Source organism: Thioalkalivibrio sp. HL-Eb18 (genome assembly GCF_000364985.1).
Taxonomy (GTDB): Bacteria; Pseudomonadota; Gammaproteobacteria; order Ectothiorhodospirales; family Ectothiorhodospiraceae; genus Thioalkalivibrio.
Window position 1 is genome coordinate 1 of sequence record NZ_KB822969.1, and the last position, 108,518, is coordinate 108,518.

General features: G+C 65.6%; 102 protein-coding genes, 3 tRNA genes, 1 other RNA gene, 2 pseudogenes and 1 riboswitch. Of the genes and pseudogenes, 71 read left to right on the forward strand and 37 right to left on the reverse strand.

The genetic code is table 11. The features are described from left to right. From F813_RS0108510 to F813_RS0108575, 14 genes and pseudogenes are all read left to right on the forward strand, one after another. Positions 1-202 (forward strand): transposase (locus F813_RS0108510; protein ID WP_017926237.1); only part of this gene is annotated, 202 nt, incomplete at its 5' end. A 211-nt stretch (positions 203-413) separates the two neighbouring features. Beyond that, a complete protein-coding gene (locus tag F813_RS0108515; protein ID WP_196793824.1) occupies positions 414-1,055 on the forward strand; it encodes a glycosyltransferase in 642 nt (213 codons plus the stop codon). A 312-nt stretch (positions 1,056-1,367) separates the two neighbouring features. Beyond that, a complete protein-coding gene (wecB, locus tag F813_RS0108525; protein ID WP_017926240.1) occupies positions 1,368-2,489 on the forward strand; it encodes a non-hydrolyzing UDP-N-acetylglucosamine 2-epimerase in 1,122 nt (373 codons plus the stop codon). A gap of 104 nt (positions 2,490-2,593) precedes the next feature. After that, positions 2,594-3,583, forward strand: coding sequence for an IS481 family transposase (locus tag F813_RS0108530; protein WP_017926241.1), 990 nt, complete (start codon positions 2,594-2,596; stop codon positions 3,581-3,583). 132 nt (positions 3,584-3,715) lie between these two features. Then, positions 3,716-4,837, forward strand: a complete 1,122-nt coding sequence (locus F813_RS0108535; protein WP_026148215.1) for a glycosyltransferase family 4 protein — start codon at positions 3,716-3,718, stop codon at positions 4,835-4,837. 75 nt (positions 4,838-4,912) lie between these two features. After that, positions 4,913-5,239 (forward strand): annotated as a pseudogene (locus F813_RS0108540) (transposase); the annotation flags it as partial. 362 nt (positions 5,240-5,601) lie between these two features. Continuing rightward, positions 5,602-6,762 carry an ATP-binding protein gene (locus F813_RS0108545; protein ID WP_026148216.1) on the forward strand — a complete coding sequence of 387 codons (1,161 nt, stop codon included), beginning with the start codon at positions 5,602-5,604 and terminating at the stop codon, positions 6,760-6,762. Positions 6,763-6,943: 181 nt separating this feature from the next. After that, positions 6,944-7,129: a glycosyltransferase gene (locus F813_RS0108550; protein ID WP_017926245.1), complete on the forward strand. Its 186-nt coding sequence runs from the start codon at positions 6,944-6,946 to the stop codon at positions 7,127-7,129. Positions 7,130-7,254: 125 nt separating this feature from the next. Further along, positions 7,255-8,664 (forward strand): ATP-binding protein, encoded by a 1,410-nt coding sequence (locus F813_RS0108555; RefSeq protein WP_026148218.1) that lies wholly within the window; start codon positions 7,255-7,257, stop codon positions 8,662-8,664. A 61-nt stretch (positions 8,665-8,725) separates the two neighbouring features. Then, entirely contained in the window at positions 8,726-9,493 is a 768-nt protein-coding gene (locus tag F813_RS0108560; RefSeq protein WP_017926247.1) for a glycosyltransferase family 2 protein, read from the forward strand. 173 nt (positions 9,494-9,666) lie between these two features. Continuing rightward, positions 9,667-10,611 (forward strand): SDR family oxidoreductase, encoded by a 945-nt coding sequence (locus F813_RS0108565; RefSeq protein ID WP_026148219.1) that lies wholly within the window; start codon positions 9,667-9,669, stop codon positions 10,609-10,611. A gap of 284 nt (positions 10,612-10,895) precedes the next feature. Next, positions 10,896-11,027 (forward strand): type II toxin-antitoxin system RelE/ParE family toxin, encoded by a 132-nt coding sequence (locus tag F813_RS14535; protein ID WP_231289547.1) that lies wholly within the window; start codon positions 10,896-10,898, stop codon positions 11,025-11,027. Positions 11,028-11,029: 2 nt separating this feature from the next. After that, positions 11,030-11,224 (forward strand): type II toxin-antitoxin system RelE/ParE family toxin, encoded by a 195-nt coding sequence (locus F813_RS14540; protein WP_231289548.1) that lies wholly within the window; start codon positions 11,030-11,032, stop codon positions 11,222-11,224. Next, the gene (locus F813_RS0108575) at positions 11,224-11,505 is read left to right on the forward strand and encodes a helix-turn-helix domain-containing protein (RefSeq protein WP_017926249.1); all 282 of its coding nucleotides are present in this window, start codon (positions 11,224-11,226) and stop codon (positions 11,503-11,505) included. Before F813_RS14540 ends, F813_RS0108575 begins: the two co-directional genes overlap by 1 nt. Positions 11,506-12,024: 519 nt before the next feature. Here the strand turns inward: F813_RS0108575 and F813_RS0108580 are convergent. From F813_RS0108580 to F813_RS14080, 3 genes are all read right to left on the reverse strand, one after another. Continuing rightward, positions 12,025-12,435 carry a DUF86 domain-containing protein gene (locus F813_RS0108580; protein ID WP_017926250.1) on the reverse strand — a complete coding sequence of 137 codons (411 nt, stop codon included), beginning with the start codon at positions 12,433-12,435 and terminating at the stop codon, positions 12,025-12,027. Then, a complete protein-coding gene (locus F813_RS0108585; protein ID WP_017926251.1) occupies positions 12,420-12,818 on the reverse strand; it encodes a nucleotidyltransferase family protein in 399 nt (132 codons plus the stop codon). The genes F813_RS0108580 and F813_RS0108585 overlap by 16 nt, the downstream gene beginning before the upstream one ends. A 337-nt stretch (positions 12,819-13,155) precedes the next feature. Further along, a protein-coding gene (locus F813_RS14080; protein ID WP_155995126.1) for an IS3 family transposase occupies positions 13,156-14,333 on the reverse strand; the annotation gives its coding sequence in 2 pieces (ribosomal slippage) (positions 13,156-14,066 and positions 14,066-14,333; 1,179 coding nt in all). Between the two features lie 178 nt (positions 14,334-14,511). Between F813_RS14080 and F813_RS0108600 the strand changes: the two genes are divergently transcribed. Further along, positions 14,512-14,943, forward strand: a complete 432-nt coding sequence (locus tag F813_RS0108600; RefSeq protein ID WP_017926254.1) for a restriction endonuclease — start codon at positions 14,512-14,514, stop codon at positions 14,941-14,943. 279 nt (positions 14,944-15,222) lie between these two features. On the opposite strand, the gene glgB is transcribed toward F813_RS0108600, so the two are convergent. Next, a complete protein-coding gene (gene glgB, locus F813_RS0108605; RefSeq protein WP_012982919.1) occupies positions 15,223-17,433 on the reverse strand; it encodes a 1,4-alpha-glucan branching protein GlgB in 2,211 nt (736 codons plus the stop codon). A 66-nt stretch (positions 17,434-17,499) separates the two neighbouring features. On the opposite strand from glgB, the gene glgC reads away from it, so the two are divergent. The 5 genes from glgC (at position 17,500) to F813_RS0108630 (ending at position 22,625) form a co-directional block, all read left to right on the forward strand. Beyond that, the gene (glgC, locus tag F813_RS0108610) at positions 17,500-18,765 is read left to right on the forward strand and encodes a glucose-1-phosphate adenylyltransferase (protein ID WP_017926255.1); all 1,266 of its coding nucleotides are present in this window, start codon (positions 17,500-17,502) and stop codon (positions 18,763-18,765) included. 52 nt (positions 18,766-18,817) lie between these two features. Then, positions 18,818-20,497: a glycoside hydrolase family 57 protein gene (locus tag F813_RS0108615; protein ID WP_017926256.1), complete on the forward strand. Its 1,680-nt coding sequence runs from the start codon at positions 18,818-18,820 to the stop codon at positions 20,495-20,497. After that, on the forward strand, positions 20,497-21,966 hold the full coding sequence (gene malQ, locus F813_RS0108620) for a 4-alpha-glucanotransferase (RefSeq protein WP_017926257.1): 1,470 nt from the start codon (positions 20,497-20,499) through the stop codon (positions 21,964-21,966). The genes F813_RS0108615 and malQ overlap by 1 nt, the downstream gene beginning before the upstream one ends. Positions 21,967-22,259: 293 nt before the next feature. After that, positions 22,260-22,331 (forward strand) — tRNA-Ser (locus tag F813_RS0108625). A 219-nt stretch (positions 22,332-22,550) separates the two neighbouring features. Then, positions 22,551-22,625: transfer RNA gene (locus F813_RS0108630), tRNA-Val, on the forward strand. 30 nt (positions 22,626-22,655) lie between these two features. Here F813_RS0108630 and F813_RS0108635 read toward each other — a convergent pair. The 10 genes and pseudogenes from F813_RS0108635 to pdxH all read right to left on the reverse strand — a co-directional run bounded on the left by F813_RS0108635 (position 22,656) and on the right by pdxH (position 28,609). Then, the gene (locus tag F813_RS0108635) at positions 22,656-23,972 is read right to left on the reverse strand and encodes an RNA polymerase sigma factor (RefSeq protein WP_017926258.1); all 1,317 of its coding nucleotides are present in this window, start codon (positions 23,970-23,972) and stop codon (positions 22,656-22,658) included. Beyond that, complete coding sequence (locus F813_RS0108640) at positions 23,969-24,334, reverse strand: DUF1428 domain-containing protein (protein ID WP_017926259.1); 366 nt, start codon at positions 24,332-24,334, stop codon at positions 23,969-23,971. The genes F813_RS0108635 and F813_RS0108640 overlap by 4 nt, the downstream gene beginning before the upstream one ends. A 96-nt stretch (positions 24,335-24,430) precedes the next feature. Next, positions 24,431-25,348: a VOC family protein gene (locus F813_RS0108645; RefSeq protein ID WP_017926260.1), complete on the reverse strand. Its 918-nt coding sequence runs from the start codon at positions 25,346-25,348 to the stop codon at positions 24,431-24,433. 119 nt (positions 25,349-25,467) lie between these two features. Then, positions 25,468-25,944 (reverse strand): annotated as a pseudogene (locus F813_RS0108650) (AAC(3)-I family aminoglycoside N-acetyltransferase); the annotation flags it as partial. Beyond that, positions 25,934-26,389, reverse strand: coding sequence for an SRPBCC family protein (locus F813_RS0108655; protein WP_017926262.1), 456 nt, complete (start codon positions 26,387-26,389; stop codon positions 25,934-25,936). The gene F813_RS0108655 and the pseudogene F813_RS0108650, both read right to left, overlap by 11 nt. A 51-nt stretch (positions 26,390-26,440) precedes the next feature. Then, on the reverse strand, positions 26,441-26,797 hold the full coding sequence (locus F813_RS0108660; RefSeq protein ID WP_017926263.1) for a YciI family protein: 357 nt from the start codon (positions 26,795-26,797) through the stop codon (positions 26,441-26,443). An 11-nt stretch (positions 26,798-26,808) separates the two neighbouring features. Beyond that, positions 26,809-27,192, reverse strand: a complete 384-nt coding sequence (locus F813_RS0108665; protein WP_012982909.1) for a VOC family protein — start codon at positions 27,190-27,192, stop codon at positions 26,809-26,811. A 233-nt stretch (positions 27,193-27,425) separates the two neighbouring features. Beyond that, positions 27,426-27,571: non-coding RNA, RtT sRNA (locus tag F813_RS14085), on the reverse strand. A gap of 225 nt (positions 27,572-27,796) precedes the next feature. Continuing rightward, positions 27,797-27,886 (reverse strand) — tRNA-Ser (locus tag F813_RS0108675). 78 nt (positions 27,887-27,964) lie between these two features. Next, a complete protein-coding gene (pdxH, locus tag F813_RS0108680; RefSeq protein WP_012982908.1) occupies positions 27,965-28,609 on the reverse strand; it encodes a pyridoxamine 5'-phosphate oxidase in 645 nt (214 codons plus the stop codon). Positions 28,610-28,739: 130 nt separating this feature from the next. On the opposite strand from pdxH, the gene F813_RS0108685 reads away from it, so the two are divergent. From F813_RS0108685 to F813_RS0108695, 3 genes are all read left to right on the forward strand, one after another. Continuing rightward, positions 28,740-30,296 carry a glutamate synthase-related protein gene (locus F813_RS0108685; protein WP_017926265.1) on the forward strand — a complete coding sequence of 519 codons (1,557 nt, stop codon included), beginning with the start codon at positions 28,740-28,742 and terminating at the stop codon, positions 30,294-30,296. A gap of 112 nt (positions 30,297-30,408) precedes the next feature. Then, complete coding sequence (locus F813_RS0108690; RefSeq protein ID WP_017926266.1) at positions 30,409-30,807, forward strand: globin; 399 nt, start codon at positions 30,409-30,411, stop codon at positions 30,805-30,807. Between the two features lie 261 nt (positions 30,808-31,068). After that, positions 31,069-33,345, forward strand: a complete 2,277-nt coding sequence (locus F813_RS0108695) for a YgiQ family radical SAM protein (RefSeq protein ID WP_017926267.1) — start codon at positions 31,069-31,071, stop codon at positions 33,343-33,345. Positions 33,346-33,451: 106 nt separating this feature from the next. On the opposite strand, the gene F813_RS0108700 is transcribed toward F813_RS0108695, so the two are convergent. The 3 genes from F813_RS0108700 to hpnD are packed head-to-tail and all read right to left on the reverse strand — an operon-like array spanning position 33,452 to position 36,463. Then, positions 33,452-34,261, reverse strand: a complete 810-nt coding sequence (locus F813_RS0108700; RefSeq protein WP_012982903.1) for an SDR family NAD(P)-dependent oxidoreductase — start codon at positions 34,259-34,261, stop codon at positions 33,452-33,454. Continuing rightward, on the reverse strand, positions 34,258-35,592 hold the full coding sequence (gene hpnE / locus F813_RS0108705; RefSeq protein WP_012982902.1) for a hydroxysqualene dehydroxylase HpnE: 1,335 nt from the start codon (positions 35,590-35,592) through the stop codon (positions 34,258-34,260). The genes F813_RS0108700 and hpnE overlap by 4 nt, the downstream gene beginning before the upstream one ends. A 13-nt stretch (positions 35,593-35,605) precedes the next feature. Further along, entirely contained in the window at positions 35,606-36,463 is an 858-nt protein-coding gene (hpnD, locus tag F813_RS0108710) for a presqualene diphosphate synthase HpnD (protein WP_017926268.1), read from the reverse strand. A 180-nt stretch (positions 36,464-36,643) separates the two neighbouring features. On the opposite strand from hpnD, the gene hemN reads away from it, so the two are divergent. After that, on the forward strand, positions 36,644-38,032 hold the full coding sequence (gene hemN, locus F813_RS0108715; protein WP_017926269.1) for an oxygen-independent coproporphyrinogen III oxidase: 1,389 nt from the start codon (positions 36,644-36,646) through the stop codon (positions 38,030-38,032). Here the strand turns inward: hemN and hpnC are convergent. The 9 genes from hpnC to F813_RS0108760 form a co-directional block, all read right to left on the reverse strand. Beyond that, positions 38,029-38,907: a squalene synthase HpnC gene (gene hpnC, locus F813_RS0108720; protein ID WP_017926270.1), complete on the reverse strand. Its 879-nt coding sequence runs from the start codon at positions 38,905-38,907 to the stop codon at positions 38,029-38,031. The two genes, hemN and hpnC, sit on opposite strands and share 4 nt — an antisense overlap. Before the next feature lie 4 nt (positions 38,908-38,911). Then, entirely contained in the window at positions 38,912-40,240 is a 1,329-nt protein-coding gene (gene rmuC / locus F813_RS0108725; protein ID WP_017926271.1) for a DNA recombination protein RmuC, read from the reverse strand. Next, positions 40,225-40,911 (reverse strand): phosphoglycolate phosphatase, encoded by a 687-nt coding sequence (gene gph, locus F813_RS0108730; RefSeq protein ID WP_017926272.1) that lies wholly within the window; start codon positions 40,909-40,911, stop codon positions 40,225-40,227. Before gph ends, rmuC begins: the two co-directional genes overlap by 16 nt. Then, a complete protein-coding gene (gene ubiG, locus F813_RS0108735; RefSeq protein WP_012982896.1) occupies positions 40,908-41,651 on the reverse strand; it encodes a bifunctional 2-polyprenyl-6-hydroxyphenol methylase/3-demethylubiquinol 3-O-methyltransferase UbiG in 744 nt (247 codons plus the stop codon). The genes gph and ubiG overlap by 4 nt, the downstream gene beginning before the upstream one ends. Before the next feature lie 11 nt (positions 41,652-41,662). Then, positions 41,663-43,000 (reverse strand): TRZ/ATZ family hydrolase, encoded by a 1,338-nt coding sequence (locus F813_RS0108740; RefSeq protein ID WP_017926273.1) that lies wholly within the window; start codon positions 42,998-43,000, stop codon positions 41,663-41,665. Between the two features lie 84 nt (positions 43,001-43,084). Continuing rightward, positions 43,085-43,705 (reverse strand): NAD(P)H:quinone oxidoreductase, encoded by a 621-nt coding sequence (wrbA, locus tag F813_RS0108745; RefSeq protein WP_017926274.1) that lies wholly within the window; start codon positions 43,703-43,705, stop codon positions 43,085-43,087. Positions 43,706-43,804: 99 nt separating this feature from the next. After that, positions 43,805-46,603, reverse strand: a complete 2,799-nt coding sequence (locus tag F813_RS0108750) for an EAL domain-containing protein (RefSeq protein WP_026148221.1) — start codon at positions 46,601-46,603, stop codon at positions 43,805-43,807. A 389-nt stretch (positions 46,604-46,992) separates the two neighbouring features. Beyond that, positions 46,993-47,385 (reverse strand): DoxX family protein, encoded by a 393-nt coding sequence (locus tag F813_RS0108755; RefSeq protein WP_012982892.1) that lies wholly within the window; start codon positions 47,383-47,385, stop codon positions 46,993-46,995. A gap of 66 nt (positions 47,386-47,451) precedes the next feature. Beyond that, entirely contained in the window at positions 47,452-48,351 is a 900-nt protein-coding gene (locus tag F813_RS0108760) for a phosphate/phosphite/phosphonate ABC transporter substrate-binding protein (protein ID WP_051048356.1), read from the reverse strand. A 196-nt stretch (positions 48,352-48,547) separates the two neighbouring features. Between F813_RS0108760 and F813_RS0108765 the strand changes: the two genes are divergently transcribed. Both F813_RS0108765 and F813_RS0108770 read left to right on the forward strand, forming a co-directional pair. Further along, the gene (locus tag F813_RS0108765; protein ID WP_012982890.1) at positions 48,548-49,651 is read left to right on the forward strand and encodes a hypothetical protein; all 1,104 of its coding nucleotides are present in this window, start codon (positions 48,548-48,550) and stop codon (positions 49,649-49,651) included. Further along, positions 49,648-50,409: an OmpA family protein gene (locus F813_RS0108770; RefSeq protein ID WP_017926277.1), complete on the forward strand. Its 762-nt coding sequence runs from the start codon at positions 49,648-49,650 to the stop codon at positions 50,407-50,409. Before F813_RS0108765 ends, F813_RS0108770 begins: the two co-directional genes overlap by 4 nt. A gap of 34 nt (positions 50,410-50,443) precedes the next feature. Here F813_RS0108770 and glnD read toward each other — a convergent pair whose 3' ends face one another. Beyond that, a complete protein-coding gene (glnD, locus tag F813_RS0108775; RefSeq protein WP_017926278.1) occupies positions 50,444-53,125 on the reverse strand; it encodes a [protein-PII] uridylyltransferase in 2,682 nt (893 codons plus the stop codon). 10 nt (positions 53,126-53,135) lie between these two features. Next, entirely contained in the window at positions 53,136-53,921 is a 786-nt protein-coding gene (map, locus tag F813_RS0108780) for a type I methionyl aminopeptidase (protein WP_012982887.1), read from the reverse strand. A 292-nt stretch (positions 53,922-54,213) separates the two neighbouring features. On the opposite strand from map, the gene rpsB reads away from it, so the two are divergent. From rpsB to lpxA, 13 genes are all read left to right on the forward strand, one after another. Further along, complete coding sequence (gene rpsB / locus F813_RS0108785; RefSeq protein WP_017926279.1) at positions 54,214-54,996, forward strand: 30S ribosomal protein S2; 783 nt, start codon at positions 54,214-54,216, stop codon at positions 54,994-54,996. Positions 54,997-55,109: 113 nt separating this feature from the next. Beyond that, complete coding sequence (tsf, locus tag F813_RS0108790) at positions 55,110-55,979, forward strand: translation elongation factor Ts (RefSeq protein WP_017926280.1); 870 nt, start codon at positions 55,110-55,112, stop codon at positions 55,977-55,979. Positions 55,980-56,101: 122 nt separating this feature from the next. Beyond that, on the forward strand, positions 56,102-56,839 hold the full coding sequence (gene pyrH / locus F813_RS0108795; RefSeq protein WP_012982884.1) for a UMP kinase: 738 nt from the start codon (positions 56,102-56,104) through the stop codon (positions 56,837-56,839). After that, positions 56,832-57,389: a ribosome recycling factor gene (gene frr / locus F813_RS0108800; protein ID WP_012982883.1), complete on the forward strand. Its 558-nt coding sequence runs from the start codon at positions 56,832-56,834 to the stop codon at positions 57,387-57,389. Before pyrH ends, frr begins: the two co-directional genes overlap by 8 nt. A 14-nt stretch (positions 57,390-57,403) precedes the next feature. Continuing rightward, complete coding sequence (uppS, locus tag F813_RS0108805) at positions 57,404-58,156, forward strand: polyprenyl diphosphate synthase (RefSeq protein ID WP_012982882.1); 753 nt, start codon at positions 57,404-57,406, stop codon at positions 58,154-58,156. Positions 58,157-58,166: 10 nt separating this feature from the next. After that, complete coding sequence (locus F813_RS0108810) at positions 58,167-58,976, forward strand: phosphatidate cytidylyltransferase (RefSeq protein WP_017926281.1); 810 nt, start codon at positions 58,167-58,169, stop codon at positions 58,974-58,976. Between the two features lie 20 nt (positions 58,977-58,996). Continuing rightward, positions 58,997-60,202, forward strand: a complete 1,206-nt coding sequence (gene ispC / locus F813_RS0108815; RefSeq protein ID WP_017926282.1) for a 1-deoxy-D-xylulose-5-phosphate reductoisomerase — start codon at positions 58,997-58,999, stop codon at positions 60,200-60,202. After that, entirely contained in the window at positions 60,199-61,560 is a 1,362-nt protein-coding gene (gene rseP, locus F813_RS0108820) for an RIP metalloprotease RseP (protein ID WP_017926283.1), read from the forward strand. The genes ispC and rseP overlap by 4 nt, the downstream gene beginning before the upstream one ends. Positions 61,561-61,593: 33 nt before the next feature. Then, positions 61,594-63,936: an outer membrane protein assembly factor BamA gene (bamA, locus tag F813_RS0108825; protein WP_017926284.1), complete on the forward strand. Its 2,343-nt coding sequence runs from the start codon at positions 61,594-61,596 to the stop codon at positions 63,934-63,936. Positions 63,937-63,955: 19 nt separating this feature from the next. After that, entirely contained in the window at positions 63,956-64,492 is a 537-nt protein-coding gene (locus tag F813_RS0108830; RefSeq protein WP_012982877.1) for an OmpH family outer membrane protein, read from the forward strand. A gap of 4 nt (positions 64,493-64,496) precedes the next feature. Continuing rightward, positions 64,497-65,498 (forward strand): UDP-3-O-(3-hydroxymyristoyl)glucosamine N-acyltransferase, encoded by a 1,002-nt coding sequence (gene lpxD, locus F813_RS0108835; RefSeq protein ID WP_012982876.1) that lies wholly within the window; start codon positions 64,497-64,499, stop codon positions 65,496-65,498. A gap of 66 nt (positions 65,499-65,564) precedes the next feature. Continuing rightward, positions 65,565-66,023 carry a 3-hydroxyacyl-ACP dehydratase FabZ gene (gene fabZ / locus F813_RS0108840; RefSeq protein ID WP_017926285.1) on the forward strand — a complete coding sequence of 153 codons (459 nt, stop codon included), beginning with the start codon at positions 65,565-65,567 and terminating at the stop codon, positions 66,021-66,023. Continuing rightward, on the forward strand, positions 66,020-66,802 hold the full coding sequence (gene lpxA / locus F813_RS0108845; protein WP_017926286.1) for an acyl-ACP--UDP-N-acetylglucosamine O-acyltransferase: 783 nt from the start codon (positions 66,020-66,022) through the stop codon (positions 66,800-66,802). The genes fabZ and lpxA overlap by 4 nt, the downstream gene beginning before the upstream one ends. A gap of 15 nt (positions 66,803-66,817) precedes the next feature. On the opposite strand, the gene lpxB is transcribed toward lpxA, so the two are convergent. From lpxB to F813_RS0108860, 3 genes are read right to left on the reverse strand one after another with little or no spacing between them, the layout of a single operon-like run. Next, positions 66,818-67,972: a lipid-A-disaccharide synthase gene (gene lpxB, locus F813_RS0108850; RefSeq protein ID WP_017926287.1), complete on the reverse strand. Its 1,155-nt coding sequence runs from the start codon at positions 67,970-67,972 to the stop codon at positions 66,818-66,820. A gap of 22 nt (positions 67,973-67,994) precedes the next feature. Then, positions 67,995-69,092: a DegT/DnrJ/EryC1/StrS aminotransferase family protein gene (locus F813_RS0108855; protein ID WP_017926288.1), complete on the reverse strand. Its 1,098-nt coding sequence runs from the start codon at positions 69,090-69,092 to the stop codon at positions 67,995-67,997. Beyond that, a complete protein-coding gene (locus tag F813_RS0108860) occupies positions 69,089-70,102 on the reverse strand; it encodes a Gfo/Idh/MocA family protein (RefSeq protein ID WP_017926289.1) in 1,014 nt (337 codons plus the stop codon). Before F813_RS0108860 ends, F813_RS0108855 begins: the two co-directional genes overlap by 4 nt. A gap of 147 nt (positions 70,103-70,249) precedes the next feature. On the opposite strand from F813_RS0108860, the gene rnhB reads away from it, so the two are divergent. From rnhB to glpK, 17 genes are all read left to right on the forward strand, one after another. After that, positions 70,250-70,855, forward strand: coding sequence for a ribonuclease HII (rnhB, locus tag F813_RS0108865; RefSeq protein ID WP_017926290.1), 606 nt, complete (start codon positions 70,250-70,252; stop codon positions 70,853-70,855). Next, on the forward strand, positions 70,852-74,331 hold the full coding sequence (dnaE, locus tag F813_RS0108870; protein ID WP_017926291.1) for a DNA polymerase III subunit alpha: 3,480 nt from the start codon (positions 70,852-70,854) through the stop codon (positions 74,329-74,331). The genes rnhB and dnaE overlap by 4 nt, the downstream gene beginning before the upstream one ends. Before the next feature lie 160 nt (positions 74,332-74,491). Continuing rightward, positions 74,492-75,457: an acetyl-CoA carboxylase carboxyltransferase subunit alpha gene (locus F813_RS0108875; RefSeq protein WP_012982868.1), complete on the forward strand. Its 966-nt coding sequence runs from the start codon at positions 74,492-74,494 to the stop codon at positions 75,455-75,457. Between the two features lie 13 nt (positions 75,458-75,470). Then, positions 75,471-76,727, forward strand: coding sequence for a tRNA lysidine(34) synthetase TilS (tilS, locus tag F813_RS0108880; protein ID WP_017926292.1), 1,257 nt, complete (start codon positions 75,471-75,473; stop codon positions 76,725-76,727). A 180-nt stretch (positions 76,728-76,907) separates the two neighbouring features. After that, complete coding sequence (locus F813_RS0108885; RefSeq protein ID WP_017926293.1) at positions 76,908-77,603, forward strand: ABC transporter substrate-binding protein; 696 nt, start codon at positions 76,908-76,910, stop codon at positions 77,601-77,603. Next, complete coding sequence (locus F813_RS0108890; RefSeq protein ID WP_017926294.1) at positions 77,596-78,189, forward strand: SiaB family protein kinase; 594 nt, start codon at positions 77,596-77,598, stop codon at positions 78,187-78,189. Before F813_RS0108885 ends, F813_RS0108890 begins: the two co-directional genes overlap by 8 nt. Beyond that, positions 78,189-78,581 (forward strand): DUF1987 domain-containing protein, encoded by a 393-nt coding sequence (locus F813_RS0108895; protein ID WP_017926295.1) that lies wholly within the window; start codon positions 78,189-78,191, stop codon positions 78,579-78,581. Before F813_RS0108890 ends, F813_RS0108895 begins: the two co-directional genes overlap by 1 nt. Beyond that, positions 78,578-79,450, forward strand: coding sequence for a GGDEF domain-containing protein (locus tag F813_RS0108900; protein WP_051048357.1), 873 nt, complete (start codon positions 78,578-78,580; stop codon positions 79,448-79,450). Before F813_RS0108895 ends, F813_RS0108900 begins: the two co-directional genes overlap by 4 nt. Beyond that, positions 79,447-81,123: a PP2C family protein-serine/threonine phosphatase gene (locus F813_RS0108905; RefSeq protein WP_017926297.1), complete on the forward strand. Its 1,677-nt coding sequence runs from the start codon at positions 79,447-79,449 to the stop codon at positions 81,121-81,123. Before F813_RS0108900 ends, F813_RS0108905 begins: the two co-directional genes overlap by 4 nt. 366 nt (positions 81,124-81,489) lie before the next feature. Beyond that, the gene (locus tag F813_RS0108910; RefSeq protein WP_012982861.1) at positions 81,490-83,157 is read left to right on the forward strand and encodes a CTP synthase; all 1,668 of its coding nucleotides are present in this window, start codon (positions 81,490-81,492) and stop codon (positions 83,155-83,157) included. 75 nt (positions 83,158-83,232) lie between these two features. Beyond that, on the forward strand, positions 83,233-84,075 hold the full coding sequence (gene kdsA / locus F813_RS0108915; protein WP_017926298.1) for a 3-deoxy-8-phosphooctulonate synthase: 843 nt from the start codon (positions 83,233-83,235) through the stop codon (positions 84,073-84,075). 83 nt (positions 84,076-84,158) lie between these two features. Beyond that, positions 84,159-85,436, forward strand: coding sequence for a phosphopyruvate hydratase (gene eno / locus F813_RS0108920; RefSeq protein WP_017926299.1), 1,278 nt, complete (start codon positions 84,159-84,161; stop codon positions 85,434-85,436). Positions 85,437-85,592: 156 nt separating this feature from the next. Beyond that, positions 85,593-86,000 carry a cell division protein FtsB gene (gene ftsB, locus F813_RS0108925; protein ID WP_017926300.1) on the forward strand — a complete coding sequence of 136 codons (408 nt, stop codon included), beginning with the start codon at positions 85,593-85,595 and terminating at the stop codon, positions 85,998-86,000. Then, entirely contained in the window at positions 85,993-86,742 is a 750-nt protein-coding gene (gene ispD, locus F813_RS0108930; RefSeq protein ID WP_012982857.1) for a 2-C-methyl-D-erythritol 4-phosphate cytidylyltransferase, read from the forward strand. The genes ftsB and ispD overlap by 8 nt, the downstream gene beginning before the upstream one ends. Then, complete coding sequence (ispF, locus tag F813_RS0108935; RefSeq protein WP_012982856.1) at positions 86,739-87,239, forward strand: 2-C-methyl-D-erythritol 2,4-cyclodiphosphate synthase; 501 nt, start codon at positions 86,739-86,741, stop codon at positions 87,237-87,239. The genes ispD and ispF overlap by 4 nt, the downstream gene beginning before the upstream one ends. Further along, the gene (locus F813_RS0108940; protein ID WP_012982855.1) at positions 87,236-87,622 is read left to right on the forward strand and encodes a VOC family protein; all 387 of its coding nucleotides are present in this window, start codon (positions 87,236-87,238) and stop codon (positions 87,620-87,622) included. Before ispF ends, F813_RS0108940 begins: the two co-directional genes overlap by 4 nt. Before the next feature lie 49 nt (positions 87,623-87,671). Then, positions 87,672-89,189: a glycerol kinase GlpK gene (gene glpK / locus F813_RS0108945; RefSeq protein WP_017926301.1), complete on the forward strand. Its 1,518-nt coding sequence runs from the start codon at positions 87,672-87,674 to the stop codon at positions 89,187-89,189. 151 nt (positions 89,190-89,340) lie between these two features. On the opposite strand, the gene F813_RS0108950 is transcribed toward glpK, so the two are convergent. From F813_RS0108950 to F813_RS0108970, 5 genes are read right to left on the reverse strand one after another with little or no spacing between them, the layout of a single operon-like run. Then, positions 89,341-90,189, reverse strand: a complete 849-nt coding sequence (locus F813_RS0108950; RefSeq protein ID WP_012982853.1) for a pirin family protein — start codon at positions 90,187-90,189, stop codon at positions 89,341-89,343. A 59-nt stretch (positions 90,190-90,248) separates the two neighbouring features. Next, complete coding sequence (locus F813_RS0108955) at positions 90,249-90,638, reverse strand: hypothetical protein (RefSeq protein WP_012982852.1); 390 nt, start codon at positions 90,636-90,638, stop codon at positions 90,249-90,251. Positions 90,639-90,648: 10 nt separating this feature from the next. Then, positions 90,649-91,503 carry an ABC transporter ATP-binding protein gene (locus F813_RS0108960; RefSeq protein WP_012982851.1) on the reverse strand — a complete coding sequence of 285 codons (855 nt, stop codon included), beginning with the start codon at positions 91,501-91,503 and terminating at the stop codon, positions 90,649-90,651. Beyond that, complete coding sequence (locus F813_RS0108965) at positions 91,503-92,474, reverse strand: iron ABC transporter permease (protein WP_017926302.1); 972 nt, start codon at positions 92,472-92,474, stop codon at positions 91,503-91,505. The genes F813_RS0108960 and F813_RS0108965 overlap by 1 nt, the downstream gene beginning before the upstream one ends. A 6-nt stretch (positions 92,475-92,480) precedes the next feature. Beyond that, entirely contained in the window at positions 92,481-93,383 is a 903-nt protein-coding gene (locus F813_RS0108970; protein WP_026148224.1) for a cobalamin-binding protein, read from the reverse strand. Between the two features lie 146 nt (positions 93,384-93,529). Further along, positions 93,530-93,725: riboswitch (cobalamin riboswitch) on the forward strand. 95 nt (positions 93,726-93,820) lie between these two features. On the opposite strand from F813_RS0108970, the gene bluB reads away from it, so the two are divergent. From bluB to F813_RS0109045, 15 genes are all read left to right on the forward strand, one after another. Further along, positions 93,821-94,543: a 5,6-dimethylbenzimidazole synthase gene (bluB, locus tag F813_RS0108975; protein ID WP_017926304.1), complete on the forward strand. Its 723-nt coding sequence runs from the start codon at positions 93,821-93,823 to the stop codon at positions 94,541-94,543. Further along, the gene (cbiB, locus tag F813_RS0108980; RefSeq protein ID WP_017926305.1) at positions 94,540-95,442 is read left to right on the forward strand and encodes an adenosylcobinamide-phosphate synthase CbiB; all 903 of its coding nucleotides are present in this window, start codon (positions 94,540-94,542) and stop codon (positions 95,440-95,442) included. The genes bluB and cbiB overlap by 4 nt, the downstream gene beginning before the upstream one ends. Positions 95,443-95,494: 52 nt before the next feature. Further along, positions 95,495-96,454, forward strand: a complete 960-nt coding sequence (gene cobD, locus F813_RS0108985) for a threonine-phosphate decarboxylase CobD (RefSeq protein WP_017926306.1) — start codon at positions 95,495-95,497, stop codon at positions 96,452-96,454. After that, complete coding sequence (locus F813_RS0108990) at positions 96,451-97,938, forward strand: cobyric acid synthase (RefSeq protein WP_017926307.1); 1,488 nt, start codon at positions 96,451-96,453, stop codon at positions 97,936-97,938. The genes cobD and F813_RS0108990 overlap by 4 nt, the downstream gene beginning before the upstream one ends. Beyond that, positions 97,935-98,456 (forward strand): bifunctional adenosylcobinamide kinase/adenosylcobinamide-phosphate guanylyltransferase, encoded by a 522-nt coding sequence (gene cobU, locus F813_RS0108995; protein WP_017926308.1) that lies wholly within the window; start codon positions 97,935-97,937, stop codon positions 98,454-98,456. Before F813_RS0108990 ends, cobU begins: the two co-directional genes overlap by 4 nt. A 52-nt stretch (positions 98,457-98,508) precedes the next feature. Beyond that, a complete protein-coding gene (gene cobT / locus F813_RS0109000) occupies positions 98,509-99,570 on the forward strand; it encodes a nicotinate-nucleotide--dimethylbenzimidazole phosphoribosyltransferase (RefSeq protein WP_017926309.1) in 1,062 nt (353 codons plus the stop codon). Then, positions 99,567-100,139, forward strand: coding sequence for a histidine phosphatase family protein (locus F813_RS0109005; protein WP_017926310.1), 573 nt, complete (start codon positions 99,567-99,569; stop codon positions 100,137-100,139). The genes cobT and F813_RS0109005 overlap by 4 nt, the downstream gene beginning before the upstream one ends. A gap of 109 nt (positions 100,140-100,248) precedes the next feature. Further along, positions 100,249-101,019, forward strand: a complete 771-nt coding sequence (gene cobS, locus F813_RS0109010; protein WP_017926311.1) for an adenosylcobinamide-GDP ribazoletransferase — start codon at positions 100,249-100,251, stop codon at positions 101,017-101,019. A gap of 75 nt (positions 101,020-101,094) precedes the next feature. After that, entirely contained in the window at positions 101,095-101,724 is a 630-nt protein-coding gene (locus F813_RS0109015; protein ID WP_017926312.1) for a YIP1 family protein, read from the forward strand. A 516-nt stretch (positions 101,725-102,240) separates the two neighbouring features. Further along, positions 102,241-103,476 (forward strand): flagellin, encoded by a 1,236-nt coding sequence (locus tag F813_RS0109020; RefSeq protein ID WP_017926313.1) that lies wholly within the window; start codon positions 102,241-102,243, stop codon positions 103,474-103,476. 146 nt (positions 103,477-103,622) lie between these two features. Beyond that, the gene (locus F813_RS0109025; RefSeq protein ID WP_369759339.1) at positions 103,623-103,982 is read left to right on the forward strand and encodes a flagellar protein FlaG; all 360 of its coding nucleotides are present in this window, start codon (positions 103,623-103,625) and stop codon (positions 103,980-103,982) included. 261 nt (positions 103,983-104,243) lie between these two features. Further along, the gene (locus F813_RS0109030) at positions 104,244-105,488 is read left to right on the forward strand and encodes a flagellin (RefSeq protein WP_017926315.1); all 1,245 of its coding nucleotides are present in this window, start codon (positions 104,244-104,246) and stop codon (positions 105,486-105,488) included. 257 nt (positions 105,489-105,745) lie between these two features. After that, complete coding sequence (gene fliD / locus F813_RS0109035) at positions 105,746-107,104, forward strand: flagellar filament capping protein FliD (RefSeq protein WP_012982836.1); 1,359 nt, start codon at positions 105,746-105,748, stop codon at positions 107,102-107,104. A gap of 23 nt (positions 107,105-107,127) precedes the next feature. After that, on the forward strand, positions 107,128-107,541 hold the full coding sequence (gene fliS, locus F813_RS0109040; protein ID WP_012982835.1) for a flagellar export chaperone FliS: 414 nt from the start codon (positions 107,128-107,130) through the stop codon (positions 107,539-107,541). Between the two features lie 49 nt (positions 107,542-107,590). Further along, complete coding sequence (locus F813_RS0109045) at positions 107,591-107,974, forward strand: flagellar protein FliT (protein WP_012982834.1); 384 nt, start codon at positions 107,591-107,593, stop codon at positions 107,972-107,974. A 271-nt stretch (positions 107,975-108,245) separates the two neighbouring features. Here F813_RS0109045 and F813_RS0109050 read toward each other — a convergent pair. Continuing rightward, on the reverse strand, positions 108,246-108,518 hold a 273-nt coding region (locus tag F813_RS0109050), incomplete at its 5' end, for a transposase (RefSeq protein WP_026148227.1).

The following is a 108,518-nucleotide window of genomic DNA, read 5'->3' on the forward strand; positions in this document are numbered from 1 at the left end:
CGATCAGGTGCGCGCCGCTGAACGGCACAAGGCTCAGTTGCGTTCGATCGTGGAGCATCCGTTCCATGTGGTGAAGAACCTGTTCGGATATCGCAAGGTGCGCTACCGCGGCCTCAAGAAGAACACCGCGCAGCTGCACAGCCTGTTCGCCCTGGCGAACCTGTACCGTGCGCGACAATGGGGGCTGCTGCCGCAGGGGTAGTGTGTCCGCAGGACCGGAAATCGCCCCTGTAACCGCCAAAAACGGCGGTTACAGGGGCCCAGGCCGGCCGTAATGGCCCCAGTGCCCTTCCAAAAACGCTTCGGCGGGGCACGGAGCCGGATGCAGGCCCATTGATCAGCGTTTCCTTAAGGAGATCTACGCCCAAAAATTTCCACGCTTGCCCTCGGCGTCGGTCGTTATGAATGCAACAATGCTGAATTATGATGGCTCACGTAAAGGTGGATATTCGTCAGATTCATGCTCCGAAAATAAAATCAAGAAAACGCTTGGTTTGGAAGGTTCACAAAAAGTCTTATTGTTTCAGGGCGGATTTTCGCCGGGGCGTGGGATTGAGGTTCTGTTAGAAGCTGCATCAGACCTTCCCCCGTATTGGACGATCGTTTTTATGGGTTGGGGGAAGCTAGAAGATATGATTTCTCACGTTTCTTCTAAGTTGAATCAGGGGCGGGAGCAAGGTCGGTCTGCGGTCGAGCTTCTCCCCCCTGTCTCTCAAGATAACCTTGTGGCCTGGACTTCAGGGGCGACACTCGGTGTTATTCCGTACGAAAACACGAGCTTGAACCATCTGTATTGCACGCCGAACAAGCTTTGGGAGTACCCGAACGCCGGGGTGCCGATCTTGGCCACCGACCTCATTGAGATGGGCAAGATGATCCGGGCATGGGATATCGGTACTCTGCTCCCGAGAGATTTCTCGGCGTCCGATGTGTTGTCGGCCTTGGAAAATATCAACGAGGACGACCTTGCCAGGTGGAGGAAGAACTGCGAAAGGTTTTCGTCGGAGATGTCTTGGTCGAAATTCGAACCCGCTCTGCTTGAAGCCTACCAGTAGTAGCTTAGGAGAGTGAAACGCATCCCGGGGTAAAGGACGTTTGCCGAGATAAAGGGCGGGTTGGCCCTGCCCTTATGAATGTGGATTCGGCTGATACTTTTCCTGAGCATTGCGGGTAACCTGGTGGTCGGCGGCCTTGGTGAATACGCGAAAATTCTACTCGTGTTGGCGATCGTGTCGTTTTTGAACGGTATTTTTGCGAGCATTTGCAAAGCGCTGGCAAACGGAATCAAGCGCTTCGCATCGGCGAAAAAGAGGAAATAGTTCGGGGCATTCATTGATGCTTCGTATAAAAAGGGCTCTAACCATTATATGAAGATTCTGACGATTATTGGTGCTCGGCCACAGTTCATCAAGGCGAGTGTTGTTTCAAAAGCTATCCAGGCACGGGAGGGGGTTCACGAAATTCTCCTTCACACGGGTCAACACTTCGACGCCAACATGTCCGACGTTTTTTTTGATCAGCTCGGGATTCCACGCCCTGATGTGCAACTCGACATTCACGGAGGGTCGCACGGGGCGATGACTGGCCGGATGCTCGAGCAGATCGAGGCGGTGATACTTTCGGAGAAGCCCGACCGGGTGTTGGTTTATGGTGATACGAACTCAACGCTAGCCGGAGCCTTGGCTGCGGCGAAGCTTCATGTTCCGGTCGCTCATGTCGAAGCGGGCTTGCGTAGTTTCAACATGCGTATGCCCGAGGAGATCAATCGCATTCTCACCGATCAAATCAGTGATTTCCTGTTCTGTCCCACTGGCTCGGCGGTGCACAACCTTGAAAGAGAAGGCTTCGGTGACAAGTGGGCTCATGTTCTCAAGGTTGGTGATGTCATGCAGGATGCCGCCTTGTTCTTCGCGCAACGAGCCATGCGTCCCTCCGATCTACCGGAGGTGTTGTTGCGCAGGCAGGATCAGGTGGAAGGAGGTAAGGAAGAAGGCCGTCTGGCGAATCCGTTCATTCTGGTTACATTGCACCGGGCCGAAAACACGGATGATCCGACACGCCTCGCGGCAATCGTCAAGGCCTTAAATGCCGTTCACCGTGACGTGGCTCCGGTTCTTTTGCCCCTGCACCCACGGACTCGTGCTGCGATCACCCGACAGGGCCTGGAGTTGCTGACCCACACGATTGACCCGGTCGGTTACTTTGAGATGATCTGGCTGCTGGATCACTGCGATTTAGTGATGACCGACAGTGGCGGTGTACAGAAGGAAGCGTTTTTCTTCGGCAAGGCGTGCGTGACTATGCGGGATCAGACCGAGTGGGTGGAACTCGTCGAGATTGGCGCGAATGAGCTGGTTGGTGCCGACGCTAGTCGTATCGAGCAGGCGGCTTCGCGGCATCTGGCACGTCCTGTCAAGGACGACGGCGAATTGTACGGGGGTGGAAAGGCCGCGGAACGGATCGTTGAGCACTTGTTGCAAGGGGCTTAGGTGTTGGGTAACGGATGATTCTATACCGCACGAGAAGGCGCCCCTGTTTCGTGCCCGGGAGTGGCTGAGTAGCGTGTGCGACGACCCCACGCAAGACGGATAGCATGGCGAGCACGATCCATTCGAACGCGCGGACCACACCCCAGATTCGGCGGGAGCTGCAGGAAGCGCCGCCGGGCGTGAGCGATCCCGAGCTGGCCCGGCGCTACGGCATTACCCGCATGACCGTGCGCAAGTGGCGCTACCGCCGGGACGTGGAAGACCGGTCGCACTGCCCCAAACGGCTGCACACGACCCTGACGCCGGAGCAGGAGGCGATCGTGATCCAGGTGCGGGAAGTGGCCCTGCTGTCGCTGGATGACCTGCTGATCGTGGCGCGCGAGTTCCTGAACCCGGATCTCAGCCGGGCGGCGCTGGCGCGCTGCCTGCGCCGGCACGGCGTGGCTGACGTGCGGGCCCTGCAGCGGGAACGCGACGGGGAACCCGAGGAACCGGCGCACAAGCCATTCAAGGACTACGTGCCGGGCTTTGTGCATGTCGACGTGAAGTACCTGCCGCAGATGGCGGACCAGGCCTCGAGGGGCTACCTGTTCGTCGCCATCGACCGGGCCAGCCGCTGGGTGTACCTGGATGTGCGGCGCACCAAGAGCGCCGAAGCCGCGCGCGGCTTTCTGAAGAAGCTTCTCGAGAAAGCGCCGTTCCAACTCACCCACCTCGTCACCGACAACGGCAAGGAGTTCACGGACCGCTTTGCCGCGACTGGCGAGCGCGAGCCCACGGGGCATCACCCCTTCGACCGGCTGTGCGCCGAACACGGGATCGAGCATCGCCTGATCCGGCCCAAGCGGCCCCAGACCAACGGCATGGTCGAACGCTTCAACGGGCGCATCGCCGACCTGCTGCGGACGCGGCACTTCAACTCTGGCCAGCACCTGGACGAGGCGCTGCGGCACTACCAGCGGCTGTACAACCATCACATCGGCCAGAAGGCGCTGGGGCATCGGACGCCGGTGGAAACCCTCAAGGCCTGGCAGCATGAACGACCCGATTGTTTTCGAAAACGTTTATATGACCAGGCGCGACCTGGCATCTAATTTAACGAAAACCAAGGGTGCCGCGCTGCGTCAGGGCTTTAAGGAACGAGTATGCAGACTCTTTGGGGAAAGGGAATCAAAGATGTTGACGGCGGTGCACAGTGATGTGCTCATAGATGACGGTGGCGGGCGATGACACAGATCATCCACTTCACGACCGTGCACCCACGGGGTGATACGCGCATCCGGGTGAAGGAAGTGTCTTCGCTTGCCGAATACCTTGACGGGGACGTCGGCCTGTATGTTCAGGATGGGAAGGGGTCCGAATGTGATGAAGCTGCGATCGTTGAGGTGGTGGATACAGGGTTGACCCTAGGGGGGCGTGGTCGACGGATGGTGTTGGGGGCTTGGCGGATGTACCGCGCGGTGCGTACTGTGCGGCCGCGGGTGGCGCATTTTCATGATCCGGAGCTGATCCCGGTGGGGCTGGCGCTGAAGCTGTCGGGCATCAAGGTGGTGTACGACGTGCATGAGGACGTGCCCCGGCAGATCCTGGGCAAGCACTGGATTTCGGCGTGGTTGCGGCGGCCGGTGGCCTGGGCGGCGGAAGCGTTCGAGTGGCTGGCGGGGCGGGTGTTCGACGGTGTCGTTGCCGCCACGCCGACCATCGCGCGGCGTTTCCCGGATCACAAGACCATTACAGTGCAGAACTTCCCCATCCTGGCCGAGCTGGTGGCGCCGGACCCGGTGCCGTACGAGCAGCGCCCGCCGCACTTCGCCTATGTCGGTGGGATCACGGGCATACGCGGGTCGCGGGATATGGTGGAGGCCACGGGCCGTGTAGGTCAGTCCGCCTGTCGGTTGCAACTGGCCGGCGGGTTCTCGCCCGCCACCCACGGCGACGAACTCGCCGCGCTACCGGGCTGGCAGCGGGTGGTGTTTCATGGCTGGGCCTCGCGCCCGGAGGTGGCTGCGATCCTGGGGAACGTGCGGGCAGGGCTGGTGTTGTTTCATCCGGCCCCGAACCATCTGGATGCTCAGCCAAACAAGATGTTCGAATACATGGCTGCTGGGCTGCCGATTATCGCGTCCGACTTCCCGCTGTGGCGGGAGATCGTGGACGGCGCTGGATGCGGTCTGTTGGTCGATCCGCAGGACCCGGCCGTGATCGCCGCGGCTATGGAGTGGCTGCTGGCCCACCCGGAAGAGGCCGAGGCCATGGGTCGGCGCGGGCGTGAGGCAGTGGAACGCGAGTACAGCTGGGCGCCGGAGGCGGAGAAGCTACTGACGCTTTACCGTCGGCTGTTGCGGTAGTGGCTAAAACCGGGACAGATTTATTTTCCGATGCACGGATGTGGCGGTCGAGAGGAATGACCAGCGAGGGAAGGCATGCCAAGGATGGTGCGAGTGGTATTGCCGCATATGCCGCACCATGTGGTGAAGCGGGGACATAACCGGCAGGTGGTGTTTGCCGGGCCCGAGGATCATGAGCGGTACCTGGAGGATCTGCGGGAGCTAAGTAGTGCGCTGGAGATTCGGGTGTATGCGTACTGCCTGATGACCAACCATGTTCACCTGTTGCTGGGGCCGGGCGAGGAGGTCGCGTCGATGGGCCGTCTGATGAAGGCGCTGGCGGCGCGTGCCACGCGGTATCGGAATCGGCTGGAGTGCCGCTCCGGTACGTTGTGCCTTGGTCCTGCCCGTCAAACCCCGATATTGGGATGATTATGTTCGGGGGCCATTTTGGCGGGGGCTTCGCGGGCGAGCCCGCTCCCACAGGGAGCAGGATTCGTTGTAGGAGGCCAGCCCTCTGGCCGATGGGGTTGGCTGGCGTGGGTTATCGGCCAGGGGGCTGGCCTCCTACACGGGGTTGGGTTGGCGAGCGTGGGTGGTTGCACGCCGTGGATGGGGTGTGGATCGAGATTGCGACGGGCCCTTTGGGCCCTCGCAATGACGGGGGCTGAGGGATGCCGGGGCGAGTGCTTGTCACGCGTATGAGCGGCGGCCCCGTTCCGCGTTGATCGATGCAAATGGTTATCTCAATTTACAGTCTGCATAAAGAGCGGTAGCGTACGCGCATGATAACGCGCATAGCCGAAACGCTGGTCCGGGAGCTATTGGGCGGCTTTCCCATCGTCACGATCACGGGGCCGCGCCAGTCCGGAAAGACGACGCTGGCACGCTCGGTGATGGCGGATCGCCCGTATCGTTCCCTGGAAGATCCGGATGTGCGGGCGCTGGCGCTGGATGATCCGCGCGGGTTTCTGTCGCAGTGCCCCGATGGGGCGGTGCTGGACGAGGTTCAGCGGGCACCGGAGTTGTTCTCCTATCTGCAGACGCACGTGGACGGCGATGGTCGCATGGGTCGGTTTCTGCTCACGGGGTCGCAGCAGTTCGGGTTGATGTCGGGGATTTCGCAGTCGCTGGCCGGGCGTTCGGCGTTTGTGGAGCTGCTGCCCTTGAGTCATGCCGAGTTGGTGGAGGCCGGGCAGGCACCAACGGCTCTGGATGCGATGATGTTTACCGGTGGTTACCCGGCACTGTATGACCGGCCGGTGTCTCCACGGCACTGGTTTCCGGCGTATGTGACGGCGTACGTGGAGCGGGATGTGCGGCAATTGCTCCAGGTGCAGGATCTGGACGCCTTTCAGCGCTTTGTGCGGCTGTGTGCCGGGCGCAGTGGTCAGGTGTTGAACCTGTCATCCCTTGCGACCGATTGCGGTATTACCCACAACACGGCCAAGGCGTGGATCTCGGTGCTGGAGGCCAGCTATGTGCTGTTTCTCCTGAGGCCGCACCATGCGAATTTCAACAAGCGGCTGATCAAGTCGCCGAAGCTGTATTTCCACGACACCGGGTTGTTGTGCTGGTTGCTGGGGGTTCAGACGCCGGAACAGCTGGTGGTGCATCCGTTGCGCGGGCAGGTGTTCGAGACGTACGTGATTTCGGAGTTGCGCAAGGCCTTTCTCAATCGCGGCGAGCCGCCGCTTTTCCACTTCTGGCGGGACAGCAACGGTAATGAGGTCGACCTGCTGATCGAGTGGGCGGGTGGCCTGGTGCCGGTGGAGATCAAGTCCGGGCAGACGTTGAACCGGGATTTCTTCACCGGGCTGGAGCGCTGGATCGCGCTGGCCGGTGACATGGCCCGTTCGCCGACACTGATTTACGGGGGCGAGGGCGAGCACCAGCGGAAGGATGTGCGGGTGCTGGGCTGGGAAAGGGTTGGCGAGGTTGTTTAGATGTCGGGACTGCTGCGTGTGGACCAGACGTGCACGGGGGCGCTCGTGAGTGCTGGTTTGCCGGGATGTGGGTGCGTGTCGATTCCGCAGAGCCACGGGGAGCACTGTGATGGGGTGTGATCCGGTCGAGGGTGGGCTTGTGACCCGTTCGGATTCGTCCACGCCGAGGGTTTCTGTGGTGATGCCACTGCACAACGCGGCGGATCGGGTGGTGGAAGGCGTGCGTTCGGTTCAGGGGCAGTCGCTGGCGGACTGGGAGCTGCTGGTGGTGGACGATGCTTCCACGGATGACTCGGTGGCGTGGGTGGAGGCCAGGTGGCGGGCCTTTTCGCGTGGATCAGGGCAGGACGTATACGAGGGCTCGTAAGTGGCTGTGTTGATGAGGCGAATCGATCCGCGTAACTTAAGGTAAGAATTTTTACCTTAAGGTGTGTCCGAGTGGCGGAATCCGGAGAGTGGGCGTTCTACGGTCGGCAGACGGAGCTGGGCCAGTTGCAGGAGATCCTGTCCAGACGGCGCTGGTTCTTTCTGCAGATTTCGGGGCGGCGCCGGATTGGCAAGACGACCTTGATTCAGCAGGCGCTGCAGGCGGCGGGTGTTTCGAAGACGCTGTACATCCAGATTCCGGATTCGGACCCGGCGGGGGTGGTGGCGGCTTGCAACGGATACCTGGAAACGTTCGGGCTGGAGGAGCGTGTCCATAGCCTGGGCGAGCTGGCCCGTTTGATCGCGACGCTGGCGGAGTCGGGGTATGTGGTGGCGCTGGACGAGTTCCAGTACTTCCATCGCAAGCCGCTGTTCGATTTCTGCTCGTTCCTGCAGGCGGAGGTGGACCGGCTGAGCGCTCGGGCGGGGCAGGTGCCCGGCGGATTGATTGTGTTGGGGTCGCTGCATGCGGAGATGACGGCGCTGCTGGATGACCGGCAGGCGCCGCTGTTCAACCGGGCCACGGACACGCTCGAGCTGGGGCATCTGGATATCGGGTCGGTGCTGGAGATTCTGCGCGCACATGCGGACGAGGACCCCGAACGCCTGCTCTTCCTCTGGAACCTGTTCGAGGGGGTGCCGAAGTTCTACCGGGATGCCTATGAGCAGGGTGTGCTGGATGCGGATCGCGAGACGGTGCTGCGCAAGCTGTTTTTCTCCAGCTCGTCGCCGCTGCGCAATGAAGCGGATAACTGGTTCCTGCGCGAGCTGCGGGGGCGCTACGACATGGTGCTGCAGTTTCTGGCATCGCATCCCGGTTGCAATAACGCGGCGATCGAGGCCCATCTGGCCGAGGTCTCCGGCCCGGGAGAGGCGCGTCAGGTAGGCGGACATCTGAAGATCCTCAGCGAGCGGTACCGGATGATCGAGCGACGGCTGCCGATCTTTGCGCGACCGAAGGCTCGCAGCGGGCGCTACTATATTCGCGACAATTTTCTGCGCGCGTGGCTGTCTGCGCTGCAGAAGCCGGTTTCGGCCTCGGCTTTTCGGCCGATGGACATGCTTGTGTCGCAGGCCGATGAGCGTTTGCGCGAGGTTGAAGGCTATGCCCTGGAGGATCTGGTGGCGCAGCTTTATGAGGAGCGCAGTCGCCTGGGGCTGGGCGACTTTGCGTTGTCCGAACGGATTCGGGGGTACTGGGATCGCTCGGACGTGGAGATTGATTTGGTGGCGGTGTCGGAGGACCAGAGCGCTATTCGGTTCGGCTCCTGCAAACGCCAGGGCGAGAAGCTGGCCAGGTCCATTCCGACTCTGGTGGCTGCGGCGGGGCGGTTTTTGAGCGCCCATAAGGCTTACCAGGGCTGGAATGTCGAGTACGTTGCGATTGCGCCCCGGATCACCGAAGCGGAAGCCGCGGAGATCCAGCGCCAGGGGGCGGCTCCGCAGAGCCTTGGGGAGCTCTGTGATGGGTTGTGATCCGTCCGCAGGTGGGAGTATGTCTCCGGCGGATTTGTCCACACCGCTGGTTTCTGTGGTGATGCCGCTGCACAACGCGGCAGATCGGGTGATGGAAGGCGTGCGCTCGGTGCAGGGGCAGTCGCTGGCGGACTGGGAGCTGCTGGTGGTGGATGATGCCTCCACGGATGACTCGGTGGCGCGGGTGGAGGCGCTGGCGGCGGAGGATGCGCGCATTCGGGTGTTGCGGCTGGAGTGCAATGGCGGGCCGGCGGTGGCGCGGAATGCGGGCATTCGCGAGGCGCGCGGGCGGTATATCGCGTTTCTGGACAGCGACGATGGCTGGGCCCCGGATAAGCTGGCGCGGCAGGTGGCGTTGATGGAGCGGGGCGTGGTGTTCAGCTTTACGGCGATGGAGCGGTTCGACGAGCAGGGCCGGCGGTTGTCTGCGGCCGGGGTGCCGGAGCGGGTCGGGTATGGAGAGCTTCTGAAGACCAACTACATTGGCTGCTCGACGGCGATGTACGACACCCGATTTTTCGGCAAAGTGGAGATGCCCCTGATGGATCGCCGGCAGGATTACGGGTTGTGGCTGCGTCTGTTGAAGCAGGTGGAGTTTGCGTACGGGCTGAATGAGCCGCTGGTGCGGTATACGGTCCGGTCGGGGTCGGTTTCGTCCAACAAGCTGACGACGGCCGGATACACCTGGCGGGTGTATCGGGAACTGGAGGGGTTGTCGCGAGTGCGCTCGGCGTATTGTCTGGCGCATCAGACGGGGCGGGCTGCTGTAAGGAATCAGCTTCCCCGGTTGGCGCGGCGGTTGGGGTGGCTGCATCCGGTGGGTGGGTGATCAAAGGCCGCGTTGGTGTTGAAGGCGTTCTCGCCCGGGGGCGGGCGCCCGCAGGGGGCTGGGGCGGATTGGGTGGTTCCCAGAGTTTGGCAGGGGCTTCGCGGGCGAGCCCGCTCCTACGGTGTTTGTGGTTCGCATGAGGGGTGTGTGTTGACGGTGATGTGGGGGCGTTGATGGGCCGGGTGCTGGTGACGGGCGCGTCCGGTTTTGTCGGGAAGGGTCTGGTCGGCCGTTTGGCGGATGAGGGTTCGGGCTGGATGCCGGTGGCTGGCGTTCGGCAGCGTGGTGGTCTGTTTGGCGAGGAATGGGCGTACGGGCCTCTGGAGAGGTTCGGGGCGGATGTCGGTTTGCCTGGGGGGCTGGATGCAGTCGTGCACTTGGCGGCGCGGGCGCATGTGCTGGAGGAGGCGGCCGATGATCCTTTGACCGAGTTTCGCAGGTGCAATGTTGACGGGGCGCTGGAGCTGGCTCGGCAGGCAGCGCAGGCCGGTGTGCGGCGGTTTGTTTTTGTCAGTTCCATCGGCGTGAATGGACACGAGACGGTGCAACCTTTTACCGAAGGGGATGCCCCTTCTCCGCAGGAGCCTTACGCGGTCTCCAAGCGAGAGGCGGAGGATGGGCTTCGGGCGCTCAGTGCGGAGACGGGGCTGGAGCTGGTGATTATTCGTCCACCGCTCGTGTACGGGCCAGGGGCGCCCGGCAACTTCGGCCGCCTGCTGCGCTGGGTGAACAAGGGAGTGCCATTGCCACTGGGTGCGGTGACGCAGAATCGCCGCAGTCTGGTGGCGCTGGATAATCTGGTGGATTTGATTGTGACGTGTCTGGAGCATCCGGCTGCTGCCGGGGAGACCTTCCTGGTGGCGGATGGGGAGGATGTGTCCACGGCCGGGTTGTTGCGCAAGGTGGGGGATGCGCTGGAGCGGCCGGCGCGGTTGGTGCCGGTGCCGGTGTGGTTGTTGCGGGCCGGGGCGGCGGCGCTGGGCAAGCGGGAGATGGCGCGGCGGTTGTTGGGGTCGTTGCAGGTGGATGCTTCGAAGGCGCGGGAGGTGTTGGGGTGGACGCCGCCGGTTTCGCTGGATGAGGGGTTGCGGCGGGCGGTGGGGCCGTTGCGTCTTTAGGATTGGTGGTTTTCGGGCTTTGGCGGGGGCTTCGCCGCCGAGGCGGCTCCTACGGGGATCTGAGTCAGGCCGTCATTCCGGAAACCGCGTGGCGGTTATCCGGGATCGTCAGCGTGATCGGTAACGGCGGCGTTCGGCGGCCACCTGACGTCGGAGATCCCGGCGCTTCGCTGCGCTGCGGCCGGGATGAGTTGCGGCGACCGGGATCGCGGGTCGGGGGCGCTGCGGCTTGAGTGGCTTCGGGGACGGTAGTACGCCATGGATGGCGAAGGAAGATAGCAAAAATGCGATATACTCCATGGAAGGTGCGTGTCGTACCACTCGCCGAGAAGGAGATCAGGGCGCTGCCGCCGGATCTTCAGGCTCGCTATCTGCGGCTGGTGGATGTGATTCAGGACCACGGCCCGGGGTGTTAGGTATGCCCCATGCGCGGCAGGTGGAGGGCAAGATCTGGGAGTTGCGGCTGAAGGGGCGTGACGGGATTGCTCGAGCCCTTTATGTCTGCGCAGCTTCACGGGAGGTGGTTGTTCTGCATGCCTTCGTGAAGAAAAGCCAGAAGACCCCGCGTCGGGCGATTGATACGGCCAGGAAGCGGTGGGAGGAGTATCTGTGATGAAGACCCATGAGGAACTGAAAGCCGAGCTGCTGGAAGACTCGGAGGTACGCCGCGAGTATGAGCAGCTGGGGCCGGAGTTCGAGTTCATCGAGGCGCTGCTCGACGCGCGTGCCAGGGCGGGCCTTAGCCAGGCGGAAGTCGCCCGACGCATGGGGACCACGCAGTCGGTGGTGGCGCGGCTGGAGGGCGGCCGGTCGGCCCCTACCTGGAAGACCCTTTGCCGGTATGCGGAGGCCACGGGGCGTCGGCTCCGACTGCATCTGGAGGATCGGGCCTGACCTCCTGAAGGTTCGGGCCACCGGTATTGTGGGAGGCCAGCCCTCTGGCCGATCCGGCGTTGGCCCGGCCCCTCAAACCGGGCGCGGCGTCCTTTGCTTTCTCGCAGCCGCATCACGTCCCTCTCTTCGGCTTCCGGCTCCGTCGAAAAGTCATATCTCCATCCTTCGTCATCCTGGAAAACGCGTTGCGGTTATCCGGGGTCTCTCGCGTGGGTCTCTGGCGTGGGTGGTTGAACTGGCGGTTGGTGTTGGTCCGGCGTGGGAGATCCCGGCTCTTCGCTGCGCTACGGCCGGGATGACGGGGTGGGGTCGTGGTGGCCCGCAACGTTGAGGGTTGGTGGTTTTCGGGCTTTGGCGGGGGCTTCGCCGCCGAGGCGGCTCCTACGGGGGGTAGCATTGGGTGTAGGAGGCCAGCCTCTGGCCGATGGGGGGCTGTCCAACATCCAATCGGCCAGGGGCTGGCCTCCTACGGGGGCTGCTCGTGCGAATCGATGGTTGCCCCGTTCGAAGGGGGACGCGTCAGAGGCGTTCGTTGACTGTGCGTGCAAAGGTCCGGAAGTCGTCGAGGTGGCGTGAGCAGACGGCGTGAACGATCTCCCAGTTGATGCGCTCGTAGTTATGCACTGCGATGTTGCGAAAGCCGACGGCCTTCTTGAGCCGGTCGGCCAGGCTCGCTTCAATGATGCCGCCTTCAGCGAGACGGTCGAAGGTCTCGCCCATGGTGTCCGGAGGGGGTAGTTCGAGCGCGGTCACGAGATGGGCTCCAATGTCGACACATTGTTGCACCGCACGGGACAGGTTGAGGGCGATGATGTCCTGTGTGTCCGGATCTTGCTGGAGTTGGTTGGGGTGGTCCGGGCAACGTTGCGCGACCCGCTGGACGCAATAGCGCAGCGTTTCGAGCTTTTGTTCGATTACCCGGCGATCCACGCTTGTCTCCGTTCGGCCAGAATGCGGTCGCGGTAGGGGGAGAAATCGGCCTGGTCGAGCAAGTGGCGCGTGAGGAAGCGCGCGTGGGCCTCGTCTTGTCCGGTCAGGCGGATGCCGCGTGTGACGATCTCGCCCAGTAAGGGTTCGCCGGCCTGGGTGAGGTCCACAAGGTCCACGGGACGCCCGGTGGTGGAGGCAATTTCTTCGATGAGTGCGATGCGCGTGGTGGCTGGAAGCGGCGCTCCCGCGCTGACGGCCAGGTCGACATCGCTATGTGGATGCATTTTTCCGCTCGCCAGGGATCCGAACAGAATGGCGAGCTCCAGCTCGTGATGGTGTCGCAACACGGCACGAATGCGATCGATTTCGGTGCGATGGCTCATGCATCCCAGTGTAGGGAGATGCCTCTGAATGTGCACGTTCGTATTCATGGGCGATTGGCGCATCCTTGGTAGAGGCAACACTGGGGCGGAGGGGATTTTGTTGTTTGTCGTCATCCCGGAAGCTGCGGAGCGGTTATCCGGGGTTTCTGGCGTGGGAGATCCCGGCTCTTCGCTGCGCTGCGGCCGGGATGACGGGGTGGGGTCGTGGTGGCCCGCAACGTTGAGGGTTGGTGGTTTTCGGGCTTTGGCGGGGGCTTCGCCGCCGAGGCGGCTCCTACGGGGTTGCAATGGGTGTGGGAGGCCAGCCTCTGGCCGATGGGGCGTTGGCGTGTGGTGGTCAAGTGATTTCGGACACCGCGTTAGGTGGATTGGCTGCCGTTGGTTGCTCGTAGACGCTGGGAGGCAGGTAGCCCAGCGTCGAGTGGATGCGAACGGTGTTGTAGAACCGAGCGATGTAGTCCGCGATATCCCGCCGCGCCTCGCCGTGGTTCGCGTAGCGGCGCTGCCAGACGCGTTCCGTCTTGAGGCTCAGGAAGAAGCGCTCGACGACGGCATTGTCCCAGCAGTTACCCCGGCGACTCATGCTCGCCTGGATCTGGTGCCGGGCCAGCAGCCGCCGCCAGGCGGCGCTGGTGTATTGGCAGCCCTGATCGGAGTGCAGCAGCAGTCCCCGCTCCGGTTGGCGCTGCTCCAGCGCCATGCGCAGGGCCTCGCAGGTCAGGCTCGCCGGCATCTGCCGATCGAGGGCCCAACCGATGACCTTGCGCGAGTACAGGTCGAGGATGACCGCCAGGTAGCTCCAGCCGGTGGCGGTTGGGATATAGGTGATGTCGGACGCCCACGCCTGGTTCGGTCCGGCCGGGGTGAACTCGCGGTTGAGATGGTTTTCGGCGACACGGGCCCTGTCGTCGCGTTGCGTGGTGGTCACGAAGCGCCGCCGCCAGACGGGCCGCAGGCCGCGCTCGCGCATCAGCGTCCGCACCCGGTAACGGCCCACGACGGTGCCATCCGCCTGTAAGGCTTTTGCCAGACGCCGGCTGCCGTAGGTTCGCCCGGAAGCCGCGAACACGCGCTCGAGGTGAGCGCCAGCGGCGCAGGGCACGCTTGGACGTTCGGCCCGCGCCCGCGCCGCGTAATAGCCAGCCCGGCTCACTCCCAGCAGCCGACAAAGACGATGGACAGGGCCTTCTCCGCTCAACCGCGTGATGCAGCGATGCATCACTTCAATTCCCGGGCGAAGAAGGCCGACGCTTTTTTTAGCAGCTCCTTGTCCTCCTTCAACCGCCGGTTCTCCTCCTCGAGCTGGCGGATCCGTTGCTGTTCCGCCGTCAGCGGCCGACCCTCGCCCGGTTGCCCCGTGCGCTCCGCCTTGAGTTGATCGACCCAGCGGCGAACGGCCGTCTCGCCTAGATCCTGATCCCGGCATACGACCGAGACCTCCAGACCGTCATCGACCATCATCCGGGCCACGCGCTCCTTGTATTCGCTTGAAAAACTTCGGCGCTTGCGTGCCATGGTTGTTCTCCTCGTCCAGGGGGTATCGTCCCACCTAACGAGGTGTCCACGGAAATTAGACCAGCTCAGGCGGACGTGGGTAATCGGCCAGGGGGCTGGCCTCCTACGGGTATGGGTGGGTGGTTTTGTGATGGGGTTTGGATTAGCGTGCGGGGAGTTGTGAACTGGAGAGGTTGTGATGGACGAGTGGGCCGATCGGCTGGCGGGCTTGGGGACCGCGAGTATTGGGCGCGTGGTTGAAGGGCTGTTGCGCGGGATGGGGTATGTGCTGGTGGATGCGCCGGCGGATGGTCGCGATGTGTGGCAGGAGTATGTGGTGGCCCCGGCGGGCGGTGGCGCGGATGCACCGCGGCTGGTGGTCGGCGTGGCGCGCGATCGCGATGGCGAGGTGGAACTCCCGGAGCTGGAGGCCTTTGCCTCGGGGCGTGATGGCATCGATCGCGGGATGTACGTGAGCCTGGCCGGGTTTGCGCCGGAGGCGCGCGAGCAGGCCGCGGAGCTGGCGATGCCGGTGATTGTGCTGGAGCCGGCGGATCTGGCGGAGCGGCTGCGCAGCCACTGGGGTGCGCTGGATGGCGAGACGCAGGCGCTGGTCGAGGGGCGTGGCTAGCGGTTCGCGTTTTCTGTGTCGGGGGTGAATAGGGCCTGTCCTGCTGGGATGGGCCCTTTTTTGTTGGGCGGGTTTGGTGGTAGTCGGGTGTGGGTGATCGCGCAGGGGGCTGCGCTCCTACCGGGGCGGGGTGTCGCCGTGGAGGTGGGCGGCCTTTAGGCGGTGGGGTTATGTCCAACGCCGCATCGCGCAGGGGGCTGCGCTCCTACAGCAACCCGAGACCTTCTGTAGGAGGCCAGCCCTCTGGCCGATTGGGGCCTGTCCGCTAGTCGTACGCCGTCAATCGGCAGGTTCCAGGAGGAGGGCGGTCAGGGGCGGCAGGTGGAGATAGAGCGTGGCGGGGTGGCCGTTGCGCTCGATGGGTTCGGCGTGGGCGTGGGCGGGGCCGCGGGAGTCGCCGCCATAGGCCTGGGCGTCGGTGTTGAGGACGACGCGCCAGGAGCCGGGATGAGGCGCCGGCACGGGGTGGGCGCCGCGTTCGACGGGGGTGAGGTTGAGGACGACGATGCTTTCGCGGCCCTGGGTGTCGCGGCGCAGGAAGCTGAGGGTGGAGTGTTGGGCGTCGTCGCAGTCCAGCCAGGCGAAGCCGTCGGGTTCGAACTCGCGGCCGTGCAGGGCGGCGTGGTCGCGGTAGACGCGGTTGAGGTCGCGCACGAGCTGTTGCAGGCCCTGGTGCAGCGGGTACTGCAGGACGTACCAGTCCAGTTCGCGGTCCTCGGACCATTCTGGGCCCTGGCCGAACTCCTGGCCCATGAACAGGAGCTTTTTGCCGGGGTAGAGCCACTGCCAGGCGTAGAGCAGGCGCAGGTTGGCGAACTGTTCCCATTCGTTGCCGGGCATGCGGCCGCGCAGGCTGCGTTTGCCGTGCACGACTTCGTCGTGCGAGAAGGGCAGGACGAAGTTCTCGCTGTAGGCGTAGATCTGGCCGAAGGTGAGTTGGTTGTGGTGGTAGTGGCGGTAGAGTGGGTCCATGCCGAAGTAGGTCAGGGTGTCGTGCATCCAGCCCATGTTCCATTTCATGGTGAAGCCGAGTCCGCCCATGGACGGCGGGCGGCTGACGCCGGGCCAGGCGGTGGATTCTTCGGCGATCATCACGACGCCGGGATGCTCGGTTTGGACGGTCTCGTTGAGGTGGCGCAGGAAGTCGACGGCCTCGAGATTCTCGTTGCCGCCGTGGATGTTGGGCAGCCAGTCGTGCGGTTCGCGGTCGTAGTCGCGGTAGAGCATGGAGGCGACGGCATCCACGCGCAGGCCGTCGATGTGGAAGTCCTCCACCCAGCACAGGGCGCTGGAGAGCAGGAAGTTGCGTACCTCGGGACGTGAATAGTTGAAGATCAGCGTGCCCCAGCCCCGGTGTTCGCCGATGCGTGGGTCTTCGTGTTCGTACAGTGCGGTGCCGTCGAAGCGAGCGAGGGCGAATTCGTCGCGCGGGAAGTGGCCGGGCACCCAGTCGAGCAGTACGCCGATCCCGGCCTGGTGCGCCTGGTCGACGAAGTAGCGAAAGTCGTCCGCGTTGCCAAAACGCGAGGTGGGCGCGAAGAAGCCGGTGCTCTGGTAGCCCCAGGATCCGTCGAAGGGGTGTTCGGTGACCGGCAGCAGCTCGATATGGGTAAAGCCCATGTCACGGACGTAGGGCACGAGGCGTTCCGCCAGATCGTGGTAGTTGGGCCAGTGGCCCTCGGGGCTGCGCTGCCAGGAGCCGAGATGCACCTCGTAGATGCTCATCGGGCGGTGTTTCCAGCCCTCGGGGTCGCGGTTTTGCAGCCAGTCGTCATCACCCCAGGCGTACTCGCTTTGCGGCTGGATGCGGGCGGCCGTCTCCGGGCGCACCTGGTAGGCGCGGGCGTAGGGGTCGGTCTTGAGGTGGATGGTGCCGTGGTCACGGTTGCGGATTTCAAACTTGTACAGCGTCTCCATGGCAAGGCCGGGGACGAACAGCTCCCAGATGCCGCTGCCCGGGTGGACGGTCATGGGATGGCAGCGCCCGTCCCAGCGGTTGAAGTCGCCGACGACGGAGACGCGCTCGGCATTGGGCGCCCAGACGGCGAAACGCACGCCGTCGATCCCGTCGCGCGTTTGCGGATGGGCGCCGAGCATGCGGTGGGCGTGCCAGTGGCGGCCCTCGGCGAACAGGTGACGGTCGAACGAAGGGATGTCCGGTGCGAAGCTCCACGGATCGACGGTTCGCAGGGTGTCGCTGCGGTCCTCGGGTTTCCAGCTCAGTTCCGGGTGCCTGGGGAGGGCGCTGGCTCGGCCTTGCCAAGTGAAGAGTCCGGGGATTTTGGTACTCGGCGTGAAGTATTCGCCGGATCCGTCCGAAAGTGTGATCGAGACCTCGCTGGCATGGGGCAGCCAGGCACGGTAGCAGGCAGTCTTTTGATCCAGCTCATGGCACCCGAGGACGCTGTGGGGATCATGGAGACGCGCCTCCGGCAAACGCGCCAGGGTATCGGCAACGGGTGTGATGCATTTGCTGGAGGCAGTTGTCATACTCGAATCACGCTCTAGGTTTAGGCGGGGTCACGGCCCCGAGGTTTCTTTCGCAAGGATGGGTGCATGAATCCGCAACCGCAACGTTTTGTTAGTCGTCTGACCCGCGAGACGCTGGCCCTGATCCTTGCCGGGGGTCGTGGCTCCCGCCTGAAGCAGCTGACGCTCTGGCGGGCCAAGCCGGCCGTGCCGTTTGGCGGCAAATTCCGCATCATCGATTTTCCGCTGTCCAATTGCATCAACTCGGGCATCCGCCAGGTGGCGGTGCTGACACAGTACAAGGCCCATTCGCTGATCCAGCATATCCAGCGCGGCTGGAGCTTCCTGCGCGGGGAGTTTGGCGAGTTCATCGAGTTGCTGCCGGCGCAGCAGCGTATCGAGACGTCCTGGTACCAGGGTACGGCGGACGCGGTCTACCAGAACATCGACATCATTCGGCAGCATGCGCCGAGTTACGTGCTGATCCTGGCCGGCGACCATATCTACAAGATGGACTATGGCCAGATGATCGCCTTTCACGTGGAGAGCGGGGCCGACATGACGGTGGGCTGCCTGGAGGTGGAGCGTGAACGCGCCAAGGCCTTCGGGGTGATGGGGGTCGATGCCGCGGGCCGCATCACCTCGTTTGCCGAGAAGCCGGACGACCCGGCGAGCATTCCGGGCAAGAACACCCACTCGCTGGCCTCGATGGGGATCTACGTGATCAACACGCAGTTCCTGTTCGAGCAGCTGATCAAGGACGCGGATGACACCTTCTCCACGCATGATTTCGGCAAGGACATCATCCCCAGCATCATCGATCGCTATCAGGTGATGGCCTACCCGTTCCGCGACGAGCAGGGCGTGCGCCAGGGCTACTGGCGCGATGTCGGGACGATCGATTCCTACTGGCAGGCGAACCTGGAGCTGATCGGCGTGACTCCGGAGCTGAATCTGTACGACTCCGACTGGCCGATCTGGACCTATCAGGAGCAGCTGCCGCCGGCCAAGTTCGTGTTCGACGACGACGATCGACGGGGCATGGCGATCGACTCCATGGTGTCGGGCGGCTGCATCATCTCGGGCAGCACGATCCGCCACTCGCTGCTGTTCTCGAACGTGCAGGTGAACGCCGGCTCGACGGTGGAAGACTCGGTAATCCTGCCCAGCGTGAAGGTGGGCGAGGACTGCGTGATCCAGAGAGCGGTGATCGACAAGGCCTGCAAGGTTCCCGACGGGACCCGGATCGGGGTGGACGACGAGGCGGATGCGCGTGACTACTACATCTCGCCCGAAGGTGTGCGGGTGGTAACCCCCGAGATGCTCGGGCAGGCCACGCATCATGTGCGCTAGTACGGCGCTGGTGCCGACCCCACCCAAACTCGATGTGGTGCTGTGCTGGCACATGCACCAGCCACAGTACTTCGAGAGCGGTGCGGGTGAATATGCGCTGCCCTGGACGTACCTCCACGCGCTGAAGGACTACACCGACATGGCCGCGCATCTGGAGGCCTGCCCGAAGGCGCGCGCGGTAGTCAATTTCGCGCCGATCCTGCTGGAGCAGCTGGCCGATTACGGCGAGCGCCTGGATACCTGCGTGCGGGAGCGCCAGCCGGTGGGCGACCCGGTGCTGGATTTGCTGCACATGGATGTGGTGCCGACGGATCCCGCCCAGCGTCAGGAGATTCTGCGGGTGTGCCTGCGGGCCCATGCCCCGCGCATGATCGAGCCGTTTCCGCTGTTCCAGCGCCTTGCCGATATCGCGCGCAAGGCGATCGAGGAGCCGCTGCTGCTGGGGCATCTGGATGCCCGCTTTTTCCAGGATCTGGCCACCTGCTACCACCTGGCCTGGCTGGGCGAGACCATTCGCTGGGCCTACCCCGAGGTGCGCGGCTGGCTGAAGACGGACACGAACTTCGACCCCGGCATGCGCCAGCGCCTGCTGACGCTGATCCGCGACGAGGTCAAGGGTATCCTGCCGCGCTACCGCGAGCTGGCGGCCAGTGGCCGGGTGGAGCTGTCGTTTACCCCCTATGCCCACCCGATCATGCCCCTGATGATCGACCTGGCCTCCGCCCGCGAGGCGATGCCGGAGGTGGAACTGCCCAAGTCCCCGGCCTATCCGGACGGGGAGGCCCGGGTGCGCTGGCACATCGAACGGGGGCTTGAGGTGTTCGAGAGGCATTTTGGCTTTCGTCCGCGCGGGTGCTGGCCCTCCGAGGGGAGCCTGAGCGAGGCGACCATTCGCCTGCTGGACGAATACAAGCTGTGCTGGACGGCCAGCGGCCAGACGGTGCTGGCCAACAGCCTGGCGGCGGCGGGCGAAACGGCCGAATCCAACACCGGCTCCGCCGAAGAGGAAGGCTGGCTGCACCGGCCCTATCAGCTACAGGGCAGTGATATCGAACTGTTCTTCCGGGATGACGGGTTGTCCGATGCGATCGGGTTTCGTTATGCGGACTGGCATGCGGACGATGCGGTGGGGGACTTCGTCCACCATCTGGAGAACATCGCCGCCGTCTCGCCCCAGGGCGGGGTCGTCTCGGTGATCCTGGATGGCGAGAACGCCTGGGAGTACTACCCCGAGAATGGGTATCACTTTCTCAATGCGCTGTATGAGCGCCTGGCGCACCACGCCACGCTGAATCTTTGCACCTTTGCCGACGTCTGCCGGCGCAGCGAGAAGGATCGCGACCGCGGCGAGTTGCCCGGGCTGGTCGCCGGTAGCTGGGTGTACGGGACGTTTTCTACCTGGATTGGCGACCCGGACAAGAATCGGGGCTGGGACAGCCTGATCGAGGCACGCCAGGCCGTAGACCGGGCGGTGGCCGAGGATCCCTCGCTGGATACCCCCGCGTTACGCGAACAGCTGGCGATCTGCGAAGGATCCGACTGGTGCTGGTGGTTCGGCGCGTACAACCCGGCGGGTTCGGTCAGTGACTTCGAGCAGCTTTATCGTCGGCACCTCGCGCGGCTTTACCAGCTTGCCAATCTCAACGTTCCCGAGTCCCTGGGCGAGGTGCTTTCGGTGGGCGGTGGGGACCCCTCGGCCGGCGGCACGATGCGCAAGGGGCAGGGCGACTGATGGTCGGGGAGGGCCATGCCAACCCCCTGATGCAGCGGCGGCGGGCGGGGGTCCTGCTGCATCCGACCTCGCTACCCGGCAGCGAGCCGGTCGGGACACTCGGTGGCGAGGCCTACGCCTTTCTGGACTGGGCGAGCCGCGCGGGCTTTACGCTGTGGCAGATCCTGCCGCTGCATCCCCCGCACGAGGACGGCTCGCCCTATGCATGCATCTCCGCCTTTGCCGGTGATGCGCGCCTGATCGATCCCCGGTTGCTGGCCGAGCGGGTCGGACTGTCGGCTGACAGCGGCACCGGTGAGGCCATGCTGGCCCGGGCGCACGCCCGGTTGAACGAGACCCCGGCGGTCTGGCGGGAGGCATACCAACGGTTCTGCGAGGAACAGGGGCCGGTCTGGCTGGACGACTACGCCCGCTTCGTGGTGATCCGCGCTCGCGAACAGGGCCGGCCCTGGTGGGAGTGGCAGCCGTCGCTGCGCGATCGTGAGCCGGACGCGATGGAGCGGATCGAGCACGAGGCGCGCGATGAGCTGGAGCGGGTGCGCTTCGCACAGTTTGTGTTTTTCGACCAGTGGCAGGACCTGCGTCGTCGGGCGCAGGACCTGGATATCCTGATCCTGGGTGACATGCCGATCTTCGTTGCGCACGACTCGGCGGATGTCTGGACCCATCGCGACCTGTTCGACCTGGACGAGACGGGCCACCCGCTTACGGTGGCGGGCGTGCCCCCAGACTACTTCTCCGAGACCGGGCAGCGCTGGGGCAACCCCCAGTACCACTGGGACCGGCTGGAGGCCACCGGCTACCGCTGGTGGGTCGAGCGCATGCGCTGGGCGCTGCAGACACTGGATGCGGTGCGTATCGACCACTTCCGTGGCTTCGAGGCGAGTTGGGGGATCCCGGCCGAGGAGCCGGACGCGACTAATGGCCGCTGGGTGCCTGGCCCAGGCGAGCCGTTCTTTCGCCGCCTGCAGGACGAACTGGGCACGCTGCCGTTGCTGGCCGAAGACCTCGGCGTGATCACTCCCGAGGTGACGGCGCTGCGCCAGCATTTCGATCTGCCGGGCATGCGCATCCTGCAGTTCGCCTTCGAGGGCGGCGGGGACAACCCGTACCTGCCGAATAACCACGACGAGGCCAGCGCCGTTTATACCGGGACGCACGACAACGACACCACGCTGGGCTGGTTTCACTCGCTCTCCCCCGAGATGCAGGCGCACGTGATCAACACCCTGAACGAGGGCGGGGCCGAGGAGATGCCGTGGCCGCTGATCCGCGCCGCCTATCGTTCCGTGGCGCAGTTGGCCATTGTGCCCATGCAGGACGCGCTCGCCCTGGACACCCGGGCCCGGATGAACCGCCCCGGTACGATGGACGATGGCAACTGGCGCTGGCGCTTCTCCTGGAAACAGGTTCCCGAGAGCCGCGCCGCCGAACTCCAGGCCCTGGCGCGCGAGACGAATCGCCTGTAGCGACTCCTCGCTCGCCATTGCCAGCCTGCGCCACATCCCGGAGAATGCCGGCCACCGGAGGGGTGGCAGAGTGGTTGAATGCACCGGTCTTGAAAACCGGCAGGGATTCACGTCCCTCGTGGGTTCAACAAGGCGGCGCAGCCGCCGCAGGACGTCGCCGCGAGCGGCGACGCCCGAAGGGTGAGGGCGCGAGCCCGAATCAATCCCACCCCCGGGCGCCCGGAGGGCGCCGCGGGCGCACCCCGACGCGATCATTGCCAGCCTGCCCCACATCCCGGAGAATGCCGGCCACCGGAGGGGTGGCAGAGTGGTTGAATGCACCGGTCTTGAAAACCGGACAAAAAAAAATCCCACCCCCTCCGCCATTTCTCACGGTTTGCACGCTTTAGCCCGCCGCGGGAACGAGTGCGATACTCGTAGGGTGCTGTTGAGCGCTGCGAAACGCACCACCCCCTGCGCTGCGCGTAACCCCGATGCGATTCGCTTTGCTCATCACATCCTTCGGCTGTGCGGCGGGTTTACTCTCGTGGCAATTGTTCTCCCTTGACGCCGACCCCCGCTGGCCGTAATCTTGCCGCCGTTCTGGGCGGTTAGCTCAGCGGTAGAGCACTGCCTTCACACGGCAGGGGTCACTAGTTCGAACCTAGTACCGCCCACCAGCATTATCAAAGGGTTAGGTCCTTGCGGGCCTAACCCTTTTTTGTTGGGGGTGCGGCTGCCCGCGTACGGTCAAGCAGCAGGTGCTTCTCCGCTTCATTGGCAGAGCGCTCGGCAGCCCGCCGGAACGCCGCTGCCGCGGCCTCGCGCTCGCCGCAGCGTTCCAGGAGATCCCCGCGTACGGCGTGCAAAGGCACATAGCTGGACAATGCCCGGGCATCAATGTCGGTGTCGAGCGCCGCCAGTACCTGCGCCGGGTCGTCGAACTGGGCGGCGGCCTGGGCCTGATGGATGCGTGCGGCCGGCGATCCCGTGGTCGTGAACAGCGTTGCGTAGTGAGCGGCGATCTGTGGCCAGTCGGTGGCGGCAAAGCTGGGCGCTGTCGCATGGCAGGCGGCGATGGCAGCCTGCAGGCGAAATGGGCTCGGCCGGGCCTTCTGATCTCGGGCGAGCCTGTTGGCACGGGACAGGGCGATCAGACCACGGCGGATGCCGCCGCGATCCCACGCGCCGCGATCCTGGTCCTTCAGCAGCACTGGGTTGCCTTGCGCATCCATGCGCGCGGCCAGGCGCGCACCGTGCAGTTCGATCAGGCCGAGCAGTGCCTGGGTCTCGATGTCCTCGGGGATGGCCTGTGCGAGCACGCGGGCCATGCGCAGCGCCTCATGACAGAACTCCCCGTGCGTCCAGGCGTCGCCCTGGCTGGCTACATGCCCTTCGGTGAACAGCCGGTAGATCACTTCGTGCACGGATCCCAGGCGTTCCCGGCATTCTGACGGCGATGGCGTTTCGAACCGGACGTTGGCCTGTGCGAGTTTACGTTTGCCGCGGACGATGCGCTGCGCGATGGTGATCTCGGAGACCAGAAAGGCACGGGCGAGGGCGGTGTTGTCGAGCCCGGCGAGGGTGCGCAGGGCGAGTGCGCAGCGGGTGTCGGGGGAGAGGACCGGGTGGCAGGCGATGAACAGCAGGGCGAGCGTGTCGTGACGGACATCGTCGCTGCATTGCGGCGTCGATGCCCCCAGGTGGCTGCATGCGATTTCGTGGCCGTAATCGGCGACGAGGGCATCACCCCGATGTTCGCGGCGCAGCTGGTCGACCGCGCGGTTGCGTGCCGTATGCAGCAGCCACGCGGTCGGGTTCTCCGGGACTCCCTGGGTGGGCCAGTGTCCGAGGGCGGCGATCAGGGCATCCTGTGCCACGTCCTCGGCGAGGGCGTAGTCGCCGCTCCAGCGCGCCAGGGCCGCCACGATGCGGCTCGCATCCAGACGCCAGATGGACTCGATGCGGCGCTGGATATCCTGCGGCCCAAGCGCCGGATGTGCACCGGATTGGTCGCGGCCGCTCACCGTTCCACCAGTACCTCGAAGCCGCCCCAGAACATGCGCTGCAGGTCGAATGGTGGATCCTGGTCCGGCGTTTTGTCCGGGCACGGCAGGCGCGGGTCCGCCATGACGTCGGCATTGACACGATCCCGATGCTCGCGCGATTCGAAGCGGATCCACGAGAACACCACCGTTTCGTTGTCGCGTGCCTGGACGCTGCGCGGGAACGACGTCACCTCGCCCGGCGCAACGTCATCAGCCACGCACTCGATGACTTCCAGTGCGCCGTGCTCGCGCCAGATCTGTGCGGCGAGGTCAGCCTGCTGGCGGTAGTCCTCGATCCGGTTTCGCGGAACCGGTATTACATAGCCGTCAACGTAGTTCATGGTCTGGCTCCTTCGGGGGAATCGGACGGGATGTGGATGGGTGCCCGGGCGTGCCGGACACCGGTCGTGCGGTTGGGGACCGTTTTCCGGTCTGGACTAGCGATCATCGTATGCACCCTGCAGGGCCGCGAGATCGAGCTTCTTCATCGTGAGGATGCGCTGGGTGACCCGGCCGAGCTTGTCCGGGTCGGGATCTTTCAGCATGTGGGACAGCTGTTCGGGGACGACATGCCAGGAGACCCCGTAGGGGTCCTTGAGCCAGCCGCATTGCTCCGCTTCCGGAACGGCCGAAAGGGATTCCCAGCGCTGGTCGATCTCCTGTTGGTCGGCGCAGTTCACGACAAACGATATGGCTTCGTTGAAGCCGAAATCGTGTTCCTGCGCGCTGTCCATGGCGGCGAACCATTGGCCTTCGAGCATGAAGTCGGTGAACATCACCGTTCCTTCGCGGTCGGGTTCCATGTCGCTGGGGTAGCGGACGAGCTGCCCGCGCTGCGAATGGCGAAACTTCGACAGGTAGAAATCGGACGCCTCTTCCGCCTTGCCGCAGACGTTTCCGACAAACAGCAGCGACGGAATGATCGGCGGGCGTTCTTCCCCTCGCGGATCGGTCAGGATCAGCTGCCATGACAGCCCGAACCGGTCCTGAATCCAGCCGTAGCGCTCGCTGAATGGATAGCGGTCCAGTGGCATGAGTACCTGGCCGCCGTCGGCAAGCTTCGCCCAGATCTCGTCGATCCGTGCTCTGGCGTCGGGATCACGCGACGGGTCGAAGTTGACCATGAACGAGATCGACGGGTTGAATCGGAACATCGAGCCCGCGTTGATCGCCATGAACGCATGACCCCATAGAACGAACGACACGACATCGCAGTCGCCCCCGGGTGTGTCATGTAGCGTGGTCAGGTATGTGATGCTCGAGTCGGGAAAGACCGAGCAATAAAAGTCCACCGCCTCCCGGGCCTCGTTGTCGAACATGAGATGGGGAACAATGATCTGGGGTATGTGGCTCATGGCGTCTCGTCTCCTGGTTCGGAGCGCTTGATCGCGAAGGCCCCGGTGTGGGGAACGTCGGCGTTCCCCGGGTTGGTGTCCGGGTGCGGTGGAGGTGCATTACGGGGATTGTTCAGGGGCAAGTCGAAGTGGAGCACGTCCTCGCGCTGGCCCAGCCCGCTGTAGAGCGCTATCGCGGCATTGTCGGTGCGGTCAGCCTGGACGAATACCACCCAGGCACCCAACTCGGCGGCGATGGCCTGGGTGTGGCGGATCAGGGCCGTGGCAATGCCGCGCCGGCGGAAGTTGTCGGCCACGGCGAGGTCATAGATGTAGACCTCGCTGCGGGCCTGTTCGAGCTTGTCCAGGACATAGGCGACCAGCCCGCCGACGACCCGGCCTTCCGTTTCGGCAATCAGGGCGATGAACGTTTCTCGAGCCAGCAAGCGCTTGAGGTACTCGTCGGAGGGACGTGCACCCGAGTAGGTGTCCGGTTCCTCGAACACGTGTGCAAACAGGTCGAGCAGGGCGTGCGCGGCTGCCCGATCCGCCGGACCAAGGCGCCGGATCTTGAGCAAGGACCGCTCGTGCTGCGGGGGTGCCGGGTCAGCCGCCATCGGGGATCTCGGGTTCGACGAGGTAGGCGAGCAGGGTCAGCGATTCCTGCCAGCCGAGAACACAGAGCTCCGGTGGGATGGCCTCCGGCAGACCTTCCTGAAGAATATCCAGTGCGGTGCCGCAGGAGACCGGATCCAGCGTTACGGTGAGCGTCATCTCGCCGCCGAGCGCGGGATCGTCGAAACGGTCGCTGACGACAATTCGACGGCCCGGGTCCAGTTGGCGGTACTCGCCACTAAAATCGTGTTGAGTCCCCGTGGCAAAGTTGATGAAGCTCATCCGGTAGCCGCCGCCTACGCGAGCATCCATCTCGTGGATACGCGCGGTAAAGCCGTATGGTGCATTCCATTTGGAGATCGCGTCGGGTTCCAGGAATGCCCGATATACGCGCTCGGGCGGCGCGCGCAGGACGCGGTGCAGGTGGACATTGCGGTCAGTGGACATGGCTGATGGCCTCCGAGGTCGAACGATTGTGGGAGGGGGCGCGTGGTGCCGTCAGCGTTGGTGGCAGGGGGCACATTCGCGTACCTCGACCGTTGCAAATCGCGCGGCGGGGCAGCGTGTGGCCCATTCCACGGCTTCGTCGCGGTCGGCGCAGTCGATCAGGAAGAATCCGCCGATCATCTCCCGTGACTCGATGAACGGGCCGTCGATGAAACGGGTTTTCCCTTCGTCGGATCGGATGCGCACGCCGTGGCGGTCGGGTCGCAGGGATTCGCTGGCAAGCAACTGGCCACGCGCGTCGAGTTCGGCGCCAAAGGCGAGCATTTCCGCGTAAAGCGCCTGCCCTTCGGCATCGCTGCGGGCATCGCGGTCGCCGTGATCTTCGAGGATGAGCAACAGAAAGTTCATCGTGGGCATCCTCATCGCATGGAGTGGAGACCGAATCGATTGCCGTCCGGATCGCGCGCGATGACGCAGAAGCCGTAGTCGCCAATCGACTCCTTGGGGCTTTCGATCGAACCACCGGCGGGATCGACGCGCTCTGCCTCGATCCCGCAGTCGTCGCAGCCGAAATAGACCATGCAGCCGCCGGAACCGACCAGGTTGTCGGGGCCTTGTACCAGCGCGCCAGCACACCCCGGCCGGTCTTCCTCCATCGGAAACATCCAGATCTCCGTGCTGGGGGCGAATGCGCTGGTGTCGGCTTGTGTGAGCGACATGTCCAGGACGGTTTCGTAGAACGCACGGGCACGGCCGATATCCTTGGTGGGAATCTCGAACCAGACGACGGGATTGGCGGCCATGGCGGTATCTCCTCTGGCGGGATCAAACAAACGGGCGTGGTTCAGCGGCCCCTTTGAACTGTAGACGAACGGGAATCGGGAAAATCGACAAACTTTGTTAAGCCGGTCGAAAGCATCGGGAAGGGGGGAACGCAATCGCTACGGACTGGCGTCAGTGCGAGCCACTGTTCAGCGGACAAAATGCTTAGGGCCCGACATGCGAAAGGGGCCACATGGACCCCTTTGCTTGAATCTGGCGGAGAGGGAGGGATTACTCGGCACGATGTGTCTCGCCCTTCGGGTCGTCACCTGCGGTGACGTTCTGGCATCGCTACGCGCTGCCAGTCGAACCATCGTTTTGGATTACCTCGGGTTCGAATCCTCGCAGCTCAGGGGCCAGACGTGCGAAAGGGGCCACATGGACCCCTTTGCTGAAATTTGGCGGAGAGGGAGGGATTACGGCGACGTTGTCGCCGCCCTGCGGGCCGCCTTCGCTTCGCTGCGGCGTTCCGGTGTCGCGACGCGCCACCGGTCGAACCATCGTTTGTGATTCCTCGGGTTCGAATCCCCGTACCTCAGGGGTTAGACATGCGAAAGGGGCCACTTAGGCCCCCTTGCTTGAATCTGGCGGAGAGGGAGGGATTCGAACCCTCGGTACTCGCGAGAGTACAACGGTTTTCGAGACCGCCCCGTTCGACCACTCCGGCACCTCTCCGAATTGCTTTACCGTGCGGGGTCGAGCCGCGACGGCGGAGCGAATCCTAGCAGATTCGGAGGCTGTTGCGGTAGCGCGTCAGGGCATCAGGCGAGTGATGTGCCAGCCATTGTCCGCCCGGTGGTACTGGAAGCGGTCGTGCAGGCGGCCGGCCCGGCCCTGCCAGAACTCGAACAGCTCGGGCTGCAGGCGGTAGCCGATCCAGGCGGGATCCCGGGGGATCGCGCCTTCCGGGTATTGCTTCTCCAGTGCGTGAACGCGGGCCTCGAGTTCGGCGCGGGTGCTGATGGGCTGGCTCTGGATGGAGGCGGCCGCGGCGAGCTGGCTGGCGCGCGGGCGCTGGGTAAAGTATTCGTCGGCGGCCTCGCCGGGCAGGGCGGTCACGCTGCCTTCGACGCGGATCTGGCGCTCGGTCTCAGGCCAGTAAAACAGGAGGGCGGCGCGCGGGTTCTCGGTGAGGTCCTGACCCTTGCGGCTGCGGGAGTCGGTGTACCAGCAGAGGTCTTCGCCCTCCACATGCTTGAGCAGAACCGTGCGCGCGGAGGGCTGGCCATCGGCGTCGGCTGTGGCGAGGATCATCGCGGTGGGGTCCGGGTTGCCGGCCTTGCGCGCGTCGTCCAGCCAGCGGTCGAGCAGGGTCAGGGGGTTGTCGAGCAGGTCGCGGCGGTGGAGTTCGCCCTGGGTGTAGTCGCGGCGGGTGTGACGGTGGTCGGTGGTGCTCATCGGGTCTCCCGGTGGCCTTTGCAACCATGATAATGGCTGCTATCGCGAACGGCACGGGAAATTTGCGGTGGCTTTGTTGTCACAGGGACATTGCACATGACTGTGTCTACCAAACAGCAAGGAGCGAATGATGGCTGGAGCGAAGATCGCGGCAGTGGAGCCCAAGGGTGTCGAGCTCAAGAAGGGGGAGGAGTACTACTTCTGCCGCTGCGGGCGATCCAAGGACCAGCCGTTTTGCGACGGCTCGCACGAGGGGACGGGGCTGGAGCCCATCGCCTTTACTCCGGAGGAAGACGGCGAGGCGTTTCTCTGCCAGTGCAAGCAGTCGGGTGATCTGCCGTACTGCGACGGCACGCACCAGCAGTTCGACGAGGACGATATCGGGACCGAGCCGGAGTCAAAGGGCGGATCGGGCCAGGATGAAGGTAACGAGGCGCCGGATCCGCGCAATACCGAGACGGAGCCGCATGTCGAGCTGATCCATCGCATGGCACGTTCCGGGCTGGACGAGGTGGGCCACTACGGGCCGACAGTGGCCATGGGTGTGCCGCGCAGCCGGCTCCCGATCTGGGACGACCTGCAGCTGCTGGCGGCGCAACTGGCGAGCCGGCCATTGCCGGACGGGGCCCCGGTCGAGACGGGGCTGGTGATCGGGCCGGAGGCGAAGCGGCCGCTGCAGCTGGATATCCCGATGCTGGTATCGGACATGAGCTTTGGCGCGCTGTCGCGCGAGGCGAAGATCGCGCTGGCGCGCGGTGCGGAGGCGGCCGGCACAGGGATCTGTTCCGGCGAGGGCGGGATGCTCGATGCCGAGCAGGCGGAGAACTCGCGCTATCTGTTCGAGCTGGGGCCCGCGCGGTTTGGCTATTCCGACGAGGTGCTGGAGAAGGTTCAGGCGTTCCACTTCAAGGCCGGTCAGGCGGCCAAGACCGGTGTGGGGGGTGTGCTGCCCGGGGCGAAGGTGAGTGACGAGATCGCGCGGGTGCGCGGGATTGATGCCGGGCAGGACGCCATCTCGCCAGCCAGCCTGGACGGGTTCGAGACGCCCGCGGACTACCGCCGTTTTGCCGACGAGGTGAGAGAGAAGACCGGGGGCATTCCCGTGGGCTTCAAGCTCTCGGCCAACCATATCGAGGCGGATCTGGCCTTTGCCCTGGAGGCGGGGGCGGACTACGTGATCCTGGATGGTCGTGGCGGCGGGACCGGGGCCTCGCCCGCGTTGTTGCGGGATCATATCAGCGTGCCCACGATCCCCGCGCTGGGTCGCGCCCGGCGTTTTCTGGATGCCAACGGTGCCAGTGGCCGGGTCACGCTGCTGGTGACCGGCGGCCTGCGCACGCCGACGGATTTTGTGAAGGCCCTGGCGCTGGGTGCGGATGGCATTGCGCTGGCGAACGCAGCGATCCAGGCAGTGGGCTGCGTGGGTGCGCGGATCTGCCACACGAATCGCTGCCCGTCCGGTGTGGCGACTCAGGACCCGAAGCTGCGGGCGCGGCTGGACCCCCAGGAGGGCGGGGAACGGCTCGGCCGCTTCCTGCAGGCCTCGAGCGAACTGATGTGCGTGCTGGCGCGGGCCTGTGGCCACAACCGTCTGGAGGACTTCGGCCCGAACGACCTGACGACGTTCGACCGCGAGCTGGCGGAACTGGCGGGTATTCAGTACGCCGGGGTGTATCCCAAGTCCTGACGAGAGGGATGCGAGTGCGGCCCGGTCTGGGCCAGCTGGGCGGTTGATCTGGCTCAATGCGCCAGCGCACCGTGTGCTGCATCCTTGCTCCTCCTTTACGGCAGGGACGACCATGGACTTCTCCGACGTACACCAGAGCTACGGGCGATGCCGCCGGGCGGGCGACTTCGTGACGCGTTTCTACGAACACTTCCTGCAGGCCGACCCACGGGTGAAGGCGGCGTTCGGCTCGACGGACTTTTCGCAGCAGAAACGTGCCCTCGGGCAGGCGATTTCGACGGCGATCAGCTATGCCGAGGGCGAGAGCTTCGTGGCCTCGAATATGGAGCGCATGGGCCAGGTTCATTCCCGTGAGGGCCGTGTGCCCGTGGAGCCGGATCTGTACCCGATCTGGCTGGACTGCATGGTGCGCACGGCCGCCGAGATCGACCCGCGCTGGGAGCCGCGTCTGGAAGAGCGCTGGCGGGGTGCGATGCAGCCGGCGATTGATCTGTTCGTAAGGCTTTACTGAGGCCGGTCGCGCCGAGCGAACGATCGGCCAGGGGGCTGGCCTCCTACAGGGGGGCGTTCAAGGGCTTTGGGGTTGGTTATCGTGTTCCTTGACCTCGGTCCGCCTGGGGGCATAGCTTGTAGGAGGCCAGCCTCTGGCCGATGGGGTTTGTCCGGCATCCCTTTCGGCCCCGCAGGCGCCGGGGCCGTTTGATCTGGCGGCGATTCCGGCGTGTAATGCGCGGGTTTGAATCCACCGGCCCCGCGCCGGGAGCCTGTGTCCATGTCCGCTGTCCCCGATTTCCCGCCTTCGTTGTTTGCGCACAAGCCCTACTGGGCCAAGCGCTTCGGTACCGCACCGTTTCTGCCGACCACCCGCGAGGAGATGGACGACCTCGGCTGGGACAGCTGCGACATCGTGCTGGTCACGGGGGACGCCTATGTCGACCACCCGAGCTTCGGCATGGCGATCATCGGGCGGCTGCTGGAGGCGCAGGGCTTTCGCGTCGGCATCATCGCGCAGCCGGACTGGACCTCGGCCGAGCCGTTCCGCGCGCTGGGCCGTCCCAACCTGTTCTTTGGCGTCACCGCCGGGAACATGGATTCCATGGTCAACCACTACACGGCTGACCGGAAGATCCGCTCCAACGATGCGTACACCCCGGGCGACGTGCATGGCCATCGGCCGGACCGCGCGGTGATCGTCTACGCGCAGCGCGCCCGCGAGGCCTACAAGGACGTACCGGTGGTGGCCGGCGGGATCGAGGCCAGCCTGCGCCGCATCGCCCACTACGACTACTGGCAGGACAAGGTGCGCCGGTCGGTGCTGCTGGATGCGCGGGCCGACATCCTGCTGTTCGGCAATGCCGAGCGCGCCCTGGTGGAGCTGGCGCACCGCGTGGCCGCCGGTGAGCACCCCCGCGAGATCACCGACCTGCGCGGCACTGCCTTTCTGCGCGATGCCGTGCCGGCCGGCTATGTCGAGCTGGACTCCAGCGAGGTGGACACCCCGGGCCCGGTGGATGCCAATCCCGATCCCTATGCGATGGTGTCGCCGTCCACCTGCGCCGAGTCCGAGACGAAGGCGGAGTCGGAGGACACGGCCGGCGAAGGTGGTGCGCAGGTCGTTCGCTTTCACCGGGATATTCCGCGCGGCACGCCGCGAGACAAGACGGTGATCCGCATCCCGGCCTTTGAACAGGTCAAGGGCGATTCCGTGCTGTATGCGCATGCCTCTCGCGTGCTGCATCTGGAGACCAACCCGGGCAATGCCCGCGCCATCGTGCAGCGCCATGGCGACAAGGAGGTCTGGCTGAACCCGCCGCCGATCCCGTTGACCACCGCCGAGATGGATGCGGTGTTCGACCTGCCGTATGCCCGTGCGCCGCATCCCTCCTATGGCGATGCGCGCATCCCGGCCTGGGAGATGATTCGCTTCTCGGTGAACATCATGCGCGGCTGCTTCGGGGGCTGTACGTTCTGTTCGATTACCGAGCACGAGGGACGGATCATCCAGAGCCGCTCCGAGGAGAGCGTGCTCAAGGAGATCGAGGAGATCCGCGACAAGGTCGACGGGTTTACCGGCGTGGTTTCCGATCTCGGCGGGCCGACGGCCAACATGTACCGGCTGGCCTGCAAGGACCCGGAGATCGAGCGCAGTTGCCGCCGGCTGTCCTGTGTCTATCCCGGGATCTGCAAGAACCTCGATACCGACCACACGCCGCTGGTGAACCTCTACCGCAAGGCGCGGGCGTTGCCGGGCATCAAGAAGATCCTGATCGCCTCGGGCCTGCGCTACGACCTGGCCGTGGAATCACCGGAATACGTGAAGGAACTGGTCACGCATCACGTGGGAGGCTACCTGAAGATTGCGCCGGAACATACGGAATCCGGGCCGCTTTCTCGCATGATGAAGCCGGGCATGGGCGCCTACGACCGCTTCAAGGCGATGTTCGAGAAGTACTCGAAACAGGCGGGCAAGGAGCAGTACCTGATCCCGTACTTCATTGCCGCGCACCCGGGGACGTCCGACGAGGACATGCTGAACCTCGCGCTCTGGCTGAAGCGCAACAACTTCCGCGCCGATCAGGTGCAGGCCTTCCTGCCCAGCCCGATGGCGCTCGCGACCGCAATGTGGCACTCCGGGCGCGATCCGCTGCGCGGCATCAAACGCAAGGCCGGGGACCGCGTGCCGGTCGCGCGCGGTGCGCGGGCGCGGCGCCTGCACAAGGCGTTCCTGCGCTATCACGATCCGAACAATTGGCCGCTGCTGCGTGATGCGCTCAAGCGCATGGGCCGCGCGGACCTGATCGGCAATGGCAAGCATCACCTGATTCCCACCTGGCAGCCCGCAGGCACCGGACAGGGCGCCGGCGGAGCGAGGGCCGCCACTGGCGGTCGTGTGACCCGCGGCGGCAAAGCCCTGAAAAAACGCGGCCAGACCTTCCAGACTCAGCACAAGGGCGTGGAGGTCGCCGCCCGCCCGGCAGGCCCCGGCCCGAAGAAGGGCCCGCCCCGGGCCAAATCTCGCCCGGGCAAGCGCCGGCCGCAGCGTCCGTAGGACTCCACCTCCGCTGCATACACTTGTAGGAGGCCAGCCCTCTGGCCGATGGGGTGTCGGAAATGCCCCATCGGCCAGAGGGCTGGCCTCCTACAGGGGGCGGTGGTTAGCCCTCCTGGGGCTGGTGGTGCGGGCGGGGTGCCGGCTCGGGTACATGGCCTTCCAGCGACAGGTGCAGGCCGGTGTGCGCGGGGTCGGTGGTGTTGAGCAGGTAGAGGTACGGGCCGACGACGTCTTCCGGGCGCGGCAGCTTGTCGGCGTTCTCGGCCGGGTAGTGGCCGGCGCGGAAGCGCGAGCGGACCGGGCCGGTGTCGATGCCGTTCACATGGATGAAGTGCTTCTCGTTGCGGTGTTCGCGCACGAGGATGTCGATCATCGCGTCCTGCGCGGCCTTGGCCATGCCGAAGGCGCCCCAGAAGGCCTTGCGGCAGTCCTGAGTGGAGACGACCAGGCTGCCGTGCGGGCTGTCCTCCAGCAGTGGGAGTACGGCCTGGGCGAGGAAGAACGGGCCGTGCAGGTTGCTGTTGATGACCTTGAACCACAACTCGGGGTCGTACCCCTTCATGGGGGTCAGGGTGCCGGCCCAGCCGGCGTGCAGCACCAGTCCGTCCAGGCGCCCGAGGGAGTCGCGGATGTTCTCGGCCAGGTCGCCGTAGTCCTTGACCGTGGCGCCCTCCAGGTTGAGCGGGTAGATGGCCGGCTGTGGATGGCCTTCCTGCTCGATCAGGTCGTAGGTCTTCTCCAGCCCCTTGATGTCCTTGTCCAGCAGCACGACGATCGCGCCCGCCGCCGCGCAGGCCTGGGCGATTGCACGTCCGATGCCCGCGGCCGCGCCGGTTACCAGGATCACGCGGTCGTTGAAGGCACCCGGTTCCGGGCGGTAGTCGAGCAGGGCAGGGATGTCGAGATCGGTCAAGGGAGGGTCTCCAGTAGCTTGTGGGCTGATTCTAATCCAGACTGCACGGCCGCTTCGAGGGTCGAGGGCAGGCCCGGTGTCACATAGTCGCCCGCCAGGAACAGCCCGGGCCAGGGGGTGCCGGCTACCGGGCGGAGCGCGTCCAGATCGACGCGGGCATCAATGGTGGCGCGTTTCTCGCACACGACATGACCGGTCCGGGGCATTCCCAGTTCGGGGAAGGTCCGTTCCAGCTCTTTAGCAACCCGACGCCAGCGCTCCTCCGCCGTCATCGTCGGCAGGTCGTCCGCGGTGGAGATCACGACGGCCAGCCAGTTCGGCTCGCCGGCCACCTGGCGGGGAATCAGCCATTGTCCGTGCTGGTCGAGGAGTCCCTGCAGCGGCGGGCGTGCCAGGACGGGGTCCGGATAGTGCAGGTAGACCGTACAGATGCTGCGCTCGCCCATGGCCCTCAGGGCCCGATGGTGGGGCTGGAGCTCGGGGGCCTCGGGCAGGAGCCGAGTGGCCGCGCTGGGCGACGTGGCGAGGATCACCGCGTTGGCAGGGGTAACGTGATGGTTACGATCACGGAGCTGATAGCGGGACTCGGTTCCCCTGGATTCGATGACCACAATGCGCCGTCCGGTTTCGACCGTGGCGCCGCGCTCGTGCAGTTCGCGCAGGGCCGGTTCGGGATACAGCGACCCCAGCGGCCGAGTCGGGATGAGCAGCCGCGCGTCGTCCGGCCCGTGGTTCAGGGCCAGGCGCAGCACGTTCTGGAAGATCTGCGCCGAGGCGCTGCGGATTGGCGTGTTCATGACCGCGAGGCACAGCGGTTCCCAGAGCTGGCGGATCAGCGTGTCCGGCTGATGACGCGCCTGTAGCCATTCGAGTACGTCGAGATCTTCCTCCAACGGCCGGTACAGGATCGAGGCAGCCCCCAGCAGGGCCGGGAGTCTGCGGTGAAACGGGGTGCCCGCGAGCGATTGCCACAAGCCATGAACCAGGGCCGGCAGACGTGGCGAGCGGGGCTCCAGGGTAAAGGCTGGGTGAGGGTGGCCCGGGGCATGCATGCGCAGTCCGAACGGCAGGGCCACGAAGGCGCGCTCCGGGTCGGTGCCGACTGAGCGCAGCTGGTCCAGCGTGGCGTGACAGGCACCGACCAGCACGTGCTGGCCGTTATCCAGGTCCGCACCATCGCGGTTGAGGCTGCGGGCGCGCCCGCCTGCGGTCGCGGCGGCCTCGATCAGGTGGACCGCGATGCCGGCCCGGGCCAGGGTCAGCGCGGCGGTCAGACCGGCCCAGCCGGCGCCGAGCACGACGACCGGATGCGATTCGGGAACGGCGGCCATGGTGCGGGCGGGGTCAGCCCGCGCGGCGGTATTCGCGCTTCAGGCGGCGCGCGGTGCGCCAGGCGATCCACAGCTTGCGGATCGGGGTCAGCCGTACGCGGTGCTCCAGCACGCGGTAGCCGTCGTCCTGGATTTCGTCGAGCAGGGTGCGGTAGATCGCGGCCATGATCAGACCCGGGCGCTGGGGGTAGCGGTCCTCGGCGGGCAGGTGCTCCTCCGCGCGCTGGTAGTAGCGGCGGGCCCGCTCGGCGTGCTCGGCGAACAGGGCGCGGTGGCGGTCGTCGGTGACGTTGACCTGAAATTCTTCGGGCTTTACGCCGTGCTTTTTCAGCTCGTCCAGCGGGATGTAGACGCGGCCGCGCATTGCGTCCTCGTGGACGTCGCGCAGGATGTTGGTCAGCTGCAGGGCCATGCCTAAGTCATGCGCGTACTTCAGCGTGCGCCGGTCCGAGAAGCCGAAGATATGGGCGGACAGGATCCCGACCACGCTGGCCGCGCGGTAGCAGTACAGCGACAGTGTGGTGAAGTCGGGATAGCTGTCGTAGTCGAGGTCCATCTGCATGCCGTCGATGATCTCGTCGAAGTACTCGCGGCTGAGATCGAACGGCGCCAGATGCGGCTGCAGGGCCTGGGTGATCGGGTGGCGCGGCTGATGGTCGAACAGGCGCTCGATCTCCTCGCGCCACCACTGAAGCTTGGTGCGCGCCACGCTCTCCTCGCGGACCTCGTCGACGATGTCGTCCACCTCGCGGCAGAACGCGTACAGCGCGGTGATCGCACGGCGCCGGTCGGGTTCCAGAAAACGGAATGCGTAGTAGAAGCTGGAGCCGCTCTTCGCGGCCTTCTCCTCGCAATATTCGTCGGGGGACATACGCGCTCGGGATCGGGGTACCGTCTTGGGACGGCAAGGCTAGCACAGCGGGGCCGGGATGCGGACGACGCGGGTGATCGAAACGCCTTTTGACATACATCAACAAGGCCCGTCTCGGGGGCGCTTAGGGTGAAAGCGTCAGGGTGGCACAAGGGCCGCCCTCCCGATGCGGAAACCCGTATGGAACAGCGGCTGGTATTCGATCCTGAAGTCTTGCGTCGCTATGACGTCAGCGGCCCTCGCTACACGTCGTACCCCACGGCGCCGCAGTTCCACGAGGCGTTCGACGCACAGGCCTATGCGCGGGTGGCGCGGGCGACGAATGTCGAAGGGGCGGCGCGACCGCTCTCGCTCTATGTCCACGTGCCCTTCTGCGACACGGTGTGTTTCTACTGCGCCTGCAACAAGGTGATTACCGGCAATTATCGGCGGGCGACGAGCTATCTCGACTCGCTGGAACAGGAGATTGCCCTGCAGGGCGAGTGGTTCGATCGCGATCGGCCGGTGCGCCAGCTGCACTTCGGGGGCGGGACGCCGACGTATCTGTCCGACGAGGATCTGACCCGGGTCATGAAGGCCCTGGGTCGACATTTCACGCTGGAGACGGGGCCGGAGCGGGAATTCTCGATCGAGATCGATCCGCGTGCCGTGCGTCCCGGTACCCTGCCGCTTCTGGCATCGCTGGGCTTCAACCGCATCAGTGTGGGGGTGCAGGATGTCGATCCCGCCGTGCAGAAGGCCGTCAACCGCATCCAGCCATTCGAGGTCACCGAGCAGGTGGTCCGCCAGGCGCGCGAGCACGGCTTTGTCTCCACCAACCTGGACCTGATCTACGGGCTGCCCCTGCAGACGGTGGACACATTCTCCGCGACACTGGACCGCGTGCTGGAACTGCGCCCGGAGCGGCTGGCCGTATACAACTACGCGCACCTGCCGGAGCTGTTCAAGACGCAGCGCCAGATCCGCGACGGCGACCTGCCGCCGGCCTCGGAGAAGCTTGCGATCCTCGAGATGACCATCCAGCGCCTGACGGACGCGGGGTATGTGTACATCGGCATGGATCACTTTGCGCTGCCCGATGACGAACTCGCGATCGCCCAGCGTGCGGGCACCCTGCAACGAAATTTCCAGGGCTACTCGACGCGGGCGGAGTACGACCTCGTGGCACTCGGACCCACCGCCATCGGCAAGATCGGGGACAGCTACAGTCAGAACCTGCGCGAGGTGGATGCCTATCAGGAACGGCTGGCGGCGGGCCAGTTGCCCGTTTTCCGCGGCCTGGAACTGAGCGAGGACGACCGTCTGCGGCGTGCCGTGATCAGCGAGCTGATGTGCCACTCGAGGATCGACTTCGGCGGCATCGAGGCCACATTCGGCATCGACTTCCGCGAGACCTTCGCCGATGCCCTGAACCGCCTGGCCGAGATGGAGGCCGATGGCCTCGTCACCATCGGCCGCGACGGCCTGGAGGTCCAGCCACGCGGCCGACTCCTGCTGCGCAACATCGCCATGGCCTTCGACGCCTACCTCAACCGTGAGGAACGCCGTCGCTACTCGAAGGTCGTCTAATCAGCGTTTCGCCTGCGGCGGCGCGGGCGCAGGCTGTGCGCGAGGATGACCCAGGCGTCGCGGGCGCGCAGGCGCGGGCGGGCGAAGACGTCGTCCTGCTGGCGCAGGCGCCAGAGTACGCGGGCGCCGCCGTTGATGATGGCGCGGATCTCCAGGCCCATGCGCCCGCGCAGCATGCCGCCGAGCGGTGCTCCGGCGCGCAGCAGGCGATCGGCGCGGGCGTACTGAAACTGCATCAGGTTGCGTAACTGAAAGGTCGTCTGGCCGGCCGCGATCGTCTCTTCGCTGACGCCGTATTGCGCCATCTCGTCCTGTGGCAGATAGATCCGGTCGTTCTCGGTGAGGTCCTGGTGCAGGTCCTGATAGAAGTTGATCAGCTGCAGGGCCGAGCAGACCGCGTCGGAGTAGCCGATCATCTCCTCGGTGGGGTTGCCGTCGAGGTACAGCATCAGCCGGCCGACCGGGTTGGCGGAGCGGCGGCAGTACTCCACGACCTCGCCAAAGGTGGCGTAGCGCGTTTGTTCCAGGTCCTGGATGAAGGCGTCGACCAGATCGACAAACGGGGCAGCGGGCAGGCCGAAGCGCTGCCGCGCATCGGCCAGCGCGATCCATTCCGGCTCGGATTCCGCGGCCGGATCTTCGAGAATCTGTACGCGTTCCTGCATGGCGATCAGGTCGGCCCGTCGCTCGTCGACGGGGCGCTGGTCCTCGTCGGCGAGGTCGTCGGCATCGCGGGCGAAGCAGTAGATCGCGGCGACGGGTCCGCGCAGTCGCGCGGGCAGCAGCCAGGAGGCGACCGGGAAGTTCTCGTAGTGCGCGGCGGCGCGGACCCGGCAGTGGCGGTAGGCGGCACGGATGTCGGGATGTCCGGCCATCGGGTCAGTCCTGCGTTTCGGGCTTGTTGTCGTCGCCTGTGTCGCCCGCATCATCGACCTCGACGGGGCGCCGAGCCCGATTGTTCAGGGTGTCCGGGGTCTCGGGGGTCTTGCGCGCGCGGATGCCCAGCTCCTGAAACCGTCGGGCGCTGGGCATGACCTGGCGCTCCAGGCTGCCGACCGTCTTGTTGAAGGCGTCGGTGCTCTGGTCCAGTGCCTTGCCGAGGCGCGCCATGTGTTCGGTCATGGTGCCCAGGCGGTGGGAGAGCTCCGCGCCGAGGTCGCGAATCTCCAGCGCGTGCTCGGTGAGCTGGGACTGCTGCCAGCCGTACTCGACGGTGCGCAACAGGGCGATCAGCGTGCTCGGCGTGGCCAGCAGAACCTGGCGCTCCAGCGCGTACTCCAGCAGGCCGGGTTCGTGTTCCAGCGCGGCGGCCAGGAACGGGTCGCCGGGCAGGAACAGGACGGCGAACTCCGGGGACTGCTCGACACTGGCCCAGTACTGCTTGCTGGAGAGCTCGGTGACGCGCGAGCGCAGGTGCTGGGCATGGCGTTTGAAGGCGGCGGCGCGCGGCTCTGGATCGGTGGCGGCGACCGCGTCCAGATAGGCATCCAGTGGTGTCTTGGCATCCACCACCAGGGCCCGGTTGCCGGGCATGTGTACCAGCAGATCCGGACGCTGGCGCCCGCCATCGCCGTCCAGCGCGGGTTGTTCGGTGAAGTCGCAGTGCGCCGAGAGGCCGGCCAGTTCCACGGCGCGCTTGAGCGTCAGCTCGCCCCAGCGCCCGCGCACGCCGGGGCGGGAGAGGGCCTGGACCAGGTTGTGGGCCTCGCGCTGGAGGGTGGCGTTGTCCGAGCTCAGGCGCTGGATCTGTTCATTCAGGGCGGCGAAGGCCTGGGCACGCGAGCGTTCCATCGCGTTGATTTCGGCCTCGGTCTTGCCCAGTGTCTCCCGAATCGGCTTGAGCATCGCCTCGACCTTGTTCTCCGAGCGCGCGATCTCGTTCTGCCCCTCGCTGAGCTTCTGCGTCAGGATCGACTGGGCCAGACGCAGAAACTGGTTGGAGTTGGCCTCGAGGGCCTCGCTGGCCAGGGCGGAGAAGGAGCGATCCCGTTCCTGCCGCGCGGTCTCGAAACTCTGACGCAAGTCCTCGCGACGCTGTTCGGCGCCCTCCAGTTCGGCTTCCAGCCGGGCATTGCGGGTTTGCAGATCCCCGATGCGACGGTTCAGGCGCAGACTGGCCAGCGTATATCCCAGCAGGAGCCCGACCAGCAGGGCAGCGGCCAGGGCCAGCCAGGCCGTGGTCGACAGTTCGGTCAGCTCGCCAGCCATTGCGGGTCCGCTTTGGCCTGGTGCCAGCGCCAGAAATCATCGGGGCGATCGAGCGTGCCGTCGGCGCCCCAGGTGTCGGGGTTCTGGCTGGCATCGATGTAGCCCCATCGGGCGACGAGTGTTGCCATACCCGCCGCCCGGCCAGCGGCGATGTCGCGCTCGGCATCGCCCCAGTAACAAAGCTGTTCAGGGGGCAGACCCGTTTGCCGCGCGGCCAGCCACATCGGCTCGGGATCCGGTTTGCGCTGCGGGAGCGTGTCACCACTGACGATGGCGGCGAGTCGAGGGGACAGGCCCAGGGTCTCCAGCAATGGCTCGGTCAGCCAGGCGGGCTTGTTGGTCACGACCCCGAGGGGCCAGCCGCGCTGTTCGCAGGCGTCCAGCACGGGGCTCAGCCCGGGGAACAGAGCGGTGTCGATGCACAGGTCGCGGGCGTAGATCTCCAGGTAGCGTTGCTTGAGGGTCTCGCGTCGCGCACCCTCGATATCCGGAAAGCCGAGCTGCACAAGGGCCTGGGAGCCGTGCGAGACGTGATTGCGCACGGCCTCGAAGGGCAGCGGTGGGCGATCGTTTTCGGCCAGCAGCACGGTGAGCGCCGCGTGCATGTCCGGGGCCGTGTCGAGCAGGGTCCCGTCCAGGTCGAACAGGACCCCGCGGAGTTCGCGGCTCATGGGGTCTCGCTGTCGGCTTCAGGCCGGCGCGCGGCCATCAGGTAGTTGACGTCCGTGCGCGGAACCAGACGGTAGCGGCCGGACAGCGGCGAGTAGGTGAGCCCGGTCATGTCGGTGACCTCGAAGCGGTGCTTGCGCAGGACCGCGCCCAGTTCGGAGGGGCGGATAAAGCGGCTGTACTCGTGCGTGCCGGTGGGTAGCAGGCGCAGTACGTATTCGGCACCGACGATCGCTTCGGCGAACGCGCGGGGGGTGCGGTTGATGGTCGAGAGGAACAGCCAGCCGCCCGGACGCACCAGCTGGACCAGGGCGTCGATGACCGCCTCGGGATCGGGCACGTGCTCCAGCATCTCCAGACAGGTGACCACGTCGTAATCGCCCGCATGATGCTCGGCATGGGCCTCGGCGGTCGTGTGCAGATAGTGGATCTCGAGCCCGGAGTCGTGTGCGTGCTCGCGCGCGACCTCCAGGTGTTCGGCCCCGGCATCCAGCGCGGTCACCTGTGCGCCGCGCACTGCCATCGCCTCGGACAGGATGCCCGCGCCACAGCCGACATCCAGTACCTTCTTGCCGGCGAGATCGGCGTGCTGGTCGATCCACTCCAGCCGCAGGGGGTTGATCGCGTGCAGGGTGGCGAAGGCGCCATTCGGGTCCCACCACTCGTGCGCCCGATGCGTGAACTTGTGCAGTTCGGCGTGATCGACGTTGTCGCCAGTCTTGGCGTGGGTCTCATGGGTCATGGTGATCTCGATTACGCGGCCAGCTCGCGCTGGATTTCCAGCACGCGCGCGCCCCATTCGCGGGCCTCGGCCTGGAGCTCGTCCAGGTCCAGCGTAAGCAGTTCCCGGTCCCTGAGCAATGGCCGTCCGGCCACGTGGACGTCGGTGACGGCATCGCGGGTGGCGGAGTAGACGATCTGGGCGGCCGGTTCATGGGCGGGCTGCAGCTCGATGGCGCGAAGATCGATACTGACCACGTCGGCCTGCTTGCCCGGTTCAAGGCTCCCGATGCGGTCGGCCAGGCCCAGCGCTCGGGCGCTGCCCAGCGTGGCCATCTCGAGCGCGGCGGTGGCGGGGAGGGACGAGGCGTCGCCACTGACGCCCTTGGCCAGCAGCGCGGCTGTGCGCATCTCGCCGATCATGTCGAGGTCGTTGTTGGACGCCGTGCCATCGGTGCCCAGCCCCACGGTGATGTTGGCGCCCAGCAGTTCGGCGACCGGACAGAAGCCAGAGGCGAGCTTGAGATTGGATTCCGGGCAGTGGGCGACCGACACCGGCCGGCCGGCGAGGAGCGCGCGGTCCTGCGCGCTGACCTGGGTCATGTGTACCGCGATGAAGGGCTGGTCGAGCAGGCCCAGGCGTGCCAGCCGGGCCAGCGGACGCTCGCCGTGGTCGCGCTCGGCATCGGCGACCTCGCCGGCGGTCTCGTGCACGTGCATGTGAATGGGGACGGCCAGTTCGCGGGCGCGTTCGGCCACACGTTGCAGGCTCTCGTCACCCACCGTGTAGGGTGCGTGAGGTGCGACGGTGTAGTGGATGCGCCCGTGGTGCTGCCAGTTTTCGACGACCTCGGCGCCCCGCTGGAAGTATTCATCGGTCGTCTGCGCCCAGGGCGTGGGGAAGTCGAACACGGTCAGGCCCAGTGCGGCGCGGATGCCGGATTCGTCGACCACGCGCGCAGCGTCGTCGACGAACAGGTACATGTCGCTGAAGCAGGTGGTCCCGCCGCGCAGCATTTCGGCGACCGACAGTCGCGTGCCCGCGCGCACGAACTCGGGGGACAGCAGGCGGCCTTCGGCCGGCCAGATATAGCGCTTGAGCCAGTCCATCAGCGGGCGGTCGCTGCCCACACCGCGCAGCAGGCTCATGCCGGAGTGGGTATGTACGTTGACCAGCCCCGGTATCAGGGCATGCCCTTCGCGGTGCAGGTGTTCGGCATCGGGGTGTTTTGCGCAGGCCTCTGCGCGCGGTAGCAGATCCTCGATCACGCCGTTGCGAATGACCAGTGCGTAATCGACGAGCACCGTGTCGCGCGGGATCACGGGCAGAATCTGCGAGGCGCTGAGAACGAGGGTTCGGGTTGTCGACATGGGAGGTCAGATCGAGGGGATTCGGTCGCGCATGGTACCCCAAAGAGGCGGCGAAGGCCGCCCCTTTGGGCAAGGCCGAACCGGTTAGCTGGCCTGGAGTCCCAGGACCTGGGCGCGCGTGACTTCGGCGACATGTCGGCCCTGGAAGGCGGCCATCGCAAGTTCGTTTTCGCTCGGCTGACGCGAGCCGTCGCCGTCCGCCAGGGTCGTGGCACCGTAGGGTGTGCCGCCGCTGATTTCGTTCATGTCCAGCAGACGCTTCTCGGTGTAGGGCAGGCCGACGATGGTCATGCCGTAGTGCATCAGGTTGACGATGGTCGAGACCAGCGTGGTCTCCTGCCCACCGTGCTGCGAGGCGGTGGAACCGAATACGGAGCCGATCTTGCCGACGAGCTTGTCGCCAAACCACAGCGCGCCAGTCTGATCGAGGAAGTTGGCCATTTGCGCGGACATGCGGCCAAAGCGGGTCGGGGTGCCGATGATGATTGCATCATAGTCCGCCAGTTCTTCCGGACTGGCGATGGGGGCGGCCTGGTCCAGCTTTGCCCCGGCCTGTTTTGCGACGTCCTCGGGCATCAATTCCGGGACGCGCTTGATTGTGACCTCGGTACCAGGAATCTCGCGGGCGCCCCGGGCGACGGCCTCGGCCATCTGCTCGATGTGGCCCCAGGTGGAGTAGTACAGGATCAGGATTTTGGTGCTCATGGGAAGGACCTCCGAGTTTGATCGAGGTCCAGCTTAATTCTCATTAAAGCGAATAAAAATGGGCTTTTAATGGCTTTATTGTTCGGTTAAAGCGAATCGTTAGTGGGGCGGCTGCGCAGCACTTTCAAACGAGGGTGATGCCCCGAGCACGGCCCTTTCCAGGTCCGCCAGGTCTCCAGGATAGCCGTACAGGAAGCCCTGGAAGTGGCGGCAGCCGAGGCCAAACAAGAAGGCCCGCTGTTCGACTGTTTCGACCCCTTCAGCAATGACGTCCAGGTCCAGCGTGCGGGCGAGATTGACGACCATCTGCGCGATCGCGGCGTCGTTGGGGTCGTCCAGTACGTCGCGCACGAAGGACTGGTCGATCTTCAGTTGTGCCAGGGGAAGCTGTTTCAGGTAGGCGAGGGAGGAGTACCCCGTGCCGAAGTCGTCCAGGGCGAACTCGACGCCCAGCGCTCGCAGTTCGTCGATATGGGCCACCACGGTGTCGATTTCCTCGAGCAGCATGCTCTCGGTCAGCTCCAGTTTCAGCCGATCGCCCGGGGCTCCGGTTTCCTGGAGGATCTCGCGCAGATGCGGGACAAAGTGTGGATCGCGGAACTGGCGTGCGCTGATATTCACCGACAGGGTCAGGTCGCGGAAGGCGGCCGTGTGCTGCCAGGCCCCCAACTGAGCACAGGCGGTGCGCAGGACCTTGCGCCCAATGGGCACGATCAGCCCGGTCTGCTCCGCGACGGGGATGAACTCGGCCGGGGAGATCGCGCCGCGTTGTGCGTGCTCCCAGCGCAGGAGCAACTCGGCGCCGATGACGCGCCCCTCGGCATCGACCTGCGGCTGATAGACCACGCTGAACCGGTCTTCGTCGAGGGCATGGCGCAGCTCGTTTTCGAGTTCGAAACGAGCCTCCACCGCGCGGTGCAGTTCGGGGTCGTAGAAGCGCACGGTATTGCGCCCGGCGTTCTTCGCCCGGTACATCGCGAGGTCGGCCTGTTTCAGTACCTCCTCCACGCCGAGGCTGCGGCCGCTGAACAGGGTGGCACCGATACTGGGGGTGACGTGGCGGTTCTGGCCCGCGAGCTGGAAGGGCTCGCGCAGCAGGTTGATCAGCTTGCGCCCGACTGCCTCTGCCTCGGTGGCGGCGCGCGCCGGGTCGGGGTGAAGGTCGTTGAGGATGATCACGAACTCGTCGCCGCCCAGGCGCGCGAGCGTGTCGGCTTCGCGCACGGAGTTCTCCATCCGTCGGGCCACCTGGCACAGCAGATCATCCCCGACCGCGTGTCCCAGGGTGTCGTTGATGTCCTTGAAGTTGTCCAGATCGATGAACAGAACAGCCCCGTGGTGACGCGTGCGGGCAGTGTTGGCCAGCGCCTGGCCCAGTCGGTCATGCAGCAGCGTGCGATTGGGCAGGCCTGTCAGTCCGTCGAAGAAAGCGAGGCGGCGTATCTCTTCTTCGGCCTCCTTGCGGTCAGAAATATCCATCATGGTGCCGAAGGTCGCCATGACCTGGCCATCGTCATCGAAGCGCGCACTGGCGTAGATGCTGACCCAGCGGTATCCGCCGCCGCGAGTGCGCAGCCGTATCTCCTCCGATTGGGCGTGGGTGCCCCCTTCGAGCAGGGTCGAGCAGAAGTTCTGGGCGTCGTCATGGTCCTGGGGATCGACATAGGCGCACATGGGCTGCCCGAGCGTGTCATCCACCGGGAAGCCGGTCAGCGTCTCCCAGGCCGGATTCAGCAACGTCCACCGGCCGTCGGCATCCGTGCGGAAAATCACCTCGGAGATGTGGTTGACCACGTCCTGGTAACGGCTTTCACTTTCCTTGAGGGCGGCAGTGGCGCGGCGCTGGGCCGTGACGTCGAGTGTCAGGCCACGCAGGCTCCGACGGCTGTCCGCGCCTTCGGCCCAGGAGAGGATGTCGCGCAGCCAGATCCACTGGCCGTTACGGTGGGCGAACCGATAGTCGACGACCTGGGGCTCGTTGCCGGGTTCGCGCGCGGCCTCCCGCACCCGCGGCAGATCGTCCGGGTGAATGTGTCGGGCGCGCAGTTCCCCGCGTCCCAGGTTGCGCGCAGGAAAGCCCAGCAGCTTGCGGGTGTCCCCGGCGACGAACTCCCATTCGTGGCTCTCGGGATTCGCCTCCCACAGGATGGCATTGGCCCCGCCGAGCATGGACTCCAGGCGGGCGACCGAACGATTCAACTGCTGGTTCTGCTGGAGGAGCGTCGATTGCGTGGTGTCGAGGTGAGCGGCCATGTCGTTGAAGGTTCGCGCCAGATCGCCGAATTCGTCACGGGAATCGATACGCACTCGATGGTCGAGCTGACCGGCCTCGAGGGCCTTGCTCCCTTGCAGCAGCAGGCGCAGGCGGCGGGTCGTCATCAGAGCGAATGCAATGGCTGCGAGTATGGAGAGCCCCAGCACGCCCAGCGCCAGCAGTACGTTGCGCTCCAGCAGATTGGTCGAGAGCTGGTCGATGGCGTCGGTCGAGTAGCCGACCGCGACCGTCCCCAGTGACTGATCGGAAAGCTTGATCTCCCGGGCGATTTCCACCTGGCCGGCTTCGCTGCGTACTCCCGCCTCGGGGGCCGGAAGACTGTCCGGGGCGACACCGACCGAGGCGAGGGGACGTGCGTTGGCGTCGAGCACGAGCGCATACAGCACGTTGGAGTCATCACCCAGTAGATCCAGGAGATCCTGGAGCATGGCGGGGTCGGCGTAGGCCAGGCCAGGAGTCAGGGCGGAGCCCAGCAGCCGGCTCTGTTGTTCGGCCGTACGCTCCAGGACCTCCTGCTGGTTTTGCTGGACCTGGGTAATTCCGCTGAAGAGCAGCGCTCCCACCATCGCGACCTGGATCGCGACCGTGCCCATGATGATCTGCCAGGCGACGTTCAGTCGCATGAAGGCCCCGCAGGCCCACCAGAGCGGGCGCGGCATGGCAGGCCGCTGTGCGGTCTGGATGCGGGCGAAAGACGAAACATGAGCCGTCCGGGGGTACCCGTAATGATCGGGATCAGGAGTAGAGTCGACCTATTCTACCTTGCCGGGGGCTTATTTTCTTCATGCCAGGCGGAGGGCGAGTTATGGATCGGTGCCCTCCGCCTGGACGCCCGACAGCGCGTGGCCAGAAGCCTGTCGGGTCTGGATGATCGTCGTGAGCGTGGGGCAGGAGAGTGAGGCCATTTTTTGGTCTCTCGAGGCGCATAGTGGGAACGATGCAACGAGAGAGAGCGGAAAAAGGGGCCGTTCTCCCGCACGCGCTGCCGATCAGCCCCAAGTCCGACAGGCTCCTAGTACCGGTTGATGGCGAGGCGGCCCGGGCCAGTCAGGGCGAGGGCAATCGCCGAGAACAGGAACATGGCCTGTAGTTCAATGGCCCAGCCGCCGTGCTGGGTCAACTGCACGACTTCGTCCGCATGGGCGAGCCCGATGGCGAACAGCATGTTGACTGCGATCAGCACGGCGCCGATGCGCGCATACAGGCCGATGATCAACAGGATGGGGGCCAGGACCTCGCCGATGTAGGCCCCATAGGCCAGTATTCCCGGCAGTCCGGCCCCCGCCAGCATCCCCTCGATGTGTCCGACGCCTCCGGATATCTTGTCGATTCCGTGCAGCAGGATCATGACGCCCAGCGCCAGTCGCAGGATCAGCTTCCCGGTGTCGTCCAGCATGTTGTCCATTTCGGTGTCTCCTGATTGCGTGGTTGAGGTTTGCGCGGGGTCTTGTGTTGAGCAGCTGGGTCAGATTCAGTGGTCTGGCGGTAGGCTCCTGAAGGCTTCATAGTCCTCCGGGCTTGCCGGTTCGAAGCCACGAGAGTGGCCAAACGCGCGCAGCCGTTGTTGCCCGGAGGTGGTGCTGGAAAGCTCCAGCAATTGTGTCTGCAAGTCTAGATCATTCGTTTGCACCCGTTCGTGCAGCACGATCGTAACGCCGGGGAAAGGGTCCGACTGGGCGAGGATGCGGGCCAGGCTGCCATCGGCCAGGGCAATGGTGCGGGGCCCCTCCTGCGGCGAGCGTGGCGACTCGAGCGCGCGTGCATCAATCACCAGTACGGCCGCTTCGGCCAGTCCGCGTTGCATGGCCGCCGCGGCGGCATTGTGGTGCGGAAACTCCAGATAGTGGATCGGGGGATCCTCCGTATCGAACACCGCGCGGATTCGCTCTCTGGCCAGCCGGGTACCCAGACTGTGCCGAGCGGGGGTCGCCAGGGTTGCGTCCTCCAGGTCGGTCAATTGCCGGGGCGGCGCGTCCACTGGTGCCACGATGATCATGGCCAGGGTATTGCGCGAACGAGCGATTGGGCGATACGCGCTGGTTTCGCCGAGTAGCGGAACGACGTGCGGAGCGACAATCGCCACGTCGTAGCGCTCCTCCGACAGGCGCTCGATAAACCGAGGGAAATCGCGCGAGGCTTCCAGGTGTACGGGCGCCTGGCGCAGGTCGGCAAGCCATTCGCGCAACGGGGCGTATCGCTGAAACAGAGCCTGGGGACTCGCGAATGGCTGTATCCCCAGCTCCCAGGCTTCGTCCGTAAACGCTGTGCCAGGCAGTAGTGCGACTACCAGCACAAGTCCAATGGTGCGCAGGCGAGCCCGGCGGTTTACGGACGCTGGAAGAGGGGGTAACCCGGCCTGACGTTTTCCCATCGGGTGCGATCCCGGTGCATGGGCTTGCAGGTTTCTATAGTCAACCGCACTTGGTGTGTCCATGCGTCAATAAATCGGCACCGCAGAGAGGGTGCTGTTTCGCGCGGCTGTCGGAATTCCGTTGAATCCGCTCGTGCGCGTCTACTTGGGCGGGTTGCGAGGGAGCTGGCGTCGAATTTGCATGAGGCGTTATCGCATGCAGATCACCGCGCCGACGGGCGCGGCCGGAGGAATCAAGATGACCATTTTCGACCGCGTCGCCGAGGCGTTGCTCGCCACCCTGCAGGGGCTGACCCCGCTGACCGTTATCGGTGCGTTTTCGCTGTTGCTGTTCGTGCTCTTTCTGGTGGCCCTGATGGCGCTGACACTGCGGCGGGCGAACGCGTTTCAGGGTGCCGCGCCCGCCTTGCTGACGACACTGGGGATCCTGGGTACGTTCCTCGGCGTTGCGATCGGGCTGATCGACTTCGATGCGGCGCGGGTAGAGGCGAGTATCCCGGCATTGCTGGAGGGGCTGAAACTCGCGTTCGTGACCAGCATCGTGGGCATCCTGCTGGCCGCAGTGCTGCGCGTACTACAGGTGATGATGCCGTCCCCGGTCGAGGGGGCGGAGGGTGGAGGTGATGCCCAGGTCGGCGGTGATCCCGAGCGCGTATTGGCCGAGCAGCGGGACGCGACGCGGGCCCTGCTGCAGGCGGTGCAGCAGATGGACCGTCGTCTGGACCAGCGTCTCGAGAATCAGCACCACGAGCTGAAGCAGAGTCTGGAGGGGCTGGCGGACCGCATGAGCGAGCTCAGCAGCGGTCATCTGGTGGCGGCGCTGGAGCAGGTGATCCGCGATTTCAACGACCGTCTGGGCGAGCAGTTCGGCGAGAACTTTCGCCGGCTGGACGATTCGGTGGCGCGGCTGGTGGACTGGCAGGACCGCTACCGCGAGCAGATGGACACCCTGCACCGGGCGTTCGACCAGGCGCGCGAGGGCGTCGAACAGAGCGAGGGTGCACTGGAGCGCCTGACGGGCCAGGCGCTGAAGATTACCCGCCATGTCGAGGAGCAGGATGCGACGCTGGCCAGTCTGCGACGGGAAACGGTGGAGCTGGAGGCCCTGCTGAGTGCGATCGCCGCCCTGCGTGACCGGGCCACCGAGGCCTTCCCGGCGATGGATGCCCGGCTCGAGGCGATGCTGGAGAGCATCGAGAACGCCGTGCAATCCGGGCGCGCGGCCGAGTCGCGCTGGCGGGGAGACGCGTTCGCAGTGGGGGTGGCGACGCCGGCGGACACCCTGGGGGCGCGGTCGTGATCCTGCGCTGGTGGCTTCGACCCCGGGCGCGCGCGGGTGGCGCTACGCACGAGGCGGATCAGGGGTCGCACTGGCTGGCGGTGGCGGACCTGATGGCCGCGTTGATGATGATCTTCCTGTTTCTGGCGCTGTTGCATATGGTGCAGGTCGAGCGCTCCAGCGCGGCCCATGTCGAGGTGCGCAACGAGGCCACAGCGTTGCGCGCGGCGATCTACTCGGTGCTGGAGGAGGAGTTTCGCGAGGACCTGCCGCGCTGGAATGCGGAACTCGACCGCGACACCCTGACGCTGCGCTTTCGCGAGCCGGAGGTTCTGTTCGAGCGCAGTTCCGCGAGTATCCGCCCGCGCTTCGAGGCGATCCTGGACGATTTCATGCCGCGCTACGCCGAGCAGCTGCGGCCGTTTGCGGACGTGATCCGCGAGGTGCGTATCGAGGGGCATACCTCCAGCGAGTGGGCCGGAAGCGACGATGCGATGGATGCCTACTTCGGCAATATGGACCTGAGCCAGCGCCGTACCCGAGCGGTGCTCGAGCATGCCTACCGGCTTGAGCCCCTGCAGGAGGACGACTGGTTCCGATCGCGTGTGGCGGCGGTCGGTTTGTCCTCGTCGCGGCGGGTGCTGGATGCCGATGGACAGGAAGACCACGAGGCCTCGCGGCGGGTGGAGTTCAGCGTACTGACGGACTTCGAGGCGCGGCTTCTGGGCAACGCCGAGGCCCGCCCGTCCCCCGAACCGCTGGAGGCGCGTTCGCCCTGACCGATGTGCTGTGGGCTCTGGACGCGGGTGTGTGTCAGATGCGTTCCAGCAGGGCGTTGCGGAGGGTCTCCTGCTGGTTTTCGGAGAGGGCCCCGCCGTTGTTGCACTCCAGCAGGAAGCTGTCCTCTACCTGCTCGCCGGCCGTGGCGATGCGGGCCGTGCGGACGTCGATGGCGTGTTCGGCCAGGACGTGACCGATGGTCGACAGGAGCCCGGGGCGGTCGAGCGCGCGCAGGCGCATGCGTGTGGCTTGCCCGCCGGAGGCGGATTCGAATTCGATCTGCGTATCCACGTCGAAATGCTTCAGGCGGCGGGGTAACTGGCGGCTCACCGGGGTCTTTTCGCCATCGGTGCGGGTGAGTTCGTTCGCAAGGTACTGGCGGATCTCGTCGCTGCGGTAACCGGCGTCCACCGTCTGGCCGCCGCCGCTCTCCAGCACCAGGAAGGTGTCCAGTGTGCGCCCCCCGGCCGTGGTGATGATGCGGGCGTCGACGATGTCGAGGCCCAGCTGGGTCAGCGCGCTGGTGATGCGGGCGAACAGGTAGGGGTGGTCTTCCGCGTAGACGAAGATCTCGGTGCTGCCGCGGGAGGTCTTGGGGCGCACCAGAATCAATGGCAGTTCGTCCGCCTTCAGCGGCAGCAGGGCCTGTCCGTGCCAGGCGACCTCGTCGGCAGAGTGGCGCAGGAAGTACTCGTCGTCGAGCTCGTCCCACAGGGCTTCGGCGTCGTGGGCCCCAAAGCCACGCCCCTCGAGCAGTTGCAGGGCCTCGCCGCGGGTCTCGCGAATCTGTGCGTCCATGTTCGGGGCCGCGTCGAGGCCGCGCTCGAGTACGTTGCGCGTGGCGTGATAAAGCGTTTGCAGCAGCGAATCCTTCCAGCTGTTCCACAGCTCCGGGTTGGTGCCGCGGATATCGGCGATGGTCAGCAGGTACAGGAAGTCGAGGCGTTCGCGGGTGCGCACCTCGCGGGCGAAGGCCAGCACGACATCGGGGTCGGAGATGTCCTTGCGCTGGGCGGTGAGCGACATCAGCAGGTGGGAGCGGACCAGCCAGGCCACCAGGCCCGCGTCTTCGTCGGACAGGCCGTGTTGCTGGCAGAAGTGCAGGGCGTCGTGGGCGCCCAACTCCGAGTGGTCGCCGCCACGACCCTTGGCGATGTCGTGGAACAGGGCGCCCAGTACCAGTCGTTCGGGACGTTCCAGTTCCGTGTAAATACGGTGCGCAAGTGGTTGTTCGTGGGCGAATTCTGGCAGGGCCAGTCGGCGGGCGTTGCGCACCACGTTAAGGGTGTGTTCGTCCACCGTGTAGGCATGGAACAGGTCGTACTGCATGCGTCCGATGATGCGTCCGAAGGCGGGCAGGTAGTTCCCCAGTACGCCGTAGCGGTTCATGCGGCGGAGCTGACTGGTAATGCCGCGGGGCGCGCGCAGGATGTCCATGAACAGGGCGCGGCAGACCGGGTTGCGACGGAAATGGCCGTCGATCAGGTGGCGGTGGGCGCGGATCAGGCGAATGGTCGAGGCGCGAATTCCCTGGATCTCCGGATGCTCCTGCAGCAGGCGAAAGACCTCCAGCAGGGCCGGTGGGTAAATCATGAAGACCTGGTCGTGGGCCACTTCCAGATAGCCGCCGCGCACCTGGAAGCGCTGATGAATGCGGATGGGCTCCTGCAGGGCCTGCGGATCATCGAGGATGGCTTCGTTGAAGTGCTGCAGGAGCAGCTCGTTAAGCCGCTCCAGGTCGTTGATCGTGCGGAAGTAGCGCTGCATGAATTGCTCGACCGCACGGTTGTGGTTCTGGTCCACGAAGCCGAATGTGTTGGCCAGCTGACGCTGCAGGTCAAACAACAACCGGTCCTCGCGGCGCCCGGCGAGCATGTGCAGGGCGAAGCGTACACGCCAGAGAAAGCTCTGGCCCTCCAGCATCTCGTGAAGCTCGCCTTCGCGCAGGAAGCCGAGCGATACCAGTTCCTCGATACGTTCCGCGCCGTAGTGGCGCTTGGTGACCCAGCCGATCATCTGGATGTCGCGCAGCCCGCCGGGGCCTTCCTTCACGTTGGGTTCCAGGCGGTAGCCGGTCTCGCCGAAGCGGCGGTGCCGTGCCTGCTGTTCCGCGAGCTTCGCGGCGTAAAAGCTGCGCGAGTCCCAGATGCGATCAGAGTCGATCGCGCCGCGAAATTCATTGAAAAGACTTAAATTGCCACTTAAGTAGCGTGACTCGATCAGGTTGGTCGCGACCGTGATGTCGTCACGGGCCTCGCGGGTACAGTCCTCGATGCCGCGCACGCTGTGGCCGACCTCGATCCCGATATCCCAGAGGAAGGTGACGAATGCGCTGATTCGGTCGAATACCTCTCGGTCCGCCGTGCCGTCGATCACGATCTGGAGGTCGATGTCGGAGGCAGGGTGCAACTCGCCGCGCCCGTAGCCCCCGACCGCGACCAGGCACAGCCGGTCGTCATCGGCCAGCCCCTGCTGGGCCCAGATCAGCTTGAGCATCTCGTCGATGCGGCGGGCGTGACCGAGGATCAGCTCCTCGATCGGCATGCCGTCGCGAAAGCCCTGGTACTGCTGTTCGAGGATTGCGCGTCGGCGATCGCGGAACAGGGAGATATTCCCGGGGTTACGGCTCAGGCGCTGGTAGTCCTCGCCCCAGTCGGGCGAGAAGGCGGGGGCGTCGCCCTCGCTGGGGGTGCCGCCGGCGGGCAGGGTACTCACGGGCAGCCCCTCAGGCCGCGAGTTCCTGTGGTGGCGTCTCGTCCTTGCGCAGGGTCAGGATCTCGTAGCCGTCTGCGGTCACCAGGAGGGTATGTTCCCACTGCGCGGACGGGCTGTGGTCCTTGGTCACGGCGGTCCAGCCGTCAGCGAGGATCCGGGTATGCCGGCGCCCGGCGTTGATCATCGGCTCGATGGTGAAGCACATGCCTTCCTCGAGTTTAAGCCCGGTGCCCGGCTTGCCGTAGTGCAGCACCTGCGGATCTTCGTGGAAGCCGCGCCCGATACCGTGACCGCAGAACTCGCGCACCACCGAGCAGCGCTGGCTTTCGGCGTACTGCTGGATCGCGTGCCCGATGTCGCCGAGGGTCGCGCCGGGGCGTACCTGCTGGATGCCGAGATACATGCTGGTGCGGGCGACGTCGATCACGCGCTGCGCCTGAATGCTGGGCTTGCCGATCACGAACATGCGGCTGGTGTCGCCGTGAAAGCCGTTCTTGATCACGGTGATATCGATATTGAGAATGTCGCCGTTTTTCAGCTTGCGATCGCCCGGGATGCCGTGACAGACCTGGTGATTGACCGAGGTGCAGATCGATTTGGGAAAGCCGCGATAGTTCAGCGGCGCGGGGATCGCATCCTGGGTGTTCACGATGTAGTCATGGCAGATGCGATCCAGCTCGCCGGTGGTGACCCCGGCCTGCACATGCGGTTCGATCATCTCCAGGACTTCGGCGGCCAGACGGCCGGCGACGCGCATGTGTTCGATCTCTTCTGGGGTCTTGATGGTTACGGACATGGGGGCTCCGGTCGAGACCTGCGAGGGTTGTGTGGCGGGTCTCGGGAGCCCGCGACACGGCGCCAAACAGGGCCCGGATAGTTGGTTCAAGTCAGCGTCCTATGCTATAAAGCGCGCGCCTCGCTGGCAATTCGGCGGGGTCGGGAGGCGGCCGGAAGCCGGCGGTCTCGCGGAACCTTAATCCACACACGCATCGACACGGTCTGTCGGGTGCCCGCCAGGAGGCTTCGGTCTCGTGCTCGGGTTTCAGATCGGGATGCGTGGAGGCTCAACCCGTTACAGGAGAAATCTAATGTCCCTCGTGACTATGCGACAGATGCTGGAAGCCGGTGTGCATTTCGGCCACCAGACGCGTTACTGGCATCCCAAAATGGCCCCGTACATCTTCGGGGAACGCAACAAGATTCATATCATCAACCTCGAGAAGTCCCTGCCGATGTTCAACGATGCGTTGAACTTCCTTGGCAAGATCGCCGCAGACGGCGGCAAGATCATGTTCGTGGGCACCAAGCGCTCCGCGCGTGAAGTGGTGGCCGAAGAGGCGCGCCGTTGCGGCATGCCGTTCGTTTCCCATCGCTGGCTGGGCGGCATGCTGACCAACTTCAGCACGGTCAAGCAGTCGATCAAGCGCCTGCAGGACCTGGAGACCATGGACGCCGATGGCAGCTTCGAGGTGCTGAACAAGCGCGAAGCACTGACCCGCCGCCGCGAGAAGGACAAGCTCGAGCGCAGCCTGGGCGGCATCAAGGACATGAACCGCATGCCGGACGCGATGTTCGTGATCGACGTTGGCTACGAGAAGATCGCAGTGGCCGAGGCCAAGAAACGCGGTATCCCGGTCGTGGCGGTGGTCGATTCCAACCACTCGCCGGAAGGCGTGGACTACGTGATCCCGGGCAACGACGACGCGATGCGTGCGATCCAGCTGTACGTGGCTGCGATCGCTGACACGATCATCGAGGCCAAGGGCGCGGTGACCACGGGCGGCGTGTCCGAGGACGAGTTCGCGGGTGCGGATGCCGCTGCCGAGGGCAGTGCCGAATCCAGCGAGGCGGCCCCGGCCAACCCGGCCTGAGTGGGCATTGGGCCCGGTGCGCGATACCGCGCCCGGGCCACTTGAACCAAAGAGCCGGCCCCGGTTTGCTGCGTGGCCGGCTCGATTGACGAATTTTTCAGGAGTACATCCCGATGCAGATTACTGCTGCCCAAGTGAAAGAACTGCGCGAGCGCACCGGCGCCGGCATGATGGAGTGCAAGAAGGCACTGACCGAGACCGGGGGCGACCTGGAAGCCGCCGTGGAGGCCATGCGCAAGTCCGGCATGGCGAAGGCCGACAAGAAGGCCGGTCGTGTGGCGGCCGAAGGTCGCGTCGAGATCGTCAGCGAGGGCAACAAGGCCGTGCTGGTCGAGATCAACTGCGAGACGGACTTTGTTGGTAACGACGACAACTTCCGTGCCTTCTCCGCCCAGTGCGCCCAGATTGCCCTGAGCTCCGGTGCTGGCGACGTGGAAGGCCTGATGGCCGAGACCGTCGATGGCCAGACCCTCGAGGAGCACCGCACTCAGCTGATCGCCAAGGTCGGCGAGAACGTGCAGGTGCGTCGCTTTGATCGCCTGCAGGCCGAAGACGCGCTGGGCTTCTACCAGCACGGCACGCGCATTGGTGTCGTGGTCAGCCTGAAGGGTGGCGACGAGGCCCTCGCGAAGGACGTTGCGATGCACATTGCGGCCTCGAAGCCGGTGTGTGTGGACGAGTCCGGTGTCCCGCAGGACCTGCTCGACAAGGAACGCGCGATCTTCAAGGCGCAGGCCGAGGAATCCGGCAAGCCGGAGAACATCATCGAGAAGATGATCGAAGGCCGCATTCGCAAGTACCTCGCCGAGATCACCCTGGTCGGTCAGCCGTTCGTGAAGGACCCGGATCAGACCGTTGGCCAGCTGCTGGAAGCGAAGGGCGCCTCGGTTACCGGTTTCCTGCGCTACGAGGTGGGCGAAGGCATCGAGAAGAAAAAAGAGAACTTCGCCGAAGAAGTGATGGCTCAAGCCCGCGGGGCCTGATCCGCCGAATCGCTTTGGCGTAGACTCCCGATGCGGTCGCAGGACGCGCCCGCATCGCTCGCCGGCCGGCAAGCACGGCCATTGATGACAGGTGCAGGACCCGAGCCCGATAAAGGAGCCCAATGAGTCAGGACAGGCAGCCCGCGTACAGGCGCATCCTTCTGAAGTTAAGCGGGGAGGCCCTGATGGGCCAGCAATCCTATGGGGTGGACCCGGATGTCCTGGCGCAGGTCGCCGAAGAGGTGTCGGAGCTTTCGAGCATGGGTGTCGAGGTCGGCATCGTGATCGGAGGGGGCAACATCTTTCGTGGCGCCGGTCTCGCCCAGGGTGGCATGGACCGGGTTACGGGCGACCACATGGGCATGCTGGCCACGGTAATCAATGCCCTGGCCATTCAGGATGCGATCGAACGCGCGGGTCGTTTCTCCCGCGTGATGTCGGCCATCCGCATTAATCAGGTCTGCGAAGACTACATTCGCCGCCGCGCCGTGCGGCATCTGGAAAAGGGCCGGATCGTGGTGTTCGCCGCGGGAACCGGCAACCCCTTCTTTACCACCGACTCCGCCGCTTCGCTGCGCGCCATCGAGATCAATGCCGAATTGATGATCAAGGCCACCAAGGTGGACGGGGTCTATGATTCGGACCCGATGACGAGCAAGGATGCCCGCCGTTATGAACGCCTGACGTTCGACGAGGCGCTGGAACGCCGCCTGGGTGTAATGGATACGACCGCGCTGGTGATGTGTCGTGACAACGGCCTGCCCATCCGCGTGATGAACATGTTTGCAAAAGGGGACCTCCGCCGGCTGGTGATGGGCGAGCCGGTGGGAACCCTGGTCGAGGGATCCCGAGATGACTGACGCCACGATCAAGGACGCGCGCCAGCGCATGGACAAGAGCATTGAGGCCCTGCGCAACGAGCTGGCCAAGATTCGCACGGGTCGCGCGCACCCCAGTCTGCTCGAGCATGTGCATGTCGACTACTACGGCATGGAAGTGCCGATCAATCAGGTCGCGAACATCAACGCCGAGGACTCGCGCACCCTGGCCGTGGTGCCATACGAAAAGGACATGGTCGCGAAGGTGGAGAAGGCGATCATGACCTCGGACCTGGGTCTGAACCCGGCGAGCATGGGCACTGTGATCCGGGTGCCGCTGCCGGCGCTGACGGAAGAACGTCGCCGTGACCTGGTCAAGGTAGTCAGGGCCGAGGCCGAAAATGCGCGTGTTGCGGTGCGCAATATCCGCCGCGACGCCAACAACACCTTCAAGCAGGCGGTGAAGGACAAGGAGGTCTCGGAAGACGAAGAGCGCAAGGCACAGGAGCAGGTGCAAAAGCTCACCGACGACCACATCGCGAAGATCGATGCATTGCTCGAGGACAAGGAAGCCGAGTTGATGGAAGTCTGACCGGCCATCCCCGTATGCCGGTTTCCTCCGCCACAGATCCCGCGCTGCCCGGCCACGTTGCCATCATTATGGATGGCAACGGGCGCTGGGCCCAGGCCCGTGGGCTGGACCGCTCCGAAGGCCACCGAGAGGGTCTGGAGGCAACCCGCCGGGCGGTGCGTTTCTACGCCGAACACGGTATTCAGTCGCTCACGGTATTTGCGTTCAGCAGCGAGAACTGGGGTCGCCCCCGCGCCGAGGTCGAGGCGCTTTTTGAACTCTTTGTCACGGCCATCGAGGGCGAACTGCCCGAGCTGGTCGAGCGCGGCATTCGCCTGAGATTCATCGGCGATCGCGCCACATTTCCTCCAACGCTACAAACCCGTATGGGCGAGGCCGAAGAGGCCACCGCGGGCAACGAGGGGATGTGCCTGGTGGTTGCACTGGGATACGGCGGCCGCTGGGACATCCTGCAGGCGGCCAGGCGTTGGGTGGCCAGTGGTGGGTCGGAGGCCGATGGTGATGCCGAGTCCGCCTTTGCGGCCGAGTTGAGTACTGCCGGTCTGGCAGACGTGGACCTGCTGATCCGAACCGGCGGCGAACAACGCATCAGCAACTTCCTCCTGTGGCAGGCGGCCTACGCCGAAATACTGTTCATCGAGACCTACTGGCCGGATGTTGGCGTGAAGGACTTCGAGCGCAGCCTGGCCTGGTATGCCCAGCGGCAGCGGCGTTTTGGTCGTGTACCTGCCGGGGCCTGTTCAGCGACCGAGGTCCCCGGTGCTTAGAACCCGTGTAATGACCGCCGCGGTCATCGGGCTGCCCGCGCTGGCACTGATCGCGTTCGGGCCCAACTGGGCGGTGCTGGCGTTGATGGCTCTGGGAATTGGACTGGCCACCTGGGAGTGGGGCGAGCTGACCGGGCTGCACGCGGCCTGGGAACGCGCGGCGCTGGTGGTGCTGGTGCTGACGCCACTGGTGGCCTTGGGACTGACGCTGGCGCAGCCTGTGCATCTATTGGTTCTCCTGTTTGCGGTTGTCTGGTGGCTGCTGATTGTGCTGGCACTACCGTTTTACCGCTCCGGGATCGACGGGCGTGGGCCGCGCCCCAAGCTGCTCACCGTCGCGGCGGTGTTGACGCTGGTGCCCGCGGGTATGGCCATCGTCTGGCTGCATGCGCTGGCGCCCTGGCTGGTGGTGTACCTGATCGTTCTGGTGGGCTTTGCCGATACCGGTGCCTACTTCGCCGGAAAGGCCTTCGGGCGCAACGCTCTGGCGCCGCACATCAGTCCGGGGAAGACCCGCGAAGGCTTGCTCGGCGGTCTGGGCGCGGTCTTCGCCCTGGCGGTGCTGGTGGCTGGTACTTGGGGGCTGGCGCCCATGGATGCCCTGGTGTTCGTGCTGCTGTCGATCCTGATTGCGCTGGTGTCGGTGGTGGGTGACCTGTTCGAGAGCATTCTCAAGCGCCAGGCGGGTGCCAAGGACAGCGGTTCCTTGCTACCCGGTCACGGGGGTATTCTGGATCGCATCGACAGCCTGATCGCGGCGGCCCCGATCTTTCTGGCCGGCTTGCTCTGGCTGGCCTTGTTGCCCGTCCCCGGGGCATAAAGAGTCGCAGGTAACACGTTATGAGCCCCACGCGGATCACCATACTCGGTTCCACCGGCAGCATCGGCGTCAGCACCCTGGATGTCGTGTCGCGCCAGCCGGGGCGCTTTCAGGTCTATGCGTTGACCGCGCACCGCAATGTGGAACGCCTGAAGGCGCAGTGCCTGGAGTTCCGACCGCGCGTGGCCGTCGTGGCCGAGGAGGCGGCCGCGGACGCGCTTCAGCGCGAGCTGGAGGCGGCCGGGTGTGCCACCGAGGTAAGGGCAGGGCCCGACGCCCTGGCCCAGGTGGCGGCGGCACCGGAGGTGGACGCTGTGATGGCGGCCATTGTTGGCGCGGCCGGGCTCCTGCCGACTCTCGCCGCGGCCGAGGCCGGCAAACGCGTGCTGCTGGCGAACAAGGAGGCCCTGGTCATGTCCGGGGCGCTGCTGATCGATGCCGTGCGCCGCTCCGGGGCTTGTCTGTTGCCGATCGACAGCGAGCACAATGCGATTTTTCAGTGTCTGCCGACGGGGTACGTCTGTGCGGACGAGGTGAATCCGCATGGCGTCGAACGCATCTGGCTGACCGCCTCGGGTGGCCCGTTCCGCGATCGGCCCCTCAATACCTTTGGTGACATCTCGCCCGAAGAGGCCTGCGCCCACCCGAACTGGGACATGGGACGCAAGATTTCGGTCGATTCTGCCACGATGATGAACAAGGGCCTGGAAGTGATCGAGGCCTGCTGGCTGTTCGCGGTTCGACCCGCGGCCATCCAGGTCGTGCTGCATCCGCAAAGCATCGTGCACTCGATGGTGGCGTACAACGACGGCTCGGTACTTGCCCAGATGGGTAATCCCGACATGCGTACGCCGATCGCGCATGCGCTGGCCTGGCCCGACCGGGTGGCGTCCGGGGTGGCACCACTGGATCTGCTGACTGTGGGGCCGCTGGAGTTTCGCGAGCCGGAAGCCGAACGGTTCCCCGCCTTGGGGCTGGCCTACCGAGCCATGGAGCAGGGGGGTACGGCCACCGCCGTGCTGAACGCGGCGAATGAGGTCGCGGTAGAGGCCTTCCTGTCGGACCGCTTGGCCTTCAGCGATATTGCCGTGGTCATCGAGCGGACGCTGGACGCGCTGCCGACGCAGGCAGCCGATTCCCTGGGACGTGTCCTGGCGGCGGATGCCGAGGCACGCGCCCATGCCGGTAGCGAGATCGGGCGTCTGCAGCGACGGGCGGTGTCATGACGCTGCTGACCAGTTTGCTGGCGTTCGCCGTGGCCATCGGTGTGCTGGTGACGGTGCACGAGTATGGGCACTATCTGGCGGCACGCGCGATGGGGGTCAAGGTACTGCGCTTCTCGGTCGGATTCGGGCGGCCGCTGTTGAGCCGCCGGATCGGACGTGATCGAACGGAGTTCGTCGTGGCGGCCCTGCCGCTTGGCGGGTACGTGAAGATGCTTGACGAGCGCGAGGGCGACGTGGCGCCCGAGGAGCGGTATCGCGCCTTCAACAACAAGGGCCTGAAGGCGCGAACATTTATCGTGTCCGCCGGGCCGCTGGCGAATTTCCTGTTTGCGATCGTCGCTTACGGTGCGATGTTCATGATTGGCGTGGGCGGGGTGCGACCGGTAGTGGGTGACATTACCGCGGACAGCCCGGCGGCGGTCGCGGGCCTGGAGCGCGGCGAGGAGATTCTCGCGGTCGACGGGCGCGCCGTGCGGGACTGGGAGCAAACGAACCTTCGGCTCCTTGACCACGCCGTACGGGGTGATACGGTGCCGGTTCTCGTGCGCGACCGCGATGGTCGCGAGGTGGAGCGCACGCTGGATTTGCGTGATCGTCAGGCGATCCTCGGCCAGGGGCAATTCCTGGAGCAGGTGGGGCTTGCTCCGTATCGGCCGGCATTGGTCCCGCGCATCGGGCAGGTCGAGTCGGACAGTCCCGCGGCGGCGGCCGGGCTTGAACCCGGCGACCGCGTGCTGACCGTGGACGGTGACCCGATCGACGACTGGAACGACTGGGTCCGCCGCATTCAGGCGAGCCCGGAGCGTGAACAGCTCGTGCAGGTGGAACGTGGTGACCAAACGGTCGAGCTGAGGGTGACGCCGGAGGCAATCGCCACCAATGGCGAGACCATCGGGCGCATCGGTGCGGGGGTGGATCCAGATCAGCCAGCGGCGCGCGAGATGGCAGTACTGGTGCGCCAGGGCCCCGTGGAGGCCCTGGTCTCAGGGGCGGCCCGCACCTGGGATGTCTCGATTCTGACGGTCGGTATCCTCTGGCGCATGGTCACCGGCGAGGCGTCGGTCAAAAACATTAGCGGACCGGTTACCATAGCCGAGTTTGCGGGCACCACTGCGGTGATCGGGATCTCGGCCTTCCTTGGATTCCTGGCGCTGGTCAGTGTGTCGCTGGGGATTATCAACCTGTTGCCGATCCCGCTGCTGGACGGTGGCCACCTGCTGTATTACGCGGTGGAGGCGGTTAAAGGCAGCCCGGTGTCCGAGCGCGCCCAGATGATCGGGCAGCAGTTCGGCATCCTCGCGATCGCCGGGTTGATGTTGCTGGCCCTGTACAACGATTTGACACGTCTGTTCGGGTGACCCCGAAACAGCCCTTCTGAATTGGCGGAAAGCATGTCGCGAAACAGCTTGAGAGCAATAGCCCTGGTCGGGCTCCTGGGTCTGGCGGGTACGGCCTGGGGGCAGACCTACCAGATCGAGGATATCGAGATCGAGGGGCTGGAACGGATTACCGCCGGTACGGCGCTGAGCTATCTGCCAGTCGAAGTGGGCGACACCTTCGACGAAAGCCAGAGCCCGGACATCATCCGCGAGATGTTCCAGACGGGGTTTTTCGACGACGTGGAGATTGCCCGGCGCGGGAACGTGCTGGTGGTGATTGTCTCCGAGCGCCCGGCGATCAACGAGATCAACTTTTCCGGGAACCGCGACATTCCCGACGACGGCTTGCGCGAGGCGCTTGAAGCGGCCGGACTGCGTAGCGGCCGCGTGTTCAACCGGACAATGCTGGACCGGATCGAGAGCGAGCTGCGTCAGCAGTACTTTGCCCGTGGTCGCTACAACGTCGAGGTCGATGTCGAGATTATCGACCTGCCGCGCAACCGTGTGGATATCGAGATCGATATCGCCGAAGGCCCTGTGGCGCGGATCCAGCAGGTCAATGTGGTGGGCAACGAGACCTTCACCGACCGCGAGCTGACTCGCCGGTTTGATTCGGGCGTGCCCCGCTGGTGGGCCTTTTTCAGTCGGCGGGACCACTATTCCCGCGAGAAATTGTCGGGCGATCTGGAGCAGCTGCGTTCGCATTATCTGGACGAGGGCTTTCTCGAGTTCGATATCGATTCCACCCAGGTGACCCTGACACCGGACCGCCGCGATCTGTTCATCACGATTAACGTGGATGAGGGGGAGCGCTATACCGTCACCGGATTCGACCTGGCGGGCGATTTCGTGGTGTCGCGGGACGAGCTGGAAGAACTGGTCGACATTGACGTAGGCGAACCCTTCTCGCGCAGCCAGGTGACGCAATCGGCCGAGCGGATCACCAATCGCTTGATGCAGGACGGCTATGCATTCGCCAACGTGAATCCCGTGCCGGATGTCGACGAGGACAGCCGCGAGGTCGAGATCACCTTCTTTATCGACCCAGGCCCGCGCGTCTATGTGCGCCGTATCCAGATCACCGGTAACGAGAATACGGAGGAGCGCGTCTATCGCCGCGAGCTGCGGCAGATGGAGAGCTCCTGGTACAACGGGGCCCTGATCGAACGTTCCCGCGTGCGCCTGCAGCGCCTGCCTTTTGTGCAAAGCGTGAACGTGGAGACGCAGCGGGTGCCCGGTACCGACGACGAGGTGGACCTGAACATCACGGTGACCGAGCAGCAATCCGGCGCGCTGACGCTCGGGGCGGGTTTCTCGCAGAACCAGGGCGTGCTGCTGACGGCCGGCTTGCAGCAGGACAACTTCCTGGGAACGGGTAACCGCTTCAACGCGGAGGTCAGCACCAGTCGGGTGAACCAGATCTTCCGGATGAGTGTAACCAACCCCCACTACACCCCTGCCGGGGCCAGCCGCGGGTTCTCCGTCTTCTACCGCAAGATTGACGCCGAGCGGGCGAATATCTCGCGCTACTCCTCGAACCGCTACGGGTTTGACGTGAGCTACGGGATCCCGCTGTCGGAGTTCGATCGTGTGCGGATCGTGCCCGGATTCGAGCACATCGATATTGACACGGTTGATCGCGATGGCCGGCGGGGCAGCCCGGACGAGATCTTTGACGAGATCGACGAGTTCGGCAGTTCGGCGAATTTCTACAAGATCGAGACGAGTTATATCCATGACACGCGCGATCGGACCACCTTTGCCACCCAGGGCCGACGCCACCGCATTGGTCTGGAACTTGCCGTACCCGGCAGTGATCGAGAGTTCTACAAGCTGACTTATTCGGGCGAGGAGATCTTCCGCCTGTCGGATCGCTATTCGTTCAGCCTCTCCGGTGGGATCGCCTACGCGGACGGCTACGGCGGGTCCGAGTTGCCGTTCTATGAACGGCTGTTCGCCGGCGGGATTCGGTCGGTGCGTGGCTACGAGGACAACCGCCTGGGTGACCAGCGCGAGTTGCGCGAATTCCGGGGCGAGGACGTTCCCGCGACGCGCGATTCGAACGACGACCCGTATGGTGGCCGGTTCCGCACTACGATCTCGGGCGAGTTGTTCTACCCGCTGCCGTTTGCGGCCGATAACGATGCCGTGCGGATGAGTACCTTCGTCGATGCGGGTAATGTGTTTAACGACCCGGGCGATTGGGACGTCGGCGAACTGCGGGCCTCCGCTGGCTTCGCGGTCACCTGGTTCTCGCCGGTCGGGCCGCTGAGCTTTAGTGTGGCCGAGCCGCTGAACGACCAGCCGGAGGACGACATCCAGCGCTTCCAGTTCCTGCTGGGGGCATCCTTCTGAGTGTAAGGAGCAAGAAACGATGAGTCAGCGCAGTGGGACCATGAAGGGCGGCGCCCTGGCGCTGTCCGCCGTGCTGTTGTTGGCTGGCTGGCTGGCCCTCCCGGCACAGGCCGGGGCTCAGAACGTCGCGTTTGTGACGATGAACCGCATCCTGGAGGACTCGCCGCAGGCCGAGCAGGCTATGCGCGAGCTCGAACGCGAGTTCTCCCCGCGTGACGCCGAGCTTGTGGCCGAACGGGAAGAGCTGCAGCGCATGCGTGACCGGCTGGAGCGCGACGGGGACATGATGAATCCCTCTGAGCGGGCCGATCTGGAGCGGGAGTTTTCCCAGCGCTCGCGAGAGTTCCGGCGCGCCCAGGAGAGCTTCAGCGAGGACCTGAACGTGCGCCGTAACGAAGAACTCTCCCGGCTGCAGCGGCGGATCAACGACGCCATCGTGGAACTGGCGCGCGAACGCGAGATCGACGTCATCCTCACCGAGCGCAATGTGCTCTACGCCAGCGACCGGGTCGACATCACGGACGATATCCTTGCCGCAATGCAGCGCGACGACTGAGCGGGTGATTACCGCTGGGGCGCTGGCCGAGTATCTGGGCGGCGACCTCAAGGGATCGGCCGAGATCCCGTTGCGAGGTCTGGCAACGCTTGCACAGGCCGGGCCGGCCGATGTGGCCTTTGTGACGAATCCCGATCGCTATCGTGATGCCCTGGAGTCGACCCAAGCGGGCTGTGTGCTGGTCCCCCGTTCGGGTATCAAGCCAGGGTCGACGACTGCGCATGCGTGGATTGCCGTCGACAACCCCTATCGGGCCTATGGACAGGTGTCCCGCTGGTTGGCGGCCGGTCGCCGGGACGCCGTTCCCGGAGTGGACGCAAGCGCGCGAGTGCATCCGGATGCGCATCTTGCCGCCGATGTGCAGGTTGGACCCGGCGCGGTCGTTGGAGCTGGATCACGGGTCGGTGCAGGGTCGGTGATCGGAGCAAATAGTGTGCTCGGGGAGCGCGTCGAACTGGGGGAGAGGTGCTACCTGCATCCCCGCGTCAGCCTGCTGGATGACGTGAAGGTTGGCAAACGCGCCATCATCCATTGTGGCGCGGTACTGGGCGCGGATGGGTTTGGATTCGCACCCGGCCCGGATTCCTCCTGGGAGAAGATCGAGCAATTGGGAGATGTGCGCGTGGGCGATGATGTGGAGATCGGTGCGAACTCCACCATCGATCGCGGATCGCTGGAGTCCACACGGATCGGCAACGGGGTCAAGATCGACAACCTCGTCCATGTTGCCCATAACGTTCAGATTGGCGACCATACGGCCATTGCGGGTTGTGTGGGGATTGCGGGCAGCGCACGCATCGGGGCGCATTGCGCCATTGGGGGCGGGGTCGGGATTCTCGGCCACCTGGCGATCGCCGATCGGGTGACACTGCACGCGATGACGCTCGTCACGCGCTCGATTGATCGACCGGGGGAGTATGCATCCGGTGTCCCGCACCAGGAGGCCCGGCTGTGGAACCGGATGCTGGCACGGCTGCGTCGGCTCGCCCGGACCCGGGATGCGTGAATCCCGCTTGTGTTGGAGTCGTCCTTTGGTCTCGGCTCGTCAGAATCAACAAAAAAGGAATGCCGCGTGGATGACTTCAACGTCCAGGAGATCATGCGCTATCTGCCGCATCGATATCCGTTTCTCATGGTCGACCGGGTGCTGGAATGGGAGCCCGGCGGCTATCTGACCGGGATCAAGAACGTCAGTATCAATGAGCCCTATTTTCAGGGGCATTTCCCGATCAAGCCAGTGATGCCCGGAGTGTTGATCCTCGAGGCGCTGGCACAGGCCACAGGCCTTCTGGCGTTCAAGACCGAAGAAGCGCGCAACGAGAACCAGGACAAGCAGCAGCTGTATCTGTTTGTGGGGATCGACGAAGCACGCTTTCGCCGCCAGGTGGTGCCCGGCGATCAGTTGCACCTGCGTGTTGATCTCAAGCGCACCATGCGCGGCATCTGGCGCTTTGATGCGGTCGCCCGTGTGGGTGACGACGTCTGTGCCACGGCGCAGCTGATGTGTTCCGGGCAGGAAATCCCCTCGTGATCGACCCGCGGGCCGATGTACACCCGAGCGCGGAGCTGGACTCCTCGGTCGAGGTCGGGCCGTTCAGCGTGATCGGCCCGAATGTGCGGATTGGGGCCGGTACCCGTGTGGGGCCTCATGTCGTGATTCGGGGCCCGACCGAGATCGGCCGCGAGAATCGGATTTTCCAGTTCTCCTCGATCGGCGAGGAGCCGCAGGATACGACCTACAAGGGCGAGCCGACGCGGCTGGTGATCGGGGATCGCAACGTGATCCGCGAATCGGTCACGCTGCACCGCGGTACGGAGAAGGGGCTGGGCGAGACCGTGATCGGTCACGACAACCTGATCATGGCCTATGTGCACATCGCGCACGACTGCACCATCGGTAACAAGATCATCTTCTCGAACGCGACCTCGCTGGCCGGTCACGTCGAGATTCAGGACAACGTGACACTGGGCGGTTTTACCCTGGTGCACCAGTTCTGTCGCGTGGGTACCTTTGCCTTTACCAGCATGGGGGCGGCGCTGAACCGCGACCTGCCGCCCTACTGCCTGGCCAGCGGCAACTACGCGCGGCTGATCGGGATCAACAAGGTCGGGTTGCGCCGCAATGGTTTCTCGAATGAGGCGATCCAGGCGCTGCATCGCGTCTTTATCCTCGGCATGCGTGGTCGCGCCGGCCGCGAGCGCCATCTGGAGACGATGTTCGACGAGACCGAGGTCCCGGAGGTGCGCAACCTGATCGGGTTCGTGCGCAACAGCCAGCGCGGCATACTCCGAGGGGGGCGCCCGCACTGACACCGGTTTGCCGTGTCAGGGCTCGACCAGGCGTCCCTGGTTGAGGAGCTCCCGTGCCATCTCGGCGATTCGGCGATTGGCCCCGCCTTCCCCCAGGCGCTCGCGAATCGAGGCCAGGGATTCGCGCATCGCGCCGAGCCGCTCCGGGTGCCGGAGCAGGTCGAGCGCGTCCGACGCGAGGCGTTCCGGGTTTGCCTGACGTTGAAGGTATTCCGGGACCAGTCGTTCCCCCGCGACGATGTTGACCAGGGCGATATTCTCCAGGCGGACCAGGCGTGAAAAGACCGCGTGGCTGAGACTCCCCATCCGGTAGAACACCAGCATCGGTGCCTGGAGCAGGCCGGCCTCGAGCGTGGCCGTACCCGAGGCAATCAGCAGCAGATCGGCATCCGCCATCAGCGCGTGCGTGCCATCCTCGCCGGAGACAAACGAAATCGGCAGGCCATCTCGCGGGGCCAGAGCATCCAGGCGTGGTGGGTCAACGCCCGGGGCCAGTGCGACGGCGAAGCGCAGCGAGGCGTCCTCCCTGTGCATCCGGCGCGCGGTCGCGACCAGGAGCGGCCAGTGGCGCTTGAGCTCTCCGCTGCGGCTGCCGGGCAAGAGTCCGACCACGCGTTCATCTTCGGCGACGGCGATCCGTTCCGCTAGCGGTACGGTGGGTGCCTGGACCCGGTCCACCAGTGGATTGCCGACGTAGCGCACCGGGACTCCCGCGCGTTCATAGATCGCGGTCTCGAAGGGAAACAGCACCGCCATCGCGTCGACGCACTGCTGAATCCGGCGGATACGCCCGGATCGCCAGGCCCACAGCTGGGGGCTGACATAGAACAGGACCGGGATACCCAGGCGTCGTGCATGCGCCGCCAGGCGCAGGTTGAATTCGACGTAGTCGACCAGGACCAGCAGATCCGGGCGGGTATTGTCCAGGTGGGTACACATTCGCCGGAACAGTCGGCGCAGGCGCGGGTAGTTCACCAGTACGTCGACGAGCCCGACGACCGCGAGTTCCTCGACATCGATCAGTGTCTCGACACCCGCATCGCGCATCTGCGCGCCCCCCATGCCGGAGTAGCGCACCGCGGGCTCCAGGGTCGCCAGTTCGCGCACCAGCCCGGCACCCAGGGCATCGCCGGAGCTCTCTCCGGCGCAGATGACCACGTGGCGTTCCATGGGGCCGGGTCTGTTTCGGTGCCTAGGCGAGGGCGCGCCGGATGGTGTCGCAGATCCTCTCGATCTGGCCGTCCTCGAGCTCGGGGAACACCGGAAGCGACAGACAGCGTGCGGTGACGGATTCCGTGACCGGAAGACTCGTCGGCAGATTCGGAAGGTCCGCGAAGGCCTTTTGCTGGTGCAGCGGCACTGGGTAGTAGATCGCGTGCGCGATCTCGGCCTCTTTCAAGGCCTGCATGATCGCGTCACGGTGATCGGTCAGCAGCGTGTACTGGTGGTAGACATGCGTACCAATCCCGTCCTCGTGCGGGGTCTGAACCGGCAGGCCCTCCAGGCCCTTGCGGTAACTGGCGGCGACGCGCCGGCGCTGGGCGTTGTATTCGTCGATGTGCGGCAGTTTCACCCGCAGGATCGCCGCCTGCATCTCGTCCAGGCGGCTGTTGTAGCCCACTTCGTCGTGGTAGTACCGCTCGCTGGACCCGTGGTTGCGCAGCCGCTTCAGGGCCTCGGCCGAGGTCGGGCAGCTGGTGGTGACCAGGCCGCCGTCGCCGAAGGCCCCGAGGTTCTTCGAGGGGAAAAACGAGAAGCAGCCAAAGGCATTGGCGGATCCGGTCTGCGCACCGTCGATGGTGGCACCAAAGGACTGGGCGCAATCCTCGACAATGAGCAGCTTGTGGCGTTCGGCGATGGCTTGCAGGCGCGGCAGGTCGGCTGGTTGTCCGAACAGATGCACCGGAATGATGGCCCTGGTGCTTTCGGTGATCGCGGCCTCGACCTGCTCCGGATCGATGTTGAAGGTGTCGGGATCGATGTCCACGAACACCGGGTCGGCCCCGACATAGCGAATCGCCTCGGCGGTGGCGATGAACGTGAACGGCGTGGTGATCACCTCGTCGCCCGGGCCGATGCCTGCGGCGGCCAGGGCCAGATGCAGCGCATCGGTCCCCGAGGCGCAGGTGATCGCATGTTCCACACCGAGATAGCGCGCCAGCTCGTCTTCCAGTGCCTGGACATTGGGGCCCAGGATGTAGCGGGCCCCGGACAGGACCTCCTGCAGCGCGGCATCGATTTCGGGACGCAGGCTCTGGTACTGGCGCTGCAGGTCGACCATCGGGATCACGACTTGACTCCTGTGCGGGTGTTGTCGAGGTGGCTGTGGGGGCCGTCGGCCTGGCCCATCACGTTGAGATTCTGATAGACGAGCTTTGTGATCTGCTCGGCGGTGGCCAGCGCACGCTGCCCGTCGCGGCCGCTGACCACGACCGGGCCTTCGCCGCGCACGGCGGCCACGAAGGCGCGGATCTCGGCGAGCAGGGCATCGGCCTCGTCGAACACGCTCTCGTCCCGGTGGATCTCCGGGGCGCCGGTCTCGGGGTCGGGTGCTCCGATTCGGTTCAGCGAGAGGATGCGGTTCTGAAAGTCCACCGAGGCGTAGGCGTGCGACTGGAAGATGCGCATGCGGCGCTCGGACTTGTTGCTCACGCGCGAGGAGGTCACGTTCGCGACGCAGCCGTTGGCGAACTCCAGACGGGCGTTGGCAATGTCGATGTCCTGCGTCAGCACGCGGGCGCCGGAGGCACGGACCTCGGTCAGCGGCGAATCCGTCAGGGACAGGATGATATCGATGTCGTGAATCATCAGATCCAGCACCACGGAGACATCCGTTGCACGGGGCTTGTACGGCGCGAGACGGTGCGATTCGATAAAGCGCGGATGCAGCGGATCGTCGGTCAGCCGGCGCAGGGCGGCATTGAAACGCTCCAGATGCCCGACCTGTAATACCACGCCCTTGGCCTCGGCCAGCTGGTTCAGGGCCTCGGCCTGCTCCAGCGTCGCGGTGATCGGTTTTTCCACCAGCACATGGCACCCGGCGTCGAGGAAGTCCCGCGCGATGTCGTAGTGCAGGGTGGTCGGCGCGGCGATCGAGACCGCATCGACCTGGCCAAGCAGTTCGCGGTGATCGGTGACGGCGGCGCAGCCATGTTCGGCGGCGACACGCTCGGCGGTGGTGGCGTCGGCATCGGCTACGGCGACCAGCTCGGTTTCTGGCAGGGCGGCGTATTTGGCAGCATGCCATTTGCCGAGGTGACCGACGCCGATCGCGGCGCAGCGCAGGGGATTCTGAGACATGGGCGGGCTCGGGGTTCGTGGGGCGTGTGCTAGGATTTCCGGCGCTATTGTAACGGATCGTCCGGACGGCGCATGTCCGCGATTCATTCCCGCTATTGTCCAGGGAAACACGGGTTTCAGTGTTTCCTAAACCCGGCCGGGGGTTCGATGTCCGCAAACAGGGTGACAAACGCTTGGGTCGCGGGCGTCGACGAGGTGGGGCGTGGCCCCCTGGCCGGCCCGGTGGTGGCGGCTGCGGTGATCCTGCCGGAGAGTTTTGCAGCACCGGGGCTGACCGATTCCAAGAAACTTTCGGCCGGGCGCCGGCAGGCGCTGGATGTCGAGATTCGCGAACGGGCGGTAGCCTGGGCGCTGGGCCGTGCCGAGGCGGCCGAGATTGACGCATTGAACATCCATCGCGCGACCCTGCTGGCGATGCAGCGCGCGGTGGCCGCATTGTCGCAGGCGCCGGATCACTTGCTGGTCGATGGCCGCTTCACGCCAGAGGGCCCCTGGAGTGCCGAGGCGATCGTCGGCGGGGATGGCTCCGTAGCGGCGATCAGTGCGGCCTCGATCATCGCCAAGGTGGCGCGTGACGCGGAAATGACGGCCCTGCACGAGCGCTATCCCGACTACGGCTTTGATCGCCATGCCGGCTACCCGACGGCCTACCACCGCGACGCGCTGGCGCGCCTCGGGCCGTGTGTGGAGCATCGTCGGAGCTTTGGGCCAGTGGCGCGGGCACTGGCCGCTGTTGCGGGGGAAGAAGCATGAGCGGCGAATGGCACGACCCCGGTTTTGTGCACCTGCGGGTGCACTCCGAGTACTCGCTGATCGACGGGCTGGTGCGCCTGAAGCCGCTGGTCGCGGCGGTCGCGGAGAAGGGCATGCCCGCGGTGGCGGTGACCGATCACTGCAACCTGTTCGGACTGGTGAAATTCTACCGGGCGGCCATTGCCCAGGGCGTGCAGCCGATCATCGGGGCCGATCTGCTGGTGCGGGATGCCCGCGCCGACGGGAGCGTGGCGCGCATGACGCTGCTTGCGCAGAACGACCCCGGCTACCGCAACCTCACCCGACTGATCTCGCGGGCCTGGCAGGAAGGTCAGGAAAAGGGCATCCCTCGGATCGACGCGGAATGGCTGGACAGCGCGGCCGAGGGCCTGATCGCGCTGTCGGGTGGCATCGATGGTCTGTTCGTGAGCGGCTCGGGCGTCGCGCGCGTATTGACCCACGATGATCTTGCCCCCTGGCTGAAGCGTTTTCCCGGGCGCTTCTATCTGGAGCTGACGCGCACCGAGCGCCCGGGCGAGGAGGCCTGGATCGAGCAGGCCCTCGCGGCGGCGGAGCAATTCGAGCTGCCCGTGGTGGCGACCAACGACGTTCGCTTCCTGAAGGCCGAGGACTTCGAGGCCCACGAGGCGCGCGTCTGTATCCATGATGGCACCACGCTGGATGACCCCTCGCGCCCGCGGCGCTACTCCGAGCATCAGTACCTCGCCACCCCGCAGGAGATGGCGGAACGCTTCTCGGATATCCCCGAGGCCCTGGCGAACTCGGTGGCGATCGCCCGGCGCTGCAGTGTCAGCCTCACGCTCGGGGAGTCGGTGTTGCCGGATTTCCCGGTGCCGGAGGGCTACACGGTCGAGGATCACCTGCGCGAGACCTCGGCGAAGGGGCTCGAGGCCCGGCTGGAACGTTTTCAGTTTGCCGAGCGCTCGGAGTACGAGGAACGCCTGAAGCTCGAACTGGACGTGATCTGCCAGATGGGTTTCCCCGGCTACTTCCTGATCGTCGCCGACTTCATCCAGTGGGCCAAGGACAATGGCATCCCGGTGGGCCCGGGGCGTGGCTCGGGTGCGGGTTCGCTGGTGGCCTATGTGCTGGGAATTACTGACCTCGATCCATTGCGTTACGAGCTTCTCTTCGAGCGGTTTCTTAACCCTGAGCGCGTCTCCATGCCCGACTTCGATGTCGATTTCTGCATGGAGAAACGCGACGACGTGATCGACTACGTGGCCGAGCGTTACGGGCGCGACAAGGTCTCGCAGATCATCACCCACGGCACCATGGCCGCGAAGGCGGTCGTGCGCGACTGTGGCCGCGTACTGGGTTATGGCTACGGATTTGTCGACCGTATCGCCAAGCTGATCCCGTTCGAGCTGGGCATGACCCTGGACAAGGCCCTGGCCGAGAGCGAGGACCTGAAGACGCAGTACGACCAGGACGAGGAGGTGCGAGGGATCATCGATCTGGCGCTCAAGCTCGAGGGGCTTACGCGCAACGCGGGCAAGCACGCCGGCGGCGTGGTGATTGCACCGTCTGCGCTGACCGACTTCTCGCCACTGTACTGCGAAGACGATGGCGGGTCGCTGGTGACCCACTTCGACAAGGACGACGTCGAGGCCGTGGGCCTGGTGAAGTTCGACTTTCTGGGGCTGCGCACACTAACGATCATCGACTGGGCGGTCGAGAACGTGCGCAAGATGGACCCGGAGGCCCGCATCGACCTGGATGCGGTCCCGCTGGATGACCCCGACACCTTCAAGCTGCTGAAGGCCTACCAGACCACCGCGGTGTTCCAACTGGAATCGGGCGGGATGAAGGACCTGATTCGCCGCCTGCAGCCAGACAGCTTCGAGGACATCATCGCCTTGGTGGCCCTGTACCGTCCGGGCCCGTTGCAGTCCGGAATGGTGGATGACTTCATCGACCGCAAGCACGGCCGCGCGCAGGTGGAGTACCCGCATCCGGATCTGGAGCCGATCCTGCAGCCGACCTACGGGGTCATCCTGTACCAGGAGCAGGTCATGCAGATCGCCCAGGTGCTGGCGAACTACACCCTGGGCGGCGCCGACCTGCTGCGACGCGCGATGGGCAAGAAAAAGCCCGAGGAGATGGCCAAGCAGCGCCAGATCTTCATGGAGGGTGCTCTGGGGCGCGGGGTCGAGGAGAGTACCGCGACCTACATTTTCGATCTGATGGAGAAGTTCGCCGGCTACGGCTTCAACAAGTCGCACTCGGCTGCCTACGCCCTGGTCGCCTACCAGACTGCCTGGCTGAAGGCGCATTATCCGGCGCCGTTCATGGCGGCGGTGCTGTCCGCGGATATGGACAACACCGACAAGGTCGTGGGCCTGATCGAGGAATGCCGGAATATGGGTCTGGAGGTCCTGCCGCCAGATGTGAACCAGTCGGACTACCGTTTTACCTGCCTCAATGCGCAAACGGTGGTCTATGGCCTCGGGGCGATCAAGGGTGTGGGCGAGTCGGCGATCGAGACACTGCTGAAGGCGCGTGCGGTGGATGGTCCCTTCCACGGGCTGATCGACCTGTGCCAGCGCGTGGACCTGTCCAAGCTGAACAAGCGCGTGCTGGAGACGCTGGTGCGTGCGGGTGCGCTGGATGCGATCGGCGCGAACCGCGCGACGCTGCTGAACGACATCCCCACCGCCGTGGCCGCGGCGGAGCAGACCGAGCGCAACGCGAGCCTGGGGGTGGTGGATCTGTTTGGCGACCCGGCGGCGGCCGTGGTCCCCGAGAGCGAGACCCTCCCGGAGATGGAGGATGATGACCGCCTGCGCGGGGAGAAGGAGACGCTGGGCCTGTACCTGACCGGGCACCCGGTCGAACGCTATCGTGCAGAACTCAAGCGGCTGACGGGCAGCACGTTCGCCGAACTGGAGGCGAAGCTGGAGCAGCGGCCCGATGACGGTGGCCAGCAGGGGCGGCGCGGGCGGCAGGAGACGGTGCGCATTGCCGGCCTGGTCGTGGGGGTGCGAGTGCGCAACACGCAGAACGGGCGCATGGGCATCGCGACCCTGGATGATCGCAGCGGACGTGCCGAGATCGTGCTGTTCAATGACGACTTCAATACTTATCGCGATCGGCTGGAGCCGGACACCCTCCTGGTGGCCGAGGGGACGGTGGCGCTGGATGACTATGCCGGCGGTATCCGCATGCGGGCCCGGGCGGTGTACACGCTGGACGAGGCTCGGGCGCAGTGGGCACGCGCTCTGCACCTGTGTCTGGAGGGGGTGCGTGCCGAGCAGGTAGAGAACCTGCGCGGCCTGATGCAAGAACATCGCGATGGCCAGTGCCGAGTCCACCTGTGCTACCGCCGGGACGGCCTCGAGGCCGAACTGAGTCTGCCCGAGGGCTGGGCCATCCGTCCGGACGAGCGGTTGCTGCGCAACCTGCAGCAGACCCTGGGGCCGGGTTGCGAGGCCCAGGTCCTGTACGGCCGGTGATTCTGTGGGCATCTGCGAAGTCGGGCGTTGTCATCAATAGCCCTGAACCAGGGCATGTTGCTGCGCAACCGTCCCGGCGGGTCTCGAACGGGCAGCGAAGTGCGGGGTAATTGGTTACAATTCCGCGCCTGACGCCCACCTTTCCGACGCGGGACCCTGCATGAATCCGGATTTTCTCGACTTCGAACAGCCCATCGCCGAACTGGAAGCCAAGATTCGGGATCTGCGCTATGTGGGTGACGATGCCGAGGTCAACATCCAGGAAGAGATCCAGCGCCTCGAGGAAAAGTGCCGTTCGCTGACGGAGAGTATCTTCGCCAAGCTCACCCCCTGGCAGGTGGCGCAGATGTCGCGCCACCCGAAGCGTCCGTACACGCTGGACTATATCCCGCAGCTGTTCGACGAGTTCGAGGAACTCCACGGTGACCGGACCTACGCGGATGATCCGGCGATCGTCGGTGGCGTGGCCCGCCTCGACGGGCGCCCGGTAATGATCATTGGCCACCAGAAGGGGCGCCAGACGCGCGAGAAGGTGTACCGCAACTTCGGGATGCCACGGCCGGAGGGTTACCGCAAGGCCCTGCGCCTGATGGAGACGGCCGAGCGTTTTCGGTTGCCGGTCCTCACGTTCATCGACACCCCGGGCGCCTATCCGGGTGTCGGTGCCGAGGAGCGCGGCCAGAGCGAGGCGATTGCCCGCAATCTGATGGTGATGGCGCGGCTGGATACCCCGATTATCGCGACGGTGATCGGCGAGGGCGGCTCCGGTGGCGCGCTGGCGATCGGGGTCGGCGATGCCACGCTGATGCTGCAGTACTCGACCTACTCGGTCATCTCGCCGGAAGGCTGTGCCTCCATTCTCTGGAAGAGTGCCGAACGCGCGTCCGAGGCGGCGGAGGCGCTGGGTATTACCTCGCAGCGGCTGCACGACCTGGGGCTGGTCGATCGCATTGTCCCCGAGCCGCTGGGCGGCGCCCATCGCGATCCGGAGACGATGTCGGCGCACCTGCGCGCGGCACTGCTGGAAACCCTGGATGGCCTGGAGGCGCTGGACCCGGCCAAGCGGCTGGATCGGCGTTACCGCCGCCTGATGGACTACGGTGCCTTCCAGGAAGCCGCCTCCTGAGACGCCGGGCCGGGTGCCGGATGGCACGCACCCGGTGATGGCCGCCGTTCGGGCCTTTTTGCAGGATCACCCCGGTGCTACATCCCTGCGGGTTGCCTTCAGCGGCGGCCGCGACTCCTCCGTATTACTGCACGCGCTCGCGCAACTGCGCCCTCAAGGGCTTGAGGCCTGGCATGTAAATCATGGTTTGCGACCGGATGCCGAGGCGCAGGCGGCATTCTGTGTGCGCGTTGCCGAGGCGCTGGAAGTACCGCTGACCGTACGCAATGTGATCGTTCTCGATGATGCCTCCGAGGGGCCGGAAGCCGCGGCGCGCCGCGCGCGCTACACGGCCCTGCGCGAGGGCCTTGGCGAGCGGGACCTGATCCTGACCGCCCAGCACGCCGACGACCAGGCCGAGACCTTCCTGCTCGCCGCGCTGCGCGGGAGCGGTCCGGAGGGCCTTCAAGGCATGCGCGTCCTGCGTCGCGAAGGGGATACCTGGCTGGGGCGTCCGCTGCTGGCGGTCCCGGGCGAGAGCATCGCGGGCTACGCGCGTGTGGCCGCTCTCGACTGGTACCACGACCCGAGCAATGACGACACCCGCTTCGACCGCAACTTCCTGCGCCGCGAGATCTTTCCGCGTCTGGCAGAACGGTTCCCCGTTTATGGCTCCCTGGCACGCTGCGCTCGCTGGCAGCGCGAGGCCGTCGATCGCCTGGCGAGCCTGGAGGACAAGCACCTTCCGGGTGAAGCCTCGCTCGAGGTGGCCTCGCTGGCCGAACTGGATCTGCCCGCTCGGCGCGCACGATTGCGGGCCTGGCTGCGCGCGCAGGGCCTGCGACCGCCGGGTCATGTGCGGCTGGAGGAGTTCTGTCGACAACTGGAGGTGCACGGGGCGGACCGGAATCCGGAACTGCGCTGGGCGGATGGCTGGATGGGCGTTTACCGCGGAACGATTTACGCCGAAGCCCCGGATGGGAAGCCGGCCGCGCCAGGCGACGTGATGCCCTGGCCGCCGGGCCATGCGCGCCTGACGCTCCCGGACGGTCGAGTGCTGGAGCGCGCAGCGCTGGAGGCGCTGGGTGTGGATGCGCAGGAGGCGCTGGAGGTCGGGTTTCGCCGAGGCGGGGAAACCGTGGTGACGCCAGCGGGTCGGCGACCCTTGAAGAAACGGCTGCAGGAGCGAGGGGTCCCGCCATGGGCGCGCGAGCACCTGCCGTTGGTCAGGAGGCGGGCGGATGGGACCGTCGTGGCCATTCTCTGGCCGGATGGAGAGCTGGGGCCCTGAAGTCGGCTGTCTGATCGATTGCGGGCCCCAAACCTGTAGTCCCCGTACAGTTGACGGGGCGAGCGGAAAAGCGAATGCTTGAACTTCGTCATACTTTTGAGGGGCCGGGGTGTGAGAACCATCAGCCGGCAGACCGGGGGGTATGTCTGGGGTATCGCTTGTGTGCTCGCGTTGCCGGGTATGGCAACGGCACAGGGCGGAACCCTCCACCTGGCCACCGAGAGCTATCCGCCATTCAACTTCGAGACGCCGGATGGCGAGCTCGACGGCATCTCCGTGCGCGTGATGAACCAGCTGCTCGAGGAGACCGGGATCGAGGCGGAGATCCGCCTGCTGCCCTGGAGTCGCGCCTACGCCGAGGCGCAGTCGAATCCCGACACCTGTGTGTTCTCCACGACGCGGACCCCGGAACGGGAAGAGCTCTTCGAGTGGGTAGGCCCGCTGGTGGAGAATCAGTGGCATGCCTATGCCCTTGAAGGCTCCGACGTCGCAGCGCAGTCGCTCGATGACCTCCATGACTACCGGGTGGGTGGTTATCGCGACGACGCGGTCGCGTTGTATGTCGAGGCCCGGGGGATCGAGGTCGATACCGCCCCCAATGACCGCCTGAACGCGCGCAAGCTCGCGGCCGACCGGATTGAGGTCTGGGTCAGTGGCGAGCACCTCGCACCCTGGTACGCGCGTCTCGAAGAGATCGGCGAACTGCGTTCGCTGTTTGCCTTCAACGATACGGTGATGTCGCTCGCCTGCCACCCGGATACCGATCGCGATCGCCTGGACCGCCTCCAGGCCGCGCTGGATGCCATGCGCGAGGACGGTCGCTATGCAGCGATCGTCCGCGACGTGCTCGAACGTAACGGAGACCCGAATGACTGAGTTCGCCACGCAGCGCGAAGCGGATCGCGGGGGCCTGATCGCCGAGGAGGTGCTGGATTTTCAGCGCAACATGACTCGGCGCGGCATCATCTTTTCGTTCACCGGCTATATCTCCGAAGGCATCCTGAAGGCGCTGGGCGACGCCCTGCGCCAGAAGATCCGGCTGGAGTCGACGGACAACAAGACCGTAAACCGGGTGTTCTCGGTGTTCGTCGAGCAGGTGCAGAACATCATTCGCTACTCGGCCGAGCGGATCGAGCACGAGGCGGAGCCCCCGGTGGAGCTGAGCTCGGGCATGATTACGGTCGGCTCCGAAAAAGGCCGATTTTTCGTGATCTGCGGCAATATCATCGCCCGCGAAGACGCCGATACTCTGGGCGGGCGGCTCAGCGAATTACAGGGCATGGACTCGGAGGCCCTGCGGCGCTTCTACAAGGAAAAGCTGCGCGAGCCGCCGGACGAGGGCAGCAAGGGGGGCAGCATCGGGCTGATCGAAATTGCGCGGCGTGCCAGCGAACCGATCCAGTTCGACTTCGAGCACCTCTCCGACGCGTATTCCTACTTTGTACTGAAGGCCTACATCTGATGGCAGCACTGGACCCCATTCGACACGAGGCAACGGACCGCACCCCGGAGGTCCTGTTCGATTTCGCGGCGGGGCAATACCGCATTGCCGGCGAGTCCTACCCGGAAGACGCCGCGAGCTTCTATGGACCCCTGACCCAGGGCCTGCGACAGGCGGTCGAGGAGCGGGCCAGCGAGTCGCTGGAGTTCAGCGTCGAGATGATCTACTTCAACAGCTCGACCGCGAAGGCGCTGATGAACCTCTTTCAGATCCTCGAAGAGGCCGCCGAGGCCGGTATCAACGTGCGGATCAACTGGTGCTACCACGAAGACGACGAGACGATGGAAGAATTCGGCGAGGACTTTTCCGAGGACTTCGCGCACGCTGACTACCGCATGTGCCCGACATCATGAAATTCTCTCACGACCCCAATCAGCCCGTGCCTTTGCCACCGACTTCACGCGACGGTGACGATTCGGAAGCGCTTGCCGACTTCTCCCTGTTCGAGCAGGAAAAACAGATCATGCAGCGCTCCGAGCAGATGCTCGAGGCGCTGGATGATGTAGCCGAAGGCGTACGGATGCTGGCCAAGGCCTATTCAGAGAGTTACCGCGTTCAGCGCCGCATGATGCGCATGAGCGATCGCATGCAGCTGGACCTGCAGGCCGCGAACCGTCAGCTGCGCGAGCAGGCCACGCACCTGGAGCAGCTCAACTGCGCGTTGTCCGACGAGGTACGCGAGCGTGAACGGCTAACGTCCGAGCTCGAGCGCCTGGCGCTGGAGGATGCCCTGACCGGGCTGTTCTCGCGGCGCCGGGTAATGGACTGTGTCGAGGGGCTGGCCGAAACGGTGGGCGATCAGGCCCGCTCGCTCTCTGTGATGATGCTCGACCTCGACGACTTCAAGGCGCTGAACGACACCCATGGCCATGCCGCCGGGGACTACGCCCTGCAGAGTTTCGCCGAGATCCTCCGTGGCGAGCTCGGTGCCGATCAGTACGCCGGGCGCATGGGGGGCGAGGAGTTTCTGGTGGTGGCCGCCGATCTCGATCTCGACGCCGCCAAGAATCTTGCGGAGCGCATTCGCACCAGTGTCGAGCAGACGATCCCGCGCTGGAAGGGCGAACCGCTGCATCTGGAGGTCTCGATCGGTCTCGTCGTGACCACCGAACGCTGGCCGGATGCCGGGGCACTGGTCGCGGCGGCGGATGATCTGCTCTATCGCGCGAAGAACGAAGGCCGTAACCGCGTCGAGGTCCAGTTCCACGGCGAGCCTGTATGACGGAGTCCGGCCCGGCGCGCAGCCGCAGCCTGGTCGCGAAGCTGGCGCTCGCGACCCTGCTGGTGGCGCTGGCGCTCAGCCTGCTGGCGAGCGCTTACGTCATCGCGGCCGATTCGCGAGCCTTTCACGCCGAAACCCTGGAACAGATCGACCGGCTGCAACGGCTGGTGGCCCCTCCCGCGGCCGAGGCGGCCTACCAGTTGAATGCCGATCAGGCGGAATCGCTGGTGGCGGGCCTGCAGGCCTTTGACGAGATCCACCGCGCCGAGATCCTCGACGACTTCGGGCGCACCCTGGCCGAGGTGGAGCGCGAAGGTGGTGACACCTCCTGGCTTGGGGAGCGCCTGTTCGGGGCGGATCGCCAGCACGAGCGCGAGCTTCTCCACCCGGACCTGCGCGAGACCAATGGCGCAGTGGGGGCGCTGCGTGTGGAACTCGCCCCCGATGTGCTGGCTGCAGCTCTGGTCGAGCGGCTGCGCAACAGCGTGATCACCAGCGTGGTACAGGCGGTGATCGTCTCGCTGGTCGTCGTGCTGCTGTTCTACGGCCTGATGCTGCGCCCGATGCTGCGCATCTCCCACGCTGTGGCGGGCACCGATCCCGACCGCCCGGCCCAGTGGCCGCGCCCCCGCATGGGGCACCACGCGAATGACGAGCTGGGCGCCCTGGACCGCTCGCTTGATCGCCTCCTGAACGCGTTTCAGCAGGGCCTCGACGCGCGGGATGGTGCACGGGGCGAGCTGAAGGCCCTGAACGAGGACCTGGAGCGGCGCGTGGTCGAGCGTACCCGCGAGCTGGAGGCCGAGAAGCTGGAGACGGAGCGCGCGCTCGCGCGGGTGGACGAGGCCAACCGCGAACTCGAGCGCAGTAACCGGCTCGTCGTGGAGAGCATCCGCTATGCGCGGCGCATCCAGACCGCGATGCTGCCGGACAAACACGCCCTGGACGGGTATCTGGACGAGGTGCAGGTCTACTGGGAGCCGCTGCATCTGGTCGGGGGCGACTACTTCTGGCTGGAGGCCATCGACGGGCGCAGCGTGCTGGTGGCGGCGGACTGCACCGGGCACGGCGTTCCCGGGGCGTTCATTACCCTGGTGCTGGCCTCGGCGCTGGATCGCATCCTGCATGAACACCGGCTCCTGGAGCCGTCGGCAATCCTGCGCGAGATGGATCGTCTCGTGCGCTCGCGCCTGCGCCAGGACGGTCAGGACTCGGATTCCGACGACGGACTGGAGGCGGCGGTCTGCGTCTATGACCCGGATGCCCGTACGCTGACCTTTGCCGGCGTGGGGCTGCCGCTGATCATCGACCGTGCGGGCAAGGTGGAAGAGATTCGCGGCGTGCGCGGCGGGCTGGGGTATCGCAGTCTGGAGCCCGCGCAGCCGGTGGATCATGTGGTGACGGTCGAGCCGGGCATGGAGTTCTTCCTGATTACCGACGGCGCCCACGACCATGTGGGTGGCGAGCCGCCTCGGCTGTTCGGGCGCCGGCGGCTGCGCCATGTGCTGGCGGAGAAGTCCCCGCGTGACCTGGCCGCCAAGATCGACTCGGTCGTCCGCGTGCTGGAGGATTATCGCGGCGGCGAACCACGGCGTGACGATATGACGCTGGTCGCGTTCCGGCCCCTTCCGCCCAATGCGCAAAGTGCGCTTCGCGATGCCGCAGTTGATTGAGCCGAGAGGGGCTCTCTGGTAGCATTTCGGCCGATTTCAGCCGCCCGTGAGCCCTTTTGTGGCGGGGGTCCGTCGTTCCCCAGGGAAACACTGATTAATGTACACGCTCGCGTTGGTACCCCAGGTTTTCCGAGACAAGGCGCCTCTGGCAGCGGGTAGTGGTTCTACCCACAGGTGGCGCAACGCAGGATCGGGGAACCTGGGGTACCAACCCCGAAGGGGCTCGGCCGCTTTTGTGCGCGCACGGCGTTGCGGCTCCCTTGTGCAGAGTGACTGCACGGCAGTCGCCGCGCCTTGTTCGCACGCAAAAGCGACTCGAGCGCGAGCGTGTTCATTAATCAGTGTTTCCCTAGCCAGGTTTCCCGCATGACGCGTTATGTATTCATTACCGGAGGCGTGGTTTCGTCTCTGGGCAAAGGCATTGCATCCGCCTCGCTGGGGGCCATCCTCGAGGCGCGCGGCCTCAAGGTGACGCTGCTCAAGCTCGACCCCTATATCAACGTCGATCCGGGCACCATGAGCCCGTTCCAGCACGGCGAGGTCTTCGTGACCGACGACGGTGCGGAGACGGACCTGGATCTGGGGCATTACGAACGCTTTGTGCGCATCCGCACCTCGCGGCGCAATAATTTCACCACCGGGCAGATCTACGAGAACGTGATCCGCAAGGAGCGCCGCGGCGACTACCTGGGCGGTACGGTGCAGGTGATCCCGCATATCACCGACGAGATCAAGCGCTCGATCCGCGAGGGCGCGGGCGATGCCGACATTGCGTTGATCGAGATCGGCGGTACGGTGGGCGATATCGAGTCCCTGCCGTTCCTCGAGGCCATCCGCCAGATGGGTGTGGAGCTGGGGCACGAGAATGCCCTGTTCATGCACCTGACCCTGGTGCCGTTTATTGCCGCCGCCGGCGAGATCAAGACCAAGCCCACCCAGCACTCGGTCAAGGAACTGCGCTCGATCGGGATCCAGCCGGACATCCTGCTGTGCCGCTCGACCCAGGCGATCCCCGAGGGCGAGCGGCGCAAGATTGCGCTGTTCACCAACGTCGAGGAGAAGGCGGTCATCTCCGCGGTGGACGTGGACAACATCTACAAGATCCCGTTGTGGCTGCATTCGCAGAAGCTCGACGAGATCGTGCTGCGCAAGCTGCATATCGAGGCCCCGCAGGCGGACCTGTCGGACTGGAAGCACGTGGTCAACGCCATGGAGTTCCCGGAATCCGAGGTGACCGTCGGTATGATCGGCAAGTACGTCGATCTGACCGAATCCTACAAGTCCGTGAACGAGGCGCTGACCCACGCCGGCGTGCAGGTTGGGACGCGCGTGCGCATTCGCTATCTCGATTCGGAGAAGCTCGAAGGGGCGGATGCCGAGATCCAGGGCGAGATGGAAGGCCTGGACGCGATCCTGGTGCCCGGTGGCTTCGGCGAGCGCGGAGTGGAAGGCAAGATCGCGGCCGTGCGTTACGCACGCGAACACGGCGTGCCCTACCTGGGTATTTGTCTCGGCATGCAGGTAGCGGTGATCGAGTTCGCTCGTGATCAGGCCGGGCTCGAAGGTGCGCACAGTACGGAGTTCGCCCCGGATACCCCGCACCCGGTGATTGCCCTGATTACCGAGTGGCAGGACCGTGAGGGCCGCATCGAAAGGCGCGATGCCGAAAGCGATCTCGGCGGAACGATGCGTCTGGGGGCGCAGTCCGCGCGACTGGCCCAGGGTTCGCGGATTGCGGAGGCCTATGGCCGCGAAGAGGTCAGCGAGCGCCATCGCCACCGCTTCGAGTTCAACAATGCCTATCGCGAACGGCTGGAGGCGGCCGGCCTGCGCATCTCTGGTGTCTCCGAGTCCGGCGAGCTCGTCGAGGCGGTCGAACTGGCGGACCACCCGTGGTTCATCGGCTGCCAGTTCCATCCGGAGTTCACCTCGACCCCGCGCGACGGGCATCCGCTGTTTACCGGTTTCATTCGCGCCGCGCGAACCTATCAGGACGAGCGCGAGCCGGAGACCACGACGGCGCTGACGGATTAGTGCTTCCTTAACGCGCCGTACGACGACGCTTTGCGGCCGCGCCCGGAGGGTGGCGTCCGCCAGACAGGACATTGCATGCAGCTTTGCGGTTTTGAAGTTGGCCTCGATCGGCCCTTTTTTCTGATTGCCGGTCCGTGCGTGATCGAATCCGAGGCGATGGCCCTGGAGACGGCGGGTGCGCTCAAGGCGCTCACCGATGAGTTGGGCATCCCGTTTATCTACAAGTCATCGTTCGACAAGGCCAACCGCTCGTCGACGAAGAGCTTTCGTGGCCCGGGCATGGAAGAGGGCCTGCGCATCCTGGAACAGGTGAAGCAGCAGCTGGGAGTCCCGGTGCTGACCGATGTCCACGAGGACACCCCGCTGGACGAGGTCGCGTCGGTGGTCGATGTGCTGCAAACGCCCGCGTTCCTGTGCCGGCAGACCAATTTCATCCAGAACGTCGCGCGCCAGGGGCGCCCGGTGAACATCAAGAAGGGCCAGTTCCTGGCGCCCTGGGATATGGGCAATGTCGTGGACAAGGCGCGTGCGGCCGGCAACGAGCAGATCATGGTCTGCGAACGCGGCGTCTCCTTCGGCTACAACACACTCATCTCGGACATGCGGGGCCTGGCGCAGATGCGCCAGACGGGGTGCCCGGTGGTGTTCGACGCCACCCATTCAGTCCAGCAGCCGGGGGGGCAGGGCGCGACGTCCGGTGGGCAGCGCGAATATGTCCCCGTACTGGCGCGGGCGGCCGTCGCCTCCGGGGTGTCGGGTCTGTTCATGGAGACCCACCCGGATCCGGAGCGCGCACTCTCGGATGGGCCCAATGCCTGGCCACTACCACGCATGGCGGAGCTGCTGACCACGCTCAAGGCGCTGGATGCCGCCGTCAAGGCACAGCCGTTTGCCGAGGCCGAGTACGGGCTGGGTTGATTCGCGCAGGTTTGCTTAAGAGTTTCGTTTAAGTTCCGCCTGCAAACTCGAGGCGGAAGAATATATTATTTCAAGGAGAGAGCATGTCCCAGATTGCGGAGATTCACGCCCGCGAGATCATCGACTCGCGGGGCAACCCGACGGTCGAGGCCGATGTTGTCCTGGATTCCGGCGCGATGGGTCGCGCCGCCGTGCCCTCGGGGGCCTCGACAGGGGCCCGCGAGGCGCTGGAGCTGCGTGACGACGAGCCGCGCTATGGCGGCAAGGGTGTGCAGATGGCCGTGGGCCATGTAAATGGCGAGATCCGCGATGCCTTGCGCGGCATGGAGCTGGACCAGACCGCGGTGGACCGCCGCATGCTCGAGCTGGACGGCACCGAGAACAAGTCGCGCCTGGGCGCGAACGCGCTGCTGGCGGTGTCGATGGCGGCCGCACATGCACAGGCGGCGGACCGCGAGCAGCCGCTGTTCGAGTCCATGGGCGGCGAGCAGGCGACTCTGCTACCCGTGCCGATGATGAACATCATCAACGGCGGTGCCCATGCCGACAACAGTGTCGACATGCAGGAGTTCATGATCCTGCCGGTGGGTGCGGATTCGGTGCGCGAGGCCGTGCGCTACGGCGCCGAGGTGTTCCATGCCCTGAAGAAGGTGCTGGGGCAGCGCAATCTGGCGACGGGCGTGGGGGACGAGGGCGGCTTTGCCCCGGACCTGCCGTCCAACTCGGCCGCAATCGAGGTGATCCTCGAGGCCATCCACAAGGCGGGCTTCAAGGCCGGGCAGGACATCTGGCTGGGCCTGGACTGTGCCAGCTCCGAGTTCTACCGCGACGGTCGTTACCACCTCGACTCCGAAGGCAAGGCCTTCTCTGCTGACGAGTTCTGCGACTACCTCGCCCACTGGGTCGACCAGTATCCGATCCTGACCATCGAGGACGGTATGGCCGAGGATGACTGGGACGGATGGAAGACCCTGACCGAGCGAATGAGTGATCGCGTGCAGCTGGTGGGCGACGACCTGTTCGTGACCAACACGCAGATCCTGCAGGAAGGGATCGACAAGGGTGTGGGCAACTCGATCCTGATCAAGCTGAACCAGATCGGCACCGTGACCGAGACCCTGGAGGCCATCGAGCTGGCGCGCCAGGCGAAGTACACGGCGGTGATCTCCCATCGCTCCGGCGAGACCGAAGACGTGACCATCGCCGATCTGGCCGTGGCCACCGGGGTGGGCCAGATCAAGACCGGGTCGCTCTCGCGCTCGGATCGCGTGGCCAAGTACAACCAGCTGATCCGGATCGAGGAGCATCTGGGGTCCCGGGCGCGTTATCCCGGCATGGATGCGTTCAACGTCCGCAGATAGGGCTGCAGTTGCCTCGTTTGCCGCGGTCGGGATTCACAGCCTGCGGGGCGGTTCCTGTGCCCCACGACCAATGGGCCGTAGAATGCCGAGCATGGAAGCTCGACTCTCTCCCTTGTGGCTGGCTGTGGCGGTCGGTCGTGGTCGCGGGAATCGCTGATGCGCGGGTTGCTGATCGGTCTAGCCGTGGTGCTGCTGTTGTTGCAGTGGCCACTGTGGCTGGGAGAGGGCAGTTGGCGCGATGTGCGCGACCTGCGCGAGCAGGTCGAGGAGCAGCGTGCGGCCAACGCCGAGCTGGAACAGCGCAATCAGGCGCTGGAGGCCGAGGTGCTGGACCTGCGTACGGGTACCGATGCGGTGGAAGAACGCGCACGGCGCGACCTGGGCATGATCCGCGAAGACGAGATCTTTTTCTTTGTGGTCGGCGAGGACGACGACCGGCGGCCGGTGCCGGAGCCGCTGCCGGATCCGGCGCGGGACGTGTCCCCGGGTCCCGCCGAGATCCCGGACCGCGAGCGCGAGCCGGCCACCGATACGCTGCCACCCGAGGATCCGTTTGATGGCTGATCCCGACGTGAACAACCCCTCCGCGGAACCCGCCTACTGGGCCCTGATTCCGGCGGCCGGCGTGGGCAGGCGCATGGGCTCGGACCGACCCAAGCAGTTCCTCACGCTGGGCTCGCGCACCATCCTCTCGCATACCCTGTCGATCTTTCTGGAACACCCCCGCATCCGCGGTGTGGTCCTGGTGCTGGGGCCGGATGTGGACCCGGACGCGCTGGATCTTCCGACGGCGGGCGGGCGCCTGTTTCGGGTAGCCGGTGGTGACGAGCGGGCCGATTCGGTCCAGAACGGCCTCGATTTTCTCCAGGATCGGGCTTCTCCCGACGACTGGGTGCTGGTGCACGACGCGGCACGCCCCTGTCTGCCACGCGCCGACCTGGACTCTCTTCTGAACGCGTTGCGGGACGATCCGGTGGGCGGGCTGCTGGCCACGCCCAGCACGGATACGGTCAAGTGGAGTGACGAGGAAGGGCGCGTCGAGCGGACCCTGGAACGCGAACGCGTCTGGCGCGCGCTGACCCCGCAGATGTTCCGCCTGGGCATGCTGCGGGAGGCCAATCGGGCCGCGCGCGAGGCCGGCCATCCGGTGACCGACGAGGCCAGCGCGATCGAATGGCATGGCGCCCGTCCGCGGCTGATCGAGGGCTCGATGATGAACATCAAGATCACCCGCGCCGAGGATCTGGAGCTGGCCCAGCTGTACCTGATGCAGCAGAGACGTCTGGACGGGGGTTTCCGGCCATGAGCGGCATGCGCGTGGGGCAGGGTTTCGATGTACATGCCTTCGGGCCTGGCGATCATCTGGTCCTGGGCGGCGTGCGTATCCCGTTCGATCACGGCTTTGTCGCGCATTCCGATGGCGACGTCCTGCTGCACGCGGTTTGCGATGCCCTGTTCGGGGCCGCGGGGCTGGGGGATATCGGTCGTCACTTTCCCGATACCGACGAGCGCTTTCGCGGGGCGAACAGCCGCGAGCTGCTGCGCGAGGCCCTGCGCCGGGTCCAGGAGGCCGGCTGGCGCCCAGTCAACATGGATGCGACGGTAATCGCACAGGCGCCGAAAATGGCCCCGCATGTCGCAAAGATGGAGGAGAACATTGGCGCGGACTTGGGGCTTGCGGCCGGTTGCGTGAACGTCAAGGCGACGACCACCGAGCGCCTGGGCTTTACCGGGCGCGGCGAGGGCGTTGCGGCACAGGCGGTGGTGCTGCTGGAGCCTTCTTCGGGGCTGATGCACGTATGACGGCGGCTCAGACGCACAGCGTACTGGGTCTGGATCACGTCAGTGTCGTGATCGCCGATCTGGAAGTGTCCGCGCGGTTCTACGGCGAGATTCTGGGCTTGCGACGGGTGGAGCGCCCGGATCTCGGCTTTCCGGGGCTCTGGTATGACCTGGGCGGCGGCCAGACGCTGCATCTGCTCTGCGTGCCCAATCCGGATGCCACCGAACGCGGTGTACGCGGTGGCCGAGACCGCCACCTGGCCCTGCGTGTGCACGGTCTGGAACCTTTGCTGCAACGCCTGGAGAACGCCGGGCATTCGGCCGAGCGCAGCCAGTCCGGGCGGCCTGCCGCGTTCGTCCGCGACCCGGACGGCAACACCGTCGAACTGATCGAGGCGGGCTGACACCGCGCGGGTGCGCCGCGCCGAGTCCCCCGCTGCACGAGGAGGGAACATGGACGGCGAGTACATCCTGGCCCTGGATCAGGGCACGACCAGTTGCCGGGCGATCCTGTTCGATCGTGATGCGGCGATCATCGGTGTCGCCCAGCGCGAATTCACTCAGCACTACCCGGAGCCCGGTTGGGTCGAGCACGACGCGATGGAGATCTGGGGCACCCAGATCGGGGCCGCACGCGAGGTGCTGGAGACCCGCGGCATCAAGCCGGCCCAGCTCGCCGCCATCGGCATCACCAACCAGCGCGAGACCACCGTGGTCTGGGACCGCGAGACGGGCAAGCCGATCCACCCGGCAATCGTCTGGCAGGACCGGCGCACCGCCAGTTTCTGCGATGAACTGAAGGCGCGCGGGCTGGAGGAGATGATCCGCAGCCGCACGGGTCTGGTGGTGGATGCCTACTTTTCCGGGACCAAACTGCGATGGCTGCTCGACCACGTGGACGGTGCGCGCGAGCGCGCGGAGCGCGGCGAGCTGCTGTTCGGCACCATGGACACCTGGCTGATCTGGAATCTCACCCGGGGTGAGCGGCATGTAACCGATGTCTCCAACGCCTCGCGCACGCAGCTGTTCAACATCCACGAACTGGACTGGGACGACACGCTGCTGGACGCGCTGGAAATCCCGCGGGCCATGCTCCCCGAAGTCCGTGCGTCCAGCGAGGTGCTGGGGCATACGGGGACGGAGATGTTCGGCGCCAGCGAGATCCCCATCGCCGGCGTGGCCGGCGACCAGCACGCCGCGCTCTTCGGGCAGACCTGTTTCGGGCGCGGGATGGCCAAGAACACCTATGGCACCGGCTGCTTTCTCCTGATGAACACCGGCACCAAGCCGGTCGCCTCGCACTCGGGGCTGCTCACGACCGTCGCCTGGAGCGTCGATGGCCAGGTCGAGTATGCGCTGGAGGGCTCCATCTTTATCGCCGGCGCCGCGATCCAGTGGCTGCGCGACGAGCTCAAGCTGATCGACTCGGCCGAGGACTCGGAGTACTACGCGAGCAAGGTGGAGGATTCCGACGGCGTTTATGTCGTCCCGGCATTCGCGGGGCTGGGGGCGCCGTACTGGGATATGTATGCCCGCGGGGCGATTTTCGGGCTGACGCGCGGTACGCGCAAGGAACACATCACCCGCGCCACGCTGGACTCGCTGGCCTACCAGACGAAGGACGTGATCGACGCGATGGAGCAGGACTCTGGCATCGCGCTGAAAGGGCTGCGCGTCGACGGCGGTGCGGTCGCCAACAACGTGATGATGCAGTTCCAGGCGGACATGCTCGGGGTCAATGTCGAGCGCCCGGTGGTTACGGAGTCCACCGCGCTGGGGGCCGCTTATCTGGCGGGACTGGCCGTGGGTTTCTGGACGCGCGACGAACTGGAGCAAAAAAGCCAGCTGGACCGCGTATTCGAACCGCAGATGGATGCGCCCACCCGCGATCGCTATTACCGAGGCTGGAAAAAGGCCGTAAAGCGCACGATGGGCTGGGCGCGCGAGGACGACAACGAGGCGAGCGACTAGAGAAACACTGATGAACGGGTGGTTCGGGGAGCTGGCCGGCGTGGGCAGGGGCTTCGCCGCCAAGGCGGCTCCTACAGGGGGCGATGGCTTCGACAGGCAGCGCTCACTCGATCACTGTGGGAGCGGGCCTGCCCGCGAAGCCCCGGCCGGATCAGTCGATACTGGCCGGCTCGGCCGCGAGCTGGCCGGACTGGTAGTCGCTGATCGCCTGCTCGATCTCGTCGGGAGTGTTCATCACGAACGGGCCGTAGTGGGCGATCGGTTCGGCCAGCGGGCGGCCCTTGAACAGCAGCACCCGCGCATCCTGCTGGGCGATCAGGTGGATCTGCGTCTGTCCGCTCCAGGTGCCTAGCTGGCCCGTCTTCAGCCCGGTGAGCTCGCCGTCATAGACATAGGCGAGCACCCGGTCATCCAGCTGGACGGCCAGCGACAGGCGGTAGCCGGCCGGCAGGCTCAGATCCGCCATCGCCGCGCCTTCGCCGATCTGCTCCAGTGGGCCTTCGGTATCCCCGGCGCTGGTCTGCCAGGACCCGGCAATCGCCTTGAAGTGCAGCGGGCCGTCGTCTTCCGGCAGGTGGCGCATCGCGTCGGCGCGCACGTCGCGGTAGCGCGGCGGGTCCATCTTGCGCCGTGCCGGCAGGTTCACCCAGAGCTGGAAGCCGTGCAGCCCGTCCGAGTCCAGCAGGGGCATCTCGGAGTGGATGACCCCGCGCCCGGCACTCATCCACTGGGCCTCGCCGGCCTCCACGCGACCCTGATTGCCCATTGAATCCTCGTGGGTCAGGCCGCCGTGGACGAGGTAGGTCAGCGTCTCGAAGCCGCGATGCGGGTGGGACGGGAATCCGCCGACGTAGTCCTCCTTCGCACTGGCCTTCAGCTCGTCGAGCATCAGGAAGGGGTCCAGGCCGCCGCCAAAGTCATGGATGCGGCGAATCTTCACACCCGCGCCGTCCTGGGTCGGGTGGGCTGTGCGTACGCTGTCCGGCGGTGTGGGGGTCATGACATCTCCTTGGGCAACCCTGCAACCATACCGACCATGAAAGCAAAAGAAAATTGCATTCAGGGCCCGTCATGGGGCGGCTGCAGCGATGTCAGCTCCAGCCAGCTATCGGCAAAGAATTCTAGGCTCTCGACGAAATCCGGGTCGTGTTCCTGGCGGTTGATGGTCAGGTGCAGCATGACCGCCTCCGGGGTCGGCGGATGCCCGGTCGTCAGGGTCCAGGCGAGTGCGTTCGGGCAGCCCGGCAGGCTGAAGCGTACCCCGCCATTGATGCACTCGCGCCGGACACGAAACTCGCCCCACAGGCAGTAGACGACCCCGGCATCCGGCCCGGCCTCTTCAACAAGCGTGTCGATGGCGGGGCAAAGCCGGGGAAGGGCCGGCACGGTCAGCTTGGCCTGCAGGGAATCGGTGCTAGCCCGCAGGGGCAGGGTGCGGAAGAACTCCATGAGGGTCGCCTTACGGGATTGTGGGCAGGAATACCGGCTGGCCGTCGATCTCGCCTACGCTCAGGGGCTGGTTGTACAGCCGTTCCAGCGCGGACGGTACCAGCATCGTTCGTGTGGGGCCCCAGCAGGCCTTGCCGTCGGGGAACATCAGCAGCAGGTGATCGCAGTAGCGTACCGCCAGGTTCACGTCGTGCAGCACCAGGATCGCGGCGCGGTCGCCCCGGGCGATGCCGCGGATGTGGTCCAGCACCGCGACCTGGTGGTGCAGATCCAGCTGGCTGGTGGGCTCGTCCAGCAGCAGGAGCCGCGGGTTCTGGGTGAGCACGGTGGCGATGGCCAGGCGCTGGCGCTCGCCGCCGGACAGGGTGTCCACCAGGCGGTGTTCCAGCGCGGCCAGGTCCATCCGGGCCAGTGCGGCGCGGGCCTGGGCGTAGTCCTCGGCGGTCTCGATGTCCCAGGGTCGCAGGTAAGGGTGGCGGCCGATCAAGGCGGTCTCCAGTACCGTTGCGGGGAACCCGTCGTGGTGCTTCTGGAACACCAGACCCAGTTCGCGCGCCAGGCGGGCACGGGAGTAGTCGGGGAGCGGGCGGCCTTGCACATGGATCTCTCCGGTGCGGGCGTCGCGCAGCCCGGCCAGGGTATGCAGCAGGGTGCTCTTGCCCGCGCCATTCGGGCCGAGGATGCCCCAGCACTGTCCCGGGTTGATGGTCAGGTCCAGGGGCGTGCCGCTGGCGCGTTCCGGGATGTCGATGACCAGATCGTGGGTCGCCAGCAGGGTGTCCGGTCCGGGCGCCTCGTGCACGCTCTCTGCACCGGGCGCATGGGGATCGCCGTGGCGTTGGGGATGGGCAGTGTGCGGAGGCATCAGCGGCTCCGGTACAGCAGGAACAGGAACACGGGAACCCCCAGCATCGCGGTGATTACGCCGACGGGCAACTGCTCCGGGGCGATCATCGTGCGGGCGAGGGTGTCGGCCAGCGTCAGCAGAATGCCGCCGCCCAGCGCCGAGGCCGGCAGGATCACACGCTGGTCGTTGCCGAAGACCAGTCGGAGCATGTGCGGCACGATCAGCCCGACAAAGCCCACCGCGCCGACCTGCATGACCGCCGTGGCTGTGATCAGTGCCGCAGCGACGTAAATCGTCCACTCCACCGGACGCACGGCCACGCCCAGCGCGGCCGCCTGCATCGGGCCGCGCGCCAGGACGTTCAGGGTCCGTCCCAGGGGCAGTGCCAGCAGCACCACCAGTACCAGCACGCCCCAGGCGGGGTACGGGTTGCGGGCGTGAGAGACATCGCCCATCAGCCAGTACAGCATTCCGGGCAGCTCCGCGGTCGGGCTTACGGCTAAGAGGAAGCTGATGACGGCGCCCCAGCCGGCCGCTACGACCACTCCGGTCAGCAGCAACCGGGTCGGGGTCCAGCTGCCGGTGCCGTGCGCGAGGCCGAAGACGATCACCGTGGACAGCAGCGCACCCGCGAATGCGGCGACCGAGACCGAGAACATCGACAGGCCCGCGAGCATGGCCAGCAGGGCGCCCACGGAAGCCCCGCCGGAGAGACCCAGCACATAGGGGTCGGCCAGCGGGTTGCGCAGCAACACCTGCATCAAAGCGCCGGCGACGCCCAGCAGCCCGCCGGCGGCGAACGCGGCCAGGGCGCGCGGAAGGCGCAGTTCCAGCACCAGCGTGCTGTGCAGGCGGCTGCCTTCGCCCTGAATCACCGCGAGCAGGTCGTCGAGGGGGATGGCGACACTGCCGTAGGCCAGGGCGACCAGGATCGCGAGCAGTGACGCCGGGAGCAGGACCCCCGTGGCGAGGAGGAAGGAGCGGGTCACGGAGGATCAGTCCGTCCGGCGCTGGCGGGCGCGTTCGAGTTCCTCGCACATCAGCCGGGTTCCTTCGGCAATCCGCGGGGTGTGACGCTGGAGGAGCGACGGCGGGATGAAGAACAGGTTGTCACGCTGCACCGCGGTCATGTACTCCCATTGTTCCCAGGCAATCACCCAGTCCGGACGGTCCTCGCCCATGCCGCCGCCAATGATCACCTCCGGGTCGGCGTCGATCACGGCCTCGCGATCCATGCGCGGTACCAGGCGGTCCAGGTGGCCGAACACGTTGTCGCCCCCGCACAGGCGGATGGCCTCGCTGATCAGGTGTTCGTCGTTGACCGTCATCAGGGGCTGCTCCCAGACCTGGTAGAACAGCGGGACCGGGTCGCGGTCGGCATAGTCGAGCCGTAGCGTCTCGATCTCGTCGAGAAAGGCCTGCACCGCCTCTTCACCGTGTTCCTCCGTACCCGCGAGCTGGGCCATGCGACGCATGCTGGAGGCCACCCCTTCGAAACTGCGCGGTTCCGAGACATAGACGTTCAGTCCCAGATCGCGCAGGCGCTCGATCTGCGAGCTGGAATTGCCACTGCGCCAGGCGACCACCAGGTCCGGGTCCATTTCGACCACGCGTTCCAGATCGATGCGGCTGTAGCCGCCGACTCGCGGGATCATCTCCGCCTCCGGCGGAAAATCGCTGTGCTGGGTGACGCCCACCAGCTTGTCTCCGGCGCCGACGGCGAACAGGACTTCGGTGATGTGCGGGGCCAGGCTGACGATGCGTTCGGCGGGCCGGTCGAGCGTGACCTCGCGATCGTCGTCGTCGGTCACCGTGACCGGTTCGGCCAGTGCCGGTGCCGCGCACAGGAGTATCGTGACAAGGAGCGTCAACTGGCGTTTTATGGCGGTTAAAGTCATTAAAAATCCGATGGTTGTGGATTGGTCGTAATGTAGAAAATACCGTGTTTTCGGGGCGCCGAACGGGTAGCGAAAGCGCTTCATCATAGCAGCAAGGGCCAGATGGTTTGGTGCCCAAATTGGTCGCGGGTGGCCCGAGCGCGTATCATGTCTCGCTTTCGCCAGGTGCCTGCAGTGCGCAGGTGAAACGGGAAGCCGGTGCAAGTCCGGCGCTGCCCCCGCAACGGTAAGCGAGCGGCGAAGCAGACTGGCCACTGGGTCCTGCACCTGGGAAGGCGTCTGCCGATCGGCATGGTCCGACGCTCGCAAGCCCGGAGACCGGCCTGGCGGTGATTCATCCTGCGACCGTGCGGCGGGCAACGGTCGAGGGCGCAGGCGTGCTGGCTTGATGCCTGTTCCTTCGTGTCTTCGCCGTGCCGTCGCCTCGACGGAACCTCATGACGGCCCCAGCTCCCAACCAGTCAGAAGAGAATCCGAACGCGTTCGCCTCGGCGGAGCGGGCGGCGGTGTATCGCGTGATCGGCGAGCGCCGGGACATGCGCCATTTCCGCCCGGACCCGGTGGACGCCGATACGTTGCGGCGGCTACTGGAGGCCGCTCATCAGGCGCCCAGTGTGGGCTACATGCAGCCCTGGCGCTTTCTGCGGGTGACGGACCTGCGGCTGCGCGACGCGCTGCATGGCCATGTGGCGGCCGAACAGTCGCGCACGGCCGAGGCCTGTGGCGAGCGAGCCGCGGAGGTGCATCGGCTGAAGCTCGAGGGTATCCGCGATGCCGGCGAGCTGCTCGTGGTGGCCCTGACCGACGGGCGCGAGCGCTACGTGCTGGGTCGGCGCACGATCCCGGAGATGGATCTGTGCTCCGCAGCCTGTGCGATCCAGAACCTGTGGCTGGCGGCGCGGGCCGAGGGCCTGGGCATGGGCTGGGTATCCCTGTTCGACCCGGACTGGCTGGCGCGCGAACTGGGTATGCCGGAAGGGGCCTGGCCGATCGCGATCCTCTGCCTGGGGCATGTGGATGCGTTCTACGAGCGGCCCATGCTGGAAACCGAGGGCTGGGATCAGCGGCGGCCGCTGGACGAGCTGGTGTTCGAGAATCGCTGGGAACAACAACGGGACTCGAGTGCGGATGCGCCGCGCGCGGCTCGACGCCGCGCATGACCACCTTCGCACTGCTGGTCGCCGCTCTGGTACTGGATCGGCTGCTGGGGGACCCGCGGCGAGGCCATCCGCTGGCAGGATTCGGGATGCTGGCGGCCGGGGCGGAGCGGATCGGCCACGCGGATTCGGTCTGGCGCGGCGGCTTCTGGGTGCTGGTGCTGGTCGTGCCCTTCGGGCTGGCGGCCTGGTGGCTGAGCCGCCTCCCGGGCGGCTGGCTGGTGGAGCTGGCCGTGCTGTGGCTGGCGCTCGGCGGGCGCGGGCTGGAGGAGCACGCCCGTCGCGTGATTGATGCCCTGCAGGCCGGGGACCTTCCTGGCGCCCGACAGGCAGTGGGCATGCTGGTCAGCCGCGATACTTCGGAGCTGGACGCGTCCGGTGTTCGTGCGGCCACGGCGGAGTCGGTGCTGGAGAACGGCAACGACGCGGTGTTCGCGACGGTATTCTGGTTCCTGGTCGCGGGTGCGGCGGGTGTCGTGGTCTACCGTCTGGTGAACACGCTGGATGCGATGTGGGGCTACCGCACGCCGCGCCATGCACGCTTCGGGCGGGTCGCGGCGCGGCTGGACGATATCCTCAACTGGGTCCCGGCACGCCTGACCAGCCTGGCCTATGCGCTGGCCGGACAGACGCGGACGGCGCTGCGCTGCTGGCGCGACCAGGGCAGACGCTGGAAGAGCCCGAACGCGGGACCGGTGATGGCCGCCGGGGCAGGGGCGCTGGGGGTGACGCTGGGCGGTCCGGCGCACTATGCCGGGGGTACCGAGGATCGGCCGGTCCTCGGTGCCGGCGCCGCCCCGGGCCCGGGTGCCATCGATGCCGCACTGCGGCTGGTCGATCACGCGCTGGCGATCTGGCTGGTGGCCATCGCCACAGGAGTACTGATTCTTGTATTCGTCTAACGCCACAACCGAATCCGCGAGCGGGCCGCTGAAGCAGGTCCACGGGGGCGGTGTGCGTGCGGCGGCGGCGCATTACGGGATCCCCGAGGCGCAGTGGCTGGACCTGTCCACGGGGATCAACCCGCAGGGTTATCCCGTCGGACCGGTGCCCGCCGAGGCCTGGCAGCGCCTCCCGGAGGACGAGGACGGGCTGGAGGCCGCCGCCCGGGCGTACTACGGCGCTGCATCGTTACTGCCGGTCGCCGGTTCCCAGGCGGCGATTCAGGCGCTGCCCCGGCTGCGAGCGGGGCCTGCCCGTGTCGGGGTACTGGAGCCGAGCTACAACGAGCACGCCCGTGCCTGGCGGGCGGCTGGACACGAAGTGGTCGCGGTGAGGGAGGGCGAACTCGCCGGGGCCGCGTCCACGCTGGACGTACTGGTGCTGGTCAATCCAAACAACCCCACCGCCGCGTATTTTGCTCCCGAGACGCTGCTCGACTGGCACCGCAGGCTCGCCGAGCGGGGTGGCTGGCTGGTGGTCGACGAGGCTTTTATGGACACCACGCCCCAGCAGAGTCTGGCTGGACATACGCCGCGCGAGGGCCTGTTCGCGTTGCGTTCGCTGGGCAAGTTCTTCGGCCTGGCCGGTGCGCGGGTCGGCTTCGTTCTGGCCCCGGACGGCTGGCTGCGGCGCATCGCCGAGTTGCTGGGACCGTGGAGCGTGCCCGGTCCCGCGCGGTGGGTGGCGCAGCAGGCGCTGGAAGACCGGGCGTGGCAGGCACAGACGCGCGGGCAACTGCAGGAGGCAGGGCGCCGGCTCGAGACGCTGCTGCGGGATGCCGGCTTGCCGCCGGCGGGCGGGACGCCGCTGTTCCAGTGGTGCCGGACCGACCATGCGCAGGCGATTCAGGATGCGCTGGCGCGTCAGGGCATCCTCGTGCGTCGTTTCGACCGTCCGGCCAGCCTGCGTTTTGGCCTGCCGGGGCGTGAGGCCGATTGGCAGCGGCTGGAAACGGAGCTGCAGCAGGCATGAACGGTACAACGCTCATGGTGCAGGGGACCACCTCGGATGCCGGCAAGAGCGTGCTGGTGGCCGGGCTGGCGCGGGTGCTGCATCGCCGCGGGCTGTCGGTGGTGCCGTTCAAGCCGCAGAACATGGCGCTGAACAGCGCGGTCACCCTGGACGGAGGCGAGATCGGGCGCGCCCAGGCCCTCCAGGCCGCCGCCTGCGGCCTGGAGCCGCACACCGACATGAATCCGGTGCTGCTCAAGCCCACCTCCGATGAGGGGGCGCAGGTGATCATCCACGGCCGCCCGGCGGCCGAGCTGGATGCCCGCGCCTACCACGACTACAAGCCGGTTGCCCGCGAGGCCGTGCTGGCCTCGCATCGGCGACTGACCGCGCAGTATGCGCATGTGCTGGTGGAAGGCGCGGGCTCGCCGGCGGAGATCAACCTGCGCGCAGGCGATATCGCCAACATGGGGTTTGCCGAGGCGGTGGACTGTCCGGTGATTCTGGTCGCGGATATTGACCGCGGCGGCGTGTTCGCGCATCTGGTAGGCACGCTCGCGCTGTTGAGCGAGACGGAGCGCGCGCGGGTGCAGGGTTTCGTGATCAACCGCTTTCGCGGCGATATCAGCCTGCTGCAGCCGGGGCTGGACTGGCTGGAGCAGGAGACCGGCAAGCCGGTGCTTGGGGTGATCCCGTACCTGCACGGGTTGTACCTGGATGCCGAGGACGCCCTGCCGCGCGAGGCGGTCCCGCAGAAGGTGGCGGATGCCCTGAAGGTCGTCGTGCCGGCCCTGCCGCGTATCTCCAACCATACCGATTTCGACCCGCTGCGCCTGCACCCGGCTGTGGACCTTCGCTTCGCCGGCCCGGGCGAGTCGCTGCAGCCGGCGGATCTGATCATCCTTCCCGGGTCCAAGGCCGTGCGTGATGACCTCGCCTGGTTGCGCGAACAGGGCTGGGAGGCCGAGCTGCGCCGCCATGTGCGTTATGGCGGCAAGGTGCTCGGGATCTGTGGCGGCTTCCAGATGCTGGGTCGGGTCGTACACGATCCTGACGGCGTCGAGGGGCGGCCTGGTTCCACGCCGGGGTTGGGCTGGCTGGACATCGAGACGCGTCTCGCGCCCGAAAAGCGCCTGGAGCGTGTTGCCGGGGGGCGTGTGCTGGGCCAGGAAGCCCACGTGGAGGGCTACGAAATCCATGCCGGTGTGACGACCGGAGCCGGGCTGGGTCGCGCCCTACTGGAGCTGCAGCATGGCCCGGACGGCGCGCGCAGCGAGGACGATGCGGTGGCGGGGACCTATGTCCATGGGGTATTCGATACCTCCGCTGCCGCCGAGGCTTTGCTGCACTGGGCCGGCATGCGCACGGGGACGGAGCATGGGGAAGACCTGGCGACCGCCCGCGAGCGTGGCCTGGAACGCCTGGCCGATACCCTGGAGGCGCACCTGGACCTGGGGCGCATCCTCGCGCTGCTGCGGGCAGGAAACTCGGAGCCTGTGACATGAAGACGATGGTGCTCGGCGGCGTGCGTTCCGGCAAGAGTCGGCTGGCGGAGCAGTTGGCCGATGCCAGCGGCTTGCACGTGACCTATGTCGCTACCGCGCGTGCCGACGACGCCGAGATGGCGCGCCGCATTGAGCGCCATCGCGCCGACCGTCCCGGAGACTGGGGCCTGATCGAGGCGGATACCGGCCTGGCCGCCGCGCTGGAAGAGGCTGCAAGGCCAGATGGGTGCCTGCTGGTCGACTGTCTGACGCTGTGGCTGACCCAGCTCCTGTGCACCGAGGACGAGGCCCTGATCGAGCGCGAGCGGGAGGCCCTGATCGCGACCGTGCCGCGCCTGCCGGGCACGCTCGTGTTCGTGTCCAACGAGACGGGTATGGGGATTACCCCGATGGATGCCTTGTCCCGCCGGTTCGCCGACGAGGCCGGCTGGCTGCACCAGCGCCTGGCCCCGGCGATGGACCGTGTCGTCCTGACCGTCGCCGGCCTCCCGCATGTGCTCAAGGGTGACCCGCTGTGATCCAGGGCGTGCTCTGCTGCGGCCACGAAGACTGGTCAAATAAGGAGAACACGTGACCGAAGACTGTGACTGGCTGCAGGTGCCGCCGGCTGCCCTCAACGCCGAGGCGGGCCAGGCGGCGGCCGAGCGCCAGGCCCATCTGACCAAGCCACCGGGCTCGCTCGGGCGACTGGAGTCGATCGCCGAGCGCCTGGCCGCCATGCAGGGTGTGTCCCAGCCCATGCTGGAGCGGGTGCATATCGCGGTGTTTGCGGGCGATCACGGTGTGGTGGCGGAGGGCATTTCGCGTTTCCCGCAGGCCGTGACTGCGCAGATGGTCGCGAACTTCGCCAACGGCGGCGCGGCGATCTCGGTGCTGGCCCGGCACCTGGGGGCGTCCATCGAGGTGATCAACCTCGGTACCGTGGCTCAGCCCCCGGCCGTCGCCGGTGTGCAGCAATTGAACCTGGGGCCCGGCACCGCCAACCTCGTACGCGAGCCGGCGATGACGCCGGCGCAGCTGGAACGCGCGCTCAACGCCGGCCGCCAGTGCGCCGAGCGTGCGCGACGGGGGGACGCACAACTGTTCATCGGTGGCGAGATGGGCATCGGCAACACGACGGCCGCCGCTGCACTCGCCTGTTCGATACTGGACCTGCCCCCGGTTGATCTGGCTGGGCCCGGCACGGGTCTGGATGCGAACGGGGTACGCCACAAGGCCGAGGTGATCGAGCAGGCCCTGCGCACCCACGCCGCGGTGCGTGGCGAGGCACTCGGCAGTCTGCGCTGTCTGGGAGGGTTCGAGATTGCGGGCCTGGCTGGCGCCTACATTGCGGCGGCGCAGATCGGGCTGCCGGTGCTGGTGGATGGTTTCATCAGTACCTCGGCGGCGCTGGTGGCGGAGCGGCTGTGTCCGGGCACGGCGGACTGGTTCCTTTTTGCCCACAGTTCGGCGGAGCCGGGTCACCAGCGGCTGCTGGAAGCACTGGCGGCCGAGCCGCTGCTCGATCTCGGCATGCGCCTCGGCGAGGGCAGTGGGGCGGCCACCGCCGTGCCCCTGCTGCGCCTGGCCTGCGAGCTGCACGCCGGCATGGCGACCTTCGCCGAGGCCGGCGTCTCGGGCGATACCCGGTGACCGCTGCAGCCCGGATCGGCCTGCTGCGCCACGGCGAGACCACCGGCACCGGCTTTCGCGGACGTGGCTGTGATGATCCGCTGACCCCTGAAGGCGAGAGGGCGATGCGCGCGGCGTTCGAGTCCTCCGGCGAGTGGGATCGCGTCGTGTGTTCGCCACTGCAGCGCTGTCGGCTTCCGGCCGAAGGCTTCGCCCGCGCGGCCGGAATCCCCGTGCAGTGTGATCCCCGCCTGCAGGAGTTACATTTCGGGGACTGGGAGGGACGTACCGCGGAGCAGCTGATGTGTGACGATGCCGAGGCCCTGGGGCGGTTCTGGCAGGATCCCTTCGGCTACCCGCCGCCGCATGGCGAAGACCTCGGCCGCTTCCGCGACCGGGTGCTGGCCGGCTGGGAGCAGAGCGTGGTCGCGCCGGGTGATCGCGTCCTGGTCGTCACCCACGGCGGGGTGATTCGCCTGCTCCGCGCATACCTGGAGGGCTGGCCGTTGGAGAAGCTATTGTCGATCGAAGTCCCGTTGGCCTCGCTGTACGTTGTTGAGCCGGGCCAGCGCGAAGGGGTCCCCTCGTGATCGGGCAGGAAACCTGTAGGAGGCCAGCCCCCTGGCCGATTGGGAATGGGCCAACGCCCCATCGGCCAGGGGGCTGGCCTCCTACGGCAAGACTGGAAGGAGGGGAGTAATGAACTCCGTGTTTGCCCCCTTCTGGCTGGCCTTGCAGTTCCTGACGCGACTGCCGACGCCCCCGCAGGAGCCGCGACCCGAGGACCTCGGCCGTTCGCTCCTGGCCTATCCGCTGGTGGGGCTGATCCTGGGTCTGCTTCTGGTGCTGGCGGGGATCGGGCTGTCCGCGATCCCGGGGGCGCCGGTGTTGCTGGTCGCGGCGCTGGTGCTGACGTTCTGGGTCGCGCTCACCGGTGCACTCCATCTGGACGGGCTGGCGGACACGGTGGATGCCTGGGTCGGCGGTCAGCGGCATCCGGAGCGGGCCCAGGCCATCATGAAGGACCCGGCCTGTGGCCCGATGGCTGTGGCGGCACTGATCCTGATTCTGTTGCTGAAAGGCACGGCGCTGGTGGCGGTGGCCGATACCGGTGCCTGGATCGCGCTGCTGCTGGCGGTGCTGCTGGGGCGCGTGGTGCCGCCGGTGCTGTTTCTGACCACGCCCTACGTGAACCCCGTGGGGTTGGGTGCGGACATGGCGAAGCACCTTCCTCACAGCGCCGCCATCGGCGTCGTGGGCGGCTCGGCCGTCGTGGTGCTGGTGCTGGGCCTGCTCTCCGGCCTTTGGGGGGTGATACCGGCCCTGGTCGCCGCCGGCCTGACGCTGTGGGTGGCAACGCGCGTACTGAGACACTGGCTGGGAGGCTTCACCGGCGACACGGCCGGGGCGACGCTGGAGCTGGTGGAGACCCTGACACTCGTGATTCTGGTCCTGGCGCTTGCTGGCTAGGCGCTGATCGGCGAGGGCAGGGTTCGGGGCTGGTGTTGTCACGAAACCGTCACGGGATGGCCACATACTGACGGGATGAACTCATTCCCCTCCCGTCTGAACCCGGGCCGGCTGGTCCTGCGCACACTGACGAACCCCCTGCGGGCGGTACGCGAGGCCGGCGAACTGGAGACGGTGCCGCCCTGGTGGCAGACGTTCGTGCGACTGGCGTTGCCGGTGCTGCTGCTCAGCGTGATCGTCAGCCAGTGGCTGTACCAGACCATCCCGACCGGGCTGCCGCCGGAGGCGATGCCGGGGGCCTGGGGCTTCGGTGTCTACAGCGTGCTGGCGATGAGCATCGGGGTGCTGGGCCTGGCCTGGTCCGCGCACTACCTGACCGAGCTGTTCCAGGGCTACTCCCACCCGGACCGTGCGATGCTGGCGGTGACCATCGGCCTGCTGCCCGCCTGGGTCGGTAACGTGGCCGCCGCCTTTCCCTGGCCCTGGGGCAACACTATCGGCCTGCTGCTGATCCTGTATTCCCTGTGGCTGCTGTACTGGTCGCTGCGCGGCATCCTCGGCCTGAAGCGCGGCAACCGCATCGGCCTGTTCGTGGCCACCGTCTTCTGCGGCGCGTTCATCACCCTCATCTTCGGCTGGCTGTTGATGGACCTGATCCCCGGCGCCACCCCCGAGACCCGCATCGGCACCACCTGGCTGATCTGATTCACTCCGGCCCTGTAGGAGGCCAGCCCTCTGGCCGATTGGGAACATGCCAACGCCCCATCGGCCAGAGGGCTGACCTCCTACAGGGGGAAATCGGACAACTGGGGCCGCCTTGGTTTTCGTTGCCCAAGATCCATATCTCTGAGAGTCGAGGCTGTTTGCTGGGTGGCCTTGCTCCTTGGCAATGACGGTAGTAGCGGCTTCGGACCTGACACAGGTTTCTCGCATCACCTGGGTGTGTCAAAGCGGTTGTTCAGGACCACGGGTATGTGGCTGGCCTGTGTCCCCTGTGGCGCTGTGCGGCTTCGTATCGGCCGTGGCTGATGAGTGGTGTGAGCCGAAGCGCTGGGGTGGCGAGCGTGCGCCGTGGTGGACACGTTCAGGCGGGCGGCAAAATTTTTCCGGAATGGGGCTAAAGGATTCGGTCGAGCGGTCGTTACTGCTTTCGAAGGCGCACGAGTGTTCGCCGAGGAAGCCGACCAAGGTGGTTCGGCATGACGCTACAGGAGCGTAATCATGTCTCAAGTCATCAACACCAATATCCTGTCCCTGAATGCTCAGCGCAATCTGAGTAATTCCCAGGGCGCGCTGGCCCAGAGTCTGGAGCGACTGTCCTCCGGCCTGCGGATCAACAGCGCCAAGGATGACGCCGCCGGTCTGGCGATCTCCGAACGCTTTACCACCCAGATTCGCGGCCTGAACCAGGCCGTGCGCAACGCGAACGACGGCATCTCGTTTGCGCAGACCGCCGAGGGTGCGCTGAGCACCGTGGGCGATGCGCTGCAGCGTATCCGCGAACTGTCCGTCCAGGCGGCGAACGACTCCAACTCCGCCTCCGACCGCGAGGCCCTGAACAACGAGGCCCAGCAGCTGATCGCCGAGATCGGCCGCGTCGCGAACTCCACCGAGTTCAACGGTGACGCGATCCTGGATGGTGCGCTGCAGGATCTGTTCTTCCAGATTGGGGCCAATCAGGGACAGAACATTGCCGTTTCGGGCGTGGATGCTCGTACTACCGAGCTGGGTCGTGCCATTGCGATGGGGGAAGACGGTCTGACCCAGGAGCAGATCAACGATGTTGGCATCGGTTCGATGACCGATATTACGATTAACCTTGATGAAGTTGGGGTGCTGGAAGGACTTGATATTGACATTGAGGTCGACCTGACGGGTGTCACGTCGCTGGAAGATGCCGTACGGGAAATTAATTCTGCCATCGCCAATTTTGAAGGCAGTGACGAGGATGTTGCGGCTGTACGCAGCGCGGGCCTTAGTGCGGCACTCGTGACCGACAATGATGGCGAAACGACCATCGCGATCCGCGGTAATTTCGATACGGATTTTGAAGTTACCGGGGGCGTAGTGAGCCTCGATGATGACGACGGGGCGGGAAATACCACGGACATCACGTTGTTTGACGACACTGGTTCGGAAGCCAAGAATCTGACCGACGTGGACATTGCAAGTCGTTTCGGTGCCACCGAAGCTCTGGCCATCGTCGATGGTGCGCTGAACCAGGTGAACTCTCTGCGTGCCGATCTGGGTTCGGTCCAGGTCCGCTTTGAAAACACCATTGCCAATCTGCAGGTATCCTCGGAGAACCTTGAGTCGGCCCGCTCGCGTATCCGGGACGCAGATTTTGCCTCCGAAACGGCCGAGCTGACCCGGGCGCAGATCCTGCAGCAGGCCGGTACCTCGGTGCTGGCCCAGGCGAACGCGACGTCGCAGAACGTGCTGGCCCTGTTGCAGTAAGTTGAACCGGTAAAAGGCCATGAGACGGGCGGGTGGCCAGACGGTCACCCGCCTTTAATGGCGAGGGAAGCAAGATGAGTGATTCGATTGGCAGTATCACTTCATTGGTGTTTCAGCCTGCCCGTCAGGGGCAGGGCGATGCCTCGATGCCGGTTGCTAAAGGGTTGAACGATACCGCGGGTTCTCGGAATGCCAGTTTCGGGGATGTCCCGGCGAGCCCCGATATTCCTGAACGGGGGCTGGATGAATCGACCCAGTCTGTGGACTTGGGAGAGTCGGAGGGCATGGAGCAGGTGGTGGAGTCGATCAACGCCTATCTGCAATCGTCCAAGCGTGCGCTGGAGTTCAGCGTGGATGATTCGAGCGGCCGGACGGTGATCACGGTCAAGGATGCCGAGCAGGACGAGGTGATCCGGCAGATTCCGCCGGAGGCAGTGGTGGCCCTGATTCGTCATTTCCAGGAACAGCAAGGCCTGGATGGTACGGGGGTCGAGGAACGGGCCTGACCGACCCGGCACATTATCAACCACAGTGACTTTCGGCCGGGCTTGTCCCGGCTTTTTTCTGTCGGCCGATATGGGTGTGCATCGGATGTGGGGGCTCGACAGGAAATCGTTGCGGACCCCACAGAGGCACAATGGCAAGAAAATCGAAAATTCGTGTTAAAGCTCACGGATAGCTTGTCGTTAACGGGCCTGAGAGCGGTTGAATGCCGCCATCGCGATCGCCCGAGGCGGTCTAAAGCTATGCCGTAAGGAGACGTAATCATGTCCCAAGTTATCAACACGAACATCCTGTCCCTGAACGCTCAGCGCAATCTGAGCCAGTCGCAGGGTGCCCTGGGCCAGAGCCTCGAGCGGCTGTCCTCGGGCCTGCGAATCAACAGCGCAAAGGACGATGCCGCCGGTCTGGCCATCTCCGAGCGCTTCAGCACGCAGATCAACGGCCTGAACCAGGCTGTGCGCAACGCCAACGACGGTATCTCGTTCTCGCAGACCGCCGAAGGTGCGCTGAGCACCGTGGGCGACGCGCTGCAGCGGATCCGCGAACTGTCCGTACAGGCGGCGAACGACTCCAACTCCGCGTCCGACCGCGAGGCCCTGAACAACGAGGCCCAGCAGCTGGTGGCCGAGATCAGCCGCGTTGCCAACGAGACCGAGTTCAACGGCGACGCCATCCTGGATGGGGCGTTGAACGACATCTTCTTCCAGATCGGGGCCAACCAGGGTCAGAACATCGCGGTGTCCGGTGCCGACGCTCGGGCGACTGAACTCGGTCGAGCGATCGCCGAAGGGGCTGAAGGCCTGACTCAGGAACAGCTAAATGATGTCGGGATTGACGAAATCGATGACATCGAGATCCGCCTGGATGAAGTCGGCGTCCAGGATGACCTCGGAATTGAGATCGACGTCGACCTGGATGGCGTCACCACTCTGCAGGATGCGGTTCGCGAAATTAATTCGGCTATCTCGAGTTTTGAAGGGGCTGATGACGGTGAAACGCAGGCGGTTCGTGATGCCGGTTTGAGTGCCGCACTCATTACCGACAATGAGGGTGAGACGACCATTGCCGTTCGCGGGAATTTTGATACGGAATTTACCTTAAGCGGTGGCCAGGTAACGCTCGATGACGATGATCCGACGACGGTCGACTTGTTCTCGGCCGACACCGAGACCGATGGTCCGACTTCGGAACAGTTGAACCTCACGGACGTCGACATCGGCAGCCGCGCGGGTGCCACGGAAGCCCTGGCTGTCGTGGATGGTGCCCTGGACCAGGTCAACTCCCTGCGTGCCGACCTGGGCTCGGTGCAGGTGCGTTTCGAGAACACCATCGCCAACCTGGAGATCTCCTCGGAGAACCTGGATTCTGCGCGTTCCCGGATCCGGGATGCCGACTTCGCCGAGGAAACCGCGGAGCTGACCCGTGCCCAGATCCTCCAGCAGGCGGGGACCTCCGTACTGTCGCAGGCGAACGCCACGTCGCAGAACGTGCTGGCACTGCTGCAGTAAGCCGGGGTCTTCAAGGAGACCTTATGTAAGGCGGGTGGCCTTGGGCTGCCCGCCTTTTTTTATTGCGCGGATCCAATTCCGAACCATGTGAAGCCAGGTTGGGTACTCGCTACGGCTGCGCCAGACTGAAGCCGAAGCGTGAACCGGTTCACGAACGAAGCGGCGCGGCTTGGCTAAAGAAATCGCTGAAACAGTCGTTATACTCAGCTAGAACGCATGCGAAAGTCCCGAACAGGGGCGTGGTGAGGTGGCGCGTCATGGCAATTAGTTCTCTCGGTGTAGGGTCCGGACTGGACCTGAATCAGCTGGTAGGGCAGCTCGTAGCGGCCGAGCGCGAGCCCAAAGAACAGCGCCTGAACCAGCGCGAAGAGCGCATTGACGCGCAGATTTCGGCCTTTGGCGAGCTGACCAGCAGTGTGGATCAGGTGGGTTCGGTGCTGGGCGATCTTTCCGGTTTCGAACCTACGCAATCGGCCTCGGTGGCGGATGACAGCGTGGCGAACGTCACGGTGACCGGGGACGCCGAGAACAGTGATTTCTCGCTTGAGGTCAATCAGCTCGCGCAATCTCAGATCGTTGCCTCGGCTGCCGGTGATTTCGACAGCGCCGATGACGAAGTAGGCGCGGGTCAGCTGCAGATCCAGGTCGGCAACGGGAATGCCGTCACTATTGACGTGGAAGAGGGCGCCACCCTGCGCGATGTTCGCAATGCGATTAACGACTCCGAAGCGGGTGTCACCGCGTCCATTGTGAATGACGGCAACGGTGCGCGCCTGGTACTGAGCGCGAACGAGACCGGAGCGGATAACACCATCTCCGTCACGGCGACGGAAGACCCCGAGGGCAGTGGACTGGGCCGACTGGATAGCAGCAACCTGACCGAGACCCGCGCGGCCCAGGACGCGGAGGCCGTCATCAACGGACTGACCGTCACCAGCTCCAGTAACACGTTGAGCGACACGATCGAGGGGCTCGAGATCGAACTGACGGGTGTCTCCAGCGGCCCGACAACCGTGTCCGTGTCGGAGGATCGCGACGAGCTGGAATCGCTGCTGCAGAGCTTCGTGGAGAACTACAACGCGCTCATCGGGCAGACCAACCAGCTCACGGCTTACGATCCCGAAGAGGACGAGGCGGCCGTGCTGACGGGCGACAGCACGGTGCGCGGGATTCGCAGCCGTCTTGGCAACGCCCTGATCCAGCCAGCGGAAGGTGCTGGCGGATCCAATCAAACGCTGGCCGAACTCGGCATCATCTCCAACCGGGATGGGACGCTGAGTTTTGACAGTACTCGCTTCAGTGAGGCCATGGAGCGTGACGGATTCGAAAATATCTCCGACACCGTGCGCAACATCGCGGGCCAGATGCGCGATGTGACGGACAGCTTTACCGGCCGCGATGGACTGATACAGGTTCGGCAGGACGGGCTGCAGAGTGATCTCAGCCGAATCGAACGCCAGCGCGAGGATCTGGAAGCCCGCATCGAGCGGCTTGAGGCGAATTGGGTGCGTCAGTTTTCGCGGATGGACTCCATGGTGGCGCAAATGCAGGCCACGGGCGATCAACTGATGGCGCAATTGGCCAACACGCCGCTGGCCAGAAATCAATCCCGATAACCTCACCGAGCAGGGGTAGTGAAATGTACGGACCGGGCATGAACAGGGCAGTCAACCAGTATCGGCAAGCGGGGCCGATGGCCGAGGCACAGGTGGCCGATCCTCACCGTCTGATTCAGATGCTGTTCGAGGGGGCCCTGGAGCGTATCGCGGTGGCGAAGGGCGCGATGCAGCAGGGCAATGTCGCGGTCAAGGGTGAACGCATTGGTAAGGCGATCGATATTGTCGAATCACTCAGGGCGATGCTGGATCACAAGCATCGGCCGGAGCTGGCTGCGAACCTGGATGCACTCTATGCGTACATGACCCGTCGCCTGCTGGAAGGCAACGCCCAGAACGATCCGGCGGCGCTGGACGAGGTGGCCAAGCTGCTGCGCGAGATCAAGGCCGGCTGGGACGACATTCCACCCGAGGAGCGCCAGCGCAAGGCGGGTTGAGGCGCGCCTCCTTGACGGCACCATCGCCTCGTGGTGTTGTTCGCCGATTATGACGACCAACGATGCGGGTAAAGACGACTCCGGTGCAACGCTGGAGGATGCGGTGGAAGCCGTACGCGGCCTGATGGACCAGGCCATCCGCGAGGAAGACTGGGACCACCTGGAAGAGCTGGACCTGAAGGCGCGTGTGCTGGTCGAGCGTGCCTTTGGCGATGAGCCCGTACCGTTGCGTGATGACACGGGCGAAGCCCTGCGCAGCGCACTGGAACGCCTCTCGACATTCTATGAAGAAACCGTCCCGATCCTGGCCGAACGCCGCGGCGATGCCAGCCGCCAGTTGCGCGAACTGCGCGCGGGGCGGAAAGGCACCAACGCCTACGAGAATACCCGCCGCAACTCCATGCGCTCCGGTCCGATGAAGCCCGGCGGCTGATTCGCAGCTCCAGACGGCCGCCGATGTCCCGGATGTGGCCGGCTCACGTCGCCATCATTTCCTCGGCAGTCGTTTCGACTCTCGGCCCCCGAGAATTTTCATCTCGTGTCAACCCGGAAAGGCACAGCGGTTAGCCGCCACCTCTGGTGTCGGGCGCTGGGCAGACCGTTGGGGGTTGTCTGACGCGGGAGATCCTGGCGCTCCGCTGCGGCGGGGATGACGGATACCCTGGCCCTGGTGGTTTGCCAAGCCCCGTAGATACCGTCTTGCCCTACGGGGTGCAAGGGGTTTCATGGCGGGCTTGATACGGGGTTTGGGATTTGAGCACACCGAAGGCGATGTGCAGGAGTTTGCGCATAGCCGCCCCGATCGCCGACATCTTGGCCTTGCCGCGTGTCAGCAGACGTTGATGCTGGTGTCGCACGTCCGGGTTGTACCGGGTCGCCACCACCGCCGCCATGTAGAGCGCCTTGCGCAGTCGGCTGGAACCGATCTTCGCCAACCGCGAGGGCCGCCGGACCGTGGTCCCCGATTCTTCCAGGAC

Excerpts from the sequence above, each read along its gene's own strand:
- F813_RS0108515 (WP_196793824.1), top strand. The coding sequence starts at position 414 with ATGCTGAATTATGATGGCTCACGTAAAGGTGGATATTCGTCAGATTCA.
- wecB (WP_017926240.1), top strand. The coding sequence starts at position 1,368 with ATGAAGATTCTGACGATTATTGGTGCTCGGCCACAGTTCATCAAGGCG.
- F813_RS0108530 (WP_017926241.1), top strand. The coding sequence starts at position 2,594 with ATGGCGAGCACGATCCATTCGAACGCGCGGACCACACCCCAGATTCGG.
- F813_RS0108535 (WP_026148215.1), top strand. The coding sequence starts at position 3,716 with ATGACACAGATCATCCACTTCACGACCGTGCACCCACGGGGTGATACG.
- F813_RS0108545 (WP_026148216.1), top strand. The coding sequence starts at position 5,602 with ATGATAACGCGCATAGCCGAAACGCTGGTCCGGGAGCTATTGGGCGGC.
- F813_RS0108550 (WP_017926245.1), top strand. The coding sequence starts at position 6,944 with ATGCCACTGCACAACGCGGCGGATCGGGTGGTGGAAGGCGTGCGTTCG.
- F813_RS0108560 (WP_017926247.1), top strand. The coding sequence starts at position 8,726 with ATGCCGCTGCACAACGCGGCAGATCGGGTGATGGAAGGCGTGCGCTCG.
- F813_RS0108565 (WP_026148219.1), top strand. The coding sequence starts at position 9,667 with ATGGGCCGGGTGCTGGTGACGGGCGCGTCCGGTTTTGTCGGGAAGGGT.
- F813_RS14535 (WP_231289547.1), top strand. The coding sequence starts at position 10,896 with ATGCGATATACTCCATGGAAGGTGCGTGTCGTACCACTCGCCGAGAAG.
- F813_RS14540 (WP_231289548.1), top strand. The coding sequence starts at position 11,030 with ATGCCCCATGCGCGGCAGGTGGAGGGCAAGATCTGGGAGTTGCGGCTG.
- F813_RS0108575 (WP_017926249.1), top strand. The coding sequence starts at position 11,224 with ATGAAGACCCATGAGGAACTGAAAGCCGAGCTGCTGGAAGACTCGGAG.
- F813_RS0108585 (WP_017926251.1), bottom strand. The coding sequence starts at position 12,818 with ATGAGCCATCGCACCGAAATCGATCGCATTCGTGCCGTGTTGCGACAC.
- F813_RS0108600 (WP_017926254.1), top strand. The coding sequence starts at position 14,512 with ATGGACGAGTGGGCCGATCGGCTGGCGGGCTTGGGGACCGCGAGTATT.
- glgB (WP_012982919.1), bottom strand. The coding sequence starts at position 17,433 with ATGACAACTGCCTCCAGCAAATGCATCACACCCGTTGCCGATACCCTG.
- glgC (WP_017926255.1), top strand. The coding sequence starts at position 17,500 with ATGAATCCGCAACCGCAACGTTTTGTTAGTCGTCTGACCCGCGAGACG.
- F813_RS0108615 (WP_017926256.1), top strand. The coding sequence starts at position 18,818 with ATGCACCAGCCACAGTACTTCGAGAGCGGTGCGGGTGAATATGCGCTG.
- malQ (WP_017926257.1), top strand. The coding sequence starts at position 20,497 with ATGGTCGGGGAGGGCCATGCCAACCCCCTGATGCAGCGGCGGCGGGCG.
- F813_RS0108640 (WP_017926259.1), bottom strand. The coding sequence starts at position 24,334 with ATGAACTACGTTGACGGCTATGTAATACCGGTTCCGCGAAACCGGATC.
- F813_RS0108645 (WP_017926260.1), bottom strand. The coding sequence starts at position 25,348 with ATGAGCCACATACCCCAGATCATTGTTCCCCATCTCATGTTCGACAAC.
- F813_RS0108655 (WP_017926262.1), bottom strand. The coding sequence starts at position 26,389 with ATGTCCACTGACCGCAATGTCCACCTGCACCGCGTCCTGCGCGCGCCG.
- F813_RS0108660 (WP_017926263.1), bottom strand. The coding sequence starts at position 26,797 with ATGAACTTTCTGTTGCTCATCCTCGAAGATCACGGCGACCGCGATGCC.
- F813_RS0108665 (WP_012982909.1), bottom strand. The coding sequence starts at position 27,192 with ATGGCCGCCAATCCCGTCGTCTGGTTCGAGATTCCCACCAAGGATATC.
- pdxH (WP_012982908.1), bottom strand. The coding sequence starts at position 28,609 with ATGAGCACCACCGACCACCGTCACACCCGCCGCGACTACACCCAGGGC.
- F813_RS0108685 (WP_017926265.1), top strand. The coding sequence starts at position 28,740 with ATGGCTGGAGCGAAGATCGCGGCAGTGGAGCCCAAGGGTGTCGAGCTC.
- F813_RS0108690 (WP_017926266.1), top strand. The coding sequence starts at position 30,409 with ATGGACTTCTCCGACGTACACCAGAGCTACGGGCGATGCCGCCGGGCG.
- F813_RS0108695 (WP_017926267.1), top strand. The coding sequence starts at position 31,069 with ATGTCCGCTGTCCCCGATTTCCCGCCTTCGTTGTTTGCGCACAAGCCC.
- hpnE (WP_012982902.1), bottom strand. The coding sequence starts at position 35,592 with ATGGCCGCCGTTCCCGAATCGCATCCGGTCGTCGTGCTCGGCGCCGGC.
- hpnD (WP_017926268.1), bottom strand. The coding sequence starts at position 36,463 with ATGTCCCCCGACGAATATTGCGAGGAGAAGGCCGCGAAGAGCGGCTCC.
- hemN (WP_017926269.1), top strand. The coding sequence starts at position 36,644 with ATGGAACAGCGGCTGGTATTCGATCCTGAAGTCTTGCGTCGCTATGAC.
- hpnC (WP_017926270.1), bottom strand. The coding sequence starts at position 38,907 with ATGGCCGGACATCCCGACATCCGTGCCGCCTACCGCCACTGCCGGGTC.
- rmuC (WP_017926271.1), bottom strand. The coding sequence starts at position 40,240 with ATGGCTGGCGAGCTGACCGAACTGTCGACCACGGCCTGGCTGGCCCTG.
- gph (WP_017926272.1), bottom strand. The coding sequence starts at position 40,911 with ATGAGCCGCGAACTCCGCGGGGTCCTGTTCGACCTGGACGGGACCCTG.
- ubiG (WP_012982896.1), bottom strand. The coding sequence starts at position 41,651 with ATGACCCATGAGACCCACGCCAAGACTGGCGACAACGTCGATCACGCC.
- F813_RS0108740 (WP_017926273.1), bottom strand. The coding sequence starts at position 43,000 with ATGTCGACAACCCGAACCCTCGTTCTCAGCGCCTCGCAGATTCTGCCC.
- wrbA (WP_017926274.1), bottom strand. The coding sequence starts at position 43,705 with ATGAGCACCAAAATCCTGATCCTGTACTACTCCACCTGGGGCCACATC.
- F813_RS0108750 (WP_026148221.1), bottom strand. The coding sequence starts at position 46,603 with ATGCGACTGAACGTCGCCTGGCAGATCATCATGGGCACGGTCGCGATC.
- F813_RS0108755 (WP_012982892.1), bottom strand. The coding sequence starts at position 47,385 with ATGGACAACATGCTGGACGACACCGGGAAGCTGATCCTGCGACTGGCG.
- F813_RS0108760 (WP_051048356.1), bottom strand. The coding sequence starts at position 48,351 with ATGGGAAAACGTCAGGCCGGGTTACCCCCTCTTCCAGCGTCCGTAAAC.
- F813_RS0108765 (WP_012982890.1), top strand. The coding sequence starts at position 48,548 with ATGCAGATCACCGCGCCGACGGGCGCGGCCGGAGGAATCAAGATGACC.
- map (WP_012982887.1), bottom strand. The coding sequence starts at position 53,921 with ATGTCCGTAACCATCAAGACCCCAGAAGAGATCGAACACATGCGCGTC.
- rpsB (WP_017926279.1), top strand. The coding sequence starts at position 54,214 with ATGTCCCTCGTGACTATGCGACAGATGCTGGAAGCCGGTGTGCATTTC.
- tsf (WP_017926280.1), top strand. The coding sequence starts at position 55,110 with ATGCAGATTACTGCTGCCCAAGTGAAAGAACTGCGCGAGCGCACCGGC.
- pyrH (WP_012982884.1), top strand. The coding sequence starts at position 56,102 with ATGAGTCAGGACAGGCAGCCCGCGTACAGGCGCATCCTTCTGAAGTTA.
- frr (WP_012982883.1), top strand. The coding sequence starts at position 56,832 with ATGACTGACGCCACGATCAAGGACGCGCGCCAGCGCATGGACAAGAGC.
- uppS (WP_012982882.1), top strand. The coding sequence starts at position 57,404 with ATGCCGGTTTCCTCCGCCACAGATCCCGCGCTGCCCGGCCACGTTGCC.
- F813_RS0108810 (WP_017926281.1), top strand. The coding sequence starts at position 58,167 with ATGACCGCCGCGGTCATCGGGCTGCCCGCGCTGGCACTGATCGCGTTC.
- ispC (WP_017926282.1), top strand. The coding sequence starts at position 58,997 with ATGAGCCCCACGCGGATCACCATACTCGGTTCCACCGGCAGCATCGGC.
- rseP (WP_017926283.1), top strand. The coding sequence starts at position 60,199 with ATGACGCTGCTGACCAGTTTGCTGGCGTTCGCCGTGGCCATCGGTGTG.
- bamA (WP_017926284.1), top strand. The coding sequence starts at position 61,594 with ATGTCGCGAAACAGCTTGAGAGCAATAGCCCTGGTCGGGCTCCTGGGT.
- F813_RS0108830 (WP_012982877.1), top strand. The coding sequence starts at position 63,956 with ATGAGTCAGCGCAGTGGGACCATGAAGGGCGGCGCCCTGGCGCTGTCC.
- lpxB (WP_017926287.1), bottom strand. The coding sequence starts at position 67,972 with ATGGAACGCCACGTGGTCATCTGCGCCGGAGAGAGCTCCGGCGATGCC.
- F813_RS0108860 (WP_017926289.1), bottom strand. The coding sequence starts at position 70,102 with ATGTCTCAGAATCCCCTGCGCTGCGCCGCGATCGGCGTCGGTCACCTC.
- rnhB (WP_017926290.1), top strand. The coding sequence starts at position 70,250 with ATGTCCGCAAACAGGGTGACAAACGCTTGGGTCGCGGGCGTCGACGAG.
- dnaE (WP_017926291.1), top strand. The coding sequence starts at position 70,852 with ATGAGCGGCGAATGGCACGACCCCGGTTTTGTGCACCTGCGGGTGCAC.
- F813_RS0108875 (WP_012982868.1), top strand. The coding sequence starts at position 74,492 with ATGAATCCGGATTTTCTCGACTTCGAACAGCCCATCGCCGAACTGGAA.
- F813_RS0108885 (WP_017926293.1), top strand. The coding sequence starts at position 76,908 with ATGGCAACGGCACAGGGCGGAACCCTCCACCTGGCCACCGAGAGCTAT.
- F813_RS0108890 (WP_017926294.1), top strand. The coding sequence starts at position 77,596 with ATGACTGAGTTCGCCACGCAGCGCGAAGCGGATCGCGGGGGCCTGATC.
- F813_RS0108895 (WP_017926295.1), top strand. The coding sequence starts at position 78,189 with ATGGCAGCACTGGACCCCATTCGACACGAGGCAACGGACCGCACCCCG.
- F813_RS0108900 (WP_051048357.1), top strand. The coding sequence starts at position 78,578 with ATGAAATTCTCTCACGACCCCAATCAGCCCGTGCCTTTGCCACCGACT.
- F813_RS0108905 (WP_017926297.1), top strand. The coding sequence starts at position 79,447 with ATGACGGAGTCCGGCCCGGCGCGCAGCCGCAGCCTGGTCGCGAAGCTG.
- F813_RS0108910 (WP_012982861.1), top strand. The coding sequence starts at position 81,490 with ATGACGCGTTATGTATTCATTACCGGAGGCGTGGTTTCGTCTCTGGGC.
- kdsA (WP_017926298.1), top strand. The coding sequence starts at position 83,233 with ATGCAGCTTTGCGGTTTTGAAGTTGGCCTCGATCGGCCCTTTTTTCTG.
- eno (WP_017926299.1), top strand. The coding sequence starts at position 84,159 with ATGTCCCAGATTGCGGAGATTCACGCCCGCGAGATCATCGACTCGCGG.
- ftsB (WP_017926300.1), top strand. The coding sequence starts at position 85,593 with ATGCGCGGGTTGCTGATCGGTCTAGCCGTGGTGCTGCTGTTGTTGCAG.
- ispD (WP_012982857.1), top strand. The coding sequence starts at position 85,993 with ATGGCTGATCCCGACGTGAACAACCCCTCCGCGGAACCCGCCTACTGG.
- ispF (WP_012982856.1), top strand. The coding sequence starts at position 86,739 with ATGAGCGGCATGCGCGTGGGGCAGGGTTTCGATGTACATGCCTTCGGG.
- F813_RS0108940 (WP_012982855.1), top strand. The coding sequence starts at position 87,236 with ATGACGGCGGCTCAGACGCACAGCGTACTGGGTCTGGATCACGTCAGT.
- glpK (WP_017926301.1), top strand. The coding sequence starts at position 87,672 with ATGGACGGCGAGTACATCCTGGCCCTGGATCAGGGCACGACCAGTTGC.
- F813_RS0108950 (WP_012982853.1), bottom strand. The coding sequence starts at position 90,189 with ATGACCCCCACACCGCCGGACAGCGTACGCACAGCCCACCCGACCCAG.
- F813_RS0108955 (WP_012982852.1), bottom strand. The coding sequence starts at position 90,638 with ATGGAGTTCTTCCGCACCCTGCCCCTGCGGGCTAGCACCGATTCCCTG.
- F813_RS0108960 (WP_012982851.1), bottom strand. The coding sequence starts at position 91,503 with ATGCCTCCGCACACTGCCCATCCCCAACGCCACGGCGATCCCCATGCG.
- F813_RS0108970 (WP_026148224.1), bottom strand. The coding sequence starts at position 93,383 with ATGACTTTAACCGCCATAAAACGCCAGTTGACGCTCCTTGTCACGATA.
- bluB (WP_017926304.1), top strand. The coding sequence starts at position 93,821 with ATGACGGCCCCAGCTCCCAACCAGTCAGAAGAGAATCCGAACGCGTTC.
- cbiB (WP_017926305.1), top strand. The coding sequence starts at position 94,540 with ATGACCACCTTCGCACTGCTGGTCGCCGCTCTGGTACTGGATCGGCTG.
- F813_RS0108990 (WP_017926307.1), top strand. The coding sequence starts at position 96,451 with ATGAACGGTACAACGCTCATGGTGCAGGGGACCACCTCGGATGCCGGC.
- cobU (WP_017926308.1), top strand. The coding sequence starts at position 97,935 with ATGAAGACGATGGTGCTCGGCGGCGTGCGTTCCGGCAAGAGTCGGCTG.
- cobS (WP_017926311.1), top strand. The coding sequence starts at position 100,249 with ATGAACTCCGTGTTTGCCCCCTTCTGGCTGGCCTTGCAGTTCCTGACG.
- F813_RS0109015 (WP_017926312.1), top strand. The coding sequence starts at position 101,095 with ATGAACTCATTCCCCTCCCGTCTGAACCCGGGCCGGCTGGTCCTGCGC.
- F813_RS0109020 (WP_017926313.1), top strand. The coding sequence starts at position 102,241 with ATGTCTCAAGTCATCAACACCAATATCCTGTCCCTGAATGCTCAGCGC.
- F813_RS0109025 (WP_369759339.1), top strand. The coding sequence starts at position 103,623 with ATGCCGGTTGCTAAAGGGTTGAACGATACCGCGGGTTCTCGGAATGCC.
- F813_RS0109030 (WP_017926315.1), top strand. The coding sequence starts at position 104,244 with ATGTCCCAAGTTATCAACACGAACATCCTGTCCCTGAACGCTCAGCGC.
- fliD (WP_012982836.1), top strand. The coding sequence starts at position 105,746 with ATGGCAATTAGTTCTCTCGGTGTAGGGTCCGGACTGGACCTGAATCAG.
- fliS (WP_012982835.1), top strand. The coding sequence starts at position 107,128 with ATGTACGGACCGGGCATGAACAGGGCAGTCAACCAGTATCGGCAAGCG.
- F813_RS0109045 (WP_012982834.1), top strand. The coding sequence starts at position 107,591 with ATGACGACCAACGATGCGGGTAAAGACGACTCCGGTGCAACGCTGGAG.